This window comes from Lachnospiraceae bacterium JLR.KK008 (assembly GCA_037015955.1).
Classification (GTDB): Bacteria; Bacillota; Clostridia; order Lachnospirales; family Lachnospiraceae; genus VSOB01.
Window position 1 is genome coordinate 945,343 of record CP143548.1, and the last position, 115,343, is coordinate 1,060,685.

The window sequence follows — 115,343 nt, forward strand, 5'->3', positions numbered from 1 at the left end:
GTGCCCGGGTGCACAGTCTTCATAACCACAGGTATAGATCATCGCGTCGATATTTCGGTAAAAGTCGTTGGAAAAGTTGTAGTCCTCCATCATCAATTCCTCTCAGGTCATAATGTTCAATATGGAAGTCACATATCTCCATATACTCTCCATTTTATCTTGTTATAATATGAATTACAAGAGGCAGATAAAAAAGTAAAAAGCCTTTTCTTTTACTGTGGCCACGGGAATCGGAAAGTAAATAACTTCTGCAAAAAATAACAAGGAGGCGCATGGAATGGATGCGAATAAACGGCAGCGATATGAAAAAATCTCCATAGAGCTTACGAGACTGGTCGGGGGAAGAGAAAATATACAGGGTGTGGCGCACTGTGCCACCCGTCTGAGGATCGTCTTGAATGACAACGATCTGGCAGATCTGAAGGCGATCGAAGATGTAGACTTGGCAAAAGGAGTGTTTGTGGCGGGCGATCAGGTACAGATTATTTTCGGGGCTGGTCTTGTCAATGACGTATATGAAGTGTTTGCGGAACACAACAATATGAAAAACATGAGTCTGAGCGATCTGAAAACGGTGGCGAACAGAAAAATGAATCCCCTGCAGAGAATTATCAAGGCGTTATCCGATGTGTTTGTGGACATTATGCCGGGTATCCTTGCGGCAGCGCTGCTCACGGGACTTTCCGGGGTGCTTGGCAATCTGGACTTCGTAAAGGCCAATGAGACTTTGTTTGGGATCAACAGACTGATCAATATTTCATCGGGAGCGATCTTTGGCTTCCTGCCGCTCGCCGTGGCTTACAGTACATGCAAACGATTCGGCGGCCGGCCCATTCTCGGTATTGTCATTGGCTGTATTATGTTAAGTGACAGTCTGGCGAACGCGTATGCGGCGGCGCAGGGGACAGTGGAGGTCACAACATTACATATTTTTGGGATGGGTGTGGAGCTGGTAGGCTTTCAGGGCGGTATTATCGTGGCGCTGCTCATGGGATTTGTGACCGCAAAGCTGGATCTGTTTTTTGAGAAAAAGGTGCCGGAAGTCATCCGGCTTCTCATTTCGCCGCTGCTCACGACATTGGTCGGTGCACTGCTTTTATTTACCGTGATTGGTCCGGTGGGGCGGGGGCTTTCCTCCGGAATCACAAATGGTCTTGTATGGATGACACAGAATATGGGTGTTTTCGGCTACGGAATCTTTTCTGGTCTGCAGCAGCTTGTCGTCATTACCGGCTTGCACCATATTTTTGGGGCGATCGAAGCGCAGCTTCTGGCAGATACGGGCAGGAATTTTATCAATCCGCTTATGTCGGTGGCCATCATTGCGCAGGGCGGTGCCGTTCTCGGTTATCTGGCAATGCACAGAAAGAATGCGAAGACGAAAGAGTTATGTATTCCCAGCTTTATCTCGGTGTTATTTGGAATTACGGAACCCGCGCTGTTCGGCATTAACCTGCGTTACCGTTTCCCGATTATCGGCGGCTGTATTGGCGGGGCTTTGGGTGGTATTGTCGTATATCTGACCAATCTCGCAGCAGTCGGTTTCGGGACGACCGTCATTCCGGGCATTGCCCTTGCCGACCCTGCAGGCAATGGTTATGTGAATTATGTGATTGCTCATGCTGCTGCCATCACCGGTGGTTTTGTGATGACGCTGTTACTTGGACGGTTTATGGATCGGACTCCGGCGGCAGAAGGTGCGGACAGAGCAGGAAGAGAGACGCAGGCATCGGCAGAGTATACGGCGGTGTCAGGGAGCGTATGCTGCGAATCCGCAAAACAGGCAGAGATTCCAAAGGAAGAATTATTCTTCGCACATGCGCAGGGACAGCTGATCAAGATGGAGGATGTGAAGGACGAAACTTTTGCCAATAAAATTTTGGGAGATGGTACGGCGATCATTCCGGAGACAGGACAGGTTTACGCACCGGCGGATGGTACGGTAACCGGTATTTTTGAGACAAAGCATGCACTTTGTTTCAGCAGTGTCTGTGGAACGGAGATTCTCATCCATATCGGTGTTGACACGGTAAAGCTGGGAGGCCAATATTTTACGGCACATGTAAAAAACGGCGCCCATGTGAAGCGGGGCCAGCTGCTGATTGAATTTGACAAGGCACAGATCGAAAAAGCGGGCTATGACACGACCATTCCCATGATCTTTACTGATCTGGCGGATGAAAGGAAACTGCAGGTATCCGCGCCCGGCAAAGTGACAATGGATGCGAAGACAGTGACAGTGCTTACATGAGAATTTCCATGAACTGTCGAACAGACACAGACAGAACAGAAACAAACGGAAATCGGGGAAAAGGTATGAATAAGAAACTGATCTTTTTGGACATTGACGGGACTTTGGTCTCTGCCATGGCGCCGCCGTCAGTGCTAACGGCAGAGGCAGTGCGGGGAGCAAGGGCAAACGGGCATAAAGTGTTTCTCTGTACGGGACGGAATATGCCGATTATCGGGCGTGAGATTCTGGATGTTGGCTTTGACGGGATCATCGCCAGCGCCGGAAGCCATGTAGAGGTTGAAGACCGGGTGCTTTTTGACCATCTTCTGCCGGAAGAGACGATACAGGAATGTCTCTCCGTGTTCCACACTCATCGGATGTATTGCAGAATAGAGACAGCGGAAGGGATTTATACCGATCCGCAGATGGAGGAACTTCTCAGGAACGCAAAACCGGATCAGGGCAATTCGGAACTGATTCGGATGCAGAAGGAGATTGAAGCTGGCTTTATGCTCTCGCCATATGAAAAATATCCCGGAAGGGGCGCCTACAAAATATGCTTTACGAGCAGGGACCTTGCGTCGATTGAGGAGACAAAACAGTATCTCGGGGACCGCTTCCTCTATGCCGTACATCCTTATGCGGGGACGACGTCCTGTTTTAACGGGGAGATCATTCCCAGGGGGATCGACAAGGGCAGGGGGATGAAGATCGTCTGCCAGTATTACGGGGCAGGCCTGCAGGATACGATTGCCTTTGGTGACAGTATGAACGACTATGAGATGTTGGAGGCTGCGAATGTAAGCGTGGCCATGGGAAACGCCTGTGACGAACTGAAGCAGATGGCGGATCTCGTCTGTGGAACGGTGTGGGAAGACGGTATTTATTACGGATTCCGGGATCTGGGACTCCTTCAGGAATACAAAGGCGACAAAAAAGATGCCGCCTGCTGACTGCTTACTTCCATTTGAAGTGCATGGACTGGAACAGAAGTCAGGGAGACACATGGACTGCAAAAAACAGGAAAAAGTTTCCGGCGAGATGTTGATGAGTTATAATAAACCCAGTTATTATAACAAATACAAGTACTTGGAAGATAACAGCAGAGACCAAAGGTTCTGCTCTGCCATGGAGGGTATCACAAATGCAATATATTGATCACTGTAAATCTCCGCTTGGAGATATTCTTCTTGCCGCCGATGAGATCGGTTTGACCGGTCTGTGGCTTGATGGGAAAACGTATGAGGGAAAGCATCTTGCTTTGCAATATGAAGAAAAGGAACTGCCTGTCTTTGAACAGACGAAACGTTGGCTGACTATTTATTTTTCGGGTCAGGAGCCGGATTTTATGCCGCCTGTCCATTTGACCGGCACGCCTTTCCGCCTTGCAGTCTGGGAGATCCTGCGAAAGATACCGTATGGTGGGACAACGACATACGGAGAGATCGCCAGACAGATCGCGCAGCAGAGAGGATTGCCCCGTATGTCCGCACAGGCGGTAGGCGGAGCAGTGGGACATAACGAAATATCGATTATCATTCCCTGCCACAGAGTTGTGGGCACGAACGGGAGCCTCACCGGGTATGGCGGAGGACTCGATAAAAAGGTAAAGCTGTTGACGCTGGAAAAAGTGGATATGCGGCGGATGTTTCTTCCCGCGGGCAGCAGGCCGGGTGCTTTGCCTGGGAATTAAGAGGGGAAGAGACAGGAAAAGGAAACGGTATCGCCCAGGCCATACCGTTTCCGGATTGCATTGGTTTAATTCTGTAAGTAAGAATTTACAGGTGCCAGATTTGATCAGGGACAGTCGCGCCAGGTCTTGCATTGTTCAATACGCTGTCCGTTGTCGCTCTGTTCCATATCATAGGCGAACTGGTGGAGCAGTGCGCAGGGGAAACTTTCACAAGTTCCGCAGTGTACCTGTCTGCTGTTCTCCGAGCATGATTTCACGGGGCAGCTCTCGCCCCAGAATGGCTTGTCCATATGTACGCAGCCAGGACAGTTCATCTGTTCCCGAAAAGCACATTGGCTGCAAAGTAATCCACATCTTGACTCGATCATAATAATACCTCCCTTCTGTAAGAAACCTCTATTTCTGTTTTTATCTTATCATGGCAAACAGGACACCAGTCTGTCATGAATCTTTTTACGACGCACAATATTGTTGCCTCTTGACAATCTTCTCACGAAGTGCTAAAGTGAACAGAAATTAAAAGCGATGACGGAAACGAGTAGCAGTCCGGAACCATCCAGAGAGAGCGGCATTTGGTGGAAGCCGTTTATGCGGGAAGGCTGTGAAAACCATTCCCAAGCTGCAGCGCCGAAAGACATTTTTGTCCGGTAAGTGTTGTCGTATGCCTGCGTTAAAGGACAGGATTTGCTGGAATCCGAAGTGAAAAGTTAAGGTGGAACCGTGCAACTTGCACCCTTAAAGATACAGGAACTGTATCTTTGAGGGTGTTTTTTACCATATAGGAAAGTTCTCCGAATTTCCCATATGGTAAAAAAGTAATTATCGCACTGCGGCGAGCAGGGGGCCATCTGCATGATTGTTTTAAAAATTTCCATAGAAAGGGGTAAATGACATGAAAGTGCTGACAAACGACGGACAGGTAAGAGAATATGGTTTTGATGAGAAGCTGGGGAGAGCGGCTTTCTGGCACACGTCGGCCCATATTCTGGCGCAGGCGGTAAAGCGGCTCTATCCGGATGTGAAATGTGCGATTGGACCGGCAGTGGACGGTGGATTTTATTATGATTTTGAGTTTTCATTTCCTTTTCAGGAAGGACATCTCGCCGGAGTGGAGGAAGAGATGAGACGGATTGTAAAGGAAGCGCTTCCGCTGCGGACGTACGAAGTGGCAAGAGAAGAAGCGGCCCGGATTATGGGAGAACGTGGGGAAGAGTATAAGCTGGAGATGATCAGACAGCTTGCCGACGGGGAACGGATTACGTTTTATGAGCAGGGTAATTACGGGGAATTCTGCGCAGGCCCTCATGTGACGAATACGTGTGTAGTTGGGGCGCTGAAGCTGACAGGCATTGCCGGAGCCTATTGGCGGGGCGATGAAAACAACAGAATGCTCACAAGAATTTACGGTGTTTCGTTCCCGAATGAGGCGGAGCTGTCACAGCATCTGGAAATGCTGGAGGAGGCAAAGCGCAGGGATCACAGGAAGCTGGGACGGGAATTGGGGCTGTTTGCTTTTATGGAAGAGGGACCGGGGTTTCCCTTTTTCCTTCCAAAAGGAATGATTCTCAAAAATATTCTGATCGGCTATTGGAGAGCGCTGCATGAGCGGGAAGGGTATCAGGAGATTTCCACGCCGATTATGCTGGATCGCGGTCTGTGGGAGACATCGGGGCACTGGGATCATTACCGGGATAATATGTACACGACAGTGATTGAGGGAAATGAATTTGCGGTCAAGCCGATGAACTGTCCGGGCGGGATGCTTGTCTATCAGATGACGCCGCATTCTTATAAGGAACTGCCGCTGCGGCTGGGAGAACTGGGGATTGTGCACAGACATGAAAAGTCCGGACAGATGCACGGACTTATGCGGGTACGCTGCTTTACACAGGACGACGCTCATATTTTTATGACGGAAGAGCAGATCCGGGACGAGATCAAAGGCGTTGTGAGAATGATCGATGAAGTATATACCAGATTTGGGTTTCCCTATTATGTGGAACTTTCGACAAGACCGGAGGACAGCATGGGGAGCGATGAGGACTGGGAGCTGGCGACACAGGGGTTGCGGGAGGCGTTGGAAGATCTGGACTTGTCCTACCAGATCAATGAAGGAGACGGAGCCTTTTACGGGCCGAAGATCGATTTTCATCTGAAAGATTCTCTTGGCAGGACATGGCAGTGCGGTACGATACAGCTTGATTTTCAGCTTCCGCTCAGGTTCGGGGCGGAATATACGGGTGCCGACGGGAAGAGACATCGTCCGATCATGATCCACCGGGTCATCTATGGCTCGATCGAGCGGTTCATCGGGATTCTGATTGAGCATTATGCAGGGAAATTTCCGGTATGGCTGGCACCGGTCCAGGCAAAGGTACTCTCGGTCTCGGAAAAGAGCGAACGATATGCAGGAGAAGTCTGCGAAACGATGAAACGGGCGGGCATCCGCTGTGAGACTGACCTTCGCAGTGAAAAGCTGGGCTATAAGATCCGGGAATCCAGGCTGGAGAAGGTGCCGTATCTTGTGATCGTGGGGGAAAAGGAGGAGCAGGAAGGGACGATCTCCGTGCGCTGCAGAGACGGGCGGGAGGGAAAAGATTCGTCGGAGAGTATGAGGGTGGAGGATCTGATCAGGAAGATCAGCCAGAGACAGAGCGACTGTCTGCCTCCGGTCTGACTGGCAGAATATACGGCGGAGGAAAGGAAAGCGGAGCAGGAGTTATTGCCTGTCCGGTTTTCGGATGGCTTCCAGGATCCGTGTCAGCCCTTTTTCGATCATGGCACGCGGCATGGCGAGATTCAGCCTGACATATCCCCGGGAGTTGCCGACAAACAGACCATTGCCGCTTTCCAGGAGCACGCCTGCATGATCGGCGAAAAACAGCGTCAGGTCGTCGACGCCGGGCAGGATGCGGCTTGTATCGATCCACGCAAAATAGGTGGCTTCCGGGATACAAAAACCGGCCTGCGGAATGTTATCTCTGAGAAAGTCATTCACATACGCGAAATTTCCGTCCACGTATGCCTTGAGTTGTTCCAGCCATTCTCCGGCCTGCTCATATGCGGCTTTGTGTGCGGCAACGGAGAGCGGGTTGACAGCGCCGATGTTCTTGTCACGGGCGGTAAATCTGGCTCGCTCCCCAGAGTCGCGGATGATGATATTGGAGAAGAGCATTCCCGCCAGATTAAAGGTTTTGCTCGCGGACATGCAGGTGACCAGTCGACGATAGTCCGGCATAATCTTTCCCATTGGTGTATGATGCAGGCCGCAGCGGACGAGATCACAGTGGATTTCGTCGGACACGATCCATAGCTCATGTTTTTTGACGATGTCGGCAATCCGAGTCAGCTCTTCCTCCGTCCAGATGCGTCCGGTCGGATTGTGCGGATTGCATAGCAGAAGGAGTTTTACCGCGGAGTCGGATGCCTTTTCCTCCAGATCGTCAAAGTCGATGGAAAATCGGCGCCCGTCTGTCTGCAACGGAAGTGGCACCAGTTCCCGGCTATTATATTCACAGGCACAGAGGAAGGCGCCGTAGGAAGGGGTGAAGGCCATCACTTTTTCACCGGGACCGACCAGATCTTCTATGAGCTGATAGAGCGCGGGAACGACGCCCGGAGAAAACACCAGCTCTTCTTTGGGGAAATGCCAGTCGTACCTGTCCTGACACCATTTGCGTACAGCCTCGTAGTAGCCATTGTCCGATACCATGGTATAGCCGAGAATCTTCCGATTCAGGCGGTCGATGATCGCCTGGCGGATCTGCGGCGCTACGGCAAACTCCATGTCGGCGACCCACATTCGCACAAAATCGTCATCCGCATAGGGAAATTCTCTCTCCGGCGTGAGTGGGAAGAGATAGGAACGCCAGCCGTCCACATTCTCGGAATTGGTATTGTTTCTGTTGATGATCTCATCAAAATCGTATTTCATAAAAGGCCTCCTCATACTGCATGGGATTATCAGGCGTTTGCGAAATTACTTCATGCCTGAATTTTTATATCCAATTCATATATTTGAGCAGGAACCGTTTCTTTTCTGCAAAAGCTGAGAAAGTCAGACACGCCGGGCATTTCGATGAGCCTGTTACCGCGAAAAACATGTTCCGCAGAAGCGTCCATGCTTTTTCAGTCTCATCTCCATGGCGGTCAAATGTCTTTCTCAGCTTTTGCAGAAAAGAAACGCCTTTGCTGAAATCCGACGAATTGGATATGAAATCGCACAGTTGATTGCATTTCGAAAACGCCCGCATGGGCTTCCATTCAGGCAGAATTCTGTCGTATGAATATCATAGCATCCGACATGCGGCAGTGCAAGGCGTTTCTATACTTGCTGTCATTTATCGAACCTGAAACTTTCGGTGGAGAATTCGGGCCGGATATGGTAAATTAAGATAGATGCGAAATACAGGACACAGGGTGTGGATGATAAGACACAGAGGTAGGTAGGAACGATGACTGATGAGAGAAAGAAGCAGCTGCTCCGGCTGCTCGAAATGGCCCGCAGTGAGGTAGAGAACGGACAGGAGATTTCCACGGAGTATGCGAGAGTCTTCTTCCCGCCGCAGCGCCGGGAATATGAGCTGACTTATTACGGCAAGGAGACGAGAGAACAGATTATCAGTCAGACGTATGCGGCGCCGCTGCAGGAGGACCGGAAATTTGGCGATGCGGGTGCGGATGGCTGGCTGAACAAGCTGATCTTCGGAGACAACCTGCAGGTGCTCAAACGGCTGGTCGAGATGAAACGGTCCGGGGAGCTGAAAAATGCCGACGGTACGGATGGCGTCAGACTTGTCTATATCGACCCGCCCTTTGCCTCGAAGCAGGACTTTACCAATAACGAGAAGGCTTATGCCGATAAGATCAAGGGCGCACAGTTTCTGGAATGGCTGCGCAGACGGCTTGTGCTGCTGCGGGAAGTGCTGTCTTCAGACGGCAGTATTTTCGTTCATCTGGATTGGCACAAGGCGCATTACATCAAAGTGTTGATGGACGAGGTGTTCGGTGAGGGGAACTTTCGCAATGAGATTATCTGGCATTATGGAACTTATGTCGGGCAGACAAAAAATAAATTTCCGCGCAAGCACGATACGCTGCTCGTATATGGGAGGACGATTGATGCGCGGGTTTTCTTTCCCCAAAGAGATGGCAATCCGGAGAATGATGCCAACTTTAAGCGGTGGATGAGCTATTTTAACGACAACAATGAGATCACGGGAGGCGACTACCCGTCCGAAGATTCGAAATTTGACGGTTATGTCAAACGGTTTGTCAAAGAGCACGGCAGGCAGCCCGGGAGCGAGGATGTGTTGCTGCGGGTTGACGGTAAGCTGGTAGACTCTGTCTGGGGCATTGAACCGGAAGAGGATGAGACGGTCTGGGATATTCAGTCAGTCAATCCGATGGCGAAGGAAAAGACCGGTTATCCAACACAGAAACCGGAAGAATTGCTGCGCAGAGTGATCGCTTCCTCCTCAGTAGAAGGGGATATCGTGCTGGACTGCTTTGGCGGTTCGGGCACGACGGCGGCGGTGGCTGAGAAGATGGGACGCAGATGGATCACCGTGGATATTGGCAAGCTGTCCGTTTATATGATACAGAAGCGGATCCTCGGCATTGGCGGCCACAGGGGCTTTGTCGTATACAATGCGGGCCTGTACGACAATACGAGGCTGAATGATTTTGACGAAGGGCAGTGGAAGCAGTTCGCCATGTCGCTGTGGGACGTGGAACCGCTGGAGAAGACGGTGAGAGGAATCCGCTTCGACGGGCACAGAGACGGTGCCCCTGTCAAAGTGTATACGCCGCAGGAACTGGAGCGGCTTGGCGGGCTGATCACGGAGGAGACGATCGGACAGCTGTACCGAAGACTCGGAGCCAGCGCCGGTAGAGAGCTCTATGTGATCGCACCGCGGGGGAAATTTGCCTTTGCCAGCGATGAACTGGACGGCGACGGTGACTGGGACGTGACCTTTTATTTCCTGCGCATCCCCAATTCAATGACCGAGCGGTTCACAGACAGCTTCAGCGCCCAGATTCAGGCGTCCGACACGGATTCGGTCAACGATGCGGTGGATGCGGTGGGATTCGATTTCATCCGTCCTCCAAGGGTGGCTTTTACGGTGGCGGACGGACGACTGACGATCGATTCCTTCAGTGCGCAGGCGAGAATCCGGGGGAAATACGAGTACATGGGGATCGAAGCGTTCTCCATGCTGCTTGTTGATTTTTCCTATGATGGCAAAGTGTTCTCGGTGGATCATGTCTATTATCGGGATCACTTTAAAGAAAACAGTATCGATTTTCCGACGAAACGTGTCGCCGGGCAGGCAATGCTGATCTTTATCGATAAGTTCGGAAACGAGTACAGAACAATATACGGAGGCTGAGATGGAATACCGGGAGAGCGATCTGGTGCTGGAAGTCAGCAAGAATGTAGATCCCAATGTGTGGGATGAGGGGAAATATGCGGCCTTTTTTGACCTTTTATTCCGGGACCGGGTTTATCAGAAGGAGGCGGCGGAGACGGCGCTGCGTTATTTGAACAGCGGTGTATATTCATGTATGGAGGATCTGGCGCGGGAAAATTTTGCTGCCAATGAAGTGATCCGGGAACGCTTTTACGGGAACCTCAGCGCCTTTCTCGAGGACATCGGACTGCCGGACAGATTGTCGGGAACGATCGATCTGGCGACGGGCACCGGGAAAAGTTATGTGATGTATGCGCTGGCGGTCTGTATGCTGGCGGAAGGCAAGGTGGACCGGGTGCTTGTGCTCACGCCGAGTGTGACGATTGAGCGTGAGCTGACGCAGAAGTTCAGCGATCTGGCGCAGGACGAACATCTGAATGCCGCGCTCGGTGAGGACTATATTCCGCCTTCAATAATCAACGGCGCTCATTCGATTGTTGAAAATACCATTGTGATTGAAAACCGGGATGCCGTATATAAGAGTCAGGAGAATCGCAATTCGATCGTTGACAGCTTATCCGGCAGAGGAGAGCGGACGCTCGTCTTAAATGATGAAGTGCACCATGTGTTTTATACGGAGAATAACCAGTGGAAATATTTTATTGAGGATGAAGGCGGTCATGATATTCACTTTCGCTACGTGATCGGTTTTACGGGCACCGCCTATAAGTGCAGGGCAAAGACGAAAAGCGGTGCGGCCAATGAATATTTGTCTGACGTGATCTACCGCTACAGCCTGCGGGAGGCTATCGAGCAGGGGTTTGTCAAAGACATCGAATACGTCGATAAAGAGGACATGCCAAAGGACAAGGATGACAGATGGAAAGTCATTGTCGATTCCCATGAAAAGATCGCAGAGCAGTTGGCACGCACAGCCGGGATCAGACCGGTGACGATCATAGTCACCGGAGAAAAGAGAAAGGCTGACGGGCAGGCGAAAAAGTTCAGGGCCTTTCTGAAAAAGCACCGGAACCTGACGGAGGAAGAGGCCGGAAGGCTCGTGCTCTGTGTGCACAGCGGTAACAGTGCGGCGGTGGACCGTCTGCGGTTGAAGGACGTGGACAAGCCAGACAATGTAGTGGAGTACATTTTCAGCGTCTCCATGCTCACGGAAGGCTGGGACGTCAAGCGGGTCTTCCAGATTGTTCCCGATGAGGAGCGGGCGTTTAATTCCAAACTGCTGATCGCACAGGTGCTCGGACGGGGACTGCGTCGTCCGGTTGGGTGGCAGAGCGAGTGGGGCGTGCCGAAAGTGATTGTGTTCAACCACGAGAGCTGGGCGCCGAAGGTGAAGACGCTTGTGGACGAACTGCTTGATTTTAAGAAGACAATCACCACGGGGATTGCTCAAGATTCTGTCTATCATTTCCAGATCCGTAATGTCTCATATAAGACCGAGGAGACGGCCAATTCCGAAAAGAAAAATCAGGAACCGATGGCCTTTCTGGAGCTTGGTTATGTGCGGCTACCGACTGATTCCGAGCAGGGAAAGGTGGAGACGGAGCTGCTCGCAGTCAGCACGAACCGGGCGAGGAACCGCACCTTGTCTTATACGAAAGACAGTTACAGTGTTTCACAGATGGCGCAGGAGATGTTCGATAAGTTTTCCGACCTGCCGACAGAGGAGAAGAAGGACTATTATGAAAGTCTGTGGCCTGTGGAGAAACTGGAAGCGATGATCGAGCGTTCACTCACTGAGAGCAGTAATAAAGTGATCACAAAGAAGCTGAAACAAACGTTTATCAACGCCATGAATGTGCTTTTTCGGGATTATACGAAGTCTGTGAGCTACACGTCCTCGCCCGATGATTATGCGTATATTTCCACGACCGCGCTGCGGGACGTGACGACGGAACTGTCGCTGCTCAGACGCAATAAGGCTCTTTTTTACGCGGATCATCTGGAAAAAAGCAGCCTCGACGATGTGTCGCGGGCGTCTTTGTCTGAGATCGAGGATACGATGAATGGCTATTCGCACCAGAAGGTCGAGAACAGTTATTGCTTTAAGACGCCGCAGCTTGGTATCGTCACGACCGGAGAACCGGAGCGAAAATTTGTCAAGAGACTGACAGATCCGCAGACGGCCCGGCAGATCGACGCCTTTGTCAAATCGAATGATACCGGTTTTTATGAGTTTGAATACACGTGGCGCAAGGGCACGCACCAGCAAAGCGGAACGTTCAATCCCGACTTTTTTATCAGGAAGAAAGATGTCATCGTTGTCGTGGAGATCAAGGATGACGGGCAGCTCAGCAATCCTGACCCGGAAAATATCGGCAAATACCGGGCGGCGCAAAAACACTTCCGATTATTGAATGAGCACGGGCGAGAGGCAGGGGAGGAAGGTACGTATAAGATGACATTTCTGACGCCGAAAAGTTATGAGCGGTTTTTTGAACAGCTTACAGACAGCGATCCGCAGGCGATCCTGCACTTTAACAGTGAACTTGACGTCCGGCTGGACGAGAAGGTGCGGCAGAGCGGGGAACGCAAAGGGTAGAAAGTGAGAAAAGCGGGACGGGAGAGAGCCACAGGGAGCAAAACCGGGATGGAGAAGGAGCGCGGGAGACGCGAATCCGGATGGCATGAGCGGAAAAGGACAGTGAAGAACGATGGATTTATTTGAGTATATGCGAAGCAACAATATGGAAAAGGAAGCGCCTCTGGCGGCGAGAATGCGGCCGTCGACACTGGAAGAGGTCGTCGGGCAAAAGCATATCATCGGTGAGGATAAGCTGCTTTACCGGGCGATCAAGGCGGATAAGCTCAGTTCCGTGATCTTTTACGGGCCGCCGGGAACCGGGAAGACGACGCTGGCGAAGGTGATTGCCAATACGACGAGCGCGCAGTTCACGCAGCTCAATGCGACGGCAGCGGGCAAAAAGGATATGGAAGAAGTCGTCTCTCAGGCGAAGGACGCCATGGGTATGTATGGGAAGAAGACGGTTCTGTTCATCGACGAGATCCATCGGTTCAATAAAGGGCAGCAGGACTACCTGCTTCCGTTCGTGGAAGACGGAACAGTGGCACTGATCGGCGCCACGACCGAAAATCCTTACTTTGAGGTAAACGGGGCTCTCATTTCACGGTCCATTATTTTCGAACTGAAGCCGCTGGAACGGGAAGACATCCGGGAACTGCTCATGCGGGCGGTCTATGACAAAGATAAGGGGATGGGCGCATACGATGCGGAAATTGACGAGGAGGCGCTTGCCTTTCTCGCGGATGCGGCGGGCGGAGACGCCAGAACGGCGCTGAATGCGATCGAACTGGGCATTATGACAACGCAGCGGGCGGAGGACGGTATAATTCACATCGACTTAAATACAGCGTCAGAGTGCATCCAGAAGCGTGTCGTCAGATATGACAAGACAGGCGATAACCATTATGACACGATCTCGGCCTTTATCAAGAGTATGAGAGGTTCTGATCCGGATGCCGCTGTCTACTATCTGGCGAAGATGCTCTATGCCGGGGAGAGTGTGACTTTCATTGCCAGACGGATTATGATCTGCGCGGCGGAGGATGTGGGCAATGCGGACCCCAATGCGTTGACCGTAGCGGTCAGTGCCTCTCTGGCGGTGGAGCGGGTCGGTATGCCGGAGGCGCAGATTATCCTTTCCCAGGCAGTATCCTATGTGGCAACCGCGCCGAAAAGCAATGCCGCAGTCAACGCCATCTCCGCTGCCATGGATACGGTCAGAGCAACCGGTAATTTGCCGGTACCGCCGCATCTGCAGGACGCCCATTACAAAGGCAGTGCAAAGCTGGGACGGGGGACAGGCTACCTTTATGCGCACGACTATCCGAACCATTATGTCAGACAGCAGTACCTTCCCTATGAACTGAGCGGGAAAGAATTTTATCGCCCGTCAGGCAACGGCTACGAGGTGAAGATCAGAGAGCATATGCGCAGAATACGCACGGAGGCCGGGCAGGAGACGGAGTGAACGGACCGGAGGGGGTTCCTGCCGATCAGAACAGCTCCTGTGTGAGGTATTGATAGATTTCCAGACTTTTCTTCTGCCAGTTGTCACAGATGGCGGCGGCCATTTCTTCAACGGGGACGGAAAGGCGGAGGGTGACGAGGGGGACTCCCTTATCTTTGGCAGTCAGTTCCGCTTCGTATTCGCCGGATGTGGATTTGTAATAAGTTGCCTGCACCGACGTCTCATTGCGCAGTTCCAGTTCATGTTCGCGCAGATAACCGTCGATGTCTTCTTTGATAGCGCCGCTGACCCGGCTGCCAAAATAGGTAAGTGTCTGCTTTCCCTCGGCAGTGATCAGCAGATTCGTCCGGTTTCCCATCGATTTTGCGGAGAGCAGCCCGGCATCCTCCAGCTCGGAGATTGCCTGCTGGAGTGTCAGGAAGTCGGTATATTCCTTTCCAAGGATGAAATCATATACCTGTGCCTTTGTCAGCGGGAACGAGACCCGATTCAGCATATAGAGAACGATCAGTTTATAGAGAGTCAGTGCTTCCTGTGTCATAATCATAACTCCTTTCCCTGCCATGTGTTTCGAAGACACAGTTCCCGGTGAATGGTATTACATACATTTCTTTTGTCTGCGCTCCATTTGGGAGCGATCAGCAGATTCTTAGGCCCGTCACCCGTGATGCGGTGAACGACAATGTCCGGCCGCAGCCGTTCCAGACAGCCGATGATCAGATCGACATAATCAGTAAGTTCCAGCGTACGGAAGATTCCCTGCGCATAGTCGGCGGCCAGATCCGTATTTTGCAGGACGTGCAGGAGCTGCAGTTTGATGCCGGCCAGAGGCAGTTGATTCAGAAATCGGATCGTCTCGTAGATGTGCCGGTCCGTCTCTCCCGGCAGACCTAGAATAATGTGGACAATATATGGGATATCGGCTTTAGCCAGAGTCTCTGCTGCCCGTGTAAAGCAGGAAAGCGGATAGCCTCTGCGGATATAGACGGCGGTCTGCTCATGAATTGTCTGCAATCCAAGCTCGACCCAGATAAACTTGCCGGGATACGCTGTTTGCAGTTCTGTCAGCAGTGCCATTACATCCGGGCCCAGACAGTCCGGCCGGGTGGCAATGGAAATGCCTGCGATCTCAGGAGCGTCCAATGCCTGCGCATAGAGTGTCCGCAGGCGGCTGACAGGGGCATAGGTGTTGGTATAAGCCTGATAGTAGGCGATAAACCGGCTGCCTGTCTGCTTTCCGCGAAAGAGGGAGAGCCCCTGACGGATTTGTTCACTGATTGGAAGCGTCCGCACTATGGAAGCCGCCTGTACCTCTGGGGCTTGCGGTTCAGTCAGACAGGAGCGGACGGCAAAATCGCCGCTGCCGCCCGCGCTGCAAAAGATACAGCCCCGGCTGCCGAGCGTGCCGTCCCGGTTGGGACAGGTCATACCGGCGTCGATGGCGATCTTGTATAATTTTTCGTGAAATACGTGTCTGCAATAGGCATTGAAAGAGTAATACGGCTTATCGAGCCAGAATGCGGGCCAGGGTTTGTCATTCATACTGGCGCTTGTTCGATATGATCCCGCACAGCCTGTGCCACGGCCTCGGCCAGTTGTGGGAGAAAGGCCTCCGGCAGAATGTTCGTATCGCTTAATTCGTGGTCGGGCACAAGGCCGGCGATTGCATGAGCGGCAGCCAGTTTCATTTTTTCCGTAATCTGTGCGGCCCTTCCTTCGAGCGCACCTTTAAAGATACCCGGAAAGGCTACGACATTGTTGACCTGATTGGGGAAATCGGACCGTCCGGTGCCGATAATTCTTGCGCCGGCAGCTTTTGCCAGATCAGGCATGATCTCCGGGACAGGGTTTGCCATGGCGAAGAGAATGGAATCCCGAGCCATTGAGGCGACCATTTCCTGCGTGACGATGCCCGGGGCAGATACACCGACAAAAATATCGGCTCCGCGCATGGCATCTGCCAGAAGTCCGGTTTCCTGGCCTGGATTGGTGAGTCCGGCCATTCTTTCCTGCATGTAATTGAGGCCGCTGCTCTGCCTGGAGATAATTCCGCATTTATCGCATAAGAGGATGTTACGGAAGCCATAGGTCAGCAGCAGCTTTGTGATGGCGATACCGGCACTTCCGGCGCCATTTACAACGACTTTACAGTCCTCTTTTTTCTTATTTACAACTTTCAGAGAATTGATAATACCGGCCAGTACGACGATAGCCGTACCATGCTGGTCGTCGTGAAAGACGGGAATATCCAGGAGCTCTTTCAGACGTTCTTCGATCTCAAAGCAGCGGGGTGCACTGATGTCTTCGAGATTGATACCGCCGAACGCGGGAGCGATATTGACGACTGTGCGGATGATTTCTTCCGTGTCCTGTGTGTTCAGGCAGATCGGCACGGCATTGACGCCGCCGAATTCCTTAAAGAGAACGGCTTTTCCTTCCATAACGGGCATAGCGGCATAGGGACCGATATTGCCAAGGCCCAGCACAGCGCTTCCGTCTGAGACGACGGCCACGGTATTGGCCTTGATTGTATATTGATAAGCGGCCTCGCGGTCTGCGGCGATCACTTTACATGGCTCTGCCACACCGGGTGTATAGGCAAGAGCCAGCGCTTCCCGGGAATTAATGGGTGATTTGGATACGGTCTCCAGCTTCCCGTTCCATTGTCTATGGAGTTCCAGTGCTTTTTCATTTGTTGTCATCAGAGTTCCTCTTTTCCTTTTACTTATTGTAATGACAGATTTTACAGGTAATACATAAATCAAAAACGTTTCACCACAACGGCGGCTTCTTCGTCAATAATCCATTGCTTCTTGTCAGCAACGTTGTTCTTATTATAGCGTACTTATCCCTGTTTGTCATTGGACGGTTTTAAGGTTTTCGAATATTATGGGGGTTGTTATACAGTAGAGGTTATTTTTTCCCTATTTTTATTGTTTTTGCAAAATATGTTTGCATTCCGGGAAAAGTTATGTATAATATAGCTAGGTTTTCTTATTAAGCAAAATTGAATTGACATGTTTTCGGATAGTTCCTGTACATTTCGTACATTAATCCCATTAAACAGCAGAGAAAAATAAATACTTGATAAAAAACAGGGAGGATAATATAGTATGAGAGAAAAGTATGAGTCGCTGGCTTTGGCGGATCTGAAAGCGATCGCAAAGTCGAGGGGGATCAGAGGCACTTCCACGATGAAAAAGGCTCAGGTTGTGGAGGCGATGCTGGAGATGGATGCCAGAGCAGGGCAGGCCGGTCCGGCAGACAGTGACACAGGGACTTCCGAAAGGAATGACAGTGTGGAGGAGGCCGGGGGAAGTGCGGGAGCAGAGAGGAGCGAGCGGCCCGAGCGGCCGGAGGGAAGCGTGAGAGCGGAACGGAGCGAGCGGTCAGAGGGAAGTGCGAGAGTGGAGCGGATTGAGCGGATACAGCGTCCGGATCGGGCGGACAGAAGCGAGAGGCCGGAGCGCAGTGAGAGAGACAAGGCGGAGAATGAGAAAGCGCTGGCTGAGCTTGACAGCGGAGAGCTGGCCAACGGTATTCTGGAAGTGATGCCGGACGGATATGGGTTTATCCGCTGTGAAAATTATCTGCCGGGAGAGAACGATGTGTATGTGGCGCCCAGTCAGATCCGCCGTTTCGGGCTGAAGACAGGCGACATCGTGGAAGGCAATACGAGAGTGAAGACGCAGGCGGAAAAGTTCAGCGCACTGCTGTTTGTGAAAAGGATCAACGGATATATGCCGGATGCAGCGGCGCGCCGTCGCAATTTTGAGGATATGACGCCCATTTTCCCGGATAAACGGCTGCGTATGGAGACGCCGGGCGCGAGTGTGGCGATGCGCATTATGGACCTGATGAGCCCGGTAGGCAAGGGACAGAGAGGCATGATCGTATCTCCTCCAAAAGCGGGTAAGACGACACTTTTAAAAGAAGTAGCGAAGTCGATCAAGAAAAATAATCCGGAGATGCACCTGATCATTCTTTTGATTGATGAGCGCCCTGAGGAAGTGACAGATATACGGGAAGTGATTGAAGGACCGAATGTGGAGGTGATTTATTCCACATTTGACGAGCTTCCGGAACATCATAAAAGAGTGTCGGAGATGGTCATTGAGCGGGCAAAACGACTCGTGGAGCACGGACGTGATGTGACGATTCTGCTGGACAGCATTACGAGACTTACAAGGGCATACAACCTTGTCGTACCGCCGAGCGGCAGGACATTATCAGGCGGTCTGGACCCGGCGGCCCTTCATATGCCGAAACGCTTTTTCGGAGCGGCGAGAAATATGCGGGAAGGAGGCAGTCTGACGATCCTTGCCACGGCGCTTGTGGAAACCGGGAGTAAGATGGACGACGTGATATACGAGGAATTTAAGGGAACCGGCAACATGGAGATGGTGCTTGACCGAAAACTGTCGGAGCGCCGTGTGTTCCCGGCCATTGACATACCAAAGTCCGGTACGAGGCGGGAAGACCTGCTGCTCAGTCAGGAAGAGCTGGAGGCGATCAACATTATGCGTAAGGCACTGAACACGATGAAGCCGGAGGAGGCAGTAGATAAGATTCTTGATATGTTCTCCAGAACAAGGAATAATACAGAATTTGTAGGTATGGTAAAGAAAATTAAATTCTTCTAAAAATACTTGCAAGAAAGAACAAGCTGTGATACAATGATTAAGCTGTTTGTAGGAGTATTACAGACATAAAAGTGTAAACATGAAGATCATTTTATTACAATAGAGAGGTGAAAACGATGAAAGAAGGAATCCATCCCACATATTATCAGGCAACGGTGACGTGCAACTGTGGAAATACATTTGTGACAGGGTCCACGAAGCCTGAAATCCACGTAGAAGTTTGTTCCAAGTGCCATTCATTCTACACAGGTCAGCAGAAGTCTGCAAGGGTTGCCGGACGAATTGATAAGTTCAATAAGAAATATGGCGTTGAAAGCAAATAGCAGTACAGAAAAGGTTGAGGTTTATGATCTCAACCTTATTTTTACACTTTTATACATTTCACAGGTCGAGGTACATAGATGATGGAATGTATAGATCCGGAGGTTTTACAATGAGGAAGAAATGCAATCGTTCCTGTGGTATCGGCGGACAGGCGGTGCTGGAAGGCGTTATGATGAAAAACAAAGACGCCTATGCGGTGGCGGTCAGGAAACCGGACGGGGAGATCGTTGTCGAGACAGAAGAGTTTCACGGGGTGCTGCATGGCAGCGTGCTGAAAAAGATTCCCTTTGTGCGTGGTATCTTTCAGTTTCTTGATTCGATGATACTTGGTATGCGTACACTGACATTTTCGGCTTCTTTTTATGAGGACGGGGAAGAGAAACAGAAGGGCAATAAGCCTTCTTTGTTTGAAAAGATATTTGGCGATAAGGCAGAGGACATAGCGATGGGGCTTACGATGGCTGTCTCTCTCGTGCTGGCGGTGGCGGTCTTTATGATATTGCCCTTTTTTCTCTCCAGCCTGATGGGCAGTTATGTGCGCAATGCCTCGCTTCTGGCGATTCTGGAGGGTGTGATCCGCATTGTGATCTTTGTGTTGTATGTCGTTGGCATCTCGGCGATGAAGGACATTCACCGATTATACCAGTACCACGGAGCGGAACACAAATGTATTAACTGTATCGAAAAAGGACGTCCGCTGACCGTGCACAACGTGATGCGCAGTTCCAGGCAGCATAAGCGCTGTGGAACGAGCTTTTTGCTGTTTGTCATGTTCGTCAGTGTAGTTCTGTTCTTTTTTATCCGGGTGGAGCATCCGGTATACCGGGTAGCGGTCCGCATTGCGCTGGTTCCGGTTATTGCGGGAATCTCCTATGAGATCATCCGTCTGGCGGGAAACAGCAACAATATTTTTGTGAGAATGCTCTCTGCGCCGGGCATGTGGCTGCAAAAACTGACGACGAAGGAGCCGGATGAAGCGATGGTGGCGGTGGCGATTGCTTCCGTGGAAGCAGTGTTTGACTGGAAAGCCTATCTGAAGGAAACGTTTGGATATGATGTCGACGATTCATGGCTGACAGACGGAGCGGGCGATGATGAGGAAGAGGATGAGATGGATTCTTCAGCCGTCGGTAAGGAGATGGCAGCCTCAGACAGTGACGAAGAGATGGCAGACGCAGGCGGTCAAAGGACGGAAAGCAATGTTGAGGAAAGCAGATAGATGCAATACCGGGAATTGTATGAGTATGGTGTGAAGTGCCTGCGTGAAGCGGATATTGCGGAGGCGGAGCTGGATGCCCGCCTGTTGCTGGAGCATATATGCCATACAGACAGGAACACGCTGCTTGTTCATGGTGAGAGGGAAGTCGGGCCCGGGCAGGAAAAGCGTTACGCAGAACAGATCATAGAGAGAAAGCGGCATGTTCCGCTGCAATATATTACAGGTGTGCAGGAATTTATGGGGCTTACGTTTGAGGTGAACCCTCATGTGCTTATTCCACGGCAGGATACGGAACTGCTCGTGGAGGAGGCTATGAAGGAGCTGCATGATGGCATGGATATTCTGGATATGTGCACCGGAAGTGGCTGTATCCTGCTCAGTCTGCTGCATTACTCCAATGACTGCAGTGGTGTCGGCGCCGACGTCTCGCAACAGGCGCTGGACACTGCAGCCCGGAATGCGGCGGCGCTTTCCGTGAAAGGCGCGGAATTCGTGCGGAGCGATTTGTTTGCGGGACTGGAACAGGGACGCAGGTTCGATCTGCTTGTCTCCAACCCGCCTTATATACCATCCGCAGTGATTCCGTCCCTGATGGCGGAAGTGCGTCTGCATGAGCCTCATACCGCGCTGGATGGAAAAGCGGACGGGCTGTATTTCTACCGAACGATCAGCAGGGAAGCAAAATCTTATTTGTACAGAGGCGCCTCCGTGTTTTTTGAGATCGGATATGATCAGGGGGAAGCCGTGAGCGGCATTCTGGCCGAAGAAGGGTATCGGGAGATAGAAGTACGCAGAGACTTTGCCGGACTGGATAGAGTTGTCAAATGCGTGTTTCTGGAATAGGCCGGTCTGAGACCGGAGTATGACAGGCAAGCGCCGGAGGGAAGAGGATGTTTGATAAATTAGAAGATCTGATCAACAGATTTGAAGAGATTATGAACGAGTTGAATGAGCCTGATGTGGCGAACAATCAGGAGCGTTTCCGCAGGCTGATGAAAGAACAGAGCGATCTGACACCGATCGTAGAGGCTTATAAAGAATATAAGAAATGCCGGCAGGACATTGAGGACAGTCTGGCCATGCTGGAGGAGGAAAGTGATGCGGAGATGCGGGAGATGCTCAAGGAAGAGCTGGTCGGCGGTAAGAAGCGGGTGGAGGAGCTGGAGCAGGAGCTGAAAATATTACTGCTGCCAAAAGATCCCAATGATGATAAGAACGTGATCGTAGAGATCCGTGCGGGCGCAGGCGGAGATGAGGCGGCACTGTTTGCGGCGGAGATTTACCGTATGTATGTGCATTATGCAGAGGGCAGACGATGGAAGGTAGAGACGGCAGAGGCGGAGGAGATCGGCATCGGCGGCATGAAGAGTGTGACCTTTATGATTACGGGAGCGGGCGCTTATTCTGTGATGAAGTATGAGAGCGGCGTGCACCGGGTACAGCGTGTACCGGAGACCGAGTCCGGAGGCCGGATTCACACTTCCACAATTACGGTGGCGGTTATGCCGGAGGCGGAAGAAGTGGACGTACAGATCGATGAGAAAGACATCCGTATTGATGTGATGCGTGCGTCCGGTAACGGCGGACAGTGTGTGAATACGACGGACTCAGCGGTGCGTCTGACGCACTATCCGACTGGCATTGTCGTGTACAGCCAGACGGAGAAATCGCAGCTTCAAAATAAGGCCAAGGCGTTTGCTCTTCTGCGGGCCAAGTTGTATGACATGGAATGCCAGAAGGCGCATGATGCGGAGGCAGAGGCGAGAAGGAGCCAGATCGGCACGGGAGACCGTTCCGAAAAGATACGTACGTACAATTTCCCGCAGGGGCGTGTGACGGATCACCGGATCAATCTGACACTGTATAAGCTGGATAAAATCATGAACGGAGATATTCAGGAGATTATTGACGCCTGCATTGCCGCCGATCAGGCGGCCAAGCTGGCAAAGATGGGAGAGGCATAGGAAGCGATGAGCATTGTATATCATGAGAACAGTAAAACCTTTCATCTGTATAACGATGTCATCAGTTATCTGATGACCGTGCTGGACAACGGACATATCGGACAGTTATATTTCGGAAAACGGGTCCATGACAAAGAAGATTTTTCTTACCTGCTGGAACAAGGGATGCGGGGGATGTGTTCGTATCTTACCGAGGACGAAGAACCGCTGTCACTAGAGCATATCAAGCAGGAATTTCCGGTCTATGGAACGACGGATTACCGTCATTCGATGACGGAAATCTTGCAAAATAATGGCAGCCGCATCTCGGATTTTCGCTATGAAAGCCATGTTATCACGGCGGGTAAGCCAAAACTGGAAGGACTTCCCGCTACCTATACGGAGAAGGACGAAGAGGCGGACACATTATGTATCGTCTTGAAAGATACTCTCACAGGAATCCGTGCGGAACTGTCTTACAGTATTTTCGAGATGGGTGGGATCATTGCCCGAAATGTCCGTTTTGTCAATGAAGGCAGTGAGAGTGTGCATCTGACGCGGGCAATGAGTCTGTGTCTGGATTTACCCGATCATGACTATGAATGGCTGCAGCTTTCCGGCTGCTGGGCGAGAGAGCGGCATATCATAAGCCGGCCTCTGACAGAGGGGCTTCAGGCGGTTGACAGTCTGCGTGGCAATTCATCCCACGAACAGAATCCCTTTGTTGTGCTAAAGCGCAGGCATGCAGATGAGGGACAGGGAGAGGTGCTGGGCGTCTCACTGGTATACAGTGGAAATTTTCTGATACAGGCGCAGGTGGACACCTATGATACGACACGGTTGCTGGCCGGCATCAATCCGTATGGGTTTGACTGGAAGCTGGAATGCGGCGGTCAGTTTCAGACGCCGGAGGCGGTTCTCGTCTATTCGGACAAGGGTCTGAACGGTATGAGTCAGACTTTTCACAGGCTGTACCAGAGACGGCTGGCGAGAGGATTTTGGCGTGACAGAGAACGGCCTGTCCTGCTCAATAACTGGGAAGCGACTTATTTTGATTTCACACAGGAGCAGTTGATTGATATAGCCACGAAAGCAAAAGAGTGCGGTGTAGAGCTGTTTGTGCTCGATGACGGCTGGTTTGGAAGCCGGACGGGAGAGCGGGCCGGTCTGGGTGACTGGGTGGCCAATCCGCAGAGACTGCCCGGCGGGATCACCGGTCTCGCGGAGCGCATCGAAGCGCTGGGGATGAAATTCGGTCTCTGGTTTGAACCGGAGATGACAAATAAAGATTCGGATCTGTACCGGGCGCATCCGGACTGGATTCTGGCTACGCCCGACAGGAACCAGTCGCATGGAAGACATCAGTTTGTACTGGATTTTTCCAGAAAAGAGGTCGTAGATCATATCCATGCGATGATGGCAAAAATATTGCGGGAGGCCAAAGTTTCCTATGTGAAGTGGGATATGAACAGAAGCATCACGGAGTGCTACTGCGCGGCCCTGCCCGCAGACCGGCAGGGAGAAGTATTCCACAGATATATACTCGGCGTATACGATCTGTATGAGCGGCTGCGGGAAGAATTTCCGCAGGTACTCTTTGAGTCGTGCGCGAGCGGCGGCGGCCGTTTTGATCCGGGGATGCTTTATTACGCACCCCAGTGCTGGACAAGTGATGATTCCGATGCAGTGGAACGTCTGAAGATTCAGTACGGGACTTCACTCTGCTATCCGCTGAGCAGTATGGGCAGTCATGTTTCGGCGTCGCCGAATCATCAGCTTCTGCGCATGACTCCGCTGCATACGAGAGCGAATGTAGCATATTTTGGCACATTTGGGTACGAGCTCGATCTGAACAAATTGTCAGAACAGGAGATCTCGCAGGTAAAAGAGCAGATCTGCTTTATGAAGAAATACCGCCGCGTACTGCAGTTTGGTACATTTTACCGGCTGCAGAGCCCCTTTGAGAGTAATGAGACGATATGGATGGCGGTGAGTGAAGACCGGAGTCTGGCGATTGTCGGCTGGTATCGTGTCTTAAATGGCATCTGCGGCGCTTATACGCGGGTCCGTCTGCAGGGGCTTGATCCGGACAGTCTGTATCACAGTCAGCGGGATGATTCTTTCTGCTTTGGGGATGAGCTGATGAACATCGGCCTGCTCACATCGGACGGGGCTTCCGGGAAAACCGGAGAAGGAGTGGAGCCTGGTATGGATTTTGACTCAAGGATTTATGTACTGGAGGCGGTGGCACAGAGCGGGAAATAAAGAGTAAGAAGATACCGGTAGCAAATGGGAAGGGCATAAACCCTTCCCATTTTTTATGATATTAAGAAATTACAATTTCTTTTCCGTAAGCAGACAGCAGTGCTATTCATCTCCGGCTTGAACGATGGCGATGGAAGAATCCCCTTTGCGTGCCTGCTCGATGACAGCAGCAGATAATTTTTCAAAGTTGCTGCCGGAGTGGCTGGCGCCGGTGATGGCGTCCAGTTCATCCGGATTTTGTGTTTCGATCAGCTGTGCCACATATCTGCGCGTGTAGTCGTTGGGATATGTACTTCCTGTGGCAAGCATATTGTGCATGTAGGCATTATCCCACGCCTTGATATAACCGCTCGGATCCTTGGCGTTAAACTCCGCGTAGACGATCGCATCGTCCTTGACAAAAATACACAGATATTCTTTCCAGCCGTGAGAATAGTCCGACATCTCTGCGGTATAGAAACCGTCTTTCATCTCTGATTTTAAACTGCATCCGTTTAACAAAACGATAAGGAAAAGCAGTGCAAGACAAATTCTTTTTTTCATGAATGGTCCTCCTCATCATATCATTTCATTTATCTTCACTTGTGAGACATAATCTTTCAGGCTTTCGGACTGTGACAGTGAGTCGGCGGCTATATCGGTCATCTCTTCTGCCAGTCCTTTGTTTGCATCGGCAATGTCCTGTAAGGAGACAAGCTGGGAGTTGATTGCTGTGACGGCGACTGTCTGGTCCTCCACCGTATCGGACAATTTGGATGAAATATTGTGGAATTGTTCCGCTACCTGTCTGATCTGTTCGAAGGCCTTTGCGGTCTGATCAGCAGTCTCATGCGCCTGCCGGATCGTCTGTACGGCATCCTGGGTAATGCTCATTGTCTGCTGTAAAGCCTGTGCAGTCTGGGCAGAGAGATGCCCGATCTCAGCGGCAACGACTGCAAAACCGCGCCCCGCCTCACCGGCAGCAGCGGCTTCAATCGCGGCGTTCAGGGAGAGCAGATTGGTTTCACTGGAAATATCTTCAATCAGCAGGCTGATCTGAGATATTTTTTCTATGGAGGCGCTGATCTGTTTCATAGCATCCAGCATTTTTTGCATATAACTGTCGCCAAGCAGCGTTTTCTCGTTGGCGTTTTCGGAACACGACTCGATCTCAAGCACATTGTCTTTATTCTTTTCAATGGAAGCCATGATACCGGACATACCGCTTTCTAATTGAGTCAGCAGGGCTGCCTGATTCAGAGAGCCATCGTATAAAGACTTTGCATGGTCTGACACACTGACAGAGTTCTGGTTTACTTCCATGGAAGACTGATTCATGCGCATCATTGTCTTGTTCAGAGACTCGGTAATGTTGACAAGAGAGTCATGGATTGACGCAAAATCGCCCTGAAAGTTATCAGGGACCGTTATCGTGTAGTCACCACCGGACAGAGAAGAGAGACAGTGTTGAATATCTTCTCTGTAATGGTTGAGACTGGTGATCATCTGATCAAGTGCATCTGTGAGGATGAGCGTCTCTTCGCTGCTGTCCGAGCGGACGACCGAATCTGTCAGATTGCCATTGGCAAGAGACTGGAGCCGTTTTGTCGCAGACAACAGAGAGTCCGAAATCTTCCGGGCCAGAGGAGTGATGACAGCGGCAGCCGTGAGCAGCAACAGGAGAGAGATCACGACAGTTACCCCGATAGAAGCTACCATAACGTTCATGTATTCATTTTGTGGTACTTTAACGAGCAGAGACCAGTTTGTACCGGGAATCGGCGCATAGCCTACATAGTGATTGACATGCTTCATATATGTAAGTGCGGAGCCGGTCTGAAAGGCGCGTGCCCTGTCGAATATTTCTGCATTTTTATCTGAGGTATACAAATCGTAAATATTTTGCTGTTCGATGATCTTCTGTTTGGAACTGTCGCCGATGATGATACCTTCTTCGTTGATAATGCAGGCGCTTCCGGTGTCGCCAAGGATCAGAAGGCTGAGAACATCGTGCAGAAGATCGTATTTATAACTTCCGATGAGATAACCGGTCACCTGATCATCATTTTTCAGGGTGGTACCTACACAGAGCTGAAGGAGACCGTCCTCCTCGTATGGTTCGCCGATAACAGTGCTTTGTGTCTGGGTCAGATAAGAATAATATTTGGTGTCCGCGATGGAAGCCGGTGCGAGATCATCTCCGTATAATTTCTGACCGGACGGATCATAGGCGGCTATCCACACAAATTCGATCAGCGTCTGGATTTCATCTATGCGGGCCTGTTTTTGCTCTGCCGGAACGGAAGGATCTGAAAAAACAGATTCCGCAGACAGATTGAACATACGTTCCGTGAGCAGATGAAGATTGGAACTGATGCTTTGAGAAGCAATCCTTGTAGTGATCTGCATATTATCCAGTAAGATTGTGTTGGCAGAGTGGATGGTACCAACGGCCATCGTAATGGTAATCAGCGCTGCCAAGAGGATAGATACAGACATAACATAAAAAATAATTTTGTGTTTTAGGTTCTGGCTCTTTTTCATGTTAATACAATACTCCTTCTTATTTATTAGGTGATACCATCCGGAAGTATAACACAGACAAGACAATTTTTCCATAGTTTTGGCAAAAACTGCTTGACATGGCAGTGGAAAATCGCATATTGTCTTGATATATAAGGTTGTAATTGATCCTGTTTTGGGACAAGATCCAATAACAGGACGACATTGGAGGGGAAAAGTATGGATGATTACGATGGATATGGACAATTCACAGGGTGTCTGTTGTTTGATGAACATCTTGTGTGGAAAGGCAGGCCCGTAAAAGGGCATGTGTTTTCTCAGAGGGACATTTTTATGATACCGTTCAGCATTGTTTGGGGTGGTTTTGCCATATTCTGGGAGGTCAGTGCGGTGGTGTCAGGCGCGCCGGTTTTCTTTTGCCTGTGGGGCATTCCGTTTGTTCTCGTAGGACTTTATATGATTGCGGGACGTTTTTTCGTGCAGCAGTATATGCGCGGTATTACTTATTATGCGGTTACAGACAGGAGAGTGCTTATATCCCGGGGCGGTAAGATCAGCTCTCTGAACAGGAGCTGTGCTCCGGAAATGCACATGACTGTGAACAGAGACGGCTCCGGTACGATCATGTTTGGCAACGTCCGCAGCAATGCTTATGGATACTGGTGGACATATCATGGTTCGGCGCAGCAGGATATGAATGGATTTGCTCTGGAAAATATTCCGGATGTAAATCAGGTATACCGTCTGTTAATGGGAGTATCTCCGCAGGCAATATAGCTCACAGGCGCTGACAGGATTATCAGGACTGAAAATACAAACATAAGGAGAAAAAGAGATGAAACAGTATGAGACATCTCATTTGGTAAAGCAGGAAGATCTGAATCACCACGGCACGCTGTTTGCTGCCAGAGCGGCGGCGTGGTTTGTGGAAGCGGCATTTGTGGCGGCAGGCTGTGAATGTGGCACGTGTGAAGGGATCGTGTGCAGAAATCTTCACGACATGTCATTTCGCAGACCGGTGCAGAAGGGAACGATCGTACGCTTTCTGGCGAGGGTGGTTCTGACAGGCGGGAGCAGTTTTACAGTTGCGGTCACAGCGCTGAATGCACTGACGGAAGAAGTCTGCATTGAGGGAATGATTACATTTGTCGTAACCGACGGATGCGGGGGCAAAGGCAAGTGTCCGATCCGGATGGACGAACCGGAAGACGGCAGAGAACGCAGTCAGCGGATGAGTGCGGAAACGATAAGGAATAAGCAGTCTGTAAAGAATTCGTTTGATTAGAAGGAGGAAATATGATGTTGTTTTTATGGTATCCGAAATGCAGTACTTGTCAGAAGGCAAAAAAATGGCTTGATGAACATGAGATCTCTTATGAGATGAGGGATATAAAGACAGAGAATCCGAATGCGGAAGAGCTTGCGGCCTGGTATGAAAAGAGTGGATTGGAGATTAAAAAGTTTTTCAATACGAGCGGTCTCATCTATAAGTCAATGAATCTGAAAGAAAAATTACCACAGATGTCGGAACAGGAGAAGCTGGAGCTTCTTGCCACAGACGGTATGCTCGTAAAACGTCCTCTGCTTATTGCGGAGAACGGAGTACTGACAGGGTTTAAAGTATCGGCATGGGAGGAACTGCTCGCAGAGTAAGGAGACAGCAGAAAAGAGTATGAAACAGTAAAAAACTGGAAATCCTTTCCCTTATAATGGGTGAAAGGAGCACGATATATGAGTCTGGCAGAAAAAGAACTGATTCATTTTATGGGGAGATTTAAGGAACGGCCGTTTCAAATGGTCATTCATGGGAACAAATATCTGATCGGGGAGGGAGAGCCTGATTTTACAGTGATCGTGCACAGGCTGGCTTCTGTCCAGGAACTTTTAAAAAGTACTTCTCTGGCATTGGGTGAGGCGTATATGCACGGAGATATTGAGATAGAAGGCGATCTGTATCAGGCTTTGTATAGTTTTCTCGGCCAGATGGGTCAGTTTTCAACCGACAGAAAGGCTTTGAAGCACTTGATTTTCACTTCCGGGTCAAAGAACAATCAGAAAAAGGAAGTGACTTCTCATTATGACATTGGAAACGACTTTTACAGTCTCTGGCTGGACGAGACGATGAGTTATTCCTGCGGCTATTTTCAGTCGGAAGAGGATAGTCTGTATGAGGCGCAGTGCCATAAAGTGGATCGGATACTGGAAAAATTATATTTACAGGAGGGAATGCGCCTCTGTGACATTGGCTGCGGCTGGGGATTCCTCTTGATAGAGGCAGCGAAAAAGTATAAGATATATGGCACCGGCATTACGCTGAGCATAGAGCAAAAGAAGAAATTTGAAGAGCGAATCCGCGAAGAACATCTGGAACAATATCTGACGGTGGAATTGATGGATTATCGCGATCTTTCCGGGCTGAATCAAAAATATGACAGGGTTGTCAGTGTGGGGATGCTCGAGCATGTGGGCAGAGACCAGTATGAAACGTTTATGAACTGCGTCAAAAAAGTTATGAAGCCCGGCGGCGTCTTTCTGCTCCATTTCATCAGTGCTCTTTCCGAATATCCGGGCGATGCCTGGATAAAAAAATATATTTTTCCGGGAGGAGTCATTCCGAGTCTGCGGGAGATCATCCATCTTGCAGGAGACCTTTCCTTTTATACCGTCGACGTGGAGAGTCTGCGCAGACATTACAGCAGAACGCTGCTGTGCTGGAATGAAAATTTTCAGCGGCATAAGGAGACGATCACGGAAAAGTTTGGAGAGGAGTTTACGAGGATGTGGGAGCTCTACCTGTGTTCCTGTGCGGCAACTTTTATGAATGGCGTCATAGATCTGCATCAGATTGTCTTTACGAACGGAGTCAGCAATGAACTGCCGATGACAAGGTGGTATTGAGCTGATTAATATATAGAATAATTATAATTAATTATAGTACTGACTGAGGATAGAGTCCCGCAGGCAGAAATTTTGCCTGTCGGATTCTATTTTTTTATCGTTGATCTGTGGTATAATTTTGTCACACTATCGTTGTCATACATAAGTACTCGATAATTAACGAAAGAGAAACAGGGGAAAGAATATGAAAAACAGAACATGGAAAGGGGCGGTCTGGTGCCTTGCGGCGATCCTGTTTTTGGCAGTGGCCATATCGATAAGCGGCCTGCAGGGAACGGGCGGAGAGTCAGAAACCCAGGCGCCTCCGGATCAGACAGAGAGCAGACAGCATACAGGGGACGGTAATTCTCAGGCAGAGATACATTTCATTGATGTGGGGCAGGGAGATGCCACATTGATCAAATGCGGAGAACATGCGATGCTGATCGATGCGGGTGAGAATGACAAAGGCACCGCACTGCAGCTATATCTGAAAAAACAGGGAATCGAGAGGCTGGATTATCTCATACTGACACATCCCGACGCGGATCATATCGGCGGGGCCGATGTTATTATCACAAAATTCCCGATTGGCACGGTGTTTATGTCTGACTATACGAAGAACAATAAGACCTATCAGAGAGTTATTCAGGCTCTGGCGGACCGGAATCTGAAATGGACCACACCTGACGTGGGCGCCAGTTTTGGTCTCGGCACAGCTCAGTTTACGATTCTGGCTCCGGTGGACAGTTATGACGATCCCAATAATTCGTCGATAGCCCTGCTGTTTCAAAATGGGGAGAACCGGTTTCTGTTTACCGGAGATGCACAGGGAGAGGCGGAACAGGACATTTTGGAAGAAGCGCTCTCTGTCAGGGCGGAAGTATATAAAGTCGGGCATCATGGGAGCGACACCTCGTCCGGCGGGGAATTTCTGGAGGCGGTAGATCCGGATTGGGCGGTTGTCAGCTGCGGTGTGGACAATTCTTATGGGCACCCACACGCTGCTGTGCTTAACAGTCTGCGTGCCATGGGTGTAAAACTGTTTCGCACGGACGAGCAGGGAAGCATCGTCGCTTTGTCCGACGGCAAAGAGATCACATGGAACTGTGCGCCTTCTGAGACGTGGCAGGCAGGCGAGCGGAAAGGCTCTTCTGCGCAGGATACCCGTGCTTCTCAGGGGGATTTTGCAGAGAAAGACACCGGAACGGACAGCGACACGGCATCGGCGGCAGAATACGCATATATCGGCAACACAAAGAACGGCAAGCTACATCTGGCGACTTGCAGCAAGCTGCCGAGTGAAAAAAACAGAGTGCTGTTTGAGACGAAGGAAGAGGCTGTGCAGGCGGGCTATGACGATCCATGTCAGGTATGCGGGCCATAGTGAATGATACTGTGGAGGATTTTCGGAGGAAAAGGAGAGGACTATGAGAGAGGACAGAGAGAGGGAAGCCGCCTGGCGCTTCGCTGCGGATCTTTGCCGTCTGGCGGATCAGGATGCGGTTTTTCTGGAGCAGTTCTGGACATCGCTGTGCAGGGAGGAAGAGATACTGGAAGAGTTCTGCTATTATGCGGAAAACCGGCAGTTTGCGTGTAAGGCGTCCGTGCGGGGATGTACGGTGATCGATATTATGGTGTGGCAGATCGATCACTTTAAGGCACAGCTCGACAGAGGCGAGCCGGGGATGCGTGATAATGGTGGAAAAATGCTGCTGCTGGCTTTTGATACAATGCTGAAAATGAAACGGGAGCCGGAGAGGTATCTGCGGATGATGCAGCAGGAGACGGGTACGGATTATCCGGATAAATATTGAGCGGCTGCGGAAACGGGGACTGCTATTATTGAGTCATACATGTGTTTATCATGGCAGAGAAATTTACACGGTTGGAAAAAATCAGCCGACGTGCTAAAATAGTGTGCATGACGGAAGAAGGAGGGATGGACGAATGGAGAAGCAGGAGCGGCACGGGAGTTACCGGGTGATAACGGATGCGGGCTGTGGTGAGATTGTGGAAAAAAAATCCCGTTTTATCGCCTCTTTGATGCCTGTGGGTTCGGAGGAGGAGGCGCTTGCCTTTATTGCGTCCGTCCGCAGGAAATATTATGATGCCAGACATAACTGCTTTGCATTCATTACCGGAGAGGACGGAGAGACAGAGCGGTGCAGCGACGACGGGGAGCCGAGCGGCAGTGCGGGCAGGCCGATGCTGGAAGTACTGCGTGGCATGGGTCTGACCAATACGGCGGCTGTCGTCACCAGATATTTCGGCGGCACGCTGCTGGGGACAGGCGGGCTGGTCCGCGCCTACACACAGGCGGTGCAGGCGGCGCTTGAGAACTGTACGGTCATCACGATGCACAGTGGCGTCCGTTTTTATGTGACAATCGATTATGCGCTGACAGGAAAGCTGCAGCACTTGTTTGCCGAAAGGCAGATTATGACAGAAGATACGGTCTATACTGATAAGGTGAGATACCAGATCATTGTACCTTACGGGCAGGAAGAGGCTTTTCAGAAAGAGCTGACAGAGCTGACGGCGGCTCAGGTATGGATCGAGAAGGCGGGAACCGTTTATTATCAGGGCAGGGGAACAGAATGAGTGAGCTGAGAGAAGAACTGAAGGAACTGAAAGAACTGCTGAATACCAAACAGTATACAAGGCTCAGGCAAAGTCTGTCGGAAGTCAACGATGCCGATATAGCGGCCTTCATCGAAAGTCTGGATGAAGAAGATCTGCTGAAGGTGTTCCGCATTCTGCCCAAATCGAGTGCAGCCGACGTGTTCTCCTATATGGAAGTGGAAAACCAGCAGTTTATCATCACCGCTCTTTCGGAAAAAGAGGCGGCGGGTATCATCGATAATCTGATGGCGGACGATGCGACGGACCTCCTGGAGGAGATGCCGGCCAATATTGTCAAAAAGCTGCTTGCCAATGCCAGTCCGGATACAAGGCGGGATATTAATCATCTGCTGCGCTATCCGGAGGACTGTGCCGGCAGCATAATGACAGTGGAATATGTCGATCTGAAAGAAAATATTACGGTACAAAATGCGATAGAACGGATTCGCAAGGTGGGTGTGGACAGTGAGACGATCAACATCTGTTATGTGCTCGACAGTAAGCGCACACTGCTCGGTACGGTTTCTCTTCGCTATTTGCTGCTCAGTCAGCCGGAGGCGATTATCGGCGACATCATGCACGAAAATGTGATTTCTCTGCACACTCTGATGGATCAGGAAGAGGTTGCCAGACAGTTTCAGAAATATGACTTTACGTCCATGCCTGTTGTCGATAATGAAAACCGTTTGGTAGGCATCGTCACGGTCGACGACGTCGTGGACATCCTGCAGGAAGAGGCTACGGAAGACATCGAGAAGATGGCGGCGATCGTGCCTTCCGATAAACCATATATGAGAATGGGTGTGGTCGAGACATGGAAAAAAAGGATTCCGTGGCTGTTACTGCTGATGATCTCCGCCACATTTACAGGGCGGATCATCACCTCTTTTGAGGGGGCGCTGAGCAGATATGTAGTGCTGACGGCGTTTATCCCGATGCTGATGGACACCGGGGGAAATGCCGGCGGACAAGCCAGTGTCACGATCATCCGCGGTCTGTCCCTGAATGAGATCGAGTTCAAGGATCTCTTCCGCGTGGTCTGGAAAGAGGGGCGGGTGGCGCTCCTTTGCGGGGCGACGCTGGCCTGTGCCAATTTCGTCAAACTGCTCGTGCTCGACAGAGTGGGACTGGCAGTGGCAGGAGTCGTCTGCCTCACTCTGGTAGTAGCAGTGTTTATCGCCAAACTGGTAGGATGCAGCCTGCCAATGTTTGCCAAGAAGATCGGCTTTGACCCCGCGGTCATGGCCAGTCCTTTTATTACGACGATTGTGGATGCCATTTCTCTGATCGTGTATTTTCAGATTGCCACGGTGATGTTATCGATCTGACGGGGCGGCTGCGGAAGCGGATGCCGGAAAATTTGTCGGAGAGAGCCGGAGTATGGAAACCGGAATCAGAGAAGTCTGAGTGATAAATGCAAGAGGAGAAATTATGAAACTGATTTCATGGAATGTCAACGGTCTGCGCGCCTGTGAAGGAAAAGGGTTTTCGGACTTTGTGCGGACACAGCAGCCGGATATCCTGTGTGTGCAGGAGACGAAGCTGCAGCAGGGGCAGATCGAACTGGATCTGCCGGAGTATGAGATGTACTGGAACTATGCGGAGAAGAAGGGGTATTCCGGTACCGCACTGTTTACGAAGATAAAACCGACAACTGTGTCATATGGAATCGGCGTGGCCGAGCATGACCGGGAAGGCCGTGTAATCACTGCGGAATATGAGAATTTTTATATGGTGACTGTCTATACGCCCAATTCACAGAGTGAACTGGCAAGACTGTCCTACCGGATGGAATGGGAGGATGCCTTTTTCGCTTATCTGAAGAGGCTGGAGGAAAAGAAACCGGTTGTTTTCTGCGGCGATCTGAATGTGGCTCATCAGGAGATCGATCTGAAAAATCCCAGGACGAACCGCAGGAACGCCGGATTTACCGATGAGGAAAGAGAAAAGTTCGGTAATCTGCTGGCAGGCGGCTTTATCGATACCTTCCGTTATTTTTATCCGCATCAGGAAAACAGCTATTCCTGGTGGTCTTATCGATTCCGGGCCAGAGAAAAAAATGCCGGATGGCGGATCGATTATTTTCTTGTCTCTGATGTGCTGCGTGACCGGCTGGAGGATGCGCTGATCTATGCGGATGTATATGGTTCCGATCATTGTCCGGTAGGGCTTGAGATTAGATTATAAGCAATACTTATGATATGTATAATAAATATTGACTTTACTTATAAATAACAGTTGTGTATACTATATAGGTAAAAGAGGGAGTGAGGCTTTTACGCCTCACTTTTTTTATATTTGATTGTGCAGGATGGAGAGGAAGCTGCTGCCTGCGCAGTCGGTAAATGTATTTGAGAGGAGTCAGGGAAATGGTAAGAGCGGTTGTGGGAGCAAACTGGGGAGACGAAGGAAAAGGTAAGATCACGGATATGCTGGCAAAGGAGGCGGATATTATCGTCCGTTTTCAGGGCGGCGCCAATGCAGGACATACGATCGTAAACAATTATGGAAAATTTGCTCTGCATACATTGCCGTCGGGGGTATTTTACGGACACACGACAAGTATTATCGGAAACGGGGTGGCGCTGAATATTCCGGTATTGTTTGAAGAAATCAGATCGGTCACAGACAGAAATGTACCGGAGCCTAAAATACTCGTATCCGACCGGGCACAGATCGTCATGCCCTATCATATTTTATTTGACCAATACGAGGAGGAACGTCTGGGCGGTCGTTCGTTCGGTTCTACCAAATCGGGAATTGCGCCCTTTTATTCGGATAAATATGCGAAGATCGGGTTCCAGGTCAGCGAACTGTTTGACGACACTCTGTTGGAGGAAAAGGTAAAGAGTGTCTGTGAGATGAAAAATATACTGCTGGAACATTTGTATCATAAGCCTTTGCTTGACCCGCAGGAGCTGCTTGCGACTCTGCGCGGGTACAGAGAGATGGTTGCCCCCTATGTATGCGACGTATCCGCATATCTCGACCAGGCGGTCAGAGAGGGGAAAAATATTCTTCTCGAAGGACAGCTCGGCACATTGAAAGACCCGGATCACGGCATATATCCGATGGTGACGTCTTCCTCCACGCTGGCGGCTTACGGCGCAATCGGCGCAGGGATTCCGCCCTATGAGATCAGGCAGGTCATTACTGTGTGCAAGGCGTACTCCTCGGCGGTAGGCGCGGGCGCTTTTGTTTCCGAGATTTTCGGAGAGGAAGCGGATGAACTGCGCAGACGAGGCGGAGACGGCGGAGAATTCGGGGCGACGACGGGACGGCCGAGACGGATGGGCTGGTTCGACTGTGTTGCCTCCAGGTATGGCTGCCGTCTGCAGGGAACGACCGATGTGGCGTTTACTGTCCTGGATGTGCTTGGCTACCTGGATGAAATTCCGGTATGCGTAGGATATGAGATCAACGGGGAGGTGACGACAGAGTTTCCGGTCACGGCCAGACTGGCAAAGGCGAAACCGGTGCTCAAGTCTCTGCCAGGGTGGAAGACAGACATCCGCGGTGTTCAGAAATACGAACAGCTTCCCGAAAACTGCAGAAAATATATCGAATTTATCGAGGAACAGATCGGTTATCCGGTGACGATGGTCAGCAACGGACCGGGCCGCGACGACATCATTTATCGCGACAGTCCGCTCAGCCGTCGATAATGGGCAGGATCGCCCATAGATTTTTGATGATATAGTCAAGCCGGACATCGGCAGGTGCAGGCAGGCCGTGAGGGTTATACCAGCAGCAGGCGATACCGGCGTTGTTACCGCCGCGCATATCGCTGGTGAGAGAGTCGCCGATAATGACAGCGTCCTCCTTTCGGAAATTGGCAATCCGGGAGAAACTTTTATCGAAAAAGGCAGGGGACGGCTTTTCACATCCGAGTTCCTCAGAGATAAAGCAGCCGTCAAAATACTGGTCCAGACCGCTCAAAGCGAGCTTGTTTCTCTGTGTGGATGCCACACCGTTGGTGACGATATACTGTCTGTGTGTCTGATGAAGTCTCTGACAGAGAGCGAGCGAGTCGTCCAGGTAATAATAGGTGCTGCCAAGCAGCGTCTGATAGGTATCTTTGAAAAGGTCCGTATCGACGCCGGTGATGCCCATGGAGTCAAAGAAGCGGACGAAACGCTGAGCCAGCAGCTCATCCCGCGTGATCTCTCCCCGTTCCAGCATTTTCCAGAAGGAGAGATTGATCCTGGAGTAGGCGGCCAATAGCTCATCGCTGGGAGTGAGGCCGGCGTTCTCCAGACATGTGTCAAAGGCATATTTTTCGGAGGCGTTAAAGTCCAGAAGCGTATTGTCAATATCCCACAGTATTGTCGTATACATAGCTGATCTCCTGTTGTGCGCGCAAAGGCGGAGTGATGATGTGACAGGAAAATTCTAACAGATGCGGGGCGTAGATGCAAGGATGAACAACCTGGAATATTATAAAGTGTTCTATTATGTGGCAAAATGTGGCAGCCTGACACTGGCAGCCGAGGCGCTTTCCGTTTCCCAGCCTGCGGTGAGCCAGAGTCTGCGTCAGCTCGAACAATGGCTGGGGGCCAGTCTTTTTGTGCGCAGCGCGAAAGGCGTCCGGCTGACCCGGGAGGGAGAGCTGCTGCACTCTTATGTGGCCAAGGGCTATGAGCAGATTGTGCAGGGGGAAAAACTGTTGCAGCAGATGATGAATCTGGAGTTGGGAGAGATCAGGATCGGCGCCAGTGATATGACGCTGGAATTTTATCTTCTGCCCTATCTGGAACGGTTTCATGAACAATATTCCGGCATCAAAGTGAGAGTCACCAATGCGCCGACACCGGAAACGCTGCACTATCTGGAGGAAGGAAAGATTGATTTCGGGGTGGTGAGCACACCCTTTCCTGTGGACGAGGGGCTGTGTGCGCACGCGGTGAGAGAGATCGAGGACATTTTTGTGGCGGGGCGGCGGTTTATGTCATACAAATACAAGACGCTTGACTTGCAGGAGCTGGAGACGCTGCCGATCATTTCCCTGAGCGGCAATACGAGTACGAGAACTTATATGAATCACTACCTGCGGGAAAACGGTGTGGAACTGCATCCGGAGTTTGAACTTGCCACGAGCGATATGATCGTGCAGTTTGCACTGAGAAATCTCGGCGTGGGCAGTGTGATGAAAGACTTTGCCAGAAAGGAGCTGGAGTCGGGAAAACTGTTTGAGCTGCGCTTTAACAAAAGAATTCCCAAACGACAGTTCTGTGTCGTCACGAGACCGAAAAATCCGTTGTCGGCGGCGGCAAAAAATTTGCTGGCTTTGCTGGAAAGAGAGGAAGAGACAGATGATTAAAAATATCATATTTGACATTGGCAATGTATTGACACATTATACGTGGAAAAAGCATATCTGCAGTTTCGGATTTTCCGAAGAAGTCTGGCGGCGGGTTGCGGACGCTACGGTGAAAAGCGATCAATGGAATGAATTTGACAGAGGGGTGCTGGAGGATGATGCGGTCATCGATCTGCTGGTGAAGAACGACCCCGGCGTGGAGAAGGAGATCCGACAGATGCTGAGTGATATGGGCGGTCTGGTGGAAAAGGCGGACTACGCGATTCCCTGGATTCAGGAATTAAAAGAGAAGGGCTATCATGTCTATTATCTTTCCAATTTTTCTTACAAAGCGGGCCGCGATTGCAGCCATGCGCTGGATTTCCTGCCTTATACGGACGGCGGCATCCTCTCCTGCGAAGAGAAGCTGATCAAGCCCCAGCCGGAGATTTACCGGCGTCTGTTAGAGAAATATGCGCTGACGGCAGCGGAATGTGTGTTCCTCGATGATCTGGAGACAAATGTGGAGGCAGCCAGAGCGGAAGGCATGGAGGCCATTTTGTTCACGACCAAAGATGCGGCGCTGCCGGAACTGGCCAGACTGGGCGTGAAACAGGCATAAAGCAGGATTCCGAATACATATCTGCCGAAGCCGTCAGTCTCTGGGCTGTTCCTCTCTTTCCTTTCGTTTTCGGCAGAGGATGAGATAAATCCAGAGAAGGATGGGGATGCCGATCGTGGCAGTCAGACATGACTGGAACAGCCGGTCCCAATTCGGAATGTCCAGAAAGGCTGTGACAAGCGTGAGCAGATACAGAAGTACGAGAGCGGCGATGCCGATACAGGCAGCGACCGCTTTGTTGTCTTTTTTCATAACATATCCTTTCTGACAGGGTCATTACTGTCTATGTACAAGATCATACTGCCTCTGTCGTTTTTCTGCAAGTGCCTCTTTTCCGGTTTATGACATTTTCCTGCCTTTTATGGCATCAGAATGTCTTTTCATGACATTTCATTCTAAATAGTTTTCGTTTTATCCGATATAATAAAAGAAAATTCTGATTGGAAGGCGGGATGGCATTTTGAAAATTGCAGTCTGTGATGATGAGAAAGAAATCAGAGAACAGATCAGGGAGCTGACAGGCAAAAGCAGGCCGGACTGCGCGGTGACTTTATATGAAACGGGGGAAGAGCTGCTTGAATCAGGCATTCATTTTGATGTGATCTTTCTGGACATCCAGCTGGAGGGAAAGAATGGAATTGAAACTGCAAGGGCGCTGCGCGAGGCCGGGGAAGAGGCGATCCTGATATTTATCTCCGGTCTGAAGGAATATGTGTTTGATGCGTTTGATGTGGGGGCCTTTCATTATCTTTTAAAGCCTGTCGATGAGAAAAAATTTATACAGGTATTTGAACGGGCTGCGGCCGGAGCGGAAGGAAAAAAACGGCGGGAGACATTTGTCATCAGGACCCGCAGCCGCAATGTGACGATCCGGACCTGTCATATTCTCTATGTGGAGAGCAGGATGAGAAAGGTGGAGATCCATACGTGCCAGGAAGTCTACGAGATTTACGGTACGATGAACGGACTGGAAAAGGAGCTTGGAGAGGGGTTTTACCGCTGTCACAGAGGGTATCTCGTCAACCTGGCGCATGTGTCGGAGTATACGTCGGACAATATCCGCCTGTCGGATGGCACCCGTGTCTATCTGTCAAGAGAAAAATATAATGAATTTGTAAAAATATATATGAATTATCTGCAGGCCGGAGGGGCTTCCTATGTATAGCTTTACGATAGAGATGGCGGACATACTGGTTGCTCTGCTGCAGGGATATGTGCTTGCATGGATGCTGGGCAGTTTCCTGGAGACAAAACTGAGAAACCGCTATGGAAGCAGATTCTATGCGGTATTTTTTTGGACATTTTTAAAGCTCGGCATACAGACGCAGAGTGCGGACAGCTACAGCGGTATCCGTTCCCTGTTAAAACTGACGATGTTGTCAGTTTTTCTCTTTTTGTTTGTAGTTTTGTTTTATCAGGGGGAGAGGATTTTTCAGTTTTACATCACCACAGTGTTTATGGCGCTCAGTGAAATCAGTTTTCTGATTGCCTATATGATCATTGTCCTTGGAAATCATATTTTTGATCTGTATCTGTGGTATATGAGCAGAGGCCAGGTGACAGAGCAGTCTCTTACCGCCTTTTGTCGACTGATAAATGCCACGGAAGTCACTTTGCTCTGTTCTGAGCAGACTGCTTTTCTGCTCATCCTCTGGCTGTCAGTGAAAAGCCTTGTGGGCAGATACAGAGAAAAAGAGTATACGATAAAGAAAACGGAACATTTATTTCTGATTGCCCCTGCCATGTGTGGTCTTTTCATCTGCGCGCTGCTGCGTGTAATTATCGTTACGATGGAGGATGGAGTTCCCACCATACTGTTTGACCGCTATCCATTGTTTATCTTTATCATACCGGCCATTCAGCTGTTATCGCTCGTCTCGATCCTCTCCAGCGTGCAGCTTTTTCAGGATATGGTCGCTCTTGGCCGGGAAAAGAGCGGCAGACTGATCATGGAACAACAGATACGGAGCCTGCAGGAACATATACAGGTGATGAACCGGACCTATGCCGGTATTCGCAGTATCCGGCATGATATGAGGAATCAACTGGCAGTCGTACGTGAACTGATGAGACAGACAGGACGTGGCGGCGGGGGCGAACAGGAGCTGGAGACCTATATGGAGGCGCTGGAGCGGACGGCGGACAGTCTGGAACCGAAGTTTAAGACAGGAAATATTATTGCGGATGCGATCATCAACTTAAAATACCAGGAAGCGGCGGCAGCGATGCCGGATGTGGATATAGATGCCGACGAGCTGATTTTCCCGGCGGATTCAGGTATTGAAAATTATGATATTGCCGTGATTTTGTGTAATGGACTGGACAATGCCATAGAAGCCTGTAAAAAGCTGGGAGAGGAGCAGGAAAAAAGGATCTCTCTCTTTTCTTTTCAGAGAGGCAGCTTCTTTTTTCTGAAGATTGAGAACAGCTTTGACGGTCGCCTTCAATGCAGAAGAGACAGGGAATTTCCCGCGACCGATAAATCCGAGAAGCGGCTGCATGGGATCGGGTTTCTCAATATGAAAGCGGCTGCCGGCAAATATTGTGGCAGTGTGGACTGGAAAGCGGAGAATGGAACCTTTTATCTGACGGTGATGATGAAAGATATGAAAGCGGGAAAAGGTACCTTTGTCCACTGAGGGTAATCTTGCACAAATGTAAAAAAATAACTTGTACTTTTTTCATAGTATGGTACGATATTAATATGGGATATGGCAAAATGTACAGGAGGATTTAATTATGCAAATCATTAAAGCGAATGATTATTATCACATGAGCCGTATGGCGGCAAACATTATCTCTGCGCAGGTAATCATTAAACCTGACTGTGTTCTGGGACTGGCTACCGGCTCTACGCCGATCGGTACTTATGAACAGCTGGTTCGCTGGTACAACAAGGGCGACCTGGATTTCAGTGAAGTAAAGAGTATCAACCTGGATGAATACAAAGGTCTGGCTCCTGATAATGATCAGAGTTACCGGTATTTTATGAATGAGCATCTTTTCAAACATATCAATATCAAGCCGGAAAATACGTATGTACCGGACGGTCTTGAGGAAGATCCGCAAAAGGCATGTGCTGCGTATAATGAGATTATCAGACAGTCAGGCGGCATTGATCTGCAGCTTTTGGGACTGGGATTGAATGGACATATCGGGTTTAATGAGCCGGGTGTGGCATTCGAACAGGAGACGCATTGTGTTCAGCTGACACAGAGCACGATCGATGCAAACTCCCGTTTCTTTGCTACGATGGATGATGTGCCGAAGCAGGCTTATACGATGGGGATCAAGACGATCATGCAGGCGAAAAAAGTAGTGCTTATCGTCAGCGGCGAGTCCAAAGCTCAGATCGTGAAAGATGCGTTCTTTGGGCCCTGCACACCTCAGGTTCCGGCTTCTGTGCTTCAGCTTCACAATAATGTGACACTGGTAGGCGACGAGGGAGCGCTCTCGCTGCTTCCTTAAATTCCAGGGAAACAGGATTGTTGTGACTGGCTGTGTTGTGTCTGGCCAGTGAGAATTCAATTATCAGGATCAAAAGGGTGCACTTGCCGGATCTGTTTATATCTTATTCGGTAAGTGCACCTTTTCTGTTTCTGTTCCCTATGAGCAGGGTATTCAGATCTTATTTATTTTTACCACAACATTTTTTGTACTTCTTACCGCTTCCGCATGGGCAGGGATCGTTCGGATAGACCTTATCGCCCTTGACAACAGTAGTGGAAGATTTCTGCTCTTTGTACAGTTCCTTCCGCTTCTCCTCATCAAAAATATCGTTCCATTCTTCCAGCCCGTACAGCCAGTCAGCGTCAGCGCCGACCATGTTTTTATAGAGAAGTTCCTTGTCAAAACCGAGATTGACCCTGGTGTCTTCCTCCATCTCATCGATCGGGTTGGCCTCCTTCAGGCTGTCGTTAATTCCATCCAGAAAGCCGGTCATTGTCATGATGTCTATGTCAAACCGGTCAGCGAGTTCCTTTACCGTGCCTTCTACGACTTCGTCAGGATTTTTCAGGAGTTGTGCGTAGATTTCTTTCTCTTTTTGAAAATAAGCGGTCCAGAGTCTCTGGAGATCGCCTTTGTTTGCTTTTTCGTCGTAAGCTCTGTCTCTCCACTGCTTTAATAATGCCATTTCTTCTTCCCCTTTATATTAGATTGATTGATTTTGGGTTACATGTGAGGTAATCAATACCGTATATCCTGCTCATTATATAACAAATCGTTCTGCCTGTCCATACGGGAAGTCACTTTCGTAGAGACTGGAGGGCAGCCACCGGAAAATCGCATCCTGCTTTCCATCCAATGATACAGACCTGATTGCAGCATGGATGACAGTTATTGAAAAAATTTTAAAAACTGTGTATAAGAAGTAAAAAGCGGGGTCATACTATGATTAATCAAATGGACCCCCTCCTTTGATTAAACTTTTACGGAAGATACAAAATACTTATCCTCCCCTAAAAAAGCCTTCGGGACTGCGATAACAGCGGTTTCGGGGGCTTTTGTTTTTGCAGGGTACATTTTGCATAATAAGAAAGTGGATCAGGCATACTATGACATGACGATATAAACAGGACAGAGAAAGGAGCGAACAGAATGGCTCAGTTAGACTGCCGCGCAGAGAACTGCGTATATAACAAAAATCAGAGTTGCTGCAAAGGTGATATTATGATCGGAGGAAAACATGCGGACCGCAAGGATGATACTTGCTGCGAGAGCTTTTCTGCCAGAAGGGCAGAAAATTCTTATGTAAGCGCATTGGAACATCCGTGCAGAACAATCAGCATCGACTGTGAAGCGTGCAACTGCATGTATAATACAAACTACAAATGTCATGCGGAACATGTCGACATTGCCGGACAGGGTGCATGTGACTGCCATCAGACAGCATGCGGCACATTTAAGGAAGATCAGCAGTAACAGAAAAACAGTGGAAAGACGCGTGGCAGAAACCATGCGTCTTTTTCACAACGTGGGAGAAAAGAAGGACATTTATGCTCTCTGACGATTTTGTACTGATATTCCGCTTTTTTTATCCTACAAAATTGACAGTTAAGCTGGTATAATCTAAATATACATAAAAAAGGAAGTGATTGAGTCGTGATAGATTTACATATGCACAGCAGATATAGCGATGACGGAGAACTGGAGCCTGGAGAGCTGGTGCGACAATGCGCCGAGGCGGGGATTCGGATCATGGCGATTACGGATCATAATTGTACGCGGGCATATCGGGAGGCGCTGCGGAGCGCTGTGGAGGGAGAGCGGGAAATTTCCAATATGGTTCCTTACGGTATCGTCGAAGTACCGGACACAGGTGGAAAGAAGATCATGATTATTCCCGGTACAGAGATCGATTGTGTGTGGAGGGGGATTAACTTTCACCTTCTCGGGTATGGGATCGACAGTAATGCGCCGGATTTCAGGAAGATAGAGAATGATATTGCCGTTCAGAGTGCGGATGCTTCTCTGCAAATGCTGCACAATACACAAAAGCTGGGGTTTTATATCACAAAAGAAGAAATGTGGCAGCTCGGGCAGGAACATCACCGACAGGACTGCTGGACGGGAGAAATGTTCGCGGAAGTATTGCTGGACAAAGAAGAATATCGGGATCATCCGCTCCTTGCACCTTACAGACCGGGTGGTATGCGGAGTGATAATCCCTACGTGAACTTTTACTGGGACTATTATGCACAGGGGAAACCCTGTCATGTGGAGATGCACTATCCGGCGCTGGAAGAGATGATAGATGTGATCCATAGAAATCACGGAACTGCGGTGCTGGCGCATCCCGGTATGAATCTGAAAGGAAAGGAAGAGCGCATCCGGGAAATGTTCCCGCTGGGACTTGACGGCGTGGAGGCGTTCAGCAGCTATCACACAAAGGAACAGACTGCCTGCTTTTACAGGGAGGCCAGAAAAGCAGGGCTGGGATTAACATGTGGCAGTGATTTTCATGGCAAGACAAAGCCGGCGATCAGGCTGGGAGGCATCAATTTCGGAGCTGCAGATGAGAGAGCGGAGTTTGAGGATGAGGTCATCAGATTCCTGCAGGAAAAAGCATTGACAGATGCAAGGTAATATGATATTGTATTTGGGTATGATGCAGAACAATCAAGCAGAGTATCCACTCTCACCCTGCGGCGACCGGGCTTCAGGCGTTTATCGTTTTGGTACATGATACTGATGGAAGGTATTGCATGTATGGATATGACAGTGGATAGCTATGCTATCCATTTTTTATGTGCGGGAGGTAACCACCATTAGCGATTTAATGATTAACGAACAGATTAGAGACAGAGAAGTACGTGTCATCGGTCAGGATGGAGAACAGTTGGGCGTTATGCCATCCAGAGAGGCTATGAGACTTGCGGAGGAGGCTGGGCTGGATCTCGTAAAGATTGCGCCTACGGCAAAGCCGCCTGTCTGCAAGATCGTTGATTATGGCAAGTTCAAATATGAACAGACCAGAAAAGAAAAAGAAGCTAAGAAAAAGCAGAAGACCATTGATGTCAAAGAAATTCGTTTATCTCCGAACATCGATACCAATGACCTGAACACAAAGGTCAATGCAGCGAGAAAGTTTTTGTCAAAAGGGGATAAGGTAAAGGTCACACTGCGTTTTCGCGGACGTGAGATGGCGCATATGGCAAACAGCAAACATATTTTAGATGATGTGGCACAGCAGCTTTCCGATATTGCCGTGGTGGAAAAGGCGCCGAAGGTGGAAGGCAGAAGTATGACAATGTTTTTAACTGAGAAACGTTAGTTCGTACAGTTAAAATATAGAGTTGACTACAGTTTGATTTTTATTTGACAGGAGGAATGTAGCGATGCCCAAAATGAAGACAAGCAAAGCAGCAGCAAAACGTTTTAAAGTAACCGGAACGGGAAAATTAAAGAGAGCGAAAGCTTACAAGAGCCATATCTTAACGAAGAAGTCCACAAAGAGAAAAAGAAATCTCAGAAAGCCTGCGATTACTGATGCAACCAATGTTAAGAATATGAAGAAGATTTTACCGTATTTATAAGTCGCAAGGAGGAAATGAGAGATGGCAAGAATTAAAGGCGGTTTAAACGCAAAAAAGAGACATAACAGAGTTCTGAAGCTGGCGAAAGGCTACAGAGGCGCAAGATCCAAACAGTACAGAGTGGCAAAGCAGTCCGTGATGAGAGCGCTTGCTTCCTCTTATGCCGGAAGAAAAGAAAAGAAACGTCAGTTCCGCCAGCTGTGGATCGCACGTATCAATGCAGCGGCAAGAATGAATGGTCTGTCTTACAGTAAGTTTATGCACGGATTAAAACTGGCCGAGATTGATATTAACAGAAAGATGCTCGCTGAGATGGCAGTCAACGACGGGGAAGGTTTTGCAAAACTGGCTCAGATCGTGAAAGAGAAGATCGCATAAGCAGACAGCAATTTGCGACAGGCAATGAATCAAAGATAGCGTATCAATAAAAAAGAAGCTCTGTGAAGAGCTTCTTTTTTATTAATCTGACACATTTCGTTCGATCATATTACGGACTGGCCTGCTTAGGGAGCAGGGGCGGGAGGCGTGACAGGTGGTGTTTCCACAGTTCTTGTCTCCATGATCTGTCCACATCTGGTGCATTTTCTCACTTCAGTTCCCTCTGCGGAACCTTCTTCCCATCCACCGGCCTTATGACCCAGTGCACGTAACGAAGAAGTGTAATAATAGCCGCAGGCACAGGAGTGCTTCTTGGTTCCGCTTGCTGTGCAGGTAGCGGCTCTTGTCACCGAGTCGGTATAGACATGTGTGTGTGTTTCCTGCTGTTTGGGAATGCTCTCCCTCGTCACGACTTCGTTACAACGGCTGCAGTATTGAACACGCTCGCCGTCCTCCGCTGTCGTTGCTTTTTTTGTCACTACCCAGATACCGGTAGGCTTGTGTCCAAGCGCCTCAGGCACTGCTTCCGTATAAGTGTCACCACAGCTGCATTTGTATGTGGTCACGCCGGCCTCAGTACAGGTGGCTGCTGTCGTCACCGAGGAAGTATACGTATGTTTATGTGACGGATCATTGGAACCGTTGTTTCCACCGTTAGAGCCGTTGTTTCCGCCATTGGAACCGTTGTTTCCACCGTTAGAGCCACTATTGGAGCCGCCGTTGGAGCCACTATTGGAACCACCGTTAGAACTGCCGGAAAGTTTGGAAATGCTCTTTGTCTGCTGTTCGCCGCATTTTCTGCATGTTCTCGTTCTCACGCCCTCGGCAGTGGCCGTAGGCGCGGTTGTCGTCGACCAGGAACTCCAGTCATGGTCATAGCTGAGTGTTTCCGAAGAGATGACTGCATCGCAGATATTACAGATCACTTCGATCTTGCCCGGATTGGCACAGGTACCTTCCGTGCGCACCGTCTTTCTGCTTGGATGATTGGTAGCGGGTATCGATGTCTCAAAAGTACTGCCACAGACAGTGCAGGTATAAGTCTTTTCCCCTTTTTCCGTACAGGAGGCTTCCTCTGAGATCTCATATGTATAGGTATGACGATGGTTGTCAGTGGAATCCTTATCATCTTTCTCTTTATTTTTGTCGGTATCCGTGGACGTTGTCACCGGAGCTGCCAGCATCGGAAGCGTTTCTTCCTCAATTACCCTGCCGCAGGTAGTACATGACTTCTGTCTCAGTCCCGTCTGTGTGGCCGTCGCAGACCTTACCGTAATCCACTGTCCGGGCGTATGCTCCAGCACCGGAATCGCATCCACATAGGAATCGCCGCAATAACAGGTATGCTTCATTTCGCCGGTCTGTGTGCAGGTAGCCGGACGGAGCACGGTATCCGTATAAGTATGCTCATGACCACTCTCCGGAGAAATGCCGGAAGCAGATGCGTCGCCTGACGACAGACCGGGATCGGCGGCTGATTCCTCCGTCTCTGCGGTCTCTGTCTCCGTCTCTTCTGTCTCTGCGGCATTATCTGCCGTCTCCATTCCCGGTTCTGTCGGAACCTGTGCCTCTGCGGAAGCGGTTTGTTCCTCTTCCGGTTTGACCATGTTATAATAGAGAATAACACCTGTCCCGATAACAGCAATAATACCAAGCGCGATCAGGACGCTTTGAATCCCTTTTAAAATTGCACCCATAATTTTTTACACTCCTTACTAATACTATTACACAATATTTCGGCAAAAATTGCAATCATTTAATCAAAATTTTAGAGAAAAAGAATTGCGGGACAAACAGAATAGCGGTAGAATCTAGTATTATGAGATATTTAGGGCTATTTATAAAAAAGTTATTGCGGTATTTATTAAAACCTCTTTCTTTTCTGCCGGCGATCGTGGTCATGTATCTGATTTTTTCCCTGTCTGCGCAGGATGGCGCTTCATCGGCGGAACTCAGCCGCAGGATCAGCCATAAGGTAGTGGTGATGGCGGACGAGACGCTGGGTCAGGAATGGAGCGAGGCACAGATTCAATATTATACGGAGAGGATTCATTATTATGTGAGAAAGACGGCGCATGTGACGGAATATTTCGTGCTGGCTGTCACGGTGGCCTTTCCGCTGTATGTATATGGGATCAGAGGGCTCTGGCTGGTGTTTTTTGCGGGGATATTCTGTGTGGCATTCGCCGGACTGGATGAGTATCACCAGTCGTTTGTGGCCGGGAGGGGACCTTCCATCCGTGACGTCGCCATAGACAGCATCGGTGTGCTGCCCGGCATCCTGCTTGTGAGGATCGTAGGCTTCATCGGCAGAAAGACGATATTCAGACCGCTGTCTATCCGGAGGAAGAGATGATATGCCGGAAGGGAAAAGATACGCTGCCCGGCGAAGAAAGTAAAACAGAGCTTTTTTCGTCTTTATTTTGGTGGGAGGAGAGGAAATGCAAAAAGAGGACATCAGGATAAAACATGTGATCGTACATATACTGGACTCATCGGTGGGGCTGCCGGTGTTATCGGACAGAGAGATTGAGTTCGGTTCGGATTTCGCGGAATTTCTGCGTGAGCATATCTTTCGGGTCGTTGCCGGGGATGACAGCAAAGACTGTGAATTTTACCGGGAGCAGTCGGAACTGTACCGGATGTTGACAGAGTATGAGGATGACAATTTCGTCGAGGTCAGCAGACAGGCCGCAGAGCTTTTGTATGGGATCATGAACAGCAACATTGAGATACCGGCCGCCGATCTGGCAGTCGTGCGGTTTAAGGCCGGAGAGGGAGAATTTCTCGGACTGCTGAAAATGAATTTTAAGACTTCCTACACACACCGCACACTCTCAGGAGAAGAGGGAAATCTGAACGAAATTATTCGCTACAAGGCAACCCTGCCAGCGCAGTCGCAGCGGCTTGAGGAGGCGGCAGTTATTGATCTGCAGTCGCTGGCCGTGCGCCTGATCGAGAAGAAATATGAGGTGAATGGGGAAAAGACCAATTATTTTTCCTATCTGTTTCTCAAATGCAGCGGGCGTCTGTCTCCGAAATCAAAGTTGTCGATCGTAGCCAGAGCGGTGGAGAATATTCAGAAGAAAAACTGTGAAGAATATGAGCAGTATGAGGAACATATGCGGGCCAAGAGTATTATTCAGGAAGAACTGGCGGAAAACGGCGGGTTTGTGGTGGAAGAGCTGGCGGAGAAAATATTTGAGGGCAGCACTGAGATGCGGGAGCAGTTTCAGGAACAGATGGAGCGATACGATATGGTCAAAGAGGAAGTGCTGCCACAGAGCGATGCGACGATCAAAAAATTTCAGACGCAGCATTTGTTCACCGATACCGGTATCGAGCTGAAGATCCCAATGGATCAGTATAAAGATCAGGGCAGAGTAGAATTTATCACGGAGGCTGACGGCAGCATATCCGTGCTGCTGAAACAGATCGGCCATATCCAGGCCAGATTTTAAGGAGTTTTATGGGCAACATCATTGACTATCTGAAGGAATATGGGGAGTATTCGCTGCTGGAACGCCCCTTTTGCGATGAGGACAGTCTGGTGCTTGCCCAGTTTTCTTATTTAAAGCTGGAAAATATAGTGCCGGGGCTTTCACGGGGGGAACCGGGTGTCACGCCGGGGGAGATCGGCCGTCTGAAGAACAAAGAGGAATTGTTTGCGGACGAGCGTTATGCGCGGCAAAATGCCGCTTTGTTTGAGGCGATCCGCAGGAGCCGGCGCTTTCAGACAATGAAATTGACCGGCTATATTAACCGGATCGATGTCAGGGAACCGTCGCAGTTTTCTGCAGTGACCTGTCTTCTGGAAGACGATTCGGCATATGTGGCTTTCCGGGGTACGGATGAGACGCTGAGCGGGTGGAAGGAAGATTTTGCCATGGCGTACAGGGCACCTGTCAGAAGTCAGGAACTGAGTGTCGATTATCTGAACCGGACTATGGTCTATAGCGGCGGAGCGCTGATTGTCGGCGGGCATTCCAAGGGCGGAAATCTGGCGGTATACGCGTCGATGTACTGTGAGGAGGCAGTCAGGAAACGGATCAGGAGGATTTATAATCTGGATGGTCCGGGGTTTTGTCCGCAGCTTCGCGAAAACGGCGCATATCGGGAGATCGCGCCGCGCATTCGTAAGATCGTGCCGCATTCTTCCGTCGTCGGGATGCTGCTGGAGGACACGGGCTGCTATGAGACAGTCGAGAGCAGTGCGTTCGGAGTGTTGCAGCACGATCCGTATTCCTGGGTTATAAAAGACGGAAAATTTGTGACAGTCTCCGATGTGTACCGGGGACGGCGGGCGGCTATGGAAGTGCTCAACCGGTGGATACGCTCCTTGACAAAGGAAGAGCTTGGCAATATGATAGAAGAAATATTTGACATCATCGGTGCGTCGGGCGCGCAGACGCTGCTGGACTTTTCCGGCAACTGGAGACCGGCGGCGCGGCGGATGGCAGCAGCGTTTCATGACATGGAGAAGGAGAGAAAAAAAGAGCTCTGGAGAGCCATGGCTGCGCTGCTCCCGGCTGTCAGGGAAGTATGGCGCCGCGCAGATGAGGAACAGGGGCCGGCAGAGGGAACGCAGGGATATACGCCGGTCAGAGAAGCGGAAGGAAATGCGGGGAAGTCAGCGGCAAGGGAGGGCGAAGGATGAAGAGACGGTTTGTAAAGAGAGCGGCGGTATGGATGGGTGTGGCGGCCCTGCTCTGCGCGGTTTCAGGGATGGATGTACGTGCGGAGAATGGAGCGGGAGAGGAGATCACAGCGCAGTCGAGAGCGATCGTGGCTTACTCGGAGGATCACACGATGGGAAGTGTGTCCTGCCTGTGCAACGGCGTCACGTTTCAGGACAACATTTATGCGTCGGCCTATGACAGCATCGCAGTGGGTGCATATCCCAACAGTGGATATTCGTTCGCATATTTTACTGACAATGGCGTCATTGTGACAAAGAGTGCATATTATTCTTTCAACCCGGGCTATGATGACCATACGATCGTCGCTCATTTTGTGAAGCGCAGTGACAATGATGACGATGATGTCCCCCGGGTAAACTGGTCGAACAGTGCCTGCGTGTTCGCTCCGGGTTATAAGATCGATGCTGTCAGCATTACAACTGACCAGGTCGTGCAGGGCAGAAAATGCCGGGAGGCGTTTGACTCTGTACTTGGAGATTACCAGTACATCGGTATGTATAATATTTCGTTTGCCCATGCGGGGAAGCCGATGGATAAGCTGAACCACAGCGTGCAGCTGCTGTTTGACATTCCGGCCCAGTATCAGAAAGAAGGACGGCAGTTCCGGATGATCCGCGTGTACGCAGGACAGCCCGAAGTCCTGGAAAATCTGGATGACCGGGGCAATAAGGTACAGTTTGAGACAGATTGTACCGGCGCCTATGCGCTTATATATAAAGATTAAATTTAATTGCAAAAATTTGTAAAATAGTATTGACTTTCGTCATATGAAGTGGTAGTATACTACTTGCGGCACGAGATGCGGGAGTGCTGGAATTGGCAGACAGGCAAGACTAAGGATCTTGTGTCTGTATAGACGTGTGGGTTCAAGTCCCATCTCCCGCACGTATGCAGGAATGGCGGAATTGGCAGACGCGCACGGTTCAGGTCCGTGTGAGCATTGCGCTCATGAGGGTTCAAGTCCCTTTTCCTGCACTTTATGCCACAGGTAAAAGAATCCGTGATATACGGGTTCTTTTATTTTTTCATATCAGGAAATTTCGTTGCTTTTTCTATATTTTTCCTAAAGTATCTTGCAGTTCATTCCGATATAGTAGTATAATAGCAGTAATAAAAATCAGTGATAACATAGCAACAATGACAGGCACGGATGCCGAGATTTCAAAGGAGTGAGGGTATGGGTAATTTTAGTTTATTTGGGAGCAGTTCTTCGGATGGCGGTCTTTATTCTCTTTTGTCTGAGTACAACAATATCAGAAATGGCAGTTACTATAAAGTAGTAAAGGCTTATTATGCAAAACAGAGTAATAAAGCGTCAGATTCCAAGAGCAGCGACAAGAGCAAGCAGAACACATCCACAGAGCAGAATAAACTGACTGCGACACAGAGTGATGCCCAGTCTCTGCAGGCAGCAGCAGATGCACTGATTACCAAGGGAAGTAAGTCTCTCTTTACGGAAAAAGACATTACGACGAAAAATGAAGACGGAACAGAGACGACTGTCAAAGGATATGATACCGATGCAATCTATGAGGCAGTGAAGAAATTTGCCGACAGTTATAACAGTCTTCTGGATTCCGCATCTTCCACCGATTCCAAAACGATTCTCAATTCGACACTGAATATGACGAACAATACGAAGTCTTATTCAAAGCTGTTGAATAAAGTGGGAATTACGATTGGCAAGGACAATAAGCTGAGCATAGACAAGGAAGCATTTAAGAAAGCGGATATGAGTACGGTCAAGACGCTGTTTAACGGGACATCTTCTTTTGCTTATAGCGTGTCAACGAAAGCGTCCATGATTAATATCTCTGCCAAGTCAGAGGCAAATAGAGCCAGCACGTATAACAGCAGAGGCGGCTATAACAAAAATTATTCAACAGGGAGTATGCTCAACGGCTTATTCTGAGATCACAGATTTGAATGGAATGATATATCAAAGAAAAGGGTTCTGGTCACAGAACCCTTTTTATGCGCAGCCCCGTGCAGAGGAACTAAGCCGCAAGGCGGCGCATGGGGCGCGCGGCGAGTAGTGGAGAAGGTCGTTCCCCTACTCGATTTATGCAGGAAATTCCCATACGATAAAAAGTCAAAATGCGTAGCCCGGGGAGTGGAAACTACTGCTGAGGACTTCCGGTTTCAGCTGTCCTTTCTCAGCTCCGACGAGAGTCTGATTCCGTCATGCAGGCCCAATCGGTAGGCCGCTGTGCCATATGCCGCGCCGCACTGGTTTGTGGCGGAGATCGCTCTGTCAACGATGAGGCTCTGTTCTCTGTTCAGGCCTGCCTTCTGCAGTATGGTAAATGCCCGGTCCTGCTGTTTCAGCGCGTCGAGATAGCCTTTATTTCGGGCGACAGCTCTGTCCAGGGCTTTGTGTGTCCTCACCTTTACGAATATTTCTAACAGAGGTTTCTTTGTTTTTGATGCTTTCTTTTTTCCTTGCATTTTAAATGTGTCTGACAGTTTTCTTTTCATGCGTACGCTCCTTTGCGGATCAGACCAGTTAAGAGATGGCGCTTGTCCTCTGTCTGGCAGGGTGTTCTGTTTCCTCTGGTACATATGCTCATACATAAACCTACTATAACAAGTCAGAGACAATATTACAATCATATGTGACAGATTCTTTTCGGCTTTCCTGTAATTTCTTTCATAATTCACAAAAATAAAAAAGGAAATCGGTCCGGCGCGGCGAATAATAAAAACGGAGGGATTGCAATATGACCATTCGGGAACGGCTGGAACTCCGGGAAAAGGAATATTTAAGTCCTTATGCTGCTTTCAGCATGGATTCGAAAGGGCGCCGGAAAGAAGAGGAGTCCTGCGACATCCGCCCGGTATTTCAACGAGACAGAGACAGGATCTTACATAGCAAATCGTTCCGGCGGCTGAAAGACAAGACACAGGTGTTTCTGACGCCGCAGGGTGACCATTACCGGACAAGACTGACGCATACACTTGAGGTATCTCAAAATGCGCGGACGATTGCCAAGGCGCTGAAGCTCAATGAAGATCTGGTGGAGGCGATCGCGCTCGGACATGATCTGGGACATACGCCTTTCGGACATGCCGGGGAGCGGGCGCTGGAGGAAGTATGCCCTTACGGCTTTTGTCACAGCGAACAGAGTGTGCGTACGGTAGATCTGCTGGAGAAGGATGGGCAGGGGCTGAATCTCACGTACGAGGTGCGGGACGGCATCTTGAACCATCAGACGAGTGGCATGCCCGGTACGCTGGAGGGAAAGATCGTGCGGTTTTCCGACAAGATCGCCTATATCCATCACGATATGGACGATGCGATTCGGGCCGGCATTTTGAAGGAGTCTGATATTCCGGAAGAGATTGCGGAGGTGATTGGAGACACGCTTGGGAAGCGTCTCAATCATTTTATCCATGATCTTGTGACGACAAGCGCAGGAACGGATGATATTCGCATGTCAGCGCCGGTGGCGCAGGCAATGCAGAAACTGCGCGCATTTTTATTTGAACATTTATACACGAATCCTGCCGCCAAAGGGGAGGAAGAAAAGGCGGAAGGGCTCATGAAGACATTATATGATTACTATGGAAAGCACATAGAATTGCTTCCTGCGGAATACCATATGCTTATGGACAGGGGAGAGCCAAAAGAAAAAGTGCTTTGTGATTACATAGGCGCAATGACGGACCGGTTCGCGATTGCGCAGTATGAGGAGATCTATATCCCAAAGTGCTGGCACGGGTAGCAGGGCGCCGACAGAGACCGTGAATGCGCAGGAGCGACAAAAGAGGAGAGGTACATGTATTATCCGGAAGAGCTTGTGGAAGAAGTGCGGATGAAAAACGATATTGTGGATGTAATCTCCGGGTATGTCCGTCTGCAGAGAAAGGGTGGCAGTCATTTTGGACTTTGCCCGTTTCACAACGAGAAATCGCCTTCCTTTTCCGTCTCACAGAGTAAGCAGATGTACTACTGTTTTGGATGTGGGGCCGGTGGTAATGTGTTCACGTTTCTCATGGAATATGAGCATGATACGTTTCAGGAGGCGATCCAGATACTGGCGGAGCGGGCCGGCGTCAATCTGCCGGAAGCGGAATATACCGAGGAGATGCGGCAGAAGGAGAGCCGCAGAGCCAGATTACTGGAAGTGAACAAAGAAGCCGCAAAATATTTTTATTATCTGCTCCGCAGGAAAGAAGGACAGCAGGGGCTGGGGTATCTGCAGAATAGGCAGCTTACCGCAGAGACGATGAAAAAGTTTGGTCTCGGGTATGCGAGTAAATACAGTGATGATCTGACGAAATATTTGAAAGGCAAAGGCTACCGGGAAGAGCTGATACGGGAGGCTGGCCTTTGCAGCATTGATGAAAAATATGGAGCCCATGATAAATTCTGGAACCGGGTCATATTTCCGATTCAGGATATGAATCACCGCGTGATCGGTTTTGGCGGCAGGGTCATGGGAGAGGGGACGCCTAAGTATCTCAATTCTCCGGAGTCGCCGATTTTTGACAAGAGCCGCAATCTGTATGGGCTGAACTTTGCCCGCACTTCCAGAGCGGGGAATATCATCCTGTGTGAGGGCTATATGGATGTGATCGCCCTGCATCAGGCCGGATTCGGACAGGCTGTGGCCTCTCTGGGAACTGCGTTTACGGAGAGTCAGGCGGGACTACTGCACAGATATACGGAGAGCGTACTTCTGTCATATGACAGCGATGGGGCCGGGGTGAAGGCCGCGCTGCGGGCGATCGGTATCCTCAGGGAAGCAGGACTTGCCGGGAAGATCATCCATCTGGAACCATATAAAGATCCGGATGAATTTATCAAAAATATGGGCGCAGAGGCGTTTCAGGAGAGGATCGACAGCGCGGAGAACAGTTTCTTTTTTGAGCTGCGGATTCTGGAGCGCGATTATGACCTGAAGGACCCGGAGGGAAAGACGCGGTTTCATCAGGCGGTAGCCAGGAAGTTATGCGGCTTTGCACAGGAGGTGGAGCGTGAGAATTATATAGAAGCGGTGGCGGACAAATATCATATCGGCTTTGAGAATCTGCGCAGGCTTGTCGTCAGCTATGCGGCCAGTATGGGGCCGGCAAAAGAGGCGATACGTCCCAAGTCACTGTCGCAGAAAAAGAAGACGCCGGAAGACGGGGCCAAACGGGCGCAGAGACTTTTGATTACCTGGCTTTGTGAGGACCCCGGCCTGTATCCGAAGATCGCGGATTATATATCAGCAGAGGATTTTACAGTGGATCTTTACAGAAAGGCGGCAGAACTGCTCTTTGCGGAACTGGAAAAGGGAAGCAGCAATCCGGCGGCCATCATCAGCCAGTTTGAGGACGAGGAAGAGCAGCGGGAGGTGGCGTCCATGTTTCATACGCGGCTGCCTGCACCGAGTGAGGACAAGCGGGAGCGGGAAAAGGCGTTTCATGACATTGTCGTCAGTGTAAAAACATACAGTTATGAGTACTACAGTGCCCGAATGGGGAGCGACATCAGTGCGCTGGGCAGGGTCATCGAGGGTAAAAAGGCGTTGGAAGAGCTAAAAAATGCGCATATTTCCTTAGATTAGGGTAAAAATAAATAACAAGTTATGGAAGGATGGACCATAGAATGGATGAAAACACAAGGGCAAAGTTTGAGGAAAAGTTGAAAGAAATCTTAAACATTGCCAAAAAGAAGAAAAATGTTCTGGACTATCAGGAGATCAGCGATTTTTTTGCGGATCTGTCTCTGGAAGAAGAGCAGTTTGATCAGATTATAGAGACGTTGGAACAGAACCATGTGGATGTACTGCGCATAACCGAAGATACCGTAGATGAAGAGGAGATCATTTTGACGGAAGAGGACGAGGTGGATGTGGAAAACATTGACCTCTCGGTTCCTGACGGCGTCAGCATTGAAGATCCGGTGAGAATGTATCTGAAAGAGATTGGGAAGGTTTCCCTGCTGAATGCCGAGGAAGAGATCGAACTTGCGAAAAGAATGGAGATGGGTGACGCCGAGGCGAAAAAGCGGCTTGCCGAAGCCAATCTGCGTCTTGTTGTCAGCATTGCCAAGCGTTATGTAGGCCGTGGGATGCTGTTTCTCGACCTGATCCAGGAGGGAAATATGGGTCTGATCAAGGCTGTGGAAAAGTTTGACTATCGCAAAGGCTATAAGTTTTCCACTTATGCGACATGGTGGATTCGTCAGGCGATTACAAGAGCGATCGCCGATCAGGCGAGAACGATTCGTATTCCGGTGCATATGGTGGAGACGATCAATAAACTGATCCGTGTGAGCAGACAGCTCCTGCAGGAACTCGGGCGAGAACCTACCCCGGAAGAGATTGCGGAAGAGATGAATATGCCGGAAGAACGGGTGAGGGAGATTCTGAAGATCTCTCAGGAACCGGTTTCTCTGGAAACACCGATCGGAGAAGAAGAGGACAGCCATCTGGGAGATTTTATTCAGGATGACAATGTACCGGTCCCTTCTGATGCCGCCGCTTTTACACTGTTGAAAGAGCAGCTTGTGGAAGTGCTCGGAACACTGACAGAGAGAGAACAGAAAGTACTGCGGCTTCGCTTTGGTCTGGATGACGGACGGGCGAGGACACTGGAAGAAGTGGGAAAAGAATTTAATGTAACACGTGAACGTATCCGTCAGATCGAGGCAAAGGCGCTCCGTAAGCTGCGTCATCCGAGCAGAAGCCGAAAGCTGAAGGATTATCTGGACTAGGGGAAGCAAGTGGAACTGTCAGAGAGACTGCAAGCGGTGGCACATATGGTGACTGCTGGAAATCATGTTTGCGATGTGGGATGCGATCACGGATATATCCCGATCTATCTTGTCCGCAGCGGTATCAGTCCCGGTGTGATCGCTGTAGACTGCAACGAGGGTCCTCTGAGACGTGCCAGAGAGCATATCAAAGCCTTTGGCCTGGAGGAGTACATAGTGACACGACTGTCAGATGGAGTGGCGGCGCTGGAAAAAGAGGAAGCGGAGACACTGGTCATAGCGGGCATGGGAGGCAGACTCATCGTCAGAATCCTGACCGAAGGCAGGGAAAAAGTCCGGATGATGAAAGACCTGATCCTGCAGCCCCAGTCGGATATTGCAGGAGTCAGGCAATTCCTGCGAAATGAAGGGTACGCAATCGCAGAGGAAGATATGGTATATGAGGATGGAAAGTATTATCCGGTCATAAAGGCTGTACAGGCGCCGGAAGAGGACACGGACGGTTCTGACAGGAGCGCACGGACAGACCGGATGCCGGAAATTCCTCAAGGGCTGTCTGATGCTTACAGCCCGCCGATATGGCAGGCAGCCTGCGACAGATACGGTCCGTGTCTGCTGTGCCACAGGCATCCGGTGCTGTATCGCTATCTGCTATGGGAGCAGGAGAGAGAGGAGACGGTGGCCCGCAGGCTTACCGCCGCCGGGGAGGCGACCAGCCGGCGCAGGGAACGGGAGGCGGAACTGGCGCAGTCGGCGCAGGTGAGAGCGTGTGCGCTTGCCTGTTTTGCGTCTGCAGATCAGACGAACGGCAGGTTGCGCTGACGGAGTAACAAAGAGGAGTCATAGATGAATTGCAGAGAATTGACGAAGACACTGGAAGCGCTGTGTCCCCGTTCTTATGCGGAGAGCTGGGACAATGTAGGGCTTTTGGCAGGCAGATATGAGAAAGAGATCCATACGGTATTGCTGGCGGTAGACGCTTCGGACGAGACCGTGGAGGAGGCCGTGAGGTGTGGAGCGGATCTGCTGCTGACGCACCATCCGCTTATCTTTTCGCCGAAAAAATCTGTCAACGACGGAGACTTTGTGGGCAGACGGCTCGTCACACTTCTTCGGAATGATGTCTGTTATTATGCCATGCACACGAATTTTGACGTGCTCTGTATGGCAGATGCGGCAGCAGAACGGATCGGGCTGGCAGACAGAGAGGTGCTGGATGTCACCTGTGTGCTGGAAGGCAGAGAGAATGGCATTGGCCGGATCGGCAGCCTGCCTTCTCCAATGTCTCTGTATGAATGTGCACAGATGGTCAAGCGTGTGTTTGCGCTCGACTCCGTGAAACTATTTGGCGGACGGGATCAAAGAACAGTGAGAGCCGCCATCTGTCCCGGTTCCGGCAAGAGCGTCATTGAAAAAGCCGCAGCGATGGGGGCGGATGTGCTGATCACGGGAGATGTCGATCATCACAGCGGCATTGATGCCATGGCTATGGGGCTGAATATCATTGACGCGGGACATTATGGTCTGGAGAAGATCTTTGTTCCATATATGGAGAGAGTTTTGAAAAAGGAGTGCCAAATGCTCAACGTTATGTGCGCGCAGGAGAGCAGTCCATTTTGGGTAATATAATGGTAAAAACTGGGAGGTATGGTATGGTTACGGTAACGATCAACGGGGAAGCGAGACAGTATGAGGAGGGAACGACTTACGAGGCGATCGCGAAGGAGTACAGTAAATGCTATGAGGATATTATTGCCCTTGTCACTGTGAACGGAAAGATACAGGAACTGATGAAGAAAGTGGAGAAGGACTGTGAGCTGCGGTTTCTCACGCTGCAGGACACAGCGGGGCATAAGGCATATGTCCGCACTGCGATCATGCTTCTGATCAAATCTCTGTATGATGTGGAATCGCGGGAAAATATCGAAAAGATCAAGGTAGAGTTTGCTGTTGGTCAGGGATATTATTGCAGTCTGAAAGGCAGGGTGAAAGTTGACGATACGCTGATTGAACGGCTGAATGTGAGAATGCAGCAGCTTGCGATGGAAGACATTAAGATCGAGAAGAAAACATATCCGATCGAAGAGGCGCTGGCGCTGTTTGACCGTTTTGGCATGGAAGACAAGAAGAAACTCTTTCGTTACCGCAGAAGTTCCACCATTAATGTGTACCGGATGGATGATTATTATGATTACTATTATGGTTACATGCTTCCTTCCGCCGGCTATGTGAAATACTTTCAGGTCATCGCTTACGAGAGCGGCCTGATGCTGTTATTGCCGGACAGAAAAGATCCAAAGACGCTCAATTATTTCGAACCGCGGGAGAAATTGTTCCATGCTCTGCAGCAGACGACCGCGTGGGGAGAAAAGATGGAGATTGACACGGTAGGTGATCTGAACGATCATATCTGCAAGGGACTGATCTCCGAAGTAATACTCGTACAGGAGGCGCTGCAGGAGCGGAGGATCGCGGAGATCGCGGAAGATATTGCCGGTCGGGAAGGGGTGAAGTTTGTGATGATCGCAGGCCCTTCTTCTTCAGGCAAGACGACGTTTTCTCACCGGCTGTCTGTCCAGCTCCGTTCTTATGGCCTGAAGCCTCATCCGATTGCGGTGGACGATTATTTTGTGGACAGAGAGCGCACGCCGAAGGATGAGAATGGAAACTATAATTTCGAGTGTCTGGAAGCGATCGACATTGAGAAATTCAATGAAGATATGTGCGGCTTACTGCAGGGGAAAACGGTGGAGTTGCCGGCCTTTAATTTTAAGACGGGAAAACGGGAGTACAACGGGAATTTTAAGACGCTGGGCTCCGATGACATTCTTGTGATTGAGGGCATTCATGGCCTGAACGACAAGATGTCCTATGCGCTTCCGGATAAAAGTAAATATAAGATTTATATCAGCGCGCTCACAAGCCTGAATATCGATGAACACAACAGAATCCCGACGACCGACGGACGCCTGCTGCGGCGCATGGTGCGGGATGCCAGAACGAGAGGCTCTTCCGCGAAACGGACGATCGCCATGTGGCAGTCTGTGCGCAGGGGAGAAGAGAAGAACATTTTTCCTTTTCAGGAGAGCGCGGATGCGACCTTCAACTCTGTGCTCATCTATGAGCTGGCGGTGCTCAAGCAGTATGCGGAGCCGCTGCTTTTCAGCATTGAGGAGGGAGAACCGGAGTATTATGAGGCCAAACGCCTTTTAAAGTTTCTGGAATATTTTCTCGGCGTGAGCAGTGAGAATCTGCCGAAGAATTCGATCGTCCGGGAATTTGTGGGCGGCAGTGTGTTTCAGGTGTAATCCGAGTCACAGATGAAAAGAAAGCGGTAATATGAAAAGAGAGCGGTGAGCTCAGATCTTCGGAATTCGATAAATTACATAAAAGAATAAGTAGGACAAATGATCGCGGCTGCAATCGCCGAAAGGCAGCAGGTGAGGAAAGTCCGGGCTTCACAGGGCAGAATGCCGGATAACGTCCGGTGGAGGCGACTCCAAGGAAAGTGCAACAGAAATAAACCGCCGGGAAAACCGGTAAGGGTGGAAAGGCAGTGTAAGAGACTACCGCTCTGCTGGTAACAGCGGAGGCACATGTAAACCCCATTCGAAGCAAGACCGAAACGAGAGCGACAGGCCGGCCCGGCCTGCTCTCAGGTGGGTCGCTGGAGGCTGCTGGCAACAGCAGTCCTGGATAGATGATCATTCAACGACATAACCCGGCTTATCGTCCTGCTTATTCTCTTTATATCAAATGAGGCTGAAACTTTGCAGTGGGGGCGGCATCCTTAAGCGGATCCCTCGAAACGAGAGGAACGCGGCTCATATAAGTTTGATTTACATGATTCCAATTTATGATATGAAACCAGTCGTCGATATAATCTGACTTTTGGTAATAATGTTTTAAATAATATGCATGTTCCCAGACGTCTATATTCAGGACAGGAAACAAGCCCATCTCTAATGGGGTATCCTGATTCTGTGTTGTGATAATACAGAGATTTCCTGTTGCATTTACTACGAGCCATGCGTATCCGGAGCCAAATACAGTTAATGCGGCCGTTTTGAATTGTTCCTGAAATGACAGATAGCTGCCAAATTCATTGTTAATTGATTGGTTTAGTATTCCAACAGGCTGTAATGAGGTTGGATTCGCAAGATTGGAAAAGTAGAATTGATGATTAAAAACACCGCCGCTGTTGTTTTTTATATTAGTTTGAATATCTTTAGGAAGGCATGGTACATTAATGATAAGCTGTTCAAGTGACCAGCTCTGTAATTCCGGATGTTTACTAAGTGTATTGTTCAGGTTGTCAATATAATTCTGCAAATGTTTATTATGGTGCAGGTACATGGTCTTTTTGTCAATATAGGGTTCCATGGCTTCATACATATACGGTAAGGGGGTATTGATAAACTTATAGTGGTTGTTCATATTAAAATCCTGTTTTTCTTATTTTATGATCGATACAAACAGGTGTGATGATTTATATATTTTTTTATGAGAAAGAATCATTGATGTATGGAAACTCTAATATAATTTTCATGATGTAAAAATACAGAAAACAGATGATGCGTTTATAATAATATAATCGTAACACAGATGAGATATGAGAAAATGAAAAGACATAAGTAATAATTACACAAAATAAAAAGAATGGAGATAGCGAGACTCGAACTCGTGACCTATACGTTGCGAACGTATCGCTCTCCCAACTGAGCTATATCCCCATGTCATTATTATAACATTATTATTTTAAATTTCAAGTGTAGATAAAAGAAGTATATATTACATAAGTACCCTCAGTGGACAAAGGGTATGATGAAACGGTGTAGAAAAGGATAGAAGAGGATGTACCTCAACTATCCCTGTTATTATTTTCAGGCTCTTTGTAACTATCATGCTGATCGGATGTAAAGATATATGTTTCATCATCCAGTTTGCGATAGATATATTTCATTTTACTGAAATCTCCCTGAACCTTCAGATTATTTTCATTCAGCTCTTTAAATCCACTTCTCATATTGATCATATCCTTGTCACTTAAATCTGAGTGAAAACGACATTTTATCCGTGATAAATCGTAGACGGACAGCTCGACATCGATAATGTTATTACTGTTGTTGAATTTTATTTTTTGCATATAACTTCCTTTCTTCCGGGACCGCTAGCAAAAGCAGTATTCATTCTTTTGCATGGTTGCTTACAGTTTTATTTCAATGTTTCAATATTTCATCATTTGTCTTTCATTTTTCTTGCCGCGATTTTCATTTCGTACAAAATTAATATACAACCTTGACGCTGCAAGTTAAATTAAAAGAACCCGTATGAAGTTGCTCGCTCAGTCCCTTTTGAACAAGACTGACAGAAGCTCCATAGTTTGTTATTGTAAATATACCAGTATTTGGATTATAATTTTTAGTAATTCCAAACCCATGAAATCTGGCACTCCAATGGATGTTGGGGTTATCTTCAGTTCCATCACCCACAGTATGCGCTCCTGCTCTGCAATCTACTACGAAATTATCAGCGGTTAATTCTCTATAGTTAGGGCATATTCCGGAAACATTAAAGGAATACCCATTCCCTAAGTCTCTGACGCGCGGTTTCGTGCTGATAGATCTGATATTATCTGTCATAGCTGCGAAAGTGGCATCCGCTGCCGTACTTACGCCTTTACTGGTTATCGCTGACGCAATGGCGCTTTTGCCGTCAGCTACAGATTTTTTTAACGCATTGATGCTTTCATTCACCGCTTTTGCATCAGCAGCCCAGCCGTTTTCCGTTACAGTGGTAGAAGTGGTAATTCCTTTAATCGCCCCAACCTTTGTTTCCAGATTTTCTCCGTCGTCAGCGTCGACGGATCTTGCATTGGTTAAAAAATAGATTCTTTCCCATACCCTGTTTAGTTCATCGATCAATACTCTGTAAATTTTTCTCTCTTTGATATTCTCACTTGCCATTTCCTAAATACCTCCGTTTTGTTTTTTTATTTCTTCCCATGTATAATCTGATATTTGATTCCATGTATGATTTGATGCTGCCTGCCATGTGCCATTCCCGTTATCTTTATCTGTTTCAGAAGAGACCCAATGTGTTCCGTCTCCGGGGGACGCAGACTGGAAAGGCTGATATGTAACAAGCGGTTCTTTGGGTGGGAGATCAGCCAAATAATCATAGATTGCGTGTAAACGTTTTTCGAACAGGTTAAGCAGCCATGCTCCATAAAAAAAGACTTCCGAATCATTTAAAAATTCGGAAGCCTTTGTATAATTTTTTGCGTTTAACAGTAAATTGTACTGTTTCATTGTTTGTGTCTGGGTGAGATTTATGTCTTGAAAAAAGATTCTGTCATCGACATATTGCGGAAATTTTGTTTCAGTATTTTTCATATTAATATATTTTCTCTACCTCCTATCCAAACGTCAAAGGTTGTTGCCCATTCCGGCTCTTCTTCCAGGTAATAGATACTTTGTTTTTTAGAAACTGCATATATTTCCAGATTTCTTATCTCTTCATCTAACCTGTTAATATGTTCAGCTCCAAGGCAATATTGACTGAGCATATCTTTGCTTTCCTGGATAATATCGCTTACTTTATCGTACTTTCTCTGCGCCTGTAAGATTTTTATCTGATTTACTAAAGATCCGATGGAATCATCAACATCTTTAAAATGATGTAGCGACATGAGTTCATGTGGGAAGCTGCTGTATTCGTTTGTGTAATGTGCCATTTTATTTTGCTCCTTTAAAAACTTATTTATGTGGTGGTTTACAAGAAAGTGCTACTGAAAATGCTTGACTTGAAAGATTATGCGCAATTTGTAAATTCGTTTCGAATGCACCAGACAGGTAATTCTCTCCAGATGCGCCACCTAAAATAGCATAGGATACTTTGTTATTGTTATAATACAATGCATCACATTCTTTTGATGTTGTAGAACCATTTGTTTTATAAGGAATTCGCCCAAATTTTAAATCAACAGTATCGGTTATTATACCGCCAGATGTCCCTTCCGGGTTTGCTCCATTTACAACGATATATCCATTACCGTCTAAATTAAAATTAGAAGATGTTGACCCGTCATGAGTCCCCCAGGTAATCTTGATTTTTTGTGTTCCATTATTATTAATCCATCCGGCAGTTCTGCGTCCAATATTTCCCCACCAATTCTCCATTCCAAATACTTTAACACCATAACTCGTATCTCTGGTACCCCAAAACAATCCTTTATCATTCATTGTTCCTTGGCCTATTGATGAATAATCATTTTGAACAGTCCTTCCCATTCCATATACTTCCTGCGTATTTGTATTTTTTGCCATCATTACTAGTAAATCCTGAATTAAAAGCCTGTCAGATAGGAACTCTATATACCATCCATCACCATTTTTTACTGCATAATTGATACCAGCTTCTGTAGTGATATTATAATAATTAGACTTACCAGAGATAGAACATAACTTATTTAAAGATTGATTTTGTGCATTATATATTAATCCGCCAAAGTATATTGGAGTATAGAAATGATCAATGACATTATTATTTTTGTCATAATTACACCAGCAATCATATTCTTGATCAATCTTTACATCTGAACACCTGAAATGGTAAATACCGTTCTCAGTCCATCTTTTCGTATAAATTTTTGGCCATTCCATCATTGCATTCGCCCCGAAGGTTACATCAGCAACATGTGAATTTACACCATCTATTGTTCTGGTGTAATCATCCAGATCTAAATATTCTGCGACTGTACAGTCACATTTTAACATACATGGTCTGGGCATAAATTTTTCTCCTGGTGCAATAGACCATCCACCATAATCAAATTGATCTGAATCGAAATTCATGCAAGCAGGTGTAAAATTGGCGTTATCTACATCGGACGGATATATGACACGTGCATCAGGATCATCGACATCTTTCATCAAATCATAACCAAATAGATAGTAATCCCTTGCAGGAGCAACTTTTACACGGTTTGCTTTATTTCGGTTATATACGCCTTGTACTGTATAGGGAAAAGCAGCATAATAATAAGTAGTTCCAGTAATTACATTTTCATCAATGATTTCTTGGTTTTCGGTAATGTCAGCAATTAAATCACCACTATATTCATCATTAGGATAGCCGTCAGTACTTCTCCTGATGGTGGCTCCTGCCACAGTACATAGTGTCTGCTCATTAACGACAGTATCGTTTGGAAGCTCTGCATTAATTTTTACAACTGAATTTTCATATTTTGCTGAAAAAGTGATCATGTTAGAAGGTTCTATACCACAAATCTCATCTCGCCATCCAGGATTCCCGTTGGCATCAGTCTTCCAGACTTTGTTTGCCTGTCCATTACCGGCAGCAACATATCCTTCATTAGAGTTACTATTTTCTTTCCAAGTATCTGTATCTGTTGTTTTAAAATCACTGTCATTTATGAGCTGACTTGTTTTCGTAGGTATCAGTGCCAGCAGTTTATTTTTAAAATGTTGAATCGCTGACAGATTTACTATTTTTTCTTTCATCCGTACGACCTCCTGTTATTGCGCAAATAATCCATGGATTTCTTCTTCTGTGACCGATTCAAATCCGTCTCCGATTAATTCCTCAATGATACCAACCTTGGAATTGATCGGAGCGATTGTGCTTGCCAGATCATTTAAATTCCGGTCAACAATATCCATGTTCTCATTTAACAAATCGATATTGACTTTCTCATTTGCCTCTGGTTTGTTTAATTGATAATTCGTTGTACTTTTCAATAATAATCACCTCATTCTCACAAGTACAAATCATAAAATTTCATTAACTGCCAGGTGGTAGTGCCGCCGCTTAAATCATGTGCGACTGACTTGACGATATATTGATGTGTTTCCCTTTGATCACTTCTCCGGTAACTTACTTTTATGTTTACATCGGCGAACGGGCACAGCTTTGTGGTGATCGTGATGGAGTCTGGCAATCTGCAGTTTTTCCAGTTTTCATATTCGGCGCGGGAGAGAGCGAGAGAGTCGGAAGTGATATTTTCATACTCGCCACCTTGTTTTACGTCTAAAATTTCACCCAGTTCCTGTACTGTAAAGGGACTGTCCGGTATCACTGTGAAATCAACGCTGTCACAGTGATAGACCGATTGAAAATACTCTTTGGAAAATACTTTTACAACCTTGCCGTCCTGTGTTGTATAATCCATATCACTGATAAAACCGTTTGTGAGTACATTGATCCCGTGTGCCTGCCATTGTCCGAGATAATAGGCATAAGTAACCGTATCATTATTTACACGTTTTGTTTTCAGTTTGAAGACATATGTTGATCCCGCTTCGAAAACATTTGGCGCTATCGGTTCCTCCGTATTTTCGTCTATTATATTGATCTCACCGAGCTCGTTTATATTTAACTGGCATCCGGCATCGTTTGAAGAAGGAACTTTTACTGCAACCATATCACCACTTTTGTACTTATCATAAGAATCAACATGACAAGTAAGACAATTTCCAGTATAAGCACAGTCTTCCGTATAATAGTCTGCATCTAAGGATCGTCCCCATACTTCGCAAATATTTCTTACTTTGGTTAAATCAATCGTTGTATTCTCAGATATTAAGATTTTTGAAAAGAAAGAGTTGTCAAATGTAATCATATCTTCGTAACAACCCGGAATCATTTTGCATACAAATACGCCGTCTTCGTCAAAATACATTTCATAATTCGGGTATAAGTCACGGAATGTTGTCAAAATAGAAAGAACGCTGCATCCTGCGGTAAATTCCTGATCGCAGGGCAGCGCGTTCCATGTTTCCATATAAGTGCCGTCTTTTACCTGTACTTTTGACTGTTCCCGATATTCCAGGTAGTCCGCATTGTAAGCGGGCATTCCCTTGAACTCGCCGATTTCGTCGATTTCATATTCCGTGACTTTCCCGAGCCGTGTCAGGGTGGTAATGATTGCGTCACGTATGGAATTATATTTGACGATCTGCCCTGTCGCAGGGTCCGCTTCATATGCCGGGAACTTTATTGTCAGAGCTCCTAACTGTCCACTTTTTGTTCCGTCAAGTTTCGTCATCAGATCGGAACAGCTCATGCTGATCTGATTGCTGGCAGAGTCATAGTTTGCGGTAGTATTGGAAAATACATAGGTTCCCTGTCTGTACCAGCGCCACTGATTCCATATGTTATCTTGTATTCCAATCTGTATTTTGATGATCCGATTGGGCCATATAATACCGTCTTTATCTACTGCCAAATATCTGTTTTTTAACGGAACAGCAGTAGCGGAAAAACTACGTCTGACATCCGATTCGGCGTCAATACTTGAGGAACCGTTGATAAGCCCACACTCCAAAGTATCAAGATGTTCTCCATTTTGCTCGTCATAGACGTCTATTTTTATTCGAATATCCAGTATATTTTGAGCGATTATTTTTAAGTCTCTTGTATTTACCTGCATCATCTGTTCCACCATTCCTCAGTAGCAGTAATGAACCCTGCATCGTAAAGATCTCTTTCCCGCTCCGGATCGCCTACTTCCGTACAGGTAAAGGTTATTTTTCTGTTCCTGTAATCATCGACTGCCGTATCTGACGGGGGAGTAGTAACGTATACGAGCCATAGATTGCCGTCAACGCTTTTTAATATTTTCGGTTTCCCGTTTCTTAAAAATAATTTTGCCGCATTGTTATAGTTAATCCGGCGCTGGTCATCATCCAGTATGTATTCGCACCCATTATCAGCTGTTGGAAAGAATTGTGCATTCACAGTAATTTCCTCATAATTTGCTTCTGTATTTCGGACAATCGTTGGATACTTGTCATACATAGTCGTGACGGTCTGTTGCGGGACGATAGAAGTGTTGTCCAGATAGTTATCACTTAAATTTGTGTTCCATACTTCATCCTGATCGGCTATCATCAAAGAATTTGATTTTACTTCTACATTGCAGGTAAAATAAAATCCTTCTCTGCCATTTATGATTGGAACAGCGGCATATTGATACGCATAGTCTGGTCTTGCAGTTATATCAATATTTTTTATGTTGAAATCGGCAATCGTTTCAACTTTGTGTGTCTCAAGTGTGATCCACTTAAAATCGCCTGCCTTTTTACGTTTGATAATCAAATGTGATACCGTATCAAGTCTCCAATTCACATTACCGGCGCATGTATTGCCATTAAATTTTGCATGTAAAATAGTGTCCCAGTCCCATTCTTGCGGTATCGTTACTTTCAGTTCGTCTGTCACATTTTGTGATACGCGCAGATCATCATATTCCCCGTCCGATAAGTCTGCCTTTACTATATTATTCATATCTGTAGGGGTACATGGAACAGACATAATATCTGCACAGAACATACTACCCAAAAATATCATATCTGTTCATCTCCAATCCATATATCGTATTTATTTTCCGCTAAATATTCCGGTTGATCCGGCATATAAAATACAGTCACATGATCTTTATCTATACGCGTAACTCCTGTCTCCCCATTTTGTATCCAAATGTCATATAAGGCTAAACTGCTGTTTGTCGGCCGCCTGTCACCCCACCACATATTATGTTTTTCTTCGTATTCTGTATCAACAAAGCATACTAACTGGTATATATGATTGATTCTGCGGATATGTACCGTTACAATATCACTTGCGTCTGGCATAACGGGATCAGAATATAGGATATAGCTGCATATTCCGTTTGGCACAGTCAGTTTATACCGCATCCGTCTATCGTCATAAATGTATGAGGATACGGTAAAGCCATAATTTGCATTCGAACATTTGAGAATTGTAGTGTTTCTGTACATGTTTGTCCCGCGGATCGACATGGTAAAGTCGCCGTCGATGATAAAATCTCTGTCATAGACAAGCGTTTTTCCAATCAGATTTATGAAGCTGTTATTGTATTTATACTGATCGTCATATCCGGGAATATCAGACTGGCTGGGATTGATAACCGTAAAATTTGTCGCGTAAGTAACAACACTGTTATTAGCGTTGCATTTTGCATATATATTTGAAAAGTCAGAAGGGTTTTTATATTTTACATATATTTTTATATAGCCTGTATCAAGGGCGATGCCATTAACGGTCATTCCTACGGCGCGGATTTGATAGAACGTCTCGTTTTCAAAGCCTCGGAACGCATAATTCATAGTATCTGTCGTGTAAAAAATTTCACTTTCCGTCAATAAGCGCTGCACTTCGTCATATAATTGAAATCTGAACTCTGCAATATCTTCCCATTCCGGCTGATCGTATACCAGTTCCGCATATAAGGAAGCGGTAGTAACAGTGTCGCCTTCATTTATGTTCTGGAAATAGAACAGGGGAGTGGAAGCCGTCCAGAAATATGACTTATCTGATAAGGCGCTCTCTGCCCCGGATGAGTCCATGACCTGACCCTGTACGGCATATTTTTTGCCGTTTGTCAATGTATTTGCCGGTATTGTATGCTCTAAGGAAAGCAGAGAGTGATTACCGGAAGTTGTGTGATCGTATACCGGAGAAAATGTTTTTGCATCATATATGATCACACGGTTACGATAAGGCATATTTCCGATATATGACATAGACAGGGTATAATCTTTTGTCGCATCAAATGGTATGATTTTATTAATAATTGGTTTTGCTATATTCGCCACCTCCATTCTGCCGTTTTTGTGCTACCTTTTCGCACATATGTATGCTTCATTCATGCTGTGTTTTCCATTTGGGGTCTTTACCCATACGGCGGTTCCTACCGTCGGATGGATATTTACGCCGTCCTTCACCCAATAGTCGTTTCCGTCTATCTTCACCTGATATTGACCAGAAGATATGGCGGTTACAACAGTGGCAATCTCCGTATTTTTTGCATGGTTTGCCAATGCCTTATCCAGCGTGATTCTGATAGAATTGATGAGTTCTTCCTGTAAATCCATAGGTTATTTCCTTTCCTTTTGTTTTTGCCTGTCACGCTGCACAAATGATTTGCTTCCGCTCAAAGACTGCGGACATAAGAATTTCTAACTGTTCTGACGAGGGTAACTGATCTGCGAGGCAATCGGCTGATATTCGCCATCCGGGCTCAGATCAGCCTTTTTCGGACATCCCTGTCCGAAAATTGCCGGGAGATGACAGAACAGTAAGAAATTCTAATATCCTTCGTATATCGCGTTCCTCAAATCATTTGTGCAGCGTGACGAAACCAAAAAGAAAAGCAGGCTTTTTCTTCCGCAAAAACATGAAAGTCAGACACGCCGGACATTTCGATGAGCCTGTGAATACAAAAGCCATGTTCCGCAAAGGCTTCCATGGTTTTACAGTCTCATCTCCATGGCGGTCAAATGCCTTTCTTTGTTTTTGTGGAAGAATTGATTGCGTTTCGTAAATACCTTTTGTTCCCTTACCTGCTAATCATACTTTTCTGGTATGCCTTCATCGCCAGTCCGGTAAATTCATGTTCCAGTGCGATTCCTACCTGTTTCATTACCTGTTGGTCGGTCACGCCGGGGCAGGTGATCGTGACGCCTCCCATGTTAATGATCGGTTGCATATGATTGTTCGTAACAACAGTTGAATTGGTGATCTGCCTCAGCATACTCTCCATCTGCTGTTCGTGCCGGGCCATCGCATTGACAGAGAGAAATTCCGGCCCGCCCATCCTCTGCACATACGCATCAAACCGTTTCCCCATCAAGATGTCGGGATGGTCGTCGGGCAGCGGGGTGTATACATGCCCGTCAGAGCCGAGGAAGCTCCCTCTGGGATAGGGATTGCCGTTTTTATCCAGCATGACGGCGCCGTCTCTGTCCCTGAGCAGCCCATCGTTTTGTTCGATGACCGTATCCTGTCCGGTTTTCAGCCCGGTGATCGTATCCAGCAGCTTTTGGAACTGCTCGCTGTCCCACAGCTCGCGGATACTGCCCTCCAGTACGCTGACGGAGGAGGCGTCCGCCGTTCCCGAGGCGAAGGCGCCGATCAGCTTCCCGCGGCCGCCGCCCGAGGTGACGCGGTGGTATCGCTTTAGTTCTTCGGTCTGTCTGTGGTTGAAGACGATGTCTCCCTTTTTGAGCTGTACTTCCTGCGCACCGCCGGTGATCTCGTACAGCGTTCCCCCGCGGGCGATCATCTCGTTTCCCAGTTCGTTGACAAGGGAGGTCTGGTCTCTGGCAACGGCGCCGCTTCCGTCAGGGGAAGAGAGCGTGCCGTATGCGTTCGCAGCGCTGACCGGATGGGCCGCATAGCCGCTTGTTACCTTGTCGATCTTGTAGGCGCTGGTATTCTTAGCCTGCAGCTCCTTTAATGCTTTTAAGGCCGCGTTTACCATGTCAATGACTTCGTTAGCCATGTCCGTGGTCATGGTGCATACGGAGGCGCAGATGCCGTCGATGGAAGAGGCGAAGGACTCAAAGCCGGGAATCCATTCCTCGTTTAAGGCGGCAGCGGCGGCCTGTCCTCCGGCGGTGATGGTCCCGACGATGGTGCCGTCGCCGGCGCTTTCTTTTCCGGAGGCGGAGGCATTTGCCGACGACGGGCCGAGGATGTCGGCCAGTTTTCCGCCGGTTCTCTTTTCCGGCTTTTCTGCGGATGAGATGCCGATGATGGCCCCGAGGTCGGTGTTAAACTGGGTCCATGCGCCCGCGTATTCTGTCAGTTTCGTGTCGATGGCAGTCTTTGCAGTGTCCATGGCAGTCAGGAGAGGGGCGAAGAGGGCGTCGCAGCCTGTGGCCTGTCCGGAAGCGGTTTCCTGTCCGCTTATGGACTGGATCATGCCGTTCCAGATAGAAGGGATCTCGAGGCAGATCCCGCGGAATCTCTCGATAAAGGCATGTAACTGTCCGAGGATGCCGCCGGCTCCGTCTTCCCCTGAAAGGGCGGCGGCGAACTGCCGGGTATCAAGGGCGGGGATGGAAAGGCTCTGGACCTCGGAGGTAAGCGTATCCAGCGTTTGGGTAACTCCTTCCACCTGCTGCTGCATTTCCTGTGCGGATGCGCCCGCAGTGTGGAACTGTTCGCTGGCAGCCGTGGTGTCCGCCGCGTTTAACGCTTCCCCGATCTGCCTGGAGGAGTCGGCGGTCTGGCCGATGGCGAGGCCGAGCAGGCCGGCTTTCCCGGTCAGTTCGTCCATGGACAGTCCGGACAGGCGCATGGCGTTGTCCATAGAGACGGAGACTCCGGCAAGCTCTCCCCACTGCTGTGTGAGCGCGCCGACCGCGCCGGCTGTCACGAGGTCGATGGCCGCCTGGGTGTCGATGCAGGACTGCGCCAGTGAGGATAACAGCGCATCGCTGTGGGCGAGGATCTGGTCGGGGGCGTCCTCCCCGAACATGGCTTTGAGGTTTTCCATGGCGGCGGAGCGTTCCCTGCTGTCAAAGGCTTCGTTCCACCTGCTTTGGTAGGCTTCTATGTCGGCGATCTTTTTGTCAAAGAAGGCGTCGGATTCGTCGGCGAGCGCCTCCAGCTGTGTCTTCTGGTCTTCGAGCGCGTCGATCCCGTCTTGGATCAGGTCGATCTGCGCCTGCAAATCGGCAATCTGAATGTCTCTCTCTGCTTTGTCGACAGCCGCCTGTGCATCATCCACGTTTTGGTTTGCTTCTTTTATTTTGGAGCCGTCAACATCCCATACCATCTGCCCATCTTTATAGAGCATCTGGCTTCTTTGGTTTTTAGCACGTTCTAAGTCATAGAGAGCTTCTTCTTTACTCTTGATGGCATCCAGGAGGTTTTTCTGCCTGTCAAGCTCATCCCCTTCGTCTTTGAGGGCGTCGATCTTTAACTGGATGGCGTCTTTTTCCTTCTCCTTTGCCTTAATGGATTCTTCGATTCTGGCGATCTCATCTTCGTAGACCTTCCGCGCCTTGTCTTTTTCATCCTCTGTCTCATCAATCTGGTCATCAAGGAGGGAAGATGCGGCTTCTGCCACAGTATTTAAGTAGTTTTTTTCTTCCTGTAAGTATTTCAGTTTCGCGTCTTTTGCCTGGCCTGCAAAGTCTCTCTGGCCGGCGTAATACTTCTCGTAGAGCGCCTGCATGGCGCCCAGGTATTCGCGCTCTGTGATTACCTGATTTTCCCGGAGCTTTTCGATCTCGCCGGCCTCTAACTCATAGGCGGCCACGTGTTTGTCCTTTGCCTTCTCATGGAGTTCGTCGATCTGATGCTGCGCCTGCTCTGCCTTGTCATACCACTGTTCGTAGGTTTTGATCGCTTCCTTGAGGTCAGCGTCCGTTATGGACTCGATGGCAACGCCGCCGTTCTGGACGAGGTTTTTGTATTCATCGGATAATCCCGCGGCCTCCGCTTTTGCCATGTACTGCTTATAGGCCTGCTGCTGGAGCAGGATCTCTTCGTTAATCTTGCCGATGCTCTCGGAAAGGGCCTCGTTCTTTTCAATGGCGGAAGCGTAGGCGGAAGAAGCGGCTTTATCAAGGCGGGATAAGTCATCTTCGATGGCCTCGATGGCTTTGGCAATCCAGTCGAAGGTTTCCGCCGTCTCTTTCTGGGAGCGGGAAGCACCGCCTCCACTGCCTGTGCCGTTTCCTTTGGGAGCAAACTCTACGGGCTCATAGTTTAAGATGTCTTCCTTTACTTTCCCGCTGGCTTCCTTCATGCCGCGGGCCGCAAGCGCCATAGCCTGCTGTGACTCTCTGGAGCCGTCTTTCTTATACTGGGCCTGTGCCGTCTCAAACTGTGCCTTTGCATTGGCAAGGGTGACCAGGGAATCGGCGGAGATACCGGCCGCCTTTGCGAGGGACAGGATCTGGTTTACATCGGATAGGGTGCTGATGGACGCAGAGTTTACAAGCAGCTTCTTTAACTGTAGTGTCGCAAGGGCCGCGCCGCAGTTTTCCGCCCCGCCCTGTTCCTGAATGAAATCAGCGATCTGTTCTTCCGTGGCATTGGCAAGATCGAAGCCCGCATCCGCGCATTCCTTTTTCGCGGCGGCATACTCTTCATACGTATAACCGAGGGCGGATGCCATGGCCTGTTCGCTGTTCATCACGCCAAGGGATTCTAAAAGAGACTGCATCATCAGGTACGCTTCCCCGGAGCACTGCGAGAGGGCAGGATTTAAGGAGGATACAATGTCTGTGGCGAATAAATCTATGGCTTCATGGACGTCATCTTCTGTGGAAGCGGTATCTGTCAGCACTCTTGCAAGGTTCTCAAAGGAGGCATAATCAACACTTATATCCACGCCTTCCATGGAATTCAGGTCGTCAATGGATGATTTGATGGAATCCAGCATGGATAAGTCTACGTTTTCAAGGGTAAAACCGTCTTCTGTAAAGATGCTCTGATAAGCAGATTTCAGGGCATCGAAGGCGGGCATTAGCTGGGTGGTTAGCTGGGAGATGGTAGAAGAGACGGAGAGGGGAAGATTATTATCATTGACGCCGGCAGTAACAGCATTTTTCTTTGCTTCTGTAAAAGCATTTACGGCTTCTGTGTAATCGGTGATTCCTTCTGTAACCTTCTGCCATAAAACCCAGTCATCCTCAGTTACCACATGTTCATTCCAGAAGTCATCAAGTTGATAACCAACAGCATTGTTGACTTCAAAGCCTCTGTCATCATGGCCATAACCGCCAAGCTGACGTTTTGCTTCGTTTAATGCTTTCTCATATCTGTCCCGGGAATCTTCTACATCGAATCCCAACGCGACACGAATCTCAAACGGATCTTTTTTCAGCAGAACAGCAATCGTGTTGATAAATCTTTCAATTTTTGTCTGGTTGTCCTGAGATAGATTCCCGGCGTCTAACAGGAATAATGCCTCAAAGTTAGATTGCAGCTTCCGTTTATCAGAATCATTAAGTCTGCCCATCGGAACAATGAACTTATCCCTGATATAAGCATATGGATCGGGGTCATATGCTTTCATGGCACTGGCATAACTGTAATCGAGGCCTTCAACAATCTGTATGGCAATATCATGCAAATCAGGGTCCAGATTCTGAAACGTTGATTTTGACTTCATAGAAGAGATTAGAAGCGGTATAAAATCTGCCCAGGCATTTTCTCCTTTCTGAATCTGCTCCTGCAGGCTCTGTTTCTGATCACTGACAGAGTCAAGGAGTGCGCTGCTTACCTCACCAACATTGTCCTGAATAATGTTTTCTAATGCCGTTCTTTCGTCTGGTGAAAGATTGTAAGCCTGTGAATATACCTCAAAGGCACCAGTATTATCGTCCGTATTAAAATGGAATAAGGTTGAATTGTCAATTCCAAGTCCACTTAACTCAACACGTCTTTGTCCATCTAATGACTGCCAGAATTCATTGACAGAGTCCGTGAGAGAATACCAGTAATCAAGTTCCGCCTGATTATTGGTATTTCCGGCAAAAAGTAATTGATTGTTTTCGCCTGTGAGATTAATTCCGTTTTCAGCTATATCCTGTAACTTGTCCATCGCTTTACTGGAATCACTGATAGAACCGTTTAATTTATCAGTTGCTTCGTTTGCTTCTTCAACATAAGTATAGACGCCTTCAAAAGTCTCTTCGAGTCCCTGCGCAGTCCTGAAGTTGTTTAAATCTTCTTCAGTCTGTAAGAGGTCCTCTAGCTGTTCTTTTGCAGTAATACCCTTTGTGCCAAGTGCAAGAATGGAATTACCATTTTCATCAATGCCTTTTGCCAGTTCTGGGAAGGAACTGGCAAGCCGTTCATTGATGTTCAGAAACTCTTCATAGTCCTCTGTGGATAAGGAACGGTTCTCATTGTCTGAGAGGTTTACGCCTTTTGATAATTCCTCATACCTGCCTGCCAGTTCTGATACGGTTTTCCTGTGATCGGCAAGCGTATCGTTCCTCTGTTTGAATTCGGAGAATAGTTCAGTGGTGCGTTCTCTGGCTTTTTCCACTTTGTGGATGTAGTTGTCGAGTACTTTTGCCAGACCCTGGATTGCGACGGATGCCACGAGGAATATTCCCGCGTTGAGTGCTGTGTTAAGGAGTGTTGCTTTGATGGCGGCGAAGTCGAACATCTGTCCAGTTTTTTTTAGGTAAGCACCCAATCCTTCTACTGATGCAGACTGATTGTTGATGGTACCGCTTCCGTCCTCCAGGCTTTTGAAGTAGGAAAGGGCGGTTTCGTCACAGCCTTTTATGGATTTGGCGATTTTATCCCAATATATTTCACCAGTTGCTAAATTAGTATATTTCTCATTGCCAGTAATTGATAGCTTAGAAAATTGATCAATTATTTCTTCGTATTTGTCTAATTTAACCTTTAGTCCGTCAAATAATCCACCTAATTGTAATTTCCCATCAGAAACTTGTGCGAGCAAGAGTTCTGCTTTATCTTTTATAACTTCCAATTATAAATTGCATATGGTACAATACAATTAAATATCAAATGGTATGGAGATGATAATTATGAACTTTGTTGTTAAACAATGTAAAAAATGTAAAGAGATAATGGGAGCCTGTAGACCAGAAAGTTTAATACACACGGCAAATAATTGTAATGGTGAATTAGAAGAATTAAATATATCAGGGGATGAACTTTCAATAATTGAAGATATATCAACTGATAAAGATTTCATTCAAGCCATGATCGATCTAAAAGAAAACGACATCATAGAGTACAATATAAAAATATCCCAGTTTAAGACTCAGCTTCAACAGCAGAAGAGTAGTAAAGCACAAACTGACAATACGCCAAGATGCCCACACTGTAAATCAACGAATATCAAGCCAATATCCACAATAAATCGTGGTGCTTCTATTGCTATGTGGGGGATGTTCAGTAAAAAGATAAATAAGAGTTTTGAGTGTAAAAACTGTGGATATACGTGGTGATTTTTGATAATGTACGAAGTTATCAATCATTATTATGTCTATTTTCAGTCACGAATGTTTTTGGAAGTCATCCGGTAGCATAAAAATAAAACGCACTATTTTTAACGCGCCGCATAGTTGCGGTGAACTTTTTCACTGTCACGCTCAATGACAGGCTGTTGACCATGCCTTCGTGGGTATCAATTCATTCATACCTACGTCCTCTTGGTGGCCGATGGGAGCGGCACTTACTCCGGTAGAGCAGTACGCCTCTCTGCAAGTTGGGTCATCATGCTAAATGATGAGTCACATGAGCCGTTCTTGTCCTTGTCCGGTTCTTGCGATATCCGGAAACTGCGTAGTTCACACACAGTCATATCAGAGGTCTGCGATGTAGCGGTCGCAGTTGATTTTTCTAATATACCCTTCCATATATTTCTATACGGTTCTTAGTGTTTTACACAAGGATTCCCGCCTCGTCACGGGGTATATACTGAGCCTCGCACAATTTGCGTTAAAATCTGATTCGCTAACCCAGCTTTTTTGCACCTAGTAGTCCTCCGGCAATCATGCCGATAGGTTTTAAGGAACCGAACGCCTTAACGATGTTATCAACCGCAGTTACGGCTGTTGTCCCGAGGTCAACAAACCACTTTATGAGATTGGAGTCCAGAAACGTTTTTGACAACCGCTGGAGGGAGCCTTCAAAGTTCTCAACCCGTCCATGGATGCTGTTTATGTATTTCTCGTTTTCTGCATTCGCGCTTCCGAAACTGTCGGAGGCGGATTGTACGGCGTCTCTGACCCCTTCCCAGTTCTGCATGAGGGCGAGAAAGACTTCCTCCTGCCCGGCGCCCGCGGCGTCAACTGCCAATGCGTTTTTTGTATTTTGATCGAGCGTATCCCAGATGCTGGCAGTATCGTTAAGGATATCATAAATATTTCTCAGTTCTTCTCCGCCATCTGCCTGAGCTGCCTGCATCCGGGAGAAAATGGCAGCCTGGCCTGCGGCTGCCGTCTCCATGTCCCCAAGGATTTCATAACCGCCGGCCAGTGTTCCGAGCATCTGTTCCAAAGACATTCCGGACTGACCGGCGGCGGCAGACAATCTTGCGGCGCCGTCAATCAGGTGATCAAAATCTATGGCTTTTGTATTGGAAAGATGTGCCACGGCATCGTTGATATTTGCGGCGAACTCCGGGCTCTCGTTATGAAACCCTTTCATAATGTGAATCAGGCTGTCTGCGGCCTGTCCGGCGTCCATGAGGTTTCCTGACAGGCCGGCTGTCTTTAAGGCTTCTTCGGCATAGGCCATGCTGTCGGAAATCGTATAACCCGCGCGTTTAAAATCCGCCGCGGCATCAAGAACATCGGCGCCGGTTCTTGCCAGGCGTTTTCCTGACGCAGATGCCTGATCCGTCACTTTATCAAGCTGATCCGCGGTCAGGGCAGCCCCCTTTTCCAATTCTGTGAGGGCAGCGTCTATCTTTGATACATTGGCAGCCATTGCCGCCGCGCCGTGGACAAGGTTCGCAATCATGCCTGGTACTTTTGCGTTTGCCTTTCCGCCAGCCTTGTCGACCGTTTGACTCAAAGCGGCTTCTAACTGCTTCGTAATGTGAGAAAGACTTTTCGGGTCCGGTTCCACTTGAACCTTCAATTTGTCAAGCTGATTTTGTATTTTCTTAATATCAGCATTAAGATTCTTTTTTGATTTTACTTCATCCAGTTTTGCCTGGAGCAGTAGGAGAGATTCATTCACAGATACAGGTACCTCCTTTTTGTTTTTTGAGATGTAAAAAGCGTGCCGTTTTTTGCGGCACGCCGTAAGGGTTATTGGGTTTCTATAGAAGAGCAGGGGACCGGCGGCTGTCTGTGCATCAAAATATCCGCAGGGCTGTCCTGCGCTTTTGATTTCAGATTTTGACTGTCACAAGTGTGTAGGAGCACCGTTACACGGCAAACGCGAAAGAACAGACCGTGAACAAAAATCACGCTTCTGATATGGCAGGGCAGAGAGCTGGAAAGTTTTCGGGTTTGCGACTTGCGGAGGATATTGGTATTTTCCATTGTCCTGTTCGATACCAGCAGTTTCCGGACAGGGAGGTCCGGAAAAGGGCTGCCTGAGCCCGGATGGCGAATGCAGACCGTCTGCGTCGCTGTCCTTGATACCAAAAAGCATGACTCTACTGCGACATATTCTGTCAGCACAGGCAGGACAATCTGAAAATACCATATCCGCAGCACAGAGCAAAGTGAAAACTTTCCGGCTCTCTGCCCGCATTAGAAAATGATAAATCATTGTTCACAGTCTGTTCCTTTCTACGTTTGTCGTGGACCGACGGATTCCGCTTTTGCGATGTATTGTTTATAAGCCTGCCTCGGCTACGGTGATAATGGACGCAGAGTTTACAAGCAATTTCTTTAGCGGATGCCATGACCTGTTCGCTGTTCATCACGCCTAGAGATTCAAGGAGGCTTTGCATCATCAGGTACGCTTCGCCGGAACACTGGGAGAGGGCAGGATTTAAGGCTGATACAATGTCTGTGGCGAATAAATCCATCGCTTTGTGCACGTCGTCTTCTGTGGAAGCGGTATCTGTCAATACTTTTGCAAGGTTTTCAAACGAAGCGTAGTCAATATCGATCTCTGCGCCCTCCATGGAATTCAGATCATCAATGGATGATTTGATGGAATCGAGCATGGAGAGGTCTACGTTTTCCAGTGTGAAGCCATCATCTGTAAAGATGCTCTGATAAGCAGATTTCAGGGCATCGAAGGCAGGCTTTAGCTGTGTGGTTAGCTGGGAGATGGTATCGGAGACGGAGAGGGGCGGAATGGGGGTTTCAAAGTTCGATGGTGTGCCTTGAACTTCACCCTGCACATATCCAAGCCGGATCAATGCGTCCATCAGTTCATCGACACTGACCTTATATCCGGCGGCGGCCTCTTTCAATTTATCAAATGACTCATTTTCGCCCGCATTCAGGGACTGTATATCCCCGGCAGTCATTCCGTTTAAATCTTCTGCCAGTTTCCTTAACTCACTGTTATCCTGCATGACGTTGTTAAAATCGGTCAGCCTTGTATCTGCCTGGTCAAATATGTCATCCATGACAGAAGAATACTTTCCCCATTCCTCTTCATTTGACTGGACAGAGTTTTTGATGGTTTCAAGATTTTCCCTTGCAGAGGCAACGTTTTCATCGTTATAAGGGTCTTCACTTTTCATTACGGCTTCATTATATTTCTGTACGGCCTTGAGCGCACTGTTATAGACTTCCGCTCTGTTGTCATCAGAAGCTATCTGTGCAATCAGCGCCTGCTTATAGATCCCTTCGTACTCATCGAGCGTCTCCCTGGCCTTGTTTAAAGAACCGGAAGAAACGTCCAGCACATCATCAAACATGTGTTCATCGCCAAGTTCTTTTGCTTTATTGCGAAGATCTGTCTCAAATGCGTTGATCGTTTCATATGCTGACTGCGCATCGGCATTCAGATGAACGGAAAACTGCAGGTAACTGCCGTCCCCAAGCTCATCGGACAAAGTGATACCGGCATCTTTATACTTTTCCGCGACTTCCTTTAATGCCGCCCCTTCTTCGGTAAATGCCGAGATGTCAGAATCGCTGAGGTTATAATGGCGCTCTTTTGTCATTTCTTTTTCCGCTTTCTCAATTCCTTCCCTGTTTTCATTGAGAAATTTCTGGGCGGCTTCTTTGTTTAGGGCTTTGATGACATCTGTCTGATCTTTGTAAGCGTCGGTTACAAGATTGACGGCGCCATATTCCTCACCATACTTATCGTTAAGCTCTTTCTGAAGAGTCATTAGCTGCTTTTTGATGTTATAAGTTTCTTCTTCATCGCCTTTAGCGGCAAGAAGCGCTTTATGTAGTTCCTGATATTTGGAAGCATAATCTTCTATGGAAGATGCAGAATCTTTATAAGCGTTTGCTGCTTCTTCAGTTGCCTGACGGAGCTCTTCATTATCCTGTTTGATCCCATTCACAATAGAAGAACCTATACTCCATGCAGCAGACACTGCCGCCAATATAATGCTTGCCTTTTGCAGTGCGGACATAGCAGCCCATGCTGCCTTAACAGATGCAGTAAGTCCAGTGAATGCGCCCTTTAGTGTGAATACAGAACCTGCATTCGTTGTATTAGCTGTTGTGTTTGCATTTGTGGCAGTAGTCAAGCCCATTGTTTCGAGTTTGGCTAATGCTTGTTCTTTATTAAGGTCATGTTTGCCAAGAATTACTACTCTATCATTATCAACAAGTTGTTTTTGTGACAATAGTAATTTTAAATTTTTTTCTGTTAAATTTTGTGTTTGAATTCCAATCTCTTTTAGTGCAGTTTTTCTCAAATCATCATCTAATGGTAAACTTTTAATCTGTTGAATCGCATTGCCAAGAGTATTCATTTGTGTAATGGTTCCAGCGATAGCCCCGCCAACAGCAGAAATGCCCTGACCAATCTTTAAAGCCGTAACAGCTATCAGACTATGCTTTAACAAATCTGTCTTATTGACAAGGTCCAGTACAGCCGTTCCCAAGTCTGCCGCATGAGAGATCATGTCACCGTTTACAAACGTCGAATATGTCTCAACTAACTTTGACTGGAACTGTTGCAGGTGTGCCTGCGTGCCTTTAAGATAAGTGTCATACGCTCTCTGTGCGGAACCCGCTGCGTTAAGACTGCTCTGTAGAATTTCCTGTGCTTCTGTCATGTTATTCAGGGTCGCACTGATCGCCGATGCCCTGTGTTTGCCGGCAATAATGTCCAATAACGCACTCTGATCCACATCTGACATATCTTTGTATACTTTTGAAATATCAAGGAAAATATCGTACATAGATCTGATTGTTTTCTGATCCTTTTCGAAAATATCAACACCCGTCAATGCCTTAATTGCTTTCTGATTGTCAAGCGTAGACATCACGCCCTCAGTATCTTCCCCAGCCTCTTCTAATTCAGCCGATGCACCACGGATTCTTAATGCAGATGTTTTAAGAGCTGATGCAAGGGCATCGGCATCCTGATACTGGCGGTTTCCGGAACTTAACAATGCCAGAAATTCATCAACGCTGGTATTCGCATCTGCAAATACGGAGCCTACTGACTGTACGCCCCTGGCCAATTCAGCGGTTGTTATTGAGGCAGTATTTCCTAATTCGGTGTATTTATCGATCAATGCCTGGGCCTTATTTACAACATCTGTATAACCGTCTACAACATCATAAGCCTGCACACCGGAAATGATCGCCTTTGCAGATTCAGACGACTCCATATCGCCTACGTTGCTTAGTATCGTTGATTTTTCAGCCAGTGCATCGCTTGTAGACAAATCATATCCCGACTTGGAAAATTCTGTTGCCCCTTCCATCAATGCTTTTTGTGTTGTCGCCAATTCCTGGGCTTTTTGATTGCATCTTGATAAGTAATCCGCATAGTCATTACGATTTAACTGATCATTTACTTTTATAAGATCAGTATATACCGTATCAAGCTCGACTATATTAGATACCGCTTGTTTTGCCTGTACCAATATTGCCCTGACAATACTCGCGGCAGAAAACAGTTCTTTCGCCCGATCAATCAGCTTTTTCCATTTCTGATCTGTTGATTCTGCTGCTAACCCGCTTGCCTTTAATTCACTGTTAAAAGCTGATATTTGAGTTCTGACCTCCTGTAACTGCGATTTATCAGTAATCGAATAGGTAGAATTCAATAAATTCTCGTATTTCCGGGAGGCCGCTATGTCAGAAAATAATTTCGAATATTTCTGGCCAATGTAGACAATATCATTCACTGCCTTTTCTTTATGGACTTCAATATCTAATGCGATTGATGTTTTATCTGCATACCTCTGTGCAGTCTTTGCCATTGATATAACAGAATTGATTGCATTTTGGGAAGCACCCTTTTCTACATTTACCTTTAATTGCAGCTCTGTAAGATTTTTCTGTAATTGCTCAATTTCATTTAATAATATACTTCTTGTATTTTTATCAGTTTTACATCTTGTGCCAACTTGAATATATAAGTTATTTAACTGTTTTAAACTGTCGCTTAATTGCTTCTTTGAGAGTGCCGTTGCAAGTTTTGCAATCACTTTTACAGAAAGGGTATTGTCAAGCCCATTTAAATCACTTTTTAATTGTGCTTCTGACAGCCGCTTATTCAGTCTTGCAATTATGTCCAACGCAAAATCATTATTACCCAAATGAAAGTACCTCCTTTTTACACATACAAAAAGACAGTCCATTAATTGCAACTGTCTTGTATTATATTCTCTGTATTCAGTTTTTAATATTGCTTAAAACTTAGCCCCACATGTATCACATTTATACGTTTTACTCACATATCCTGTTGATAAAACACCAAAAGTCAATGCCGATGCCGCCTTGTTTGTCAGGCTGATTTTATGTATTTTAGTTGATGAGCAGACAGGGCACTTTGGGACGTTTTCGCATTCCTTTCCCCTCATATTATGCTTTCTGGGATCGACCCAGCTTTCAGGACGTTTGGAAATGATATGGTTTTTCAGTTCATTGCCGCAATGGCTGCACTTACTTATATATCTTGAACTAATAAGCAAATAATCTTTTGTTCTGGCAATCGGATAAGGTGCACATCCTACAAGATGTCCACACTTTGTACAAGTAGTGTAAACATTTCCTGTATCACTATCATCAAAAGTTCCTGGTTCCCGTATACTATACCACCAGAAATCAATCTTATCCTCATCAAAAGAGTCATTTTCGCCTAATTCAACATCATCACCGAAACTAAGTTCTTTATCATGGGCAGAAGTTTCATTATTATCTTCTTTGCTTTCCCAAAGCGATTTCCCACAGACAGGGCAATTATCCAAATTCTTTACCCGATCCAGCGGGAAACTTGATCCACACGATTCGCAAATCACCTTAGCCATACCCAAATCCCCAACTTTCTTCTTTTTTATGTTTTATTATACTACCTATGCAAACCCATCACAAGTATATGACGAACATATTTTCATCCTCCTTTTTCCCATATATCAGTTTTCACTATCTGCTTTTGTTCTTCCAGGGTATTCTGAAGACAATTCGTTATCATCGACAGAGCATCTTCAAAGAATTTCTTTATAATTAAGCATGTCCTGGCAATATTCTTTCTTTGTTTCTTCAGGCAGACAGTCATACACCTGATACATAGAATCCCGTATATCAGATTCACTGGGCCCTTTTCGCTTTTTTAATGCCATCTTATCTATTTTTATTAAAGCCTGTTTCTGACATTTCATCTAATTCAGACTTGATGGAATCGGGCATGAACAGGTCTGTACTTTCCGTCGTGAACCATCGGTGAATATATTTTGGTATGCGGTTTTCAGGGCATCGAAGGCGGGCATTAGCTGGGTGGTTAGCTGGGAGATGGTATCGGAGACGGAGAGGGGCGGAGTTTCGTTCTGTCTCTGATTTAAGTATTCCCTTTCAGCCTCCGCAGCATTTTTAGCGCCCTGTGCGATTTTCTGCCAAGCGTCAATTTCTTCCTGCGTGTTGATAGATTGTTTTTTAAAGAATTCGGCAGGATCGTAACCATCAAATTTGCCCTTTGCAAAATTAATTGCATCTTGGTACTGCTTTTCCAATTCTTCTGTTGATTCCAGTTCAGGTGTTAAAGATAAAGTTATCGCATGATCCTCTCCAAAATATTCTTGAACTTGTCTGATATAATCAGCTTTTTCTTTTGGAATCAGGTCTTGATTTGTAAATACTTCGGATAATGCTTTCGAGATCTTTTCATTGTCCTGTACTTTGTTTATTTCATATAGAAATTCGCTCTGTAACCAATTACTTACTTCATCCCAGTTACCAGCATCAACAGTTTCTGGTATGAAATCAACCCAGTCACCACTTTGCAACATGCTTCTGGTTACATTCTGCATATTGGGGTCCATTTTGCTGAAATTCCATTCTTCAGACAGCCATGTGTTGAGATAGCCTGCCATGCCGGAATTGGCAGAAGCAATCTTGCCTTCCAGTACCCAGGCGGTAGTTTCATACTCAGAGCCAAATTCTTCCAGCTTAGATATTAACAGTTCAAATTCTTTTTCTGAAAGCTTTGTAAAATCCCATTCACCGGAAAGAAAAGACTTAGCGGCATATCCCGACGCGGATTGTTTTTCGCTGTAAAAATCATTTCCATAGCGGGAATCCATTATGCCGGTTTCCTTGGCCGCTTTGATCAGAATGTTGTTGTCGCTTTCGTTATCCAGGGATAAAGTGGAACCTTTTTTCACTTTCTCTGCCAGTTTTAAGTGTTTGTCGGCTGCTTTTTCAGCGTCGTCGAGCGCTTTTTGAAATTCCTCATTATCTAACAGGAATCCTGCCCATAGATCCGGCATATTTTTCAGGATTTCCTGATTGGAAAGTTTCTGCTGGACAGTGACTAAATCATTGAGGGAGCCGACGATCGTGTCGACATTCCCGGACAGGCCAAGGATTGCGTTCCCGTTGGCATCATAATTGACGGTTAATTGCGGGAATAATTCGGCTAACTGGTTGCTCAGATCAAGAAACTCTGCATATTCATCCGTGCTGAGGGAGCCGCGGGACTGATTGACGCTGCCCGGGTTTTCCACTCCCTGGGCCAGCTGTGCGTATCTCTGTTTGATACGGTCTGTGGCCGAGGATAATTCATCAAAATCGGATTGGATCGTTTTTACGGCGGACCTGGATTCTTCCGCGGTTTCCCTTATTTTCTGCTTTGCTTCTTCTAACGAATCGTTGTATTTCTTAATACCAAGAGCGGCGCCGGTGAGCGCGCCTACGACCAAGGTAACCCATCCAAGAGGATTCGTAGTCAGGAACGCCCACAGGGATGCGGTCGCGGCTTTGATCTGTATCCACAGACCCTTGAAGGCTGTGCCCAGGCCGATGGTTGTGCCTGTAGTTGCTGCCTGAGAGGCGGCGACGGCATTTGTACTTGCGGCATTGGCCAGTTCTGTTGTGGTTGTTTCGAGGAGTTCTCCTTGTAGTTTGCTGGCTGAAAGAATTGTTTTGATCTGCTCTTTGTTGAGTGTTGACTGAGCGATTGCTGCTTTGAGGGTTTCTTGTGTGTAAGATTCTCCAATTCTTTTTAAATCATCATATGCTTTACTTGATTTTTTTATAGCATCTAATGCTTCTGTTGTCTTGGCGAGAGATTTCAGTTGCGTTTATATTTTTGGAATGTTATAATAAAAAAATAATGAACGATAGGAGTAATACATGACACCACAAGAAATTTGGGACCAAATAAATAATTTTGTTATGGACACAGAATCCGATGAGGCTGTATGTAATACACTTTTAAAATTATATTATGCTAGAAAAGAAGATGAAGCAATTAAATATATTGAGGATTTTTTTAAATGTGATAATAAAACGGCAGAAGATACTTTTAATATTTTTAGAGAAAAAACAGGCGCGCCACCTTCACAAGAACAAATTGCCCATGCAAATGCAGTAGCAAAAGAGCTATTGAATAAACCCAAATGTCCGATTTGTGGAAGCAAAAATCTGTCAAAATACAATAGTTTTGGGAAAGCATTGAAAATGGCTAAATATGGCATCTTCGGGATGTATGATAATGGCAAAACTTACATATGTAATAACTGTGGCAGTAAATTTTGACAGAAAATAATAACACTGTGTTAAATAATAACATTTGATTTTTACTCGTTGGCCGAAACACTGCGGCCAAACGTATTACTGAAAATCATAAAATCGCAATACGCACTATGCCTTATTAGTAAGCTGCATTATGGCTGTAGCCTGCTAAGAGGATGGGTATGTCTGTGGGGATTGCTCTCTGATATGGCTCAGAGTGCCGTCCTGCTCGTTGTCCATTGTCAGTGATACTTAGGCACCTATCGGATCTCTCCGATATTTCCCTATATCAGCATCATCAATTTTTTCTACTTTCGTAACCTCATCCGCAGCTTAGGGATTGTGGTTTGATGTGCATTAGCAGAATTTCTTCTGTCTTACCTGTGTGTAAGAAACTTCCAAGCATTTACTCCTCCATGTATCGTTTATACTCCGCCGGACGTGTTTGCAGAGTCTGATTAAAGGCCCCATGTATCCATAGACTTGTCGATAACGCCATTGTGTTATTTCCTTATCTATGATTGACCAACTAAAATCTCCCGCCAAAGTTATTTTAGAATTTTAGTTGTTTGTCATCCTATGTCGCCATAAGATCAATCAAAGCCTCTAACGAATCTTGTAATTCCCTGACCCAGAGCATCGATCGTTCCAAATGTATGAACGAGCTTATCAGCGGCAGTTATGGCTGCCGATCCTAAATCAACGAACCACTTTATGAGCCCGGAGTCCGGAACCGTTTTGGATGACTGCCGGGCGGATTGTTCAAGATTCTCAACCTGTTCCTGGATATGGGTCATTTTTAACGCCTCTTCGGCATATGCCATGCTGTCGGAAATCGTATCGCCCGCGCGTTTAAAATCCGCCGCGGCCTCGAGGACGTCGGCGCCGGTTCCTGCCAGGCGTTTTCCTGACGCAGACGCCTGATCCGCCACGTTTTCAAGCAGATCCGCGGTCCGATCAGACGCCTTTTCCAATTCTGCCAGAGAAGCGTCTATCTTTGATACATTGGCAGCCATTGCCGCCGCGCCGTGGACAAGGTTCGCAATCATGCCTGGTACTTTTGCGTTTGCCTTTCCGCCAGCCTTGCCGACCGTTTGACTCAAAGCGGCTTCTAACTGCTTCGTAATGTGAGAAAGACTTTTCGGGTCCGGTTCCACCTGAACCTTCAATTTGTCAAGCTGACTTTGTATTTTCTTAATATCAGCATTAAGATTCTTTTTTGATGTTACTTCATCCAGTTTTGCCTGGAGCAGTAGGAGAGATTCATTCATAGATACAGGTACCTCCTTTTTGTTTTGGGGATGTAAAAATACCGCCAACAAAGTAAGACTCTAGTTACCGTTAGATTCATGAATTAATTTTGTCAGTGAATCTACAAACTTCTTTTCCAATACCTCTGGGTTTTCAGCCAATTCCATTGCCTGCCGATCAATAAACTCCCAGATTGCAAGTCTCCATTTAGTCCTGAGCTGCCAGCATTTAAACATTCTAAATAATGTGATCATATTTCATTTCCCTTTCCATTTGGACTCTCTTTGCCTGCATGACATCTGATTGCCAGACTATGTAATAAGTCTGAAATTACCACGGAATATTAGGCAGAACAGCGGATAATAATCCGACGCTGATACCACCAATCATTAACCATAACAATTTATCCACAATCTGATCAATCTTTTTCTTTGTTTCATTTGCAGGACGGTTTTCCAATACAGTAACCTTTTCATTCAATCTATCCTGTCCTGATTTTACGTCCTTGACATCTTCTTTGATATATGCCATATCAGTGGCAATAGATTTTACGGAAGATGTTAAATCATAAATAGCATCTTGTTTTTCGCGAAGCTCACGGATTTCGTTATCATGGTTTTCAAGACGGTGTTCATTGGAACGGCTTCGACTATCCACTTCTTGAATGTGGACTGCTAATTCAGTATAATTTTCGTCCATTTCTATAACCACCTTCCTTTATTCTTTTGACTGGAAAGTTGAAGAATCATTTGCTTCACTTTGTCAAATTCTGCCATGGAAACCAATTTGACTGCCAATCCCATGAGTACCATAGTTACAAGGCTGCTGATTACGGAAAATCCGGATAGTAAAATTAAAAACACAGTAGTGGTCATAATTAAAAATCCTCCCAGTTATCAGTTTCGTTCATTGAGTCAGATATTATCTTTCGCAATCATGATTCATAATTTCATCGACCACAGCCTTTATATGAGGCTGAAATGTTTGAGGTAAAGTACATTCCGCTAATTTTCTGCGTGTGTCTTCCTTGGTGAGAGTACCACTCTTATAATCATGAATAAGCATATATATTTTATAGCAGTCTATCGTATCTGCGACTGTCCGCCATGTTTTTAAAGTCTGAATACTTTTACAGGTGTTGCAGACGTGATAGCGGTTATTGCAGATACTGCAGACAGCATTTAATTGTTCTGACATATCATATGTCCTCCGGTTAATCTTAAATATAGAAAGGGCGTAACGCCCAGTCTATATTAATCCTTGTAAACAAACACTTCGCAGAGCTTTCCGGCCTCGTCGCAGTAAGGCTTCTGCAGTTTGTAGGTAACGGCATGTCCTCCGTCAGGAGTCAGGCTGACATCAATGCTGGAAATATCGATCTGCGCTCTGGGGAAGGTAATCACGCCGATATATTTGATATTGTTATCGCATTTGTTTCTGAAATAGCAGTGTACATGCAGCGTCCTTACAGGCGGCATGGAGTCCGTCGTTTTGGCAAGGCTGATGGCCTGCGCCATTTCCGCCTCGTAATCGACAATGACGCGGCCGGCGGTGTCTGCATGGAAGGTCAGTGTTTTCGCTGCGGCATCCACTGTGAATTTGCCTTCCGCGACAGCGGCGGATACTTCCAGCGTCTCGCCAAATTCATTTTCATCGTTGACGAGCTGTACATATTTGATCTCTGCGCCGGGCGTGCCGACAGGAACATACCGCAATGTTACGCTGTTATTAACAATTTCGAGCACTTCACTTACCGGCGCGACAATCTTCTTATCCTCTGTGGCGATCATCTTCTCGGAAGAGAACTGTTCTGCAAGCAAGTCAAAGGAATGGATTGCGTTCGTGTAAGAGAGCGTGCCCTGTGCGGCGTTATAAAAAGTTACGATCTCCGCGCCCTGAGCATCTGTGACGGGAGTGCCTTCGGAAGTGAAATTCAGGGTCGGTTCCTTGACATTGGTAAGCCTGCTCAGTAACTGTTTGGTGGTCGGGTCAAATTCTTCAATGTACCTGATCTTTTCAAATACTACTTCATTGGGGTTAAATTTTGTCATATGATATTTTCCTCCTTATAAAAAAGAAAGAACTGATTAATTCAGTTCTCCCATATAATTTAGTTCCTCTTTTTTGATTTTGTTTAAGTCTATGCCAAATCCGGAGTATCCGCTTTGCAACAAGAAATTGGAATTTCTGATCTTGTCGACTCGTTTTACACTGTCCATAAAAGCATAGATATTCATATCCCATATGGTTTGATCGTTTCTTTTGAAACCGTCTGAATTTACCATAGTAGATATCATTGGCAGCAAATTAGATTTTACTGGCTCTGACAAGTGTGCTTCGTATTCCGTTTTCGCATCTTCTATAAAAGCCATACGACAGCTTTTTGTGCCGGCAACAGCATCATTTCGTTTCAAATTATGCAGTGCGCGCAAATATTTGACGATTTCATGATAGTCCTGTTCATGAATCGTAATTGTTTTTTTACCATTATCTTCCGATATGATTTTCTGAGTTAAATAAACTTCGCCATTTTCATTTTCGCTGAGCTTCATTTCTTTTAAATTCAGCATGTTGCCGAATAGGATCTGTGTCTGTTCTGTATGATAATGTTTTCGCAGAATCATATAGAATAATTTATAGTCTGATATTTCATCAAACGGGATACCGGCTTCTTCAAGCTGCCAGCACAGATCAACACCGACAGAACACAACATATGTATCATTGAATAATATTTTAATTCGCCATATAAACAGATTTCTTCCAGGGTAGGAATGCGAATGGATATAGATTCATTGATTCTATGGGAGTGTCCGCGGTATAAAATAAGCTGATCGGGAATGTCTTTGTCAATCATAGTAAATTCACCTCCTGTAATTAATCTACCGGTACGGTTATCGTTGCATAATACCATCTTGTGGACAAAGACGTTTCAAACTGCACGGAACCGATTCTGTTATAAGACAAAAGTAGGCTTCCGTTTCCGAAACCTGCTCCGGCAATGGCTTGTTGAACGTCCGAATAACCGAAACTGGAGATCGGAATTATTCAGTAAAAAGACCGTTGATCTCTTCGGCTGTTACGACTTCAAACCCGTCACCGATTTTTGCTTCAAGTGAATCTACTCGTGTGCCCATTGTTGTATGAAGCCCGTCTGCGTATGATTTTGCGCCTGCATCACCATCTGAAATTTTCTCGTCAATGCAGTCTTTAAATACCTGTAATCCGGCGAGATCTACATATTTTGTTTTTGTCATTTCCTTTCCTCCTTTTTGTTACTTTGTTTTCCATATCTGATATATACGAAGCCTGAAATGCCTGCAAATGCAGATTTTATCAGCGGTTGCGGCATTTTTCTAAAAAGTAACAGGGGCTATGACAGAAGAACAGAAGGGTTTCCGCTTTATTCCGTGCTTCGGATATGGTATTTTCATATTGTCCTGCTTTTGGTGACAGAATATGTTACGGCAGAGACATGTTTTGCTGTTTCAAAGACAGCGACGCAGACGGTCTGCATTCGCCATCCGGGATCAGGCAGCTCTTTTCCGGACATCCGTGTCCGGAAACTGCTGAGAAGAATACTTTTCGGATCTGGTTGCACCTGAATTAAAAAGCGTGCCGTTTTTTGCGGCACGCTTTAGGGGTTATTTGTTTTTTATAGAAGAGCAGGAGAGCAGCGGAACTATATGCCGTTGTACATGGTTTATAACATGGAAAGATTTGAAACAGCTTCTGAAAATTTAAATCTCAACAGCCTCCTTTTGCTGTGGTGTCAGATAACCGATAGAGCTATGGATTCCCCTTACGGCTATATGAGTGCAGGATTTCTCTGCTGTTCAGGCAATCTTCTAATGCCTGACTTGTATACTGGCTTCCAAGATCACTATGAAGGATGATATTCTGTGGGAAATAACATCTGATTCTCGGCTCTTGTGACAGAATGTATTCAGAAAGTGCCTTTCAAAAAAGCGCCTACCTTCCGATAGATGCTTTCAAGTCTGATCATTTATTTTCTTTATTTGTTTTCGTCTAGGATATCGAGCAGTTCACGAGGAGTTACCACAAATGGTTCTTTCGGAAAATGCTTGATATTGCCAGTGACGAGGTACGTGTTATCATCACGTTTTTCAAGTACTACCTCGTAAAATGGCAGATCCTTCATATCCGGCAGTATGATACCTGATGGTGATGGGTCAATCAATAGACCATATTTTTCTACAGCAGAGAGCAGGTATCCGATTGCGTTTATAGAGAATCCAAACTTCTTGCGGGAGAGAACTTCTCTGTATTCTTTTGTGATCACATTGCTATAAACAGGAATGATTTCCCCGCTGATTACTTTGCTCACAATCTGAACCGTGGCGGTGTCATTCTTGATTGAGAGCAATGCGGAAACGAGCACATTTGTATCGATGACTGCGTAGCAGATCATACCTTATACCTCGGTACGCGCAAGATCAATTTCCTTGTTGATATCATCAAGACTCATATCTGCAACGCCGTTTTCTTTCGCCTGTGCCCGCAGGGCATTGAATGCTTGCATTGCGCCTTCTCTGGTGATATCAGTTTCAGGAGATGATATTTCAAAAGGTATCCTGCGCTGCCTGACAACGGCTCTTGCGAATACGTTAATTGCAGTGCTAGCATTCATACCGAAGTCCTGGCATAAGCCGTCAAACTGTTTTTTTAATGTTTCGTCCATGCGGACGCTGAAAGTTGCTTGTGCCATAATCATGTCTCCTTTACATCTTTTCTATAGTATATGCGAAAAGGTGCAAAAAGTCAACGATAAGAACTTAAATGATGCGTTTAGGTTCATATTTACCAAAATATAATGCCTCTTTTATCATAAACGCTTTCACCAGTATCATTGTCGAGTTTGATTGCCAGGTCAAGAGCCATCACGGTGGCAGCCGCACTGTCTGTCATTCCACATAACATGAACAGGAGATAAGATTCCTGCATTTCACAATCCGTCATGGATTGTCCTGTCATGCCAGGCAGTACCGAGCGCATATTCAGCGAGCATCGTTTCATATCACTCGCTGTGGAGGTTGTCGCTGCTGTGAGGGCTTATCTCTGAGAGATTCATTCACAGATGCAGGTACCTTCTTTTTGTTTTTGAGATGTAAAAAGCGTGCTGTTTTTTGTGGCACGCTGTAAGGGTTGTTACGTTTCAGTTTCCGGTCTTTATTTTTTCTTCCATCAGATGACAGATGCGGTCGATGCCCGTGTAGAAAAGAGAGATACCGCGCTTGTGCAGGCGGATGTTGTAGCTTAGATTATGGGCGATCGGTTTTTCGGTGGAATCATGCAGGGATAAAGGAACTCCCTTGCTTGTTTGTATATGGTCGAAATAATCCGCTGGGGTCGGGAATGCGTTCTGTATAAGGAAAGCGGCATCCCAGCTGCCACATTTACCGAGTACGATCTTAGTGCATTTTTTGTAACGGGCAACCTGCCGGCTGTAGATACTTTGATATTTCTCAAACTCCTTGATAAAAATCCCCGCTACAGAGGGCGGGGATAAATGTTCATACCGAATAATTTATATTCCGCACCATCGGTAAGCGGGAACATTTTCTGTACTTTTATTATATGCAGAAAATGGGAGAAAAGCAATGACATATTTATGAAATTGTGCGGGTCCTAAGAGCTCAGGGATTTGCGGTAATAAATAATTCCGGAACTTAGCAATGCCAGAAATTCATCAACGCTGGTATTCGCATCTGCAAATACGGAGCTTGCTGACTGTACGCCCCTGGACAATTCAGCGGTTGTTATTGAGGCAGTATTTCCTGATTCGGTGTATTTATCGATCAATGCCTGGGCTTTTTGATTGCATCTTGATAAGTAACCCGTATAGTCATTACGATTTGACTCATCATTTACTTTTATAAGATCAGTATATACCATATCAAGCTCGACTGTATTAGATACCGCTTGTTTTGCCTGTACCAATATTGCCCTGACAATACTTGCGGCAGAAAACAGTTCTTTCGCCCGATTAATCAGCTTTTTCCCTTATTCAGTCCTGCAATTATATCCAACGCAAATTCATTATTACCCAAATGAAAGTTCCTCCTTTTTACACATATGGGCAATGATATTTATTGATGATATATTGTCTTCAAGCATTGCCAACTTTTGCGTTTTTTAATTCCATCCCTGTACCACAAAGAGGTTCCAGTTCAGCTTTTAACTCATCGGTTGTGTAAATAGAAAATGGACATTTTTTCTTCGAGGTCCAAGGCCATTTGTCTGCAATCTGATGGTGTACTTACATAATCACCGTAAAGGTCGAGCCCCGATGTAAAGCGCTTCAAAATAGCACGAATACTTTCAAGGCTCTTATCTACACCTATCCATTTCCTCCCGCACTCAAAAGCAGCACCCAATGTTGTATCACTTCCAGCAAAACAATCTAAAACAATGTCACCTGGATCGGAGGAAGCGCAAACAATCATTTTAAGCATTTCATAATTCTTTTCAGTTGGATAGCCTGTCGTCTTTTGCGCTTGATTGATTGAATCTCTATAATTAAGCCAAATATCCTGTATTGGAATACCCTTTGATGGGTCACAGAAAACTTTCCGCCTAGGATTTCCTGTAGGACTCCAATATATTTCACCAGCGTCATCTAATTCATCTAATTTATCCGGGGTACATTGCCAATGCTTTCCGGTCGGCGGCATTTTCCCACGCCACTCTTTTCCTGTTTCGCCGTTTCTAACGCCCGGAGCATGAATAGGAACTTTTTTATATCTTCTACCTGTGTTTTCATCTATATACGGATATTCTTCTATCATTCTATCTGTCTCCCACGGGTCATAAGGGCGGTTCCACGTATAGTCGGGGCCTTTAGAATAGAATATTATAATCAGACACATTACCAAATGTGTTTTTTGTATAGTTTTTTGTACTACACTTTTTTCGCGTTATAAATGCGCGGCAATTATTTTCACCAAATAATTCATCCATTATTAGTTTCATGGTAAATGCCATTTTATTATCTAAGTGGAGGTAGATTGAACCATCATCTGTCAATAATTCACCATCATATCTTGCCAGACCAACAGCATATATCACCTTTTTATCATCGGTCATACCTGTCTTGAGACTGTGATTCGTGGCAACTCAAGAAGCCACCTCATTATAATTGACAAAGTATTCCAATATGCTACAATCATTGTAGGTGCTACCTAAAGTACGGTAGGACGGTTTGTCTTCCGCCAGAGAGTACAAGCTCTGTTTACATAGAAACCTTTCAAGGAATTTATGCGAAAGGAGGACTTATTGCATATGATAACTATAGAAACAATATATTATATTGTTGCAATCGCAGGTATTTTGTGTGGTGCATCATATAAGTTAGGATACGAAAATGGTAAGAATGCAAGAAAATAACCGCCCACCCACCAAGGAATGCGGTTATCTTCTGGTTCTTACTAGAATTTAATTGAATTTCAAGGCAAACCGTTCTGCAATACAGGTAGTGCCTTTTGTTTATTCCCTTCATTACTTTTATTATTATATCATACTTTTATAAGTAAGCAATACTTTCTTTGTGATTTACCGATCTCATATGCGTCAAATGATGGAAAGATTGTTTTTGGTGAGGTTTTTTTGTTTTTCAGATGTTTGGAAAATGAAAATCCTTCTTTATATAGACTGGTTAATATTTTACTATTTTTTCCTCAATGAATTTGCAAGCTGTTTGCTGATAGCCAGAAATCCTTTATATTCCTCTGGGAACGGTTACCCTCAGTGGACAAAGGGACACACGGCGTGTGTGCCCTTGTCCACTGAGGGTATCATTGTTTGAGCGGTTTGCGTCTTTTGATAATCCCTTGTAATTCAAACCTGGATTACTTCGTAACCACACCGCAGATGTGCATCTCTTTGAGATCTCCCATCGGTTCTTTCACCCACACACCCTGACCGATTTGTAATTTAATGCCCGGAATACAGCATTTCACGGTTCTTTCAACTCCCATCTCTTCAATTACATATCCTTTTGGCGTGACATCCTTGATCACGGATCGGTATGTTTTGTCTGCTTTGTAATGATTTAGTTTACTCTCCATTATGACCTTTATCGATCTTAATATTTCTTCCTTATAGTTCATTCCTACCCCTCCTTTTGATCAGACGGCTGCAATCATATGCCAAAGTACAGCCGTCTATTCTCATTTATCTGAATTATCTGCTGATTCTACTATCCTGGTAAGCATAAAGAGACAATCCATTGAATTGTTTGTTCAATTCATCCCCTATCGCATAACCAAGCTGTTCTGCTACCTGTTGTCGTGTGACTCCCGGACAGGTGACATGAATATCTCCAATCGTGATGCTTGGCTTATTATTATTCATGACAACCGTGGAATTGGTGATCTGCCTCAGCATACTCTCCATCTGCTGTTCGTGCCGGGCCATCGCATTGACAGAGAGAAATTCCGGCCCGCCCATCCTCTGCACATACGCATCAAACCGTTTCCCCATCAAGATGTCGGGATGGTCGTCGGGCAGCGGGGTGTATACATGCCCGTCAGAGCCGAGGAAGCTCCCTCTGGGATAGGGATTGCCGTTTTTATCCAGCATGACGGCGCCGTCTCTGTCCCTGAGCAGCCCATCGTTTTGTTCGATGACCGTATCCTGTCCGGTTTTCAGCCCGGTGATCGTATCCAGCAGCTTTTGGAACTGCTCGCTGTCCCACAGCTCGCGGATACTGCCCTCCAGTACGCTGACGGAGGAGGCGTCCGCCGTTCCCGAGGCGAAGGCGCCGATCAGCTTCCCGCGGCCGCCGCCCGAGGTGACGCGGTGGTGCCTCTTTAATTCTTCGGTCTGTCTGTGGTTGAAGACGATGTCTCCCTTTTTGAGCTGTACTTCCTGCGCGCCGCGGGGGATCTCGTACAGAGTTCCCCCGCGGGCGATCATTTCGCTGCCCAGCTCGTTGACAAGGGAGGTCTGGTCTCTGACGATGGCGCCGCTTCCGTCAGGGGAAGAGAGCGTGCCGTATGCGTTCGCAGCGCTGACCGGATGGGCCGCATAGCCGCTTGTTACCTTGTCGATCTTGTAGGCGCTGGTATTCTTAGCCTGCAGCTCCTTTAATGCTTTTAAGGCCGCGTTGACCATGTCAATGACTTCATTGGCCATGTCCGCGGTCATGGTGCATACGCAGGAGCAGATGTGGTCGATGGAAGCGGCGAACCCTTCAAAGCCGGGAATCCATGACTCGTTTAAGGCCGCCGTGGCTGCCTGCCCTCCGGCGGTGATCGTCCCGACGATGGTGCCGCCTTCGGAGGGGGCGCTTCCTTTCCCGTCCCCGGAGGCGGCTGCCTTTCCAGACGGCAGAGAAAGGCCGTGTTTTCCTTTTCCAGCAGCCTCTTTCCCTGCCCCGCCTCCGGCTGAGATGCCGATGATGGCCCCGAGGTCGGTGTGAAACTGGGTCCATGCGCCCGCGTATTCTGTCAGTTTCGTGTCGATGGCAGTCTTTGCAGTGTCCATGGCAGTCAGGAGAGGGGCGAAGAGGGCGTCGCAGCCTGTGGCCTGTCCGGAAGCGGTTTCCTGTCCGCTTATGGACTGGATCATGCCGTTCCAGATAGAAGGGATCTCGAGGCAGATCCCGCGGAATCTCTCGATAAAGGCATGTAACTGTCCAAGGATGCCGCCGGCTCCGTCTTCCCCTGAGAGGGCGGCGGCGAACGCTCTGGTGTCAGGGGCGGGGATGGAAAGGCCCTGGACATCGGAGGTAAGCGTATCCAGCGTTTGGGTAACTCCTTCCACCTGCTGCTGCATTTCCTGTGCGGATGCGCCCGCAGTGTGGAACTGTTCGCTGGCAGCCGTGGTGTCCGCCGCGTTTAACGCTTCCCCGATCTGCCTGGAGGAGTCGGCGGTCTGGCCGATGGCGAGGCCGAGCAGGCCGGCTTTCCCGGTCAGTTCGTCCATGGACAGTCCGGACAGGCGCATGGCGTTGTCCATAGAGACGGAGACTCCGGCAAGCTCTCCCCACTGCTGTGTGAGCGCGCCGACCGCGCCGGCTGTCACGAGGTCGATGGCCGCCTGGGTGTCGATGCAGGACTGTGCCAGTGTGGATAACAGCGCATCGCTGTGGGCGAGGATCTGGTCGGGGGCGTCCTCCCCGAACATGGCTTTGAGGTTTTCCATGGCGGCGGAGCGTTCCCTGCTGTCAAAGGCTTCGTTCCACCTGCTTTGGTAGGCTTCTATGTCGGCGATCTTTTTGTCAAAGAAGGCGTCGGATTCGTCGGCAAGGGCCTCAATCTGCGCCTTCTGGTCTTCAAGCGCGTCGATCCCGTCCTGGATCAGGTCGATCTGCGCCTGCAGATCGGCGATCTGAATGTCGCGCTCTGCCTTGTCGACGGCGGCCTGCGCGTCTTCCACGCTTTTGCCTGCCTCCCGGATCGAGGCGTCGTCCACCGTCCATACCATCTGCCCGTCCTGATAGAGCATCTGGCTTCTCTGGTTTTTCGCACGCTCCAGGGCAAAGAGGGCTTCCTGTCTGCTCTTTACGGCGTCAAGGAGGGTTTTCTGCCTGTCGAGCTCGTCGCCTTCGTCTTTAAGGGCGTCGATCTTTTGCTGGACGGCGTCTTTTTCCCTCTCTCTTGCGTCGATGATCTCTTCGATAGCGTCGATCTGGTCTTCGTAGGCTTTGCGGGCCCGGTCTTTCTCCTCCCCGGTGTCTTTGATCTGGCCATCGAGGAGGGAGGCGGCGGCATCGGCTATTGTTTCCAGAAATTCTTTTTCTTCCTGTAAGAGTTTCAGCCTCGCGTCTTTTGCCTGATTCGCAAAGCCGGTCTGGCCGGCGTAATACTTCTCGTAGAGCGCCTGCATGGCGTCCAGATATTCGCGCTCTGTGATCACCTGATTTTCCCGGAGCTTTTCGATCTCGCCGGCCTCTAACTCATAGGCGGCCACGTGTTTGTCCTTTGCCTTCTCATGGAGTTCGTCGATCTGATGCTGCGCCTGCTCTGCCTTGTCATACCACTGTTCGTAGGTTTTGATCGCTTCCTTGAGGTCAGCGTCCGTTATGGACTCGATGGCAACGCCGCCGTTCTGGACGAGGTTTTTGTATTCATCGGATAATCCCGCGGCCTCCGCTTTTGCCATGTACTGCTTATAGGCCTGCTGCTGGAGCAGGATCTCTTCGTTAATCTTGCCGATGCTCTCGGAAAGGGCCTCGTTCTTTTCAATGGCGGAAGCGTAGGCGGAAGAAGCGGCTTTATCAAGGCGGGATAAGTCATCTTCGATGGCCTCGATGGCTTTGGCAATCCAGTCGAAGGTTTCCGCCGTCTCTTTCTGGGAGCGGGAAGCACCGCCTCCACTGCCTGTGCCGTTTCCTTTGGGAGCAAACTCTACGGGCTCATAGTTTAAGATGTCTTCCTTTACTTTCCCGCTGGCTTCCTTCATGCCGCGGGCCGCAAGCGCCATAGCCTGCTGTGACTCTCTGGAGCCGTCTTTCTTATACTGGGCCTGTGCCGTCTCAAACTGTGCCTTTGCATTGGCAAGGGTGACCAGGGAATCGGCGGAGATACCGGCCGCCTTTGCGAGGGACAGGATCTGGTTTACATCGGATAGGGTGCTGATGGACGCAGAGTTTACAAGCAGCTTCTTTAACTGTAGTGTCGCAAGGGCCGCGCCGCAGTTTTCCGCCCCGCCCTGTTCCTGAATGAAATCAGCGATCTGTTCTTCCGTGGCATTGGCAAGATCGAAGCCCGCATCCGCGCATTCCTTTTTCGCGGCGGCATACTCTTCATACGTATAACCGAGGGCGGATGCCATGGCCTGTTCGCTGTTCATCACGCCAAGGGATTCTAAAAGAGACTGCATCATCAGGTACGCTTCCCCGGAGCACTGCGAGAGGGCAGGATTTAAGGAGGATACAATGTCTGTGGCGAATAAATCTATGGCTTCATGGACGTCATCTTCTGTGGAAGCGGTATCTGTCAGCACTCTTGCAAGGTTCTCAAAGGAGGCATAATCAACACTTATATCCACGCCTTCCATGGAATTCAGGTCGTCAATGGATGATTTGATGGAATCCAGCATGGATAAGTCTACGTTTTCAAGGGTAAAACCGTCTTCTGTAAAGATGCTCTGATAAGCAGATTTCAGGGCATCGAAGGCGGGCATTAGCTGGGTGGTTAGCTGGGAGATGGTAGAAGAGACGGAGAGGGGAAGATTATTATCATTGACGCCGGCAGTAACAGCATTTTTCTTTGCTTCTGTAAAAGCATTTACGGCTTCTGTGTAATCGGTGATTCCTTCTGTAACCTTCTGCCATAAAACCCAGTCATCCTCAGTTACCACATGTTCATTCCAGAAGTCATCAAGTTGATAACCAACAGCATTGTTGACTTCAAAGCCTCTGTCATCATGGCCATAACCGCCAAGCTGACGTTTTGCTTCGTTTAATGCTTTCTCATATCTGTCCCGGGAATCTTCTACATCGAATCCCAACGCGACACGAATCTCAAACGGATCTTTTTTCAGCAGAACAGCAATCGTGTTGATAAATCTTTCAATTTTTGTCTGGTTGTCCTGAGATAGATTCCCGGCGTCTAACAGGAATAATGCCTCAAAGTTAGATTGCAGCTTCCGTTTATCAGAATCATTAAGTCTGCCCATCGGAACAATGAACTTATCCCTGATATAAGCATATGGATCGGGGTCATATGCTTTCATGGCACTGGCATAACTGTAATCGAGGCCTTCAACAATCTGTATGGCAATATCATGCAAATCAGGGTCCAGATTCTGAAACGTTGATTTTGACTTCATAGAAGAGATTAGAAGCGGTATAAAATCTGCCCAGGCATTTTCTCCTTTCTGAATCTGCTCCTGCAGGCTCTGTTTCTGATCACTGACAGAGTCAAGGAGTGCGCTGCTTACCTCACCAACATTGTCCTGAATAATGTTTTCTAATGCCGTTCTTTCGTCTGGTGAAAGATTGTAAGCCTGTGAATATACCTCAAAGGCACCAGTATTATCGTCCGTATTAAAATGGAATAAGGTTGAATTGTCAATTCCAAGTCCACTTAACTCAACACGTCTTTGTCCATCTAATGACTGCCAGAATTCATTGACAGAGTCCGTGAGAGAATACCAGTAATCAAGTTCCGCCTGATTATTGGTATTTCCGGCAAAAAGTAATTGATTGTTTTCGCCTGTGAGATTAATTCCGTTTTCAGCTATATCCTGTAACTTGTCCATCGCTTTACTGGAATCACTGATAGAACCGTTTAATTTATCAGTTGCTTCGTTTGCTTCTTCAACATAAGTATAGACGCCTTCAAAAGTCTCTTCGAGTCCCTGCGCAGTCCTGAAGTTGTTTAAATCTTCTTCAGTCTGTAAGAGGTCCTCTAGCTGTTCTTTTGCAGTAATACCCTTTGTGCCAAGTGCAAGAATGGAATTACCATTTTCATCAATGCCTTTTGCCAGTTCTGGGAAGGAACTGGCAAGCCGTTCATTGATGTTCAGAAACTCTTCATAGTCCTCTGTGGATAAGGAACGGTTCTCATTGTCTGAGAGGTTTACGCCTTTTGATAATTCCTCATACCTGCCTGCCAGTTCTGATACGGTTTTCCTGTGATCGGCAAGCGTATCGTTCCTCTGTTTGAATTCGGAGAATAGTTCAGTGGTGCGTTCTCTGGCTTTTTCCACTTTGTGGATGTAGTTGTCGAGTACTTTTGCCAGACCCTGGATTGCGACGGATGCCACGAGGAATATTCCCGCGTTGAGTGCTGTGTTAAGGAGTGTTGCTTTGATGGCGGCGAAGTCGAACATCTGTCCAGTTTTTTTTAGGTAAGCACCCAATCCTTCTACTGATGCAGACTGATTGTTGATGGTACCGCTTCCGTCCTCCAGGCTTTTGAAGTAGGAAAGGGCGGTTTCGTCACAGCCTTTTATGGATTTGGCGATTTTATCCCAATATATTTCACCAGTTGCTAAATTAGTATATTTCTCATTGCCAGTAATTGATAGCTTAGAAAATTGATCAATTATTTCTTCGTATTTGTCTAATTTAACCTTTAGTCCGTCAAATAATCCACCTAATTGTAATTTCCCATCAGAAACTTGTGCGAGCAAGAGTTCTGCTTTATCTTTTATAACTTCCAATTATAAACTGCATATGATATAATACAATTCAATTTTAAATGGGGTGGTTTGATTTGAGCAGAATAGTAGTAAAATGTGATAAATGTGGTATTGTTGGTTTTTGTAATGATACAGATCAGTTAATCCATAAAGTTAATAATTGTAATGGCAAATTAGAAGAAATGAATATATCAGGAGATGACTTTGATTTGTTGTGTGATATTTCAAATGATAAAGTTTTCTTCAAGCTATGATCGACCTTAAAGAAAACGATCCATTGAGTACCAATATAAAAATGAGCCAATTCAAGACTCAGCTTCAACAGCAGAAGAGTAGTAAAGCACAAACTGACAATGCGCCAAGATGCCCACACTGTAAATCAACGAATATCAAGCCAATATCCACAATAAATCGTGGTGCTTCTATTGCTATGTGGGGGATGTTCAGTAAAAAGATAAATAAGAGTTTTGAGTGTAAAAACTGTGGATATACGTGGTGATTTTTGATAATGTACGAAGTTATCAATCATTATTATGTCTATTTTCAGTCACGAATGTTTTTGGAAGTCATCCGGTAACATAAAAATAAAACGCACTATTTTTAACGCGCCGCATAGTTGCGGTGAACTTTTTCACTGTCACGCTCAATGACAGGCTGTTGACCATGCCTTCGTGGGTATCAATTCATTCATACCTACGTCCTCTTGGTGGCCGATGGGAGCGGCACTTACTCCGGTAGAGCAGTACGCCTCTCTGCAAGTTGGGTCATCATGCTAAATGATGAGTCACATGAGCCGTTCTTGTCCTTGTCCGGTTCTTGCGATATCCGGAAACTGCGTAGTTCACACACAGTCATATCAGAGGTCTGCGATGTAGCGGTCGCAGTTGATTTTTCTAATATACCCTTCCATATATTTCTATACGGTTCTTAGTGTTTTACACAAGGATTCCCGCCTCGTCACGGGGTATATACTGAGCCTCGCACAATTTGCGTTAAAATCTGATTCGCTAACCCAGCTTTTTTGCACCTAGTAGTCCTCCGGCAATCATGCCGATAGGTTTTAAGGAACCGAACGCCTTAACGATGTTATCAACCGCAGTTACGGCTGTTGTTCCCAAATCAACAAACCACTTTATGAAATTGGAATCCAGAAACGTTTTTGATAACTGCTGGAGGGACCCTTCAAAGTTCTCAATCCGTCCCTGGATACTGGTAATGTATTTCTCGTTTTCTGCATTCGCGCTTCCGAAACTGTCGGAGGCGGATTGTACGGCGTCTCTGACCCCTTCCCAGTTCTGCATGAGGGCGAGAAAGACTTCCTCCTGCCCGGTGCCCGCGGCGTCAACTGCCAATGCGTTTTTTGTATTTTGATCGAGCGTATCCCAGATGCTGGCAGTATCGTTAAGGATGTCATAAATATTTCTCAGTTCTTCTCCGCCATCTGCCTGAGCTGCCTGCATCCGGGAGAAAATGGCAGCCTGGCCTGCGGCTGCCGTCTCCATGTCCCCAAGGATTTCATAACCGCCAGTCAGTGTTCCGAGCATCTGTTCCAAAGACATTCCGGACTGACCGGCGGCGGCAGACAATCTTGCGGCGCCGTCAATCAGGTGATCAAAATCTATGGCTTTTGTATTGGAAAGATGGGCCACGGCATCGTTGATATTTGCGGCGAACTCCGGGCTCTCGTTATGAAACCCTTTCATAATGTGAATCAGGCTGTCTGCAGCCTGTCCGGCGTCCATGAGGTTTCCTGACAGGCCGGCTGTCTTTAAGGCTTCTTCGGCATAGGCCATGCTGTCGGAAATCGTATAACCCGCGCGTTTAAAATCCGCCGCGGCATCAAGGACATCGGCGCCGGTTCTTGCCAGGCGTTTTCCTGACGCAGACGCCTGATCCGTCACTTTATCAAGCTGATCCGCGGTCAGGGCAGCCCCCTTTTCCAATTCTGTGAGGGCAGCGTCTATCTTTGATACATTGGCAGCCATTGCCGCCGCGCCGTGGACAAGGTTCGCAATCATGCCTGGTACTTTTGCGTTTGCCTTTCCGCCAGCCTTGTCGACCGTTTGACTCAAAGCGGCTTCTAACTGCTTCGTAATGTGAGAAAGACTTTTCGGGTCCGGTTCCACCTGAACCTTCAATTTGTCAAGCTGACTTTGTATTTTCTTAATATCAGCATTAAGATTCTTTTTTGATGTTACTTCATCCAGTTTTGCCTGGAGCAGTAGGAGAGATTCATTCATAGATACAGGTACCTCCTTTTTGTTTTGGGGATGTAAAAATACCGCCAACAAAGTAAGACTCTAGTTACCGTTAGATTCATGAATTAATTTTGTCAGTGAATCTACAAACTTCTTTTCCAATACCTCTGGGTTTTCAGCCAATTCCATTGCCTGCCGATCAATAAACTCCCAGATTGCAAGTCTCCATTTAGTCCTGAGCTGCCAGCATTTAAACATTCTAAATAATGTGATCATATTTCATTTCCCTTTCCATTTGGACTCTCTTTGCCTGCATGACATCTGATTGCCAGACTATGTAATAAGTCTGAAATTACCACGGAATATTAGGCAGAACAGCGGATAATAATCCGACGCTGATACCACCAATCATTAACCATAACAATTTATCCACAATCTGATCAATCTTTTTCTTTGTTTCATTTGCAGGACGGTTTTCCAATACAGTAACCTTTTCATTCAATCTATCCTGTCCTGATTTTACGTCCTTGACATCTTCTTTGATATATGCCATATCAGTGGCAATAGATTTTACGGAAGATGTTAAATCATAAATAGCATCTTGTTTTTCGCGAAGCTCACGGATTTCGTTATCATGGTTTTCAAGACGGTGTTCATTGGAACGGCTTCGACTATCCACTTCTTGAATGTGGACTGCTAATTCAGTATAATTTTCGTCCATTTCTATAACCACCTTCCTTTATTCTTTTGACTGGAAAGTTGAAGAATCATTTGCTTCACTTTGTCAAATTCTGCCATGGAAACCAATTTGACTGCCAATCCCATGAGTACCATAGTTACAAGGCTGCTGATTACGGAAAATCCGGATAGTAAAATTAAAAACACAGTAGTGGTCATAATTAAAAATCCTCCCAGTTATCAGTTTCGTTCATTGAGTCAGATATTATCTTTCGCAATCATGATTCATAATTTCATCGACCACAGCCTTTATATGAGGCTGAAATGTTTGAGGTAAAGTACATTCCGCTAATTTTCTGCGTGTGTCTTCCTTGGTGAGAGTACCACTCTTATAATCATGAATAAGCATATATATTTTATAGCAGTCTATCGTATCTGCGACTGTCCGCCATGTTTTTAAAGTCTGAATACTTTTACAGGTGTTGCAGACGTGATAGCGGTTATTGCAGATACTGCAGACAGCATTTAATTGTTCTGACATATCATATGTCCTCCGGTTAATCTTAAATATAGAAAGGGCGTAACGCCCAGTCTATATTAATCCTTGTAAACAAACACTTCGCAGAGCTTTCCGGCCTCGTCGCAGTAAGGCTTCTGCAGTTTGTAGGTAACGGCATGTCCTCCGTCAGGAGTCAGGCTGACATCAATGCTGGAAATATCGATCTGCGCTCTGGGGAAGGTAATCACGCCGATATATTTGATATTGTTATCGCATTTGTTTCTGAAATAGCAGTGTACATGCAGCGTCCTTACAGGCGGCATGGAGTCCGTCGTTTTGGCAAGGCTGATGGCCTGCGCCATTTCCGCCTCGTAATCGACAATGACGCGGCCGGCGGTGTCTGCATGGAAGGTCAGTGTTTTCGCTGCGGCATCCACTGTGAATTTGCCTTCCGCGACAGCGGCGGATACTTCCAGCGTCTCGCCAAATTCATTTTCATCGTTGACGAGCTGTACATATTTGATCTCTGCGCCGGGCGTGCCGACAGGAACATACCGCAATGTTACGCTGTTATTAACAATTTCGAGCACTTCACTTACCGGCGCGACAATCTTCTTATCCTCTGTGGCGATCATCTTCTCGGAAGAGAACTGTTCTGCAAGCAAGTCAAAGGAATGGATTGCGTTCGTGTAAGAGAGCGTGCCCTGTGCGGCGTTATAAAAAGTTACGATCTCCGCGCCCTGAGCATCTGTGACGGGAGTGCCTTCGGAAGTGAAATTCAGGGTCGGTTCCTTGACATTGGTAAGCCTGCTCAGTAACTGTTTGGTGGTCGGGTCAAATTCTTCAATGTACCTGATCTTTTCAAATACTACTTCATTGGGGTTAAATTTTGTCATATGATATTTTCCTCCTTATAAAAAAGAAAGAACTGATTAATTCAGTTCTCCCATATAATTTAGTTCCTCTTTTTTGATTTTGTTTAAGTCTATGCCAAATCCGGAGTATCCGCTTTGCAACAAGAAATTGGAATTTCTGATCTTGTCGACTCGTTTTACACTGTCCATAAAAGCATAGATATTCATATCCCATATGGTTTGATCGTTTCTTTTGAAACCGTCTGAATTTACCATAGTAGATATCATTGGCAGCAAATTAGATTTTACTGGCTCTGACAAGTGTGCTTCGTATTCCGTTTTCGCATCTTCTATAAAAGCCATACGACAGCTTTTTGTGCCGGCAACAGCATCATTTCGTTTCAAATTATGCAGTGCGCGCAAATATTTGACGATCTCATGATAGTCCTGTTCATGAATCGTAATTGTTTTTTTACCATTATCTTCCGATATGATTTCCTGAGTTAAATAAACTTCGCCATTTTCATTTTCGCTGAGCTTCATTTCTTTTAAATTCAGCATGTTGCCGAATAGGATCTGTGTCTGTTCTGTATGATAATGTTTTCGCAGAATCATATAGAATAATTTATAGTCTGATATTTCATCAAACGGGATACCGGCTTCTTCAAGCTGCCAGCACAGATCAACACCGACAGAACACAACATATGTATCATTGAATAATATTTTAATTCGCCATATAAACAGATTTCTTCCAGGGTAGGAATGCGAATGGATATAGATTCATTGATTCTATGGGAGTGTCCGCGGTATAAAATAAGCTGATCGGGAATGTCTTTGTCAATCATAGTAAATTCACCTCCTGTTTGCTCCCGGACTTTAAAATAAGCCATTTATTGGCGGCCCTCTGCCTTCTTTCACACTAGTCCTCCTTATTAATTAACCCAAAAAACTTTAATAGTATCAATTAGCTCACCTGCACATAGGCATATTCCCACCTGAGCTGACCGGTAGTAATCGGCCAGCATCTAAGTGTAATAAGTGATCCGGACCTCGCAATAATTGTACTGTTATAATTTTGCGAGTCTCCTGCGCCGGAGCCCGGGTGTTGATCGGTAGAAACAAGTCCTCCCGTTATTTGCAGTGAAACGCAAGCGCCTGTAAAGGTTTGACTTCTCACTTGTCCAGTTACGATATAAAAATTTCCATTGCCCGGAAGATTAAATCGTACAAGTTCTGCCCCTACGCCTGCCGTTACATTTGTCATTCCTCCCATTGCTGCGCTTTTAGGGGAGGATGTTTCTGTGAGCTGTTTGTAATTTTCGTTCAGGATATTGATATTACCGGTTATCTCATCGATCTGATTCTGAATTTCCGTATTCTTTTCATCTCGCCACCCGGGATTTCCCTCATCATCCGTTTTCCATACCTGGTTTGCGTGGTCGTGTGAGGCAGGAGATACATGGATACTATTGTCTGCGGTGTGGTTGACGATTAAATCGGTTATTTTCGATTTGAATACTGCCAATCCAAATAAATCAATAAACTTATTTTTGGGCATAGATACCTCCGGCGGAATTATTCAGTAAAAAGACCGTTGATCTCTTCTGCTGTTACGACTTCAAACCCGTCACCGATTTTTGCTTCAAGTGAATCTACTCGTGTGCCCATTGTTGTATGAAGCCCGTCTGCGTATGATTTTGCGCCTGCATCACCATCTGAAATTTTCTCTTCGGTGCAGCTCTTAAACACCTGCAATCCGGCAAGATCTACATATTTTGTTTTTGCCATTTTATTTCCTCCTGTGTTACTTTGTTTTTCATACCTGATATATACGAAGCCTGAAATGCCTGTAAAGGCAGACTTTATAAGCAGTTGCGGTATTTTTCTAAAAAGTAACAGCTTTGTATTTTAAGGAAGCGCCGATTTCTTCATTGCTTCTCTATATTTTTTCATTCTGTTTCTGGCATCCTTTTGGTTTATTTCCTTATAACATTTTTTACAATACAGTACTCGGTTATTGGTTTTCTCTATTATGGAACCGCATTGTCTGCAACGAGAATATTTTTTATGATCTCTGACATGATAATATCTCTTTTGCCATTTTAAAATTTCTCCTTCTAAACTTTTACATATATATCCGACATAAAAATGATCTTCCGTAAGGAAATTTACCATGGCGCTTATTCTTGTGTTATCTTCATACTCTTCGATGAGCCTGCAATGATCGAAGCATCTCTTCAAAAATTCCTCCATGACCTTTTTGTATTCATTCCAGGATATCGTCATTTTTTCCATTTGTAATCTTGCTTTAACCTGAAGCGCTTTCTTCATACAATCATTGATACTGTCAGCAACAGTCTCTGCGTCCATATGTATTCCGGAAATCCATTGATAATACAATTTCTCAGGAGTTTTCAATAAATCCATATATTCTTTTTCTAAAATAACCTCCTCATCAAAGTATCTGGTATATATGTTGTTTATTTTTTGCCTGATAATAGCACGCCAATTCTCATCTTTAGTCACTGATTTATAATAGGTATATTCAATAGATGACCATCTGTCAAAAACCTGTCCGAGTTCTGTGTCCAGCAACTCTTTTTTCACGTTGAACCTGACCGCTTTTTTATAGAGTCTTCGTTTATTATCTGACGACCAGACGCAGGAGCAGAACGAGCGGAAAATTTCGTCTTTTTCTTCTGCTGTTGTCTCCCTGTAGTCTTCCAGAATCTCATATAAAAACAAATCTTTACATTCGTATATAAGTATCACCTGCCTTAAACTCGTAGTATTTGCCAAGATATTCGTAAGAATCGTTGGTCTGACGAGGGACCTCCCGTATTGAAACGTTTCGTTTGGGATTTGTGTGCTTCCTTAAATTATCGATTATATAATCGCCGTAACCGGTCCATGCCAGGGACTTACTGATAGAGACTGAAGAATAAGAAACTTTTATCACATAGTTTGCAATCAATTCTTCATCAATCTGTAAATTTTCTTCCAGGTGTTTTCTATATTTTGTCACAACAGCGTCCATATTAAATTTCAGATTCTCATCGTCGGACGAATCTCTGTGGAGATTGATATGTTGTTTGATTTCCGCGGCATATTGATTGATATACCGGCGGCATACTTTCATGATTTTCCTGTCGGATAAGTCCAAATCATGGTTGATGATCAGATATTTACTGTCAGACAAATGATTCACGTCGTTATCCCAGAGAATGTTTCTCTTTTCCCAGGCGCAAATATAATCGCATAATTCATTCATGGGAGAAGGGGAGTGGTAAGCGTTTAAATTTATCTTATCTTCTTGATTCTCCGTCTGCCTGTTCTTTTCTGATAAAGTCTGATAGGTTTTGAGCTTGGAAGGATAGTTATAAAGTAAAAAATAAGGAAGCTGTTTTAAATGTTTTCTAAGCCCGTGATTCATATGCCAGCGGACCCCCGTTTTTAAAAAGTCAATTTCTTTTCCCTGAAAAATTCTCAGTAAAGATGAATAATCAGAATACATTGTCCTGGTATTCTCATCCGTCGTATATCTGTTTTCGATACTGGTTGCGGCGTTGGTAATTTCACCGATACGATTGTCTCTGGTCATAACTTCATATTCGATAATATTTTCTTTTGTATACGGCTTTGACTGTACGGTGGCCTTATCCTCAATATCAAGAATGATATTTTTCTCAATCTTGGAGTCAATGATGACAGGCTCGTCACATAACAGGAAAATGTCCCCGTCGCAATCTGCGCCCCCTTGTTGCGGCAGAGACAGATCATACATATTAAACATGACAACATCCTGATCTTTAAAGTGTTCAAACCATCTGTTAGTGAGTGTATTCCTGGCAATCTTAGCTTTATTTACCTCCGAAGGATCTACCAGAGGAGATCGAAGTGATATAACATCACCGCAATCAAAATTACCGCTGTATAATTCTCCTTCTCCCAGACATCCGACCGGTTCTTGTCCGGCTGCATATTGTAAGTATCCGATCATATCTCCAACGCTGGCATGATAGAATCCGGAACAATATATTTTACCGACTTTTGCTTCCTCAATGGATTTTTTCAGTTTTCGGTATATAAATTGTCTCACTGCAGGATCTTTCAGCATGACATCATTGATTAGGGCAGCTTCAAGATATTTGCTCTCTGGCTCATAACCGTCGGTATCCATAATCCCCATGAATTTATAGGTATAAAACTTATCGCCTTTTATTATTTTTTCAAACAGGGCAGTGGTGTATTTCGCCAAAGTGATAATTTTACCGTCATGATTACTGTCAAGAATATCATAGTCGCCGATTACTTTATTCTCATAAGCAGCAATATAGTTTGGATTCCATAAATCCAGACATTGAAGATATTGAAAATTCATTCTGGTATATTTGTTCAGATGTTTTACATGGTGACTATACTTGCTGATCCCAAGTTTAAACTCATATTTCCTGACGGTATTCATATATTCTGTCCAGGCACTGTCACCATACTTTTCCAGGAACATCCTGTGTCCTTTAAACATGGAGATATTCCAGATACAATCAATTATGCTGACAGGATGCTTTGTGCCATAAATATCTGTAATGTATTCATATCCCCATTCCTTCAGTATCTGCCTGAAAGGAACATAAACCGAGTATCCCTTAATAAATGGCAGACGCACCTGGGCTCCAATGACATTGTAATCCATCCCTAACTGTGCACTTACGTTTTCCATAAAACCATGTTCATGACAACCGCATCCGTCAAACGGAGAAATTTTTACATCTTTATAGCCTTCTTCAATTTCCCGTGACATATATTTTTTTGTCTTGCCGGTTTCTTTGTCTGTCCATTCTTTTTCTCTTTCAACGACATACTTGATAAATCGATTTTGCAGAGTTTTCTCATATTCCCCAATTATTACAATATAGGGCATATAATCTTTCACAAGAGTGCAGGAGCTGAAAAGCAGGCATCTTTGCGCTTCATATTTGGAAATCACACATTCGTCAATTTTAATGTCCATTTGCGTAATCATATACAGTTCATCGAAAATGGCATCACATATAAAAGCTGTAATGCCATCTTTTCCCTGTGATGCGGATTTTCCGAATCGGGAATAATGAATACCATTGTATGTAAATCCATGATCTAACAGATATTTTAAATGTTCTTCCTGCTTTGGATTCTTCTTTGCCGTAACGAGGATGATTTCGTTTATATGGGAGGAAAATTCTCCACGCAATCGTTCGATCTGATCAAACAGAAGGGAATCACCTTGGGCAATCAGGTATTCTTCACGGATTTCCGTTTCTCTGCTGACAGTAGCGTTATAATTTTGTTGTATAAGTTCTTTGATTGGCACTTTAATCAGTGTGTATTGTGTTGCTTTTATTGTAATCACCTCCTGACGAAATCCCGCTCCCATAAGATTTATTTCTTTCCATGATTTCTCTGTTTATCCTGCATTGCCTGTCAAATTGATGATCGCCGGCGATACGATTTGCAATCGGTGATCCTTTGGTATTGTTGCGGCCTCTGCTACCCGTATTAAAATCGGATAGATAGATTACTCCGCCAAAAGTGCGATGGGCTGTCTCATGTAAATGATTTGTCATTTGCATCTCCTTTCAATCAGTTTTGCTTTTTTGCATGTTCCTGATTATTACTTCTACATTTAGTTTCTAAAATTCTAAAGTTTCGAAATAAAAAACAGAGGAGAATTTATGTTTGCGCATAAAAATAAGACAGATGATTTTCACCTGTCTTAATAGAGTTGCAAATATAATTATTTTTTATCATGTATCTTTGGTCAACGATGTTGCAGTCGCGGCGCAGTTTCCTGATTGAAGGATTTTAAACGAAGTTCGATTAACAGCTGATCGTATCCAAGTAATCTTGCCAGTTGTTCCGCAGAATAATTCCTGTTTTCTAATATGGTTTCATCTGGTATTAATAAATTAACCGCAAAGGTGTTGGCTTCTATCTCCAGCTTATCTACAGAAAGAAACGTTCTGGAACGAAGGAATGGAGTGGAAGCATTGGGATGTAGAATCGCGTGTCCTAATTCATGGGCACATGCAAAAAATGTATCCTGTTCATTGAGAGAAGAGTTGATGTGAATTTGCTTCATGCGCAATGGATTATTGTAATATCCGTTAACGCTACCTAATTCCTCATAGTAAACCGCAATCTTTAAGGCATCTGCCAACTCAAAAGGATTGGAAGTATGATATTTTTTTATCAGATATAAAACGGTATCTTTTATGTTCAAAATAGTGTTCACTTCCTATTCCTTGTCAGATCTGTATTGTTTAGGAGTAAATTTTTTGGCATTGATTTTCGCTATCCGGATGCTGTTTTCCAAACTTGCCTTTAAAAGTTCTCTTGTCGTATCATCCAGCGGTTCACCGGAGAACATTAGTCCTTCTTGCGCTTCGAGAGCGGAGAGCGTATTTTCAAGACGCCTGGCAATATCTTTTTCGTCTTTTGTATCCGGAATCATTATATCAGAATCCGGTTTGTCTGTCATTAAACGGTCGATAGAAACATTAAAATAGGAAGACAGTTTTTTCATAACTTCGATACTGGGAGAACTGACTTCCCATTTTGATGAGGCGCCATTGCTGATACCGATTTCCTGTTCCAGTTTCCGCTGAGTGATGCCATGCTCTTTGCATAATTGTTTGATTCTATCCAGTAATGACATAAGATTCCTCCTGAAATTTACTGAACACTTTCAGTGCATCTGTTGACGTGATGAAAATATTCAGTATAATAAATGATATGCAGAATAAGTTCAGCAAAATACTAACATATGCTTGTAATACTGCTATTTTATTACATAGTAAAAATAATGTCAATCTATATTGCTGAAAATATTCAGCTATGAAAGAGGAGGAGAAAGAACATGCTGTGTAAAAGATGTATGACTGTAATGGGAACCGGAACATCATATGAACAAGATAAAGATGGAAAGCCATTGGCAAGAAGATTCCATGAATGCAAAAAGTGCCATGACAGGTTTTATATAAAGGGAGGTGTGACAATATGGAGCAGGTATTAATTACATATTATGCGAACAATGCAAGAAAACTTCGCGGTATCGTTGATAAAATTCTGGTAAAGTTTGGCGGGCTGTCGAATAAGGATCTGGATGATTTCTATTCGCTTGCGAACGAAGTGTTTGTCGATGTTATGAAACGATGTGATGATTCACAGTCATTTGATGCGTTTCTGTATGCTTGTCTGTCAAATAGAATTAAGACAGAGATGACGAGCAGAAATCGTGAAAAACGAAAGGCGGAGAGACTGTCTGTTTCCCTTGAGATACCTGTTGGCAATGATGAAAATTCTACGATTGGTGATTTACTTGTTGATGATTTTACGATTGAGAAAGCGCTTTTTGAGAACAGAGAAGAAGGATATAGTCAGAGAATGCTGACGTATCTTGGAAGATTGTCTGATCTGCAAAAAGAAGTTTTACGACTGCTGACAGGCGGATATTTTCCTGATGAGATCAGACGACAACTACAGATAACAGAAAAACAATATGCGGATTGCAACGCGGCAATTCGTTCTTATAGAAATGTTTCAGCGTTATTCCAGTGAATATCATCGGAAACAGCAGGAGGAAATTTAAAATGGCAAGACCCAGAAAACAAACGTATCCTTTGGAAACATATTTGAACAGCAATAAGGATGGAGATATTTCCAATCATGCAGACACGCAGAGAAAACCGGCATGGAAAGCAATCATCAATGGTCTGATTGTAACAATTCTCACAGATGATTATATTCCTCCGATTATTTTAGCAGAAGAAGCGGACAGTCAGCTTGATATTGTTGACGGAGGCAGCAGAACCGCCGCTTTTATGATGTTCAGATATGGTAATTATAAAATTTCGCCTTCCGTTGAGAATTCGATAATTCCATATAAGAAAAAAGACAAAGACGAAAGCGGAACTATTATCTGGAAGGACGCCTCCTATGATATTAAGGGAAAGACTTACGATCAGCTTCCGGATGAACTGAAGAAGAAATTTAATGCTTATCAGATCGAGACTGTGATTCATGAAAACTGCGACAAGAACAGAATCGCCACCTATATTAAGCGATACAATGAACATTCTTCCATGAATACCAATCAGAAGGCATTTACATATATTGATAAATATGCGAATCGTATTCGTAAAATGATGGAGGGCAAATTTTTTCTGGATTGTAATGTTTACTCTGGCAACGACAATGAAAAAGGTGTGATTGAAAGAATTATTGTGGAAACAGTCATGTGTATCAACCACTTTGAAGCATGGAGTAAACAGGCGAAGAATCTCTTCCGGTATATCAACAACCACAGCAGTGAAAAGGAATTTGATAACCTAGAAGATCATCTGCATAGATTGGGCAATATTGTTACAGCGGACATCAAAGATATATTTAATAAAAAGGATTCTTTTATTTTTTTCACTCTGTTTGATCAATTTACCAAATTGGGTATCAGTGATGACAAATTTGCTGACTTTTTAAGAGAATTTAAATATCATTACAGAGAAACAAAAAGAAACAATCATGGTCTTTTATTTGATGAGATAAAACAGAACAATAGTACGAAGGATAAACAGGTTATCATTGATAAATTAGCGCTGCTTGGCAATCTGATGCATGAATATCTGCACAGCGGCAGTGCAGAATCTTATTCTGACAGTGCGGAAAAATTTATTTCAGAAAATTTAGAACTGGATATTGACGAATTCCATGATGATTTGGAGGATTACGAAAGTACACTGGATCGGCTGCTGGATCATACGGTGAGAGACGGTTCCAAATTGTTAGAGCGGCAAAATCGATTCTCTCTATTGGCAATGATGATC

Annotated in this window: 105 protein-coding genes, 3 tRNA genes, 1 other RNA gene, 1 pseudogene and 1 other annotated feature (2 of these 111 only partly in view); of the genes and pseudogenes, 54 read left to right on the plus strand and 56 right to left on the minus strand. The window is 46.7% G+C overall.

Going from position 1 to position 115,343, the window contains the following annotated elements; all coding sequences use genetic code 11:
- Positions 1 to 93, minus strand: the 5' portion of a protein-coding gene (locus V1224_04770) for an AraC family transcriptional regulator (GenBank protein ID WWR16751.1). Its footprint begins 738 nt before the window's first position; 93 of the gene's 831 nt are visible here — the first part of the coding sequence; the start codon lies at positions 91 to 93; its stop codon lies beyond the left edge, outside the window.
- A gap of 184 nt (positions 94 to 277) precedes the next feature.
- On the opposite strand from V1224_04770, the gene V1224_04775 reads away from it, so the two are divergent.
- From V1224_04775 to V1224_04785, 3 genes are all read left to right on the plus strand, one after another.
- Positions 278 to 2,251 (plus strand): glucose PTS transporter subunit IIA, encoded by a 1,974-nt coding sequence (locus tag V1224_04775; GenBank protein ID WWR16752.1) that lies wholly within the window; start codon positions 278 to 280, stop codon positions 2,249 to 2,251.
- Positions 2,252 to 2,316: 65 nt separating this feature from the next.
- Entirely contained in the window at positions 2,317 to 3,186 is an 870-nt protein-coding gene (locus V1224_04780) for an HAD family hydrolase (GenBank protein WWR16753.1), read from the plus strand.
- Between the two features lie 191 nt (positions 3,187 to 3,377).
- On the plus strand, positions 3,378 to 3,926 hold the full coding sequence (locus V1224_04785) for a methylated-DNA--[protein]-cysteine S-methyltransferase (protein WWR16754.1): 549 nt from the start codon (positions 3,378 to 3,380) through the stop codon (positions 3,924 to 3,926).
- Positions 3,927 to 4,030: 104 nt separating this feature from the next.
- Here V1224_04785 and V1224_04790 read toward each other — a convergent pair whose 3' ends face one another.
- Complete coding sequence (locus tag V1224_04790) at positions 4,031 to 4,294, minus strand: DUF3795 domain-containing protein (protein ID WWR16755.1); 264 nt, start codon at positions 4,292 to 4,294, stop codon at positions 4,031 to 4,033.
- Positions 4,295 to 4,442: 148 nt separating this feature from the next.
- Positions 4,443 to 4,666, plus strand: a binding site (T-box leader).
- A 152-nt stretch (positions 4,667 to 4,818) separates the two neighbouring features.
- Between V1224_04790 and thrS the strand changes: the two genes are divergently transcribed.
- Positions 4,819 to 6,603, plus strand: a complete 1,785-nt coding sequence (gene thrS, locus V1224_04795; GenBank protein WWR16756.1) for a threonine--tRNA ligase — start codon at positions 4,819 to 4,821, stop codon at positions 6,601 to 6,603.
- 42 nt (positions 6,604 to 6,645) lie between these two features.
- Here the strand turns inward: thrS and V1224_04800 are convergent, their stop codons facing one another.
- Positions 6,646 to 7,860, minus strand: coding sequence for a PatB family C-S lyase (locus tag V1224_04800; GenBank protein ID WWR16757.1), 1,215 nt, complete (start codon positions 7,858 to 7,860; stop codon positions 6,646 to 6,648).
- Positions 7,861 to 8,380: 520 nt separating this feature from the next.
- Here V1224_04800 and V1224_04805 point away from each other — a divergent pair.
- From V1224_04805 to V1224_04815, 3 genes are all read left to right on the plus strand, one after another.
- Positions 8,381 to 10,318 (plus strand): site-specific DNA-methyltransferase, encoded by a 1,938-nt coding sequence (locus V1224_04805; GenBank protein ID WWR16758.1) that lies wholly within the window; start codon positions 8,381 to 8,383, stop codon positions 10,316 to 10,318.
- A gap of 1 nt (position 10,319) precedes the next feature.
- Entirely contained in the window at positions 10,320 to 12,899 is a 2,580-nt protein-coding gene (locus V1224_04810; GenBank protein WWR16759.1) for a DEAD/DEAH box helicase family protein, read from the plus strand.
- A 112-nt stretch (positions 12,900 to 13,011) separates the two neighbouring features.
- Positions 13,012 to 14,349 (plus strand): replication-associated recombination protein A, encoded by a 1,338-nt coding sequence (locus tag V1224_04815; GenBank protein ID WWR16760.1) that lies wholly within the window; start codon positions 13,012 to 13,014, stop codon positions 14,347 to 14,349.
- A gap of 25 nt (positions 14,350 to 14,374) precedes the next feature.
- On the opposite strand, the gene V1224_04820 is transcribed toward V1224_04815, so the two are convergent.
- The 3 genes from V1224_04820 to V1224_04830 are packed head-to-tail and all read right to left on the minus strand — an operon-like array spanning position 14,375 to position 17,051.
- Complete coding sequence (locus V1224_04820; protein ID WWR16761.1) at positions 14,375 to 14,890, minus strand: DUF4364 family protein; 516 nt, start codon at positions 14,888 to 14,890, stop codon at positions 14,375 to 14,377.
- Between the two features lie 2 nt (positions 14,891 to 14,892).
- The gene (locus V1224_04825) at positions 14,893 to 15,891 is read right to left on the minus strand and encodes a TIGR01212 family radical SAM protein (protein ID WWR16762.1); all 999 of its coding nucleotides are present in this window, start codon (positions 15,889 to 15,891) and stop codon (positions 14,893 to 14,895) included.
- On the minus strand, positions 15,888 to 17,051 hold the full coding sequence (locus tag V1224_04830) for an NADP-dependent malic enzyme (protein WWR16763.1): 1,164 nt from the start codon (positions 17,049 to 17,051) through the stop codon (positions 15,888 to 15,890). The genes V1224_04825 and V1224_04830 overlap by 4 nt, the downstream gene beginning before the upstream one ends.
- A 411-nt stretch (positions 17,052 to 17,462) precedes the next feature.
- On the opposite strand from V1224_04830, the gene rho reads away from it, so the two are divergent.
- The 6 genes from rho (at position 17,463) to V1224_04860 (ending at position 24,743) form a co-directional block, all read left to right on the plus strand.
- Positions 17,463 to 18,992: a transcription termination factor Rho gene (rho, locus tag V1224_04835; GenBank protein WWR16764.1), complete on the plus strand. Its 1,530-nt coding sequence runs from the start codon at positions 17,463 to 17,465 to the stop codon at positions 18,990 to 18,992.
- A 116-nt stretch (positions 18,993 to 19,108) separates the two neighbouring features.
- The gene (gene rpmE, locus V1224_04840) at positions 19,109 to 19,315 is read left to right on the plus strand and encodes a 50S ribosomal protein L31 (protein WWR16765.1); all 207 of its coding nucleotides are present in this window, start codon (positions 19,109 to 19,111) and stop codon (positions 19,313 to 19,315) included.
- Positions 19,316 to 19,425: 110 nt separating this feature from the next.
- Positions 19,426 to 20,535 (plus strand): DUF1385 domain-containing protein, encoded by a 1,110-nt coding sequence (locus tag V1224_04845; GenBank protein ID WWR16766.1) that lies wholly within the window; start codon positions 19,426 to 19,428, stop codon positions 20,533 to 20,535.
- A complete protein-coding gene (gene prmC, locus V1224_04850) occupies positions 20,536 to 21,378 on the plus strand; it encodes a peptide chain release factor N(5)-glutamine methyltransferase (GenBank protein ID WWR16767.1) in 843 nt (280 codons plus the stop codon).
- Positions 21,379 to 21,425: 47 nt separating this feature from the next.
- Positions 21,426 to 22,499 (plus strand): peptide chain release factor 1, encoded by a 1,074-nt coding sequence (gene prfA / locus V1224_04855; GenBank protein WWR16768.1) that lies wholly within the window; start codon positions 21,426 to 21,428, stop codon positions 22,497 to 22,499.
- Positions 22,500 to 22,505: 6 nt separating this feature from the next.
- Complete coding sequence (locus tag V1224_04860) at positions 22,506 to 24,743, plus strand: alpha-galactosidase (GenBank protein ID WWR16769.1); 2,238 nt, start codon at positions 22,506 to 22,508, stop codon at positions 24,741 to 24,743.
- A gap of 102 nt (positions 24,744 to 24,845) precedes the next feature.
- On the opposite strand, the gene V1224_04865 is transcribed toward V1224_04860, so the two are convergent.
- Complete coding sequence (locus tag V1224_04865) at positions 24,846 to 25,286, minus strand: FMN-binding protein (GenBank protein ID WWR16770.1); 441 nt, start codon at positions 25,284 to 25,286, stop codon at positions 24,846 to 24,848.
- A 15-nt stretch (positions 25,287 to 25,301) separates the two neighbouring features.
- Positions 25,302 to 27,221 carry a methyl-accepting chemotaxis protein gene (locus V1224_04870; protein WWR16771.1) on the minus strand — a complete coding sequence of 640 codons (1,920 nt, stop codon included), beginning with the start codon at positions 27,219 to 27,221 and terminating at the stop codon, positions 25,302 to 25,304.
- 243 nt (positions 27,222 to 27,464) lie between these two features.
- Between V1224_04870 and V1224_04875 the strand changes: the two genes are divergently transcribed.
- The 10 genes from V1224_04875 (at position 27,465) to V1224_04920 (ending at position 36,412) form a co-directional block, all read left to right on the plus strand.
- On the plus strand, positions 27,465 to 28,022 hold the full coding sequence (locus tag V1224_04875) for a hypothetical protein (GenBank protein ID WWR16772.1): 558 nt from the start codon (positions 27,465 to 27,467) through the stop codon (positions 28,020 to 28,022).
- A gap of 58 nt (positions 28,023 to 28,080) precedes the next feature.
- Positions 28,081 to 28,530: a hotdog domain-containing protein gene (locus V1224_04880; protein ID WWR16773.1), complete on the plus strand. Its 450-nt coding sequence runs from the start codon at positions 28,081 to 28,083 to the stop codon at positions 28,528 to 28,530.
- 14 nt (positions 28,531 to 28,544) lie between these two features.
- Complete coding sequence (locus tag V1224_04885) at positions 28,545 to 28,898, plus strand: arsenate reductase family protein (protein ID WWR17425.1); 354 nt, start codon at positions 28,545 to 28,547, stop codon at positions 28,896 to 28,898.
- 78 nt (positions 28,899 to 28,976) lie between these two features.
- Complete coding sequence (locus tag V1224_04890) at positions 28,977 to 30,143, plus strand: cyclopropane-fatty-acyl-phospholipid synthase family protein (GenBank protein WWR16774.1); 1,167 nt, start codon at positions 28,977 to 28,979, stop codon at positions 30,141 to 30,143.
- Positions 30,144 to 30,327: 184 nt separating this feature from the next.
- Positions 30,328 to 31,509: an MBL fold metallo-hydrolase gene (locus V1224_04895; GenBank protein WWR16775.1), complete on the plus strand. Its 1,182-nt coding sequence runs from the start codon at positions 30,328 to 30,330 to the stop codon at positions 31,507 to 31,509.
- Between the two features lie 43 nt (positions 31,510 to 31,552).
- A complete protein-coding gene (locus V1224_04900) occupies positions 31,553 to 31,939 on the plus strand; it encodes a hypothetical protein (protein WWR16776.1) in 387 nt (128 codons plus the stop codon).
- Positions 31,940 to 32,072: 133 nt separating this feature from the next.
- Positions 32,073 to 32,726 carry a YigZ family protein gene (locus V1224_04905; protein ID WWR16777.1) on the plus strand — a complete coding sequence of 218 codons (654 nt, stop codon included), beginning with the start codon at positions 32,073 to 32,075 and terminating at the stop codon, positions 32,724 to 32,726.
- Positions 32,723 to 34,075 carry a magnesium transporter gene (gene mgtE, locus V1224_04910; protein WWR16778.1) on the plus strand — a complete coding sequence of 451 codons (1,353 nt, stop codon included), beginning with the start codon at positions 32,723 to 32,725 and terminating at the stop codon, positions 34,073 to 34,075. The genes V1224_04905 and mgtE overlap by 4 nt, the downstream gene beginning before the upstream one ends.
- Positions 34,076 to 34,178: 103 nt before the next feature.
- Positions 34,179 to 34,934 carry an exodeoxyribonuclease III gene (locus V1224_04915; protein ID WWR16779.1) on the plus strand — a complete coding sequence of 252 codons (756 nt, stop codon included), beginning with the start codon at positions 34,179 to 34,181 and terminating at the stop codon, positions 34,932 to 34,934.
- A gap of 182 nt (positions 34,935 to 35,116) precedes the next feature.
- On the plus strand, positions 35,117 to 36,412 hold the full coding sequence (locus V1224_04920) for an adenylosuccinate synthase (protein ID WWR16780.1): 1,296 nt from the start codon (positions 35,117 to 35,119) through the stop codon (positions 36,410 to 36,412).
- On the opposite strand, the gene V1224_04925 is transcribed toward V1224_04920, so the two are convergent.
- Complete coding sequence (locus V1224_04925) at positions 36,399 to 37,085, minus strand: YjjG family noncanonical pyrimidine nucleotidase (protein WWR16781.1); 687 nt, start codon at positions 37,083 to 37,085, stop codon at positions 36,399 to 36,401. The two genes, V1224_04920 and V1224_04925, sit on opposite strands and share 14 nt — an antisense overlap.
- A gap of 61 nt (positions 37,086 to 37,146) precedes the next feature.
- Here V1224_04925 and V1224_04930 point away from each other — a divergent pair, with 61 nt between their 5' ends.
- Positions 37,147 to 38,067 (plus strand): LysR family transcriptional regulator, encoded by a 921-nt coding sequence (locus V1224_04930; GenBank protein WWR16782.1) that lies wholly within the window; start codon positions 37,147 to 37,149, stop codon positions 38,065 to 38,067.
- A complete protein-coding gene (locus V1224_04935) occupies positions 38,060 to 38,668 on the plus strand; it encodes an HAD family phosphatase (protein ID WWR16783.1) in 609 nt (202 codons plus the stop codon). The genes V1224_04930 and V1224_04935 overlap by 8 nt, the downstream gene beginning before the upstream one ends.
- Positions 38,669 to 38,701: 33 nt before the next feature.
- On the opposite strand, the gene V1224_04940 is transcribed toward V1224_04935, so the two are convergent.
- Entirely contained in the window at positions 38,702 to 38,920 is a 219-nt protein-coding gene (locus tag V1224_04940) for a hypothetical protein (protein WWR16784.1), read from the minus strand.
- Between the two features lie 208 nt (positions 38,921 to 39,128).
- Between V1224_04940 and V1224_04945 the strand changes: the two genes are divergently transcribed.
- The 3 genes from V1224_04945 to nagB all read left to right on the plus strand — a co-directional run bounded on the left by V1224_04945 (position 39,129) and on the right by nagB (position 42,136).
- Positions 39,129 to 39,833, plus strand: coding sequence for a LytTR family DNA-binding domain-containing protein (locus V1224_04945; protein WWR16785.1), 705 nt, complete (start codon positions 39,129 to 39,131; stop codon positions 39,831 to 39,833).
- Positions 39,826 to 41,307 carry a GHKL domain-containing protein gene (locus V1224_04950; GenBank protein WWR16786.1) on the plus strand — a complete coding sequence of 494 codons (1,482 nt, stop codon included), beginning with the start codon at positions 39,826 to 39,828 and terminating at the stop codon, positions 41,305 to 41,307. Before V1224_04945 ends, V1224_04950 begins: the two co-directional genes overlap by 8 nt.
- A gap of 100 nt (positions 41,308 to 41,407) precedes the next feature.
- Entirely contained in the window at positions 41,408 to 42,136 is a 729-nt protein-coding gene (nagB, locus tag V1224_04955; GenBank protein ID WWR16787.1) for a glucosamine-6-phosphate deaminase, read from the plus strand.
- 160 nt (positions 42,137 to 42,296) lie between these two features.
- Here the strand turns inward: nagB and V1224_04960 are convergent, their stop codons facing one another.
- On the minus strand, positions 42,297 to 42,803 hold the full coding sequence (locus tag V1224_04960) for an SEC-C metal-binding domain-containing protein (GenBank protein WWR16788.1): 507 nt from the start codon (positions 42,801 to 42,803) through the stop codon (positions 42,297 to 42,299).
- 464 nt (positions 42,804 to 43,267) lie between these two features.
- Between V1224_04960 and V1224_04965 the strand changes: the two genes are divergently transcribed.
- The 5 genes from V1224_04965 to rplT all read left to right on the plus strand — a co-directional run bounded on the left by V1224_04965 (position 43,268) and on the right by rplT (position 46,083).
- On the plus strand, positions 43,268 to 43,591 hold the full coding sequence (locus V1224_04965; protein WWR16789.1) for a DUF1540 domain-containing protein: 324 nt from the start codon (positions 43,268 to 43,270) through the stop codon (positions 43,589 to 43,591).
- Between the two features lie 180 nt (positions 43,592 to 43,771).
- Positions 43,772 to 44,755, plus strand: a complete 984-nt coding sequence (locus V1224_04970) for a PHP domain-containing protein (protein ID WWR16790.1) — start codon at positions 43,772 to 43,774, stop codon at positions 44,753 to 44,755.
- A gap of 193 nt (positions 44,756 to 44,948) precedes the next feature.
- Entirely contained in the window at positions 44,949 to 45,443 is a 495-nt protein-coding gene (infC, locus tag V1224_04975; protein WWR16791.1) for a translation initiation factor IF-3, read from the plus strand.
- 64 nt (positions 45,444 to 45,507) lie between these two features.
- Positions 45,508 to 45,705 carry a 50S ribosomal protein L35 gene (gene rpmI, locus V1224_04980; GenBank protein ID WWR16792.1) on the plus strand — a complete coding sequence of 66 codons (198 nt, stop codon included), beginning with the start codon at positions 45,508 to 45,510 and terminating at the stop codon, positions 45,703 to 45,705.
- 21 nt (positions 45,706 to 45,726) lie between these two features.
- Positions 45,727 to 46,083 carry a 50S ribosomal protein L20 gene (rplT, locus tag V1224_04985; protein ID WWR16793.1) on the plus strand — a complete coding sequence of 119 codons (357 nt, stop codon included), beginning with the start codon at positions 45,727 to 45,729 and terminating at the stop codon, positions 46,081 to 46,083.
- Between the two features lie 125 nt (positions 46,084 to 46,208).
- Here the strand turns inward: rplT and V1224_04990 are convergent, their stop codons facing one another.
- Positions 46,209 to 47,780, minus strand: a complete 1,572-nt coding sequence (locus V1224_04990; protein WWR16794.1) for a hypothetical protein — start codon at positions 47,778 to 47,780, stop codon at positions 46,209 to 46,211.
- Between the two features lie 122 nt (positions 47,781 to 47,902).
- Here V1224_04990 and V1224_04995 point away from each other — a divergent pair, with 122 nt between their 5' ends.
- From V1224_04995 to V1224_05025, 7 genes are all read left to right on the plus strand, one after another.
- Positions 47,903 to 48,439 carry a VanZ family protein gene (locus tag V1224_04995; protein WWR16795.1) on the plus strand — a complete coding sequence of 179 codons (537 nt, stop codon included), beginning with the start codon at positions 47,903 to 47,905 and terminating at the stop codon, positions 48,437 to 48,439.
- 85 nt (positions 48,440 to 48,524) lie between these two features.
- On the plus strand, positions 48,525 to 49,544 hold the full coding sequence (locus tag V1224_05000) for a nucleoid-associated protein (protein ID WWR16796.1): 1,020 nt from the start codon (positions 48,525 to 48,527) through the stop codon (positions 49,542 to 49,544).
- Positions 49,545 to 49,552: 8 nt separating this feature from the next.
- The gene (locus V1224_05005) at positions 49,553 to 50,740 is read left to right on the plus strand and encodes an Mbeg1-like protein (GenBank protein ID WWR16797.1); all 1,188 of its coding nucleotides are present in this window, start codon (positions 49,553 to 49,555) and stop codon (positions 50,738 to 50,740) included.
- Entirely contained in the window at positions 50,737 to 51,507 is a 771-nt protein-coding gene (locus V1224_05010) for a hypothetical protein (GenBank protein ID WWR16798.1), read from the plus strand. Before V1224_05005 ends, V1224_05010 begins: the two co-directional genes overlap by 4 nt.
- A gap of 77 nt (positions 51,508 to 51,584) precedes the next feature.
- Positions 51,585 to 51,668: transfer RNA gene (locus V1224_05015), tRNA-Leu, on the plus strand.
- A gap of 5 nt (positions 51,669 to 51,673) precedes the next feature.
- Positions 51,674 to 51,758: transfer RNA gene (locus tag V1224_05020), tRNA-Leu, on the plus strand.
- A gap of 202 nt (positions 51,759 to 51,960) precedes the next feature.
- Positions 51,961 to 52,695 carry a hypothetical protein gene (locus V1224_05025; protein WWR16799.1) on the plus strand — a complete coding sequence of 245 codons (735 nt, stop codon included), beginning with the start codon at positions 51,961 to 51,963 and terminating at the stop codon, positions 52,693 to 52,695.
- A gap of 230 nt (positions 52,696 to 52,925) precedes the next feature.
- Here the strand turns inward: V1224_05025 and V1224_05030 are convergent, their stop codons facing one another.
- The gene (locus tag V1224_05030) at positions 52,926 to 53,261 is read right to left on the minus strand and encodes a hypothetical protein (GenBank protein WWR16800.1); all 336 of its coding nucleotides are present in this window, start codon (positions 53,259 to 53,261) and stop codon (positions 52,926 to 52,928) included.
- A 242-nt stretch (positions 53,262 to 53,503) separates the two neighbouring features.
- On the opposite strand from V1224_05030, the gene V1224_05035 reads away from it, so the two are divergent.
- From V1224_05035 to rnpB, 7 genes are all read left to right on the plus strand, one after another.
- Entirely contained in the window at positions 53,504 to 54,508 is a 1,005-nt protein-coding gene (locus V1224_05035) for a deoxyguanosinetriphosphate triphosphohydrolase (protein WWR16801.1), read from the plus strand.
- 54 nt (positions 54,509 to 54,562) lie between these two features.
- The gene (gene dnaG, locus V1224_05040) at positions 54,563 to 56,338 is read left to right on the plus strand and encodes a DNA primase (GenBank protein WWR16802.1); all 1,776 of its coding nucleotides are present in this window, start codon (positions 54,563 to 54,565) and stop codon (positions 56,336 to 56,338) included.
- A 41-nt stretch (positions 56,339 to 56,379) separates the two neighbouring features.
- Positions 56,380 to 57,489 (plus strand): RNA polymerase sigma factor RpoD, encoded by a 1,110-nt coding sequence (gene rpoD / locus V1224_05045; protein WWR16803.1) that lies wholly within the window; start codon positions 56,380 to 56,382, stop codon positions 57,487 to 57,489.
- 9 nt (positions 57,490 to 57,498) lie between these two features.
- Positions 57,499 to 58,311 carry a class I SAM-dependent methyltransferase gene (locus tag V1224_05050; GenBank protein ID WWR16804.1) on the plus strand — a complete coding sequence of 271 codons (813 nt, stop codon included), beginning with the start codon at positions 57,499 to 57,501 and terminating at the stop codon, positions 58,309 to 58,311.
- A 24-nt stretch (positions 58,312 to 58,335) separates the two neighbouring features.
- The gene (locus V1224_05055) at positions 58,336 to 59,118 is read left to right on the plus strand and encodes a Nif3-like dinuclear metal center hexameric protein (GenBank protein ID WWR16805.1); all 783 of its coding nucleotides are present in this window, start codon (positions 58,336 to 58,338) and stop codon (positions 59,116 to 59,118) included.
- A gap of 23 nt (positions 59,119 to 59,141) precedes the next feature.
- Positions 59,142 to 60,797 (plus strand): nucleoside kinase, encoded by a 1,656-nt coding sequence (locus V1224_05060; protein WWR16806.1) that lies wholly within the window; start codon positions 59,142 to 59,144, stop codon positions 60,795 to 60,797.
- Positions 60,798 to 60,884: 87 nt separating this feature from the next.
- Positions 60,885 to 61,234: RNase P RNA component class A (gene rnpB / locus V1224_05065), an RNA gene on the plus strand.
- Positions 61,235 to 61,236: 2 nt separating this feature from the next.
- Here rnpB and V1224_05070 read toward each other — a convergent pair.
- The 13 genes from V1224_05070 to V1224_05130 all read right to left on the minus strand — a co-directional run bounded on the left by V1224_05070 (position 61,237) and on the right by V1224_05130 (position 76,453).
- Positions 61,237 to 61,926, minus strand: a complete 690-nt coding sequence (locus V1224_05070; protein ID WWR16807.1) for a superoxide dismutase — start codon at positions 61,924 to 61,926, stop codon at positions 61,237 to 61,239.
- A 223-nt stretch (positions 61,927 to 62,149) separates the two neighbouring features.
- Positions 62,150 to 62,222: transfer RNA gene (locus V1224_05075), tRNA-Ala, on the minus strand.
- Positions 62,223 to 62,350: 128 nt separating this feature from the next.
- On the minus strand, positions 62,351 to 62,635 hold the full coding sequence (locus tag V1224_05080) for a hypothetical protein (GenBank protein WWR16808.1): 285 nt from the start codon (positions 62,633 to 62,635) through the stop codon (positions 62,351 to 62,353).
- 139 nt (positions 62,636 to 62,774) lie between these two features.
- Positions 62,775 to 63,455: a hypothetical protein gene (locus tag V1224_05085; GenBank protein ID WWR16809.1), complete on the minus strand. Its 681-nt coding sequence runs from the start codon at positions 63,453 to 63,455 to the stop codon at positions 62,775 to 62,777.
- Between the two features lie 3 nt (positions 63,456 to 63,458).
- Positions 63,459 to 63,884 carry a hypothetical protein gene (locus V1224_05090; protein ID WWR16810.1) on the minus strand — a complete coding sequence of 142 codons (426 nt, stop codon included), beginning with the start codon at positions 63,882 to 63,884 and terminating at the stop codon, positions 63,459 to 63,461.
- Positions 63,881 to 64,225, minus strand: a complete 345-nt coding sequence (locus tag V1224_05095) for a hypothetical protein (protein WWR16811.1) — start codon at positions 64,223 to 64,225, stop codon at positions 63,881 to 63,883. Before V1224_05095 ends, V1224_05090 begins: the two co-directional genes overlap by 4 nt.
- A 22-nt stretch (positions 64,226 to 64,247) precedes the next feature.
- Positions 64,248 to 66,014, minus strand: a complete 1,767-nt coding sequence (locus V1224_05100; GenBank protein ID WWR16812.1) for a hypothetical protein — start codon at positions 66,012 to 66,014, stop codon at positions 64,248 to 64,250.
- Between the two features lie 15 nt (positions 66,015 to 66,029).
- On the minus strand, positions 66,030 to 66,251 hold the full coding sequence (locus V1224_05105) for a hypothetical protein (GenBank protein WWR16813.1): 222 nt from the start codon (positions 66,249 to 66,251) through the stop codon (positions 66,030 to 66,032).
- 17 nt (positions 66,252 to 66,268) lie between these two features.
- Positions 66,269 to 67,945 carry a DUF5048 domain-containing protein gene (locus V1224_05110; protein ID WWR16814.1) on the minus strand — a complete coding sequence of 559 codons (1,677 nt, stop codon included), beginning with the start codon at positions 67,943 to 67,945 and terminating at the stop codon, positions 66,269 to 66,271.
- A complete protein-coding gene (locus tag V1224_05115; GenBank protein WWR16815.1) occupies positions 67,942 to 68,862 on the minus strand; it encodes a hypothetical protein in 921 nt (306 codons plus the stop codon). Before V1224_05115 ends, V1224_05110 begins: the two co-directional genes overlap by 4 nt.
- Positions 68,859 to 70,136, minus strand: coding sequence for a hypothetical protein (locus tag V1224_05120; protein WWR16816.1), 1,278 nt, complete (start codon positions 70,134 to 70,136; stop codon positions 68,859 to 68,861). The genes V1224_05115 and V1224_05120 overlap by 4 nt, the downstream gene beginning before the upstream one ends.
- Before the next feature lie 15 nt (positions 70,137 to 70,151).
- Positions 70,152 to 70,409, minus strand: coding sequence for a hypothetical protein (locus V1224_05125; GenBank protein WWR16817.1), 258 nt, complete (start codon positions 70,407 to 70,409; stop codon positions 70,152 to 70,154).
- A 464-nt stretch (positions 70,410 to 70,873) separates the two neighbouring features.
- Positions 70,874 to 76,453, minus strand: coding sequence for a hypothetical protein (locus V1224_05130; protein WWR16818.1), 5,580 nt, complete (start codon positions 76,451 to 76,453; stop codon positions 70,874 to 70,876).
- Positions 76,454 to 76,844: 391 nt separating this feature from the next.
- On the opposite strand from V1224_05130, the gene V1224_05135 reads away from it, so the two are divergent.
- Positions 76,845 to 77,270, plus strand: a complete 426-nt coding sequence (locus V1224_05135; protein ID WWR16819.1) for a hypothetical protein — start codon at positions 76,845 to 76,847, stop codon at positions 77,268 to 77,270.
- Positions 77,271 to 77,778: 508 nt separating this feature from the next.
- Here V1224_05135 and V1224_05140 read toward each other — a convergent pair.
- From V1224_05140 to V1224_05155, 4 genes are all read right to left on the minus strand, one after another.
- Positions 77,779 to 79,011 (minus strand): phage tail tape measure protein, encoded by a 1,233-nt coding sequence (locus V1224_05140; GenBank protein WWR16820.1) that lies wholly within the window; start codon positions 79,009 to 79,011, stop codon positions 77,779 to 77,781.
- A gap of 442 nt (positions 79,012 to 79,453) precedes the next feature.
- Positions 79,454 to 83,479, minus strand: coding sequence for a phage tail tape measure protein (locus tag V1224_05145; GenBank protein ID WWR16821.1), 4,026 nt, complete (start codon positions 83,477 to 83,479; stop codon positions 79,454 to 79,456).
- Between the two features lie 93 nt (positions 83,480 to 83,572).
- A complete protein-coding gene (locus V1224_05150) occupies positions 83,573 to 84,190 on the minus strand; it encodes a hypothetical protein (protein ID WWR16822.1) in 618 nt (205 codons plus the stop codon).
- A gap of 351 nt (positions 84,191 to 84,541) precedes the next feature.
- The gene (locus V1224_05155) at positions 84,542 to 86,077 is read right to left on the minus strand and encodes a hypothetical protein (GenBank protein ID WWR16823.1); all 1,536 of its coding nucleotides are present in this window, start codon (positions 86,075 to 86,077) and stop codon (positions 84,542 to 84,544) included.
- Positions 86,078 to 86,510: 433 nt separating this feature from the next.
- Here V1224_05155 and V1224_05160 point away from each other — a divergent pair, with 433 nt between their 5' ends.
- The gene (locus tag V1224_05160; protein ID WWR16824.1) at positions 86,511 to 86,915 is read left to right on the plus strand and encodes a hypothetical protein; all 405 of its coding nucleotides are present in this window, start codon (positions 86,511 to 86,513) and stop codon (positions 86,913 to 86,915) included.
- Between the two features lie 569 nt (positions 86,916 to 87,484).
- Here the strand turns inward: V1224_05160 and V1224_05165 are convergent.
- The 10 genes and pseudogenes from V1224_05165 to V1224_05210 form a co-directional block, all read right to left on the minus strand.
- Positions 87,485 to 88,162 carry a hypothetical protein gene (locus V1224_05165; GenBank protein WWR16825.1) on the minus strand — a complete coding sequence of 226 codons (678 nt, stop codon included), beginning with the start codon at positions 88,160 to 88,162 and terminating at the stop codon, positions 87,485 to 87,487.
- 60 nt (positions 88,163 to 88,222) lie between these two features.
- Entirely contained in the window at positions 88,223 to 88,396 is a 174-nt protein-coding gene (locus V1224_05170) for a hypothetical protein (protein WWR16826.1), read from the minus strand.
- Between the two features lie 76 nt (positions 88,397 to 88,472).
- Positions 88,473 to 88,841, minus strand: coding sequence for a hypothetical protein (locus tag V1224_05175; GenBank protein ID WWR16827.1), 369 nt, complete (start codon positions 88,839 to 88,841; stop codon positions 88,473 to 88,475).
- A gap of 554 nt (positions 88,842 to 89,395) precedes the next feature.
- On the minus strand, positions 89,396 to 90,193 hold the full coding sequence (locus V1224_05180) for a hypothetical protein (GenBank protein WWR16828.1): 798 nt from the start codon (positions 90,191 to 90,193) through the stop codon (positions 89,396 to 89,398).
- 36 nt (positions 90,194 to 90,229) lie between these two features.
- Positions 90,230 to 90,997: a hypothetical protein gene (locus V1224_05185; GenBank protein WWR16829.1), complete on the minus strand. Its 768-nt coding sequence runs from the start codon at positions 90,995 to 90,997 to the stop codon at positions 90,230 to 90,232.
- A 187-nt stretch (positions 90,998 to 91,184) separates the two neighbouring features.
- Entirely contained in the window at positions 91,185 to 91,397 is a 213-nt protein-coding gene (locus V1224_05190; GenBank protein ID WWR16830.1) for a hypothetical protein, read from the minus strand.
- A 535-nt stretch (positions 91,398 to 91,932) separates the two neighbouring features.
- Positions 91,933 to 92,046 (minus strand): annotated as a pseudogene (locus V1224_05195) (IS3 family transposase).
- A 109-nt stretch (positions 92,047 to 92,155) separates the two neighbouring features.
- Positions 92,156 to 92,572 carry a putative toxin-antitoxin system toxin component, PIN family gene (locus tag V1224_05200; GenBank protein WWR16831.1) on the minus strand — a complete coding sequence of 139 codons (417 nt, stop codon included), beginning with the start codon at positions 92,570 to 92,572 and terminating at the stop codon, positions 92,156 to 92,158.
- A 3-nt stretch (positions 92,573 to 92,575) separates the two neighbouring features.
- Positions 92,576 to 92,869 (minus strand): type II toxin-antitoxin system RelB/DinJ family antitoxin, encoded by a 294-nt coding sequence (locus tag V1224_05205; protein WWR16832.1) that lies wholly within the window; start codon positions 92,867 to 92,869, stop codon positions 92,576 to 92,578.
- Between the two features lie 92 nt (positions 92,870 to 92,961).
- Positions 92,962 to 93,177 (minus strand): hypothetical protein, encoded by a 216-nt coding sequence (locus V1224_05210; protein ID WWR17510.1) that lies wholly within the window; start codon positions 93,175 to 93,177, stop codon positions 92,962 to 92,964.
- Between the two features lie 112 nt (positions 93,178 to 93,289).
- Between V1224_05210 and V1224_05215 the strand changes: the two genes are divergently transcribed.
- The gene (locus V1224_05215) at positions 93,290 to 93,421 is read left to right on the plus strand and encodes a hypothetical protein (protein WWR16833.1); all 132 of its coding nucleotides are present in this window, start codon (positions 93,290 to 93,292) and stop codon (positions 93,419 to 93,421) included.
- Between the two features lie 66 nt (positions 93,422 to 93,487).
- Positions 93,488 to 93,670 carry a hypothetical protein gene (locus V1224_05220; protein WWR16834.1) on the plus strand — a complete coding sequence of 61 codons (183 nt, stop codon included), beginning with the start codon at positions 93,488 to 93,490 and terminating at the stop codon, positions 93,668 to 93,670.
- A gap of 119 nt (positions 93,671 to 93,789) precedes the next feature.
- Here the strand turns inward: V1224_05220 and V1224_05225 are convergent, their stop codons facing one another.
- From V1224_05225 to V1224_05245, 5 genes are all read right to left on the minus strand, one after another.
- Positions 93,790 to 94,101 carry a hypothetical protein gene (locus tag V1224_05225; protein WWR16835.1) on the minus strand — a complete coding sequence of 104 codons (312 nt, stop codon included), beginning with the start codon at positions 94,099 to 94,101 and terminating at the stop codon, positions 93,790 to 93,792.
- A 242-nt stretch (positions 94,102 to 94,343) separates the two neighbouring features.
- The gene (locus tag V1224_05230) at positions 94,344 to 94,949 is read right to left on the minus strand and encodes a site-specific DNA-methyltransferase (protein ID WWR16836.1); all 606 of its coding nucleotides are present in this window, start codon (positions 94,947 to 94,949) and stop codon (positions 94,344 to 94,346) included.
- Between the two features lie 52 nt (positions 94,950 to 95,001).
- Positions 95,002 to 95,247 (minus strand): hypothetical protein, encoded by a 246-nt coding sequence (locus tag V1224_05235; GenBank protein WWR16837.1) that lies wholly within the window; start codon positions 95,245 to 95,247, stop codon positions 95,002 to 95,004.
- Positions 95,248 to 96,008: 761 nt separating this feature from the next.
- Entirely contained in the window at positions 96,009 to 96,269 is a 261-nt protein-coding gene (locus V1224_05240) for a hypothetical protein (protein WWR16838.1), read from the minus strand.
- 73 nt (positions 96,270 to 96,342) lie between these two features.
- Complete coding sequence (locus V1224_05245) at positions 96,343 to 101,943, minus strand: hypothetical protein (protein ID WWR16839.1); 5,601 nt, start codon at positions 101,941 to 101,943, stop codon at positions 96,343 to 96,345.
- 386 nt (positions 101,944 to 102,329) lie between these two features.
- Between V1224_05245 and V1224_05250 the strand changes: the two genes are divergently transcribed.
- Complete coding sequence (locus V1224_05250) at positions 102,330 to 102,509, plus strand: hypothetical protein (GenBank protein WWR16840.1); 180 nt, start codon at positions 102,330 to 102,332, stop codon at positions 102,507 to 102,509.
- 753 nt (positions 102,510 to 103,262) lie between these two features.
- Here the strand turns inward: V1224_05250 and V1224_05255 are convergent.
- The 11 genes from V1224_05255 to V1224_05305 all read right to left on the minus strand — a co-directional run bounded on the left by V1224_05255 (position 103,263) and on the right by V1224_05305 (position 113,179).
- Complete coding sequence (locus V1224_05255) at positions 103,263 to 104,495, minus strand: phage tail tape measure protein (GenBank protein ID WWR16841.1); 1,233 nt, start codon at positions 104,493 to 104,495, stop codon at positions 103,263 to 103,265.
- Positions 104,496 to 104,555: 60 nt separating this feature from the next.
- Complete coding sequence (locus tag V1224_05260) at positions 104,556 to 104,729, minus strand: hypothetical protein (protein ID WWR16842.1); 174 nt, start codon at positions 104,727 to 104,729, stop codon at positions 104,556 to 104,558.
- Between the two features lie 76 nt (positions 104,730 to 104,805).
- Positions 104,806 to 105,174: a hypothetical protein gene (locus tag V1224_05265; protein ID WWR16843.1), complete on the minus strand. Its 369-nt coding sequence runs from the start codon at positions 105,172 to 105,174 to the stop codon at positions 104,806 to 104,808.
- 554 nt (positions 105,175 to 105,728) lie between these two features.
- A complete protein-coding gene (locus V1224_05270; GenBank protein WWR16844.1) occupies positions 105,729 to 106,526 on the minus strand; it encodes a hypothetical protein in 798 nt (265 codons plus the stop codon).
- A gap of 36 nt (positions 106,527 to 106,562) precedes the next feature.
- Positions 106,563 to 107,375 (minus strand): hypothetical protein, encoded by an 813-nt coding sequence (locus V1224_05275; GenBank protein WWR16845.1) that lies wholly within the window; start codon positions 107,373 to 107,375, stop codon positions 106,563 to 106,565.
- A 74-nt stretch (positions 107,376 to 107,449) separates the two neighbouring features.
- Positions 107,450 to 108,043, minus strand: a complete 594-nt coding sequence (locus V1224_05280; protein ID WWR16846.1) for a hypothetical protein — start codon at positions 108,041 to 108,043, stop codon at positions 107,450 to 107,452.
- 17 nt (positions 108,044 to 108,060) lie between these two features.
- Positions 108,061 to 108,273 (minus strand): hypothetical protein, encoded by a 213-nt coding sequence (locus V1224_05285; GenBank protein WWR16847.1) that lies wholly within the window; start codon positions 108,271 to 108,273, stop codon positions 108,061 to 108,063.
- Between the two features lie 120 nt (positions 108,274 to 108,393).
- On the minus strand, positions 108,394 to 109,284 hold the full coding sequence (locus V1224_05290) for a hypothetical protein (protein ID WWR16848.1): 891 nt from the start codon (positions 109,282 to 109,284) through the stop codon (positions 108,394 to 108,396).
- Positions 109,235 to 111,898, minus strand: a complete 2,664-nt coding sequence (locus V1224_05295; GenBank protein ID WWR16849.1) for a hypothetical protein — start codon at positions 111,896 to 111,898, stop codon at positions 109,235 to 109,237. The genes V1224_05290 and V1224_05295 overlap by 50 nt, the downstream gene beginning before the upstream one ends.
- Positions 111,899 to 112,282: 384 nt before the next feature.
- Positions 112,283 to 112,744, minus strand: a complete 462-nt coding sequence (locus tag V1224_05300; protein WWR16850.1) for an ImmA/IrrE family metallo-endopeptidase — start codon at positions 112,742 to 112,744, stop codon at positions 112,283 to 112,285.
- Between the two features lie 15 nt (positions 112,745 to 112,759).
- Entirely contained in the window at positions 112,760 to 113,179 is a 420-nt protein-coding gene (locus tag V1224_05305; GenBank protein WWR16851.1) for a helix-turn-helix transcriptional regulator, read from the minus strand.
- Positions 113,180 to 113,520: 341 nt separating this feature from the next.
- Between V1224_05305 and V1224_05310 the strand changes: the two genes are divergently transcribed.
- Positions 113,521 to 114,081, plus strand: a complete 561-nt coding sequence (locus V1224_05310) for a hypothetical protein (protein WWR16852.1) — start codon at positions 113,521 to 113,523, stop codon at positions 114,079 to 114,081.
- A 32-nt stretch (positions 114,082 to 114,113) separates the two neighbouring features.
- Positions 114,114 to 115,343: the 5' portion of a hypothetical protein gene (locus tag V1224_05315; GenBank protein WWR16853.1), read on the plus strand. It continues 144 nt past the right edge of the window; the window shows 1,230 of its 1,374 coding nt (coding positions 1–1,230); it begins with the start codon at positions 114,114 to 114,116; the stop codon falls past the right edge of the window.

What these genes read in the sequence shown, in the direction of transcription:
- V1224_05240 (WWR16838.1), bottom strand. Translation starts at nt 96,269, where the DNA reads ATGAACTATAAGGAAGAAATATTAAGATCGATAAAGGTCATAATGGAG.
- thrS (WWR16756.1), top strand. Translation starts at nt 4,819, where the DNA reads ATGAAAGTGCTGACAAACGACGGACAGGTAAGAGAATATGGTTTTGAT.
- V1224_05310 (WWR16852.1), top strand. Translation starts at nt 113,521, where the DNA reads ATGGAGCAGGTATTAATTACATATTATGCGAACAATGCAAGAAAACTT.
- V1224_04870 (WWR16771.1), bottom strand. Translation starts at nt 27,221, where the DNA reads ATGTCTGTATCTATCCTCTTGGCAGCGCTGATTACCATTACGATGGCC.
- V1224_05205 (WWR16832.1), bottom strand. Translation starts at nt 92,869, where the DNA reads ATGGCACAAGCAACTTTCAGCGTCCGCATGGACGAAACATTAAAAAAA.
- V1224_05070 (WWR16807.1), bottom strand. Translation starts at nt 61,926, where the DNA reads ATGAACAACCACTATAAGTTTATCAATACCCCCTTACCGTATATGTAT.
- V1224_04940 (WWR16784.1), bottom strand. Translation starts at nt 38,920, where the DNA reads ATGAAAAAAGACAACAAAGCGGTCGCTGCCTGTATCGGCATCGCCGCT.
- V1224_04780 (WWR16753.1), top strand. Translation starts at nt 2,317, where the DNA reads ATGAATAAGAAACTGATCTTTTTGGACATTGACGGGACTTTGGTCTCT.
- V1224_04925 (WWR16781.1), bottom strand. Translation starts at nt 37,085, where the DNA reads ATGTATACGACAATACTGTGGGATATTGACAATACGCTTCTGGACTTT.
- V1224_05095 (WWR16811.1), bottom strand. Translation starts at nt 64,225, where the DNA reads ATGGCACATTACACAAACGAATACAGCAGCTTCCCACATGAACTCATG.
- V1224_04880 (WWR16773.1), top strand. Translation starts at nt 28,081, where the DNA reads ATGAAACAGTATGAGACATCTCATTTGGTAAAGCAGGAAGATCTGAAT.
- prfA (WWR16768.1), top strand. Translation starts at nt 21,426, where the DNA reads ATGTTTGATAAATTAGAAGATCTGATCAACAGATTTGAAGAGATTATG.
- V1224_05190 (WWR16830.1), bottom strand. Translation starts at nt 91,397, where the DNA reads ATGACAAAAACAAAATATGTAGATCTCGCCGGATTACAGGTATTTAAA.
- V1224_05210 (WWR17510.1), bottom strand. Translation starts at nt 93,177, where the DNA reads ATGAAACGATGCTCGCTGAATATGCGCTCGGTACTGCCTGGCATGACA.
- V1224_05245 (WWR16839.1), bottom strand. Translation starts at nt 101,943, where the DNA reads ATGTTCGACTTCGCCGCCATCAAAGCAACACTCCTTAACACAGCACTC.
- V1224_04885 (WWR17425.1), top strand. Translation starts at nt 28,545, where the DNA reads ATGTTGTTTTTATGGTATCCGAAATGCAGTACTTGTCAGAAGGCAAAA.
- V1224_05135 (WWR16819.1), top strand. Translation starts at nt 76,845, where the DNA reads ATGAACTTTGTTGTTAAACAATGTAAAAAATGTAAAGAGATAATGGGA.
- V1224_05235 (WWR16837.1), bottom strand. Translation starts at nt 95,247, where the DNA reads ATGACCGATGATAAAAAGGTGATATATGCTGTTGGTCTGGCAAGATAT.
- V1224_05230 (WWR16836.1), bottom strand. Translation starts at nt 94,949, where the DNA reads ATGATAGAAGAATATCCGTATATAGATGAAAACACAGGTAGAAGATAT.
- V1224_05025 (WWR16799.1), top strand. Translation starts at nt 51,961, where the DNA reads ATGGGTAATTTTAGTTTATTTGGGAGCAGTTCTTCGGATGGCGGTCTT.
- V1224_05005 (WWR16797.1), top strand. Translation starts at nt 49,553, where the DNA reads ATGGGCAACATCATTGACTATCTGAAGGAATATGGGGAGTATTCGCTG.
- V1224_04960 (WWR16788.1), bottom strand. Translation starts at nt 42,803, where the DNA reads ATGGCATTATTAAAGCAGTGGAGAGACAGAGCTTACGACGAAAAAGCA.
- dnaG (WWR16802.1), top strand. Translation starts at nt 54,563, where the DNA reads ATGTATTATCCGGAAGAGCTTGTGGAAGAAGTGCGGATGAAAAACGAT.
- V1224_05185 (WWR16829.1), bottom strand. Translation starts at nt 90,997, where the DNA reads ATGATTGACAAAGACATTCCCGATCAGCTTATTTTATACCGCGGACAC.
- V1224_05165 (WWR16825.1), bottom strand. Translation starts at nt 88,162, where the DNA reads ATGAATGAATCTCTCCTACTGCTCCAGGCAAAACTGGATGAAGTAACA.
- V1224_05200 (WWR16831.1), bottom strand. Translation starts at nt 92,572, where the DNA reads ATGATCTGCTACGCAGTCATCGATACAAATGTGCTCGTTTCCGCATTG.
- V1224_05030 (WWR16800.1), bottom strand. Translation starts at nt 53,261, where the DNA reads ATGAAAAGAAAACTGTCAGACACATTTAAAATGCAAGGAAAAAAGAAA.
- V1224_05055 (WWR16805.1), top strand. Translation starts at nt 58,336, where the DNA reads ATGAATTGCAGAGAATTGACGAAGACACTGGAAGCGCTGTGTCCCCGT.
- V1224_04935 (WWR16783.1), top strand. Translation starts at nt 38,060, where the DNA reads ATGATTAAAAATATCATATTTGACATTGGCAATGTATTGACACATTAT.
- V1224_05305 (WWR16851.1), bottom strand. Translation starts at nt 113,179, where the DNA reads ATGTCATTACTGGATAGAATCAAACAATTATGCAAAGAGCATGGCATC.
- V1224_05175 (WWR16827.1), bottom strand. Translation starts at nt 88,841, where the DNA reads ATGGACGAAAATTATACTGAATTAGCAGTCCACATTCAAGAAGTGGAT.
- V1224_04845 (WWR16766.1), top strand. Translation starts at nt 19,426, where the DNA reads ATGAGGAAGAAATGCAATCGTTCCTGTGGTATCGGCGGACAGGCGGTG.
- V1224_04890 (WWR16774.1), top strand. Translation starts at nt 28,977, where the DNA reads ATGAGTCTGGCAGAAAAAGAACTGATTCATTTTATGGGGAGATTTAAG.
- V1224_05295 (WWR16849.1), bottom strand. Translation starts at nt 111,898, where the DNA reads ATGGGAGCGGGATTTCGTCAGGAGGTGATTACAATAAAAGCAACACAA.
- V1224_05275 (WWR16845.1), bottom strand. Translation starts at nt 107,375, where the DNA reads ATGGCTTATTTTAAAGTCCGGGAGCAAACAGGAGGTGAATTTACTATG.
- V1224_05170 (WWR16826.1), bottom strand. Translation starts at nt 88,396, where the DNA reads ATGATCACATTATTTAGAATGTTTAAATGCTGGCAGCTCAGGACTAAA.
- V1224_05285 (WWR16847.1), bottom strand. Translation starts at nt 108,273, where the DNA reads ATGGCAAAAACAAAATATGTAGATCTTGCCGGATTGCAGGTGTTTAAG.
- rplT (WWR16793.1), top strand. Translation starts at nt 45,727, where the DNA reads ATGGCAAGAATTAAAGGCGGTTTAAACGCAAAAAAGAGACATAACAGA.
- V1224_04775 (WWR16752.1), top strand. Translation starts at nt 278, where the DNA reads ATGGATGCGAATAAACGGCAGCGATATGAAAAAATCTCCATAGAGCTT.
- V1224_05150 (WWR16822.1), bottom strand. Translation starts at nt 84,190, where the DNA reads ATGGCTAAGGTGATTTGCGAATCGTGTGGATCAAGTTTCCCGCTGGAT.
- V1224_05110 (WWR16814.1), bottom strand. Translation starts at nt 67,945, where the DNA reads ATGATGCAGGTAAATACAAGAGACTTAAAAATAATCGCTCAAAATATA.
- V1224_04875 (WWR16772.1), top strand. Translation starts at nt 27,465, where the DNA reads ATGGATGATTACGATGGATATGGACAATTCACAGGGTGTCTGTTGTTT.
- V1224_05000 (WWR16796.1), top strand. Translation starts at nt 48,525, where the DNA reads ATGCAAAAAGAGGACATCAGGATAAAACATGTGATCGTACATATACTG.
- V1224_04990 (WWR16794.1), bottom strand. Translation starts at nt 47,780, where the DNA reads ATGGGTGCAATTTTAAAAGGGATTCAAAGCGTCCTGATCGCGCTTGGT.
- V1224_04895 (WWR16775.1), top strand. Translation starts at nt 30,328, where the DNA reads ATGAAAAACAGAACATGGAAAGGGGCGGTCTGGTGCCTTGCGGCGATC.
- V1224_04810 (WWR16759.1), top strand. Translation starts at nt 10,320, where the DNA reads ATGGAATACCGGGAGAGCGATCTGGTGCTGGAAGTCAGCAAGAATGTA.
- V1224_04825 (WWR16762.1), bottom strand. Translation starts at nt 15,891, where the DNA reads ATGAATGACAAACCCTGGCCCGCATTCTGGCTCGATAAGCCGTATTAC.
- V1224_05265 (WWR16843.1), bottom strand. Translation starts at nt 105,174, where the DNA reads ATGGACGAAAATTATACTGAATTAGCAGTCCACATTCAAGAAGTGGAT.
- V1224_05180 (WWR16828.1), bottom strand. Translation starts at nt 90,193, where the DNA reads ATGACAAAATTTAACCCCAATGAAGTAGTATTTGAAAAGATCAGGTAC.
- V1224_05060 (WWR16806.1), top strand. Translation starts at nt 59,142, where the DNA reads ATGGTTACGGTAACGATCAACGGGGAAGCGAGACAGTATGAGGAGGGA.
- V1224_04865 (WWR16770.1), bottom strand. Translation starts at nt 25,286, where the DNA reads ATGAAAAAAAGAATTTGTCTTGCACTGCTTTTCCTTATCGTTTTGTTA.
- rpmI (WWR16792.1), top strand. Translation starts at nt 45,508, where the DNA reads ATGCCCAAAATGAAGACAAGCAAAGCAGCAGCAAAACGTTTTAAAGTA.
- V1224_05255 (WWR16841.1), bottom strand. Translation starts at nt 104,495, where the DNA reads ATGAATGAATCTCTCCTACTGCTCCAGGCAAAACTGGATGAAGTAACA.
- V1224_04900 (WWR16776.1), top strand. Translation starts at nt 31,553, where the DNA reads ATGAGAGAGGACAGAGAGAGGGAAGCCGCCTGGCGCTTCGCTGCGGAT.
- infC (WWR16791.1), top strand. Translation starts at nt 44,949, where the DNA reads ATGATTAACGAACAGATTAGAGACAGAGAAGTACGTGTCATCGGTCAG.
- V1224_05100 (WWR16812.1), bottom strand. Translation starts at nt 66,014, where the DNA reads ATGAAAGAAAAAATAGTAAATCTGTCAGCGATTCAACATTTTAAAAAT.
- V1224_04930 (WWR16782.1), top strand. Translation starts at nt 37,147, where the DNA reads ATGCGGGGCGTAGATGCAAGGATGAACAACCTGGAATATTATAAAGTG.
- mgtE (WWR16778.1), top strand. Translation starts at nt 32,723, where the DNA reads ATGAGTGAGCTGAGAGAAGAACTGAAGGAACTGAAAGAACTGCTGAAT.
- V1224_04815 (WWR16760.1), top strand. Translation starts at nt 13,012, where the DNA reads ATGGATTTATTTGAGTATATGCGAAGCAACAATATGGAAAAGGAAGCG.
- V1224_05115 (WWR16815.1), bottom strand. Translation starts at nt 68,862, where the DNA reads ATGATATTTTTGGGTAGTATGTTCTGTGCAGATATTATGTCTGTTCCA.
- rho (WWR16764.1), top strand. Translation starts at nt 17,463, where the DNA reads ATGAGAGAAAAGTATGAGTCGCTGGCTTTGGCGGATCTGAAAGCGATC.
- V1224_05160 (WWR16824.1), top strand. Translation starts at nt 86,511, where the DNA reads ATGACACCACAAGAAATTTGGGACCAAATAAATAATTTTGTTATGGAC.
- V1224_04800 (WWR16757.1), bottom strand. Translation starts at nt 7,860, where the DNA reads ATGAAATACGATTTTGATGAGATCATCAACAGAAACAATACCAATTCC.
- V1224_04995 (WWR16795.1), top strand. Translation starts at nt 47,903, where the DNA reads ATGAGATATTTAGGGCTATTTATAAAAAAGTTATTGCGGTATTTATTA.
- V1224_05080 (WWR16808.1), bottom strand. Translation starts at nt 62,635, where the DNA reads ATGCAAAAAATAAAATTCAACAACAGTAATAACATTATCGATGTCGAG.
- V1224_05220 (WWR16834.1), top strand. Translation starts at nt 93,488, where the DNA reads ATGGTCGAAATAATCCGCTGGGGTCGGGAATGCGTTCTGTATAAGGAA.
- V1224_04860 (WWR16769.1), top strand. Translation starts at nt 22,506, where the DNA reads ATGAGCATTGTATATCATGAGAACAGTAAAACCTTTCATCTGTATAAC.
- V1224_04785 (WWR16754.1), top strand. Translation starts at nt 3,378, where the DNA reads ATGCAATATATTGATCACTGTAAATCTCCGCTTGGAGATATTCTTCTT.
- V1224_04920 (WWR16780.1), top strand. Translation starts at nt 35,117, where the DNA reads ATGGTAAGAGCGGTTGTGGGAGCAAACTGGGGAGACGAAGGAAAAGGT.
- rpoD (WWR16803.1), top strand. Translation starts at nt 56,380, where the DNA reads ATGGATGAAAACACAAGGGCAAAGTTTGAGGAAAAGTTGAAAGAAATC.
- V1224_04830 (WWR16763.1), bottom strand. Translation starts at nt 17,051, where the DNA reads ATGACAACAAATGAAAAAGCACTGGAACTCCATAGACAATGGAACGGG.
- V1224_05130 (WWR16818.1), bottom strand. Translation starts at nt 76,453, where the DNA reads ATGTTCGACTTCGCCGCCATCAAAGCAACACTCCTTAACACAGCACTC.
- V1224_04950 (WWR16786.1), top strand. Translation starts at nt 39,826, where the DNA reads ATGTATAGCTTTACGATAGAGATGGCGGACATACTGGTTGCTCTGCTG.
- V1224_05120 (WWR16816.1), bottom strand. Translation starts at nt 70,136, where the DNA reads ATGGAGGTGGCGAATATAGCAAAACCAATTATTAATAAAATCATACCA.
- V1224_04805 (WWR16758.1), top strand. Translation starts at nt 8,381, where the DNA reads ATGACTGATGAGAGAAAGAAGCAGCTGCTCCGGCTGCTCGAAATGGCC.
- V1224_05090 (WWR16810.1), bottom strand. Translation starts at nt 63,884, where the DNA reads ATGAAAAATACTGAAACAAAATTTCCGCAATATGTCGATGACAGAATC.
- V1224_05035 (WWR16801.1), top strand. Translation starts at nt 53,504, where the DNA reads ATGACCATTCGGGAACGGCTGGAACTCCGGGAAAAGGAATATTTAAGT.
- V1224_05260 (WWR16842.1), bottom strand. Translation starts at nt 104,729, where the DNA reads ATGATCACATTATTTAGAATGTTTAAATGCTGGCAGCTCAGGACTAAA.
- V1224_04820 (WWR16761.1), bottom strand. Translation starts at nt 14,890, where the DNA reads ATGACACAGGAAGCACTGACTCTCTATAAACTGATCGTTCTCTATATG.
- prmC (WWR16767.1), top strand. Translation starts at nt 20,536, where the DNA reads ATGCAATACCGGGAATTGTATGAGTATGGTGTGAAGTGCCTGCGTGAA.
- V1224_05125 (WWR16817.1), bottom strand. Translation starts at nt 70,409, where the DNA reads ATGGATTTACAGGAAGAACTCATCAATTCTATCAGAATCACGCTGGAT.
- V1224_05010 (WWR16798.1), top strand. Translation starts at nt 50,737, where the DNA reads ATGAAGAGACGGTTTGTAAAGAGAGCGGCGGTATGGATGGGTGTGGCG.
- V1224_04915 (WWR16779.1), top strand. Translation starts at nt 34,179, where the DNA reads ATGAAACTGATTTCATGGAATGTCAACGGTCTGCGCGCCTGTGAAGGA.
- rpmE (WWR16765.1), top strand. Translation starts at nt 19,109, where the DNA reads ATGAAAGAAGGAATCCATCCCACATATTATCAGGCAACGGTGACGTGC.
- V1224_04790 (WWR16755.1), bottom strand. Translation starts at nt 4,294, where the DNA reads ATGATCGAGTCAAGATGTGGATTACTTTGCAGCCAATGTGCTTTTCGG.
- V1224_05280 (WWR16846.1), bottom strand. Translation starts at nt 108,043, where the DNA reads ATGCCCAAAAATAAGTTTATTGATTTATTTGGATTGGCAGTATTCAAA.
- V1224_04965 (WWR16789.1), top strand. Translation starts at nt 43,268, where the DNA reads ATGGCTCAGTTAGACTGCCGCGCAGAGAACTGCGTATATAACAAAAAT.
- V1224_05270 (WWR16844.1), bottom strand. Translation starts at nt 106,526, where the DNA reads ATGACAAAATTTAACCCCAATGAAGTAGTATTTGAAAAGATCAGGTAC.
- V1224_04905 (WWR16777.1), top strand. Translation starts at nt 32,073, where the DNA reads ATGGAGAAGCAGGAGCGGCACGGGAGTTACCGGGTGATAACGGATGCG.
- nagB (WWR16787.1), top strand. Translation starts at nt 41,408, where the DNA reads ATGCAAATCATTAAAGCGAATGATTATTATCACATGAGCCGTATGGCG.
- V1224_05085 (WWR16809.1), bottom strand. Translation starts at nt 63,455, where the DNA reads ATGGCAAGTGAGAATATCAAAGAGAGAAAAATTTACAGAGTATTGATC.